75 protein-coding genes, 1 tRNA gene and 3 pseudogenes (1 of these 79 cut by a window edge) are annotated in these 115,343 nt (G+C 41.8%); 38 read left to right on the forward strand and 41 right to left on the reverse strand.

The genetic code is table 11. From position 1 onward, the window contains the following. Positions 1-144: 144 nt before the first annotated feature. The 5 genes from PTE_RS19845 to PTE_RS19865 form a co-directional block, all read right to left on the reverse strand. Positions 145-549, reverse strand: a complete 405-nt coding sequence (locus PTE_RS19845; protein ID WP_051477477.1) for a hypothetical protein — start codon at positions 547-549, stop codon at positions 145-147. Between the two features lie 201 nt (positions 550-750). Continuing rightward, entirely contained in the window at positions 751-1,473 is a 723-nt protein-coding gene (locus tag PTE_RS19850) for a helix-turn-helix transcriptional regulator (RefSeq protein WP_036850239.1), read from the reverse strand. 68 nt (positions 1,474-1,541) lie between these two features. Continuing rightward, a complete protein-coding gene (locus PTE_RS19855) occupies positions 1,542-2,261 on the reverse strand; it encodes a helix-turn-helix transcriptional regulator (protein ID WP_036850242.1) in 720 nt (239 codons plus the stop codon). A gap of 68 nt (positions 2,262-2,329) precedes the next feature. Then, positions 2,330-3,049, reverse strand: a complete 720-nt coding sequence (locus tag PTE_RS19860) for a helix-turn-helix transcriptional regulator (protein WP_036850245.1) — start codon at positions 3,047-3,049, stop codon at positions 2,330-2,332. A gap of 68 nt (positions 3,050-3,117) precedes the next feature. After that, positions 3,118-3,837 (reverse strand): helix-turn-helix transcriptional regulator, encoded by a 720-nt coding sequence (locus PTE_RS19865; RefSeq protein ID WP_036849787.1) that lies wholly within the window; start codon positions 3,835-3,837, stop codon positions 3,118-3,120. A gap of 715 nt (positions 3,838-4,552) precedes the next feature. On the opposite strand from PTE_RS19865, the gene PTE_RS19870 reads away from it, so the two are divergent. After that, positions 4,553-5,938 carry a DASS family sodium-coupled anion symporter gene (locus PTE_RS19870; RefSeq protein WP_036849789.1) on the forward strand — a complete coding sequence of 462 codons (1,386 nt, stop codon included), beginning with the start codon at positions 4,553-4,555 and terminating at the stop codon, positions 5,936-5,938. 95 nt (positions 5,939-6,033) lie between these two features. Here the strand turns inward: PTE_RS19870 and PTE_RS26050 are convergent, their stop codons facing one another. From PTE_RS26050 to gloB, 4 genes are all read right to left on the reverse strand, one after another. Next, positions 6,034-6,414, reverse strand: coding sequence for a hypothetical protein (locus PTE_RS26050; protein WP_036849792.1), 381 nt, complete (start codon positions 6,412-6,414; stop codon positions 6,034-6,036). Positions 6,415-6,985: 571 nt separating this feature from the next. Next, complete coding sequence (locus PTE_RS19880; protein ID WP_036849794.1) at positions 6,986-7,918, reverse strand: 2OG-Fe(II) oxygenase family protein; 933 nt, start codon at positions 7,916-7,918, stop codon at positions 6,986-6,988. A 1,201-nt stretch (positions 7,919-9,119) separates the two neighbouring features. Further along, positions 9,120-10,484, reverse strand: a complete 1,365-nt coding sequence (gene mltD, locus PTE_RS19885; protein ID WP_036849796.1) for a murein transglycosylase D — start codon at positions 10,482-10,484, stop codon at positions 9,120-9,122. A gap of 71 nt (positions 10,485-10,555) precedes the next feature. Continuing rightward, positions 10,556-11,308 (reverse strand): hydroxyacylglutathione hydrolase, encoded by a 753-nt coding sequence (gene gloB, locus PTE_RS19890; RefSeq protein WP_036849798.1) that lies wholly within the window; start codon positions 11,306-11,308, stop codon positions 10,556-10,558. A 42-nt stretch (positions 11,309-11,350) separates the two neighbouring features. Here gloB and PTE_RS19895 point away from each other — a divergent pair, with 42 nt between their 5' ends. Further along, on the forward strand, positions 11,351-12,067 hold the full coding sequence (locus PTE_RS19895) for a class I SAM-dependent methyltransferase (RefSeq protein ID WP_036849800.1): 717 nt from the start codon (positions 11,351-11,353) through the stop codon (positions 12,065-12,067). On the opposite strand, the gene rnhA is transcribed toward PTE_RS19895, so the two are convergent. Further along, positions 12,064-12,534, reverse strand: coding sequence for a ribonuclease HI (rnhA, locus tag PTE_RS19900; RefSeq protein WP_036849802.1), 471 nt, complete (start codon positions 12,532-12,534; stop codon positions 12,064-12,066). The genes PTE_RS19895 and rnhA overlap by 4 nt on opposite strands. Positions 12,535-12,591: 57 nt before the next feature. Here rnhA and dnaQ point away from each other — a divergent pair, with 57 nt between their 5' ends. Beyond that, positions 12,592-13,338: a DNA polymerase III subunit epsilon gene (gene dnaQ, locus PTE_RS19905; RefSeq protein ID WP_036849804.1), complete on the forward strand. Its 747-nt coding sequence runs from the start codon at positions 12,592-12,594 to the stop codon at positions 13,336-13,338. A gap of 129 nt (positions 13,339-13,467) precedes the next feature. Then, positions 13,468-13,544: transfer RNA gene (locus tag PTE_RS19910), tRNA-Asp, on the forward strand. Positions 13,545-13,650: 106 nt separating this feature from the next. Here PTE_RS19910 and PTE_RS19915 read toward each other — a convergent pair. The 4 genes from PTE_RS19915 to PTE_RS19925 form a co-directional block, all read right to left on the reverse strand. Then, entirely contained in the window at positions 13,651-13,917 is a 267-nt protein-coding gene (locus PTE_RS19915) for a helix-turn-helix domain-containing protein (protein WP_036849806.1), read from the reverse strand. Between the two features lie 415 nt (positions 13,918-14,332). Then, a complete protein-coding gene (locus tag PTE_RS19920) occupies positions 14,333-15,016 on the reverse strand; it encodes a helix-turn-helix transcriptional regulator (protein ID WP_036849808.1) in 684 nt (227 codons plus the stop codon). Between the two features lie 66 nt (positions 15,017-15,082). Then, positions 15,083-15,292 (reverse strand): hypothetical protein, encoded by a 210-nt coding sequence (locus PTE_RS27080; RefSeq protein ID WP_331251361.1) that lies wholly within the window; start codon positions 15,290-15,292, stop codon positions 15,083-15,085. A 3-nt stretch (positions 15,293-15,295) separates the two neighbouring features. Beyond that, the gene (locus PTE_RS19925; protein WP_339366731.1) at positions 15,296-15,772 is read right to left on the reverse strand and encodes a PAS domain-containing protein; all 477 of its coding nucleotides are present in this window, start codon (positions 15,770-15,772) and stop codon (positions 15,296-15,298) included. A 640-nt stretch (positions 15,773-16,412) separates the two neighbouring features. Here PTE_RS19925 and tkt point away from each other — a divergent pair. Beyond that, positions 16,413-18,407 carry a transketolase gene (gene tkt, locus PTE_RS19930; RefSeq protein WP_036849810.1) on the forward strand — a complete coding sequence of 665 codons (1,995 nt, stop codon included), beginning with the start codon at positions 16,413-16,415 and terminating at the stop codon, positions 18,405-18,407. Between the two features lie 59 nt (positions 18,408-18,466). Here tkt and PTE_RS19935 read toward each other — a convergent pair whose 3' ends face one another. Further along, positions 18,467-18,838, reverse strand: coding sequence for an antibiotic biosynthesis monooxygenase family protein (locus PTE_RS19935; protein WP_036849812.1), 372 nt, complete (start codon positions 18,836-18,838; stop codon positions 18,467-18,469). Between the two features lie 145 nt (positions 18,839-18,983). Continuing rightward, the gene (locus PTE_RS19940; protein WP_051477478.1) at positions 18,984-19,490 is read right to left on the reverse strand and encodes a MarR family winged helix-turn-helix transcriptional regulator; all 507 of its coding nucleotides are present in this window, start codon (positions 19,488-19,490) and stop codon (positions 18,984-18,986) included. A gap of 344 nt (positions 19,491-19,834) precedes the next feature. On the opposite strand from PTE_RS19940, the gene epd reads away from it, so the two are divergent. The 3 genes from epd to fbaA all read left to right on the forward strand — a co-directional run bounded on the left by epd (position 19,835) and on the right by fbaA (position 23,236). Then, positions 19,835-20,854, forward strand: a complete 1,020-nt coding sequence (gene epd / locus PTE_RS19945) for an erythrose-4-phosphate dehydrogenase (RefSeq protein ID WP_036849814.1) — start codon at positions 19,835-19,837, stop codon at positions 20,852-20,854. Positions 20,855-20,939: 85 nt separating this feature from the next. Continuing rightward, complete coding sequence (pgk, locus tag PTE_RS19950) at positions 20,940-22,103, forward strand: phosphoglycerate kinase (protein WP_036849816.1); 1,164 nt, start codon at positions 20,940-20,942, stop codon at positions 22,101-22,103. Between the two features lie 53 nt (positions 22,104-22,156). Further along, on the forward strand, positions 22,157-23,236 hold the full coding sequence (fbaA, locus tag PTE_RS19955) for a class II fructose-bisphosphate aldolase (protein ID WP_036849818.1): 1,080 nt from the start codon (positions 22,157-22,159) through the stop codon (positions 23,234-23,236). Between the two features lie 131 nt (positions 23,237-23,367). Here the strand turns inward: fbaA and PTE_RS19960 are convergent, their stop codons facing one another. Further along, the gene (locus PTE_RS19960; protein ID WP_036849820.1) at positions 23,368-23,955 is read right to left on the reverse strand and encodes a hypothetical protein; all 588 of its coding nucleotides are present in this window, start codon (positions 23,953-23,955) and stop codon (positions 23,368-23,370) included. Beyond that, positions 23,955-25,703: pseudogene (locus tag PTE_RS19965) on the reverse strand (RHS repeat protein); the annotation flags it as partial. The gene PTE_RS19960 and the pseudogene PTE_RS19965, both read right to left, overlap by 1 nt. Before the next feature lie 839 nt (positions 25,704-26,542). Between PTE_RS19965 and PTE_RS19970 the strand changes: the two are divergent. The 11 genes from PTE_RS19970 to PTE_RS20025 all read left to right on the forward strand — a co-directional run bounded on the left by PTE_RS19970 (position 26,543) and on the right by PTE_RS20025 (position 40,148). Further along, positions 26,543-27,400 carry a hypothetical protein gene (locus tag PTE_RS19970; protein ID WP_131601558.1) on the forward strand — a complete coding sequence of 286 codons (858 nt, stop codon included), beginning with the start codon at positions 26,543-26,545 and terminating at the stop codon, positions 27,398-27,400. Continuing rightward, a complete protein-coding gene (locus PTE_RS19975) occupies positions 27,393-28,220 on the forward strand; it encodes an MbnB/TglH/ChrH family RiPP precursor modification enzyme (RefSeq protein ID WP_036849824.1) in 828 nt (275 codons plus the stop codon). Before PTE_RS19970 ends, PTE_RS19975 begins: the two co-directional genes overlap by 8 nt. Further along, positions 28,217-29,455: a hypothetical protein gene (locus PTE_RS19980; protein WP_036849826.1), complete on the forward strand. Its 1,239-nt coding sequence runs from the start codon at positions 28,217-28,219 to the stop codon at positions 29,453-29,455. Before PTE_RS19975 ends, PTE_RS19980 begins: the two co-directional genes overlap by 4 nt. Beyond that, positions 29,452-30,222: a phytanoyl-CoA dioxygenase family protein gene (locus PTE_RS19985; protein WP_036849828.1), complete on the forward strand. Its 771-nt coding sequence runs from the start codon at positions 29,452-29,454 to the stop codon at positions 30,220-30,222. The genes PTE_RS19980 and PTE_RS19985 overlap by 4 nt, the downstream gene beginning before the upstream one ends. A gap of 81 nt (positions 30,223-30,303) precedes the next feature. Further along, positions 30,304-31,383, forward strand: a complete 1,080-nt coding sequence (locus PTE_RS19990) for a pyridoxal phosphate-dependent aminotransferase (protein ID WP_036849830.1) — start codon at positions 30,304-30,306, stop codon at positions 31,381-31,383. Positions 31,384-31,390: 7 nt separating this feature from the next. Further along, the gene (locus PTE_RS22970; protein WP_051477479.1) at positions 31,391-32,203 is read left to right on the forward strand and encodes a hypothetical protein; all 813 of its coding nucleotides are present in this window, start codon (positions 31,391-31,393) and stop codon (positions 32,201-32,203) included. Then, positions 32,200-32,997 (forward strand): TauD/TfdA family dioxygenase, encoded by a 798-nt coding sequence (locus PTE_RS20000; protein ID WP_036849832.1) that lies wholly within the window; start codon positions 32,200-32,202, stop codon positions 32,995-32,997. The genes PTE_RS22970 and PTE_RS20000 overlap by 4 nt, the downstream gene beginning before the upstream one ends. A gap of 9 nt (positions 32,998-33,006) precedes the next feature. Next, a complete protein-coding gene (locus PTE_RS20005; protein WP_036849834.1) occupies positions 33,007-34,134 on the forward strand; it encodes a hypothetical protein in 1,128 nt (375 codons plus the stop codon). Then, positions 34,127-34,744, forward strand: coding sequence for an ATP-binding cassette domain-containing protein (locus PTE_RS20010; RefSeq protein ID WP_036849835.1), 618 nt, complete (start codon positions 34,127-34,129; stop codon positions 34,742-34,744). The genes PTE_RS20005 and PTE_RS20010 overlap by 8 nt, the downstream gene beginning before the upstream one ends. A 536-nt stretch (positions 34,745-35,280) precedes the next feature. After that, the gene (locus PTE_RS20020; protein ID WP_036849839.1) at positions 35,281-36,930 is read left to right on the forward strand and encodes a condensation domain-containing protein; all 1,650 of its coding nucleotides are present in this window, start codon (positions 35,281-35,283) and stop codon (positions 36,928-36,930) included. An 86-nt stretch (positions 36,931-37,016) separates the two neighbouring features. Next, positions 37,017-40,148 (forward strand): amino acid adenylation domain-containing protein, encoded by a 3,132-nt coding sequence (locus PTE_RS20025; protein ID WP_036849841.1) that lies wholly within the window; start codon positions 37,017-37,019, stop codon positions 40,146-40,148. 62 nt (positions 40,149-40,210) lie between these two features. Here the strand turns inward: PTE_RS20025 and PTE_RS20030 are convergent, their stop codons facing one another. Beyond that, complete coding sequence (locus tag PTE_RS20030) at positions 40,211-41,551, reverse strand: condensation domain-containing protein (protein ID WP_036849843.1); 1,341 nt, start codon at positions 41,549-41,551, stop codon at positions 40,211-40,213. Between the two features lie 370 nt (positions 41,552-41,921). Between PTE_RS20030 and fepB the strand changes: the two genes are divergently transcribed. The 12 genes and pseudogenes from fepB to PTE_RS20095 all read left to right on the forward strand — a co-directional run bounded on the left by fepB (position 41,922) and on the right by PTE_RS20095 (position 61,154). Beyond that, positions 41,922-42,962, forward strand: coding sequence for a Fe2+-enterobactin ABC transporter substrate-binding protein (fepB, locus tag PTE_RS20040; RefSeq protein WP_241826163.1), 1,041 nt, complete (start codon positions 41,922-41,924; stop codon positions 42,960-42,962). A gap of 23 nt (positions 42,963-42,985) precedes the next feature. Next, positions 42,986-44,038, forward strand: coding sequence for a FecCD family ABC transporter permease (locus PTE_RS20045; RefSeq protein ID WP_081738281.1), 1,053 nt, complete (start codon positions 42,986-42,988; stop codon positions 44,036-44,038). Further along, positions 44,035-45,099 carry a FecCD family ABC transporter permease gene (locus PTE_RS20050; protein ID WP_051477480.1) on the forward strand — a complete coding sequence of 355 codons (1,065 nt, stop codon included), beginning with the start codon at positions 44,035-44,037 and terminating at the stop codon, positions 45,097-45,099. Before PTE_RS20045 ends, PTE_RS20050 begins: the two co-directional genes overlap by 4 nt. 610 nt (positions 45,100-45,709) lie before the next feature. Then, positions 45,710-47,824 carry a TonB-dependent receptor gene (locus PTE_RS20055; RefSeq protein ID WP_036849847.1) on the forward strand — a complete coding sequence of 705 codons (2,115 nt, stop codon included), beginning with the start codon at positions 45,710-45,712 and terminating at the stop codon, positions 47,822-47,824. 155 nt (positions 47,825-47,979) lie between these two features. Beyond that, positions 47,980-51,066: a condensation domain-containing protein gene (locus tag PTE_RS20060; protein WP_036849848.1), complete on the forward strand. Its 3,087-nt coding sequence runs from the start codon at positions 47,980-47,982 to the stop codon at positions 51,064-51,066. Between the two features lie 99 nt (positions 51,067-51,165). Beyond that, positions 51,166-52,005 (forward strand): ABC transporter ATP-binding protein, encoded by an 840-nt coding sequence (locus PTE_RS20065; protein ID WP_081738282.1) that lies wholly within the window; start codon positions 51,166-51,168, stop codon positions 52,003-52,005. A gap of 322 nt (positions 52,006-52,327) precedes the next feature. Next, positions 52,328-53,509, forward strand: a complete 1,182-nt coding sequence (locus tag PTE_RS20070) for an isochorismate synthase (protein ID WP_051477481.1) — start codon at positions 52,328-52,330, stop codon at positions 53,507-53,509. Then, entirely contained in the window at positions 53,506-55,149 is a 1,644-nt protein-coding gene (locus PTE_RS20075; RefSeq protein WP_036849855.1) for a (2,3-dihydroxybenzoyl)adenylate synthase, read from the forward strand. Before PTE_RS20070 ends, PTE_RS20075 begins: the two co-directional genes overlap by 4 nt. Then, entirely contained in the window at positions 55,136-56,011 is an 876-nt protein-coding gene (locus PTE_RS20080; RefSeq protein WP_036849858.1) for an isochorismatase, read from the forward strand. The genes PTE_RS20075 and PTE_RS20080 overlap by 14 nt, the downstream gene beginning before the upstream one ends. Before the next feature lies 1 nt (position 56,012). Continuing rightward, positions 56,013-56,771: a 2,3-dihydro-2,3-dihydroxybenzoate dehydrogenase gene (gene dhbA / locus PTE_RS20085; protein WP_036849860.1), complete on the forward strand. Its 759-nt coding sequence runs from the start codon at positions 56,013-56,015 to the stop codon at positions 56,769-56,771. 231 nt (positions 56,772-57,002) lie between these two features. Next, positions 57,003-57,891, forward strand: a pseudogene (locus PTE_RS20090) (Rpn family recombination-promoting nuclease/putative transposase). 2,369 nt (positions 57,892-60,260) lie between these two features. Continuing rightward, on the forward strand, positions 60,261-61,154 hold the full coding sequence (locus tag PTE_RS20095) for a LysR family transcriptional regulator (RefSeq protein WP_036849862.1): 894 nt from the start codon (positions 60,261-60,263) through the stop codon (positions 61,152-61,154). A gap of 339 nt (positions 61,155-61,493) precedes the next feature. Here the strand turns inward: PTE_RS20095 and PTE_RS20100 are convergent, their stop codons facing one another. The 5 genes from PTE_RS20100 to PTE_RS20120 form a co-directional block, all read right to left on the reverse strand. Further along, on the reverse strand, positions 61,494-64,577 hold the full coding sequence (locus PTE_RS20100) for an RHS repeat-associated core domain-containing protein (protein ID WP_051477482.1): 3,084 nt from the start codon (positions 64,575-64,577) through the stop codon (positions 61,494-61,496). Between the two features lie 162 nt (positions 64,578-64,739). After that, positions 64,740-65,036 carry a phage holin family protein gene (locus PTE_RS20105; RefSeq protein WP_023043406.1) on the reverse strand — a complete coding sequence of 99 codons (297 nt, stop codon included), beginning with the start codon at positions 65,034-65,036 and terminating at the stop codon, positions 64,740-64,742. 64 nt (positions 65,037-65,100) lie between these two features. Beyond that, on the reverse strand, positions 65,101-69,504 hold the full coding sequence (locus PTE_RS20110) for a SpvB/TcaC N-terminal domain-containing protein (protein ID WP_036849863.1): 4,404 nt from the start codon (positions 69,502-69,504) through the stop codon (positions 65,101-65,103). Between the two features lie 54 nt (positions 69,505-69,558). Continuing rightward, entirely contained in the window at positions 69,559-77,187 is a 7,629-nt protein-coding gene (locus PTE_RS20115; RefSeq protein ID WP_036849865.1) for a Tc toxin subunit A-related protein, read from the reverse strand. Positions 77,188-77,705: 518 nt separating this feature from the next. Beyond that, positions 77,706-84,326, reverse strand: a complete 6,621-nt coding sequence (locus tag PTE_RS20120; protein WP_036849867.1) for a Tc toxin subunit A-related protein — start codon at positions 84,324-84,326, stop codon at positions 77,706-77,708. Positions 84,327-84,970: 644 nt separating this feature from the next. Here PTE_RS20120 and PTE_RS20125 point away from each other — a divergent pair. Next, positions 84,971-85,375 (forward strand): hypothetical protein, encoded by a 405-nt coding sequence (locus PTE_RS20125; RefSeq protein WP_131601561.1) that lies wholly within the window; start codon positions 84,971-84,973, stop codon positions 85,373-85,375. Between the two features lie 69 nt (positions 85,376-85,444). Then, the gene (locus PTE_RS20130; RefSeq protein WP_036849872.1) at positions 85,445-86,164 is read left to right on the forward strand and encodes a class I SAM-dependent methyltransferase; all 720 of its coding nucleotides are present in this window, start codon (positions 85,445-85,447) and stop codon (positions 86,162-86,164) included. Positions 86,165-86,348: 184 nt separating this feature from the next. Here PTE_RS20130 and PTE_RS20135 read toward each other — a convergent pair whose 3' ends face one another. The 5 genes from PTE_RS20135 to hpaB form a co-directional block, all read right to left on the reverse strand. Then, entirely contained in the window at positions 86,349-86,732 is a 384-nt protein-coding gene (locus PTE_RS20135; protein WP_036849874.1) for a type II toxin-antitoxin system PemK/MazF family toxin, read from the reverse strand. After that, positions 86,732-86,998, reverse strand: coding sequence for an AbrB/MazE/SpoVT family DNA-binding domain-containing protein (locus PTE_RS20140; protein WP_036849877.1), 267 nt, complete (start codon positions 86,996-86,998; stop codon positions 86,732-86,734). Before PTE_RS20140 ends, PTE_RS20135 begins: the two co-directional genes overlap by 1 nt. 142 nt (positions 86,999-87,140) lie before the next feature. Next, positions 87,141-88,610 carry a dipeptide/tripeptide permease DtpB gene (dtpB, locus tag PTE_RS20145; protein ID WP_036849879.1) on the reverse strand — a complete coding sequence of 490 codons (1,470 nt, stop codon included), beginning with the start codon at positions 88,608-88,610 and terminating at the stop codon, positions 87,141-87,143. 354 nt (positions 88,611-88,964) lie between these two features. After that, positions 88,965-89,483: a 4-hydroxyphenylacetate 3-monooxygenase, reductase component gene (gene hpaC / locus PTE_RS20150; RefSeq protein WP_036849881.1), complete on the reverse strand. Its 519-nt coding sequence runs from the start codon at positions 89,481-89,483 to the stop codon at positions 88,965-88,967. Positions 89,484-89,503: 20 nt separating this feature from the next. After that, positions 89,504-91,066: a 4-hydroxyphenylacetate 3-monooxygenase, oxygenase component gene (gene hpaB, locus PTE_RS20155; RefSeq protein WP_036849884.1), complete on the reverse strand. Its 1,563-nt coding sequence runs from the start codon at positions 91,064-91,066 to the stop codon at positions 89,504-89,506. A 263-nt stretch (positions 91,067-91,329) separates the two neighbouring features. On the opposite strand from hpaB, the gene PTE_RS26055 reads away from it, so the two are divergent. The 5 genes from PTE_RS26055 (at position 91,330) to PTE_RS20175 (ending at position 106,546) form a co-directional block, all read left to right on the forward strand. Next, positions 91,330-91,563: a hypothetical protein gene (locus PTE_RS26055; RefSeq protein WP_131601564.1), complete on the forward strand. Its 234-nt coding sequence runs from the start codon at positions 91,330-91,332 to the stop codon at positions 91,561-91,563. A 590-nt stretch (positions 91,564-92,153) separates the two neighbouring features. Beyond that, positions 92,154-92,378: a DUF6347 domain-containing protein gene (locus tag PTE_RS20160; RefSeq protein ID WP_131601567.1), complete on the forward strand. Its 225-nt coding sequence runs from the start codon at positions 92,154-92,156 to the stop codon at positions 92,376-92,378. Between the two features lie 166 nt (positions 92,379-92,544). Continuing rightward, the gene (locus PTE_RS20165; protein WP_036849889.1) at positions 92,545-99,183 is read left to right on the forward strand and encodes a type I polyketide synthase; all 6,639 of its coding nucleotides are present in this window, start codon (positions 92,545-92,547) and stop codon (positions 99,181-99,183) included. Positions 99,184-99,275: 92 nt separating this feature from the next. After that, complete coding sequence (locus tag PTE_RS20170) at positions 99,276-103,529, forward strand: hotdog fold thioesterase (protein ID WP_036849892.1); 4,254 nt, start codon at positions 99,276-99,278, stop codon at positions 103,527-103,529. 2 nt (positions 103,530-103,531) lie between these two features. Beyond that, positions 103,532-106,546, forward strand: a complete 3,015-nt coding sequence (locus PTE_RS20175) for a PfaD family polyunsaturated fatty acid/polyketide biosynthesis protein (RefSeq protein WP_036849894.1) — start codon at positions 103,532-103,534, stop codon at positions 106,544-106,546. A gap of 288 nt (positions 106,547-106,834) precedes the next feature. Here PTE_RS20175 and PTE_RS20180 read toward each other — a convergent pair. From PTE_RS20180 to hpaH, 12 genes and pseudogenes are all read right to left on the reverse strand, one after another. Then, positions 106,835-107,152 (reverse strand): annotated as a pseudogene (locus PTE_RS20180) (SDR family oxidoreductase); the annotation flags it as partial. A gap of 390 nt (positions 107,153-107,542) precedes the next feature. Continuing rightward, positions 107,543-107,857: a hypothetical protein gene (locus PTE_RS20185; RefSeq protein WP_036849896.1), complete on the reverse strand. Its 315-nt coding sequence runs from the start codon at positions 107,855-107,857 to the stop codon at positions 107,543-107,545. Between the two features lie 45 nt (positions 107,858-107,902). After that, on the reverse strand, positions 107,903-108,247 hold the full coding sequence (locus PTE_RS20190; RefSeq protein ID WP_051477483.1) for a contact-dependent growth inhibition system immunity protein: 345 nt from the start codon (positions 108,245-108,247) through the stop codon (positions 107,903-107,905). A 43-nt stretch (positions 108,248-108,290) separates the two neighbouring features. Next, complete coding sequence (locus PTE_RS25875) at positions 108,291-108,896, reverse strand: contact-dependent growth inhibition system immunity protein (RefSeq protein WP_051477484.1); 606 nt, start codon at positions 108,894-108,896, stop codon at positions 108,291-108,293. Between the two features lie 44 nt (positions 108,897-108,940). Beyond that, positions 108,941-109,246 (reverse strand): contact-dependent growth inhibition system immunity protein, encoded by a 306-nt coding sequence (locus PTE_RS20205; RefSeq protein WP_036849899.1) that lies wholly within the window; start codon positions 109,244-109,246, stop codon positions 108,941-108,943. 17 nt (positions 109,247-109,263) lie between these two features. After that, positions 109,264-110,133 (reverse strand): RNase A-like domain-containing protein, encoded by an 870-nt coding sequence (locus PTE_RS20210; RefSeq protein ID WP_051477485.1) that lies wholly within the window; start codon positions 110,131-110,133, stop codon positions 109,264-109,266. A gap of 2 nt (positions 110,134-110,135) precedes the next feature. After that, the gene (locus PTE_RS20215; RefSeq protein WP_036849901.1) at positions 110,136-110,615 is read right to left on the reverse strand and encodes an Hcp family type VI secretion system effector; all 480 of its coding nucleotides are present in this window, start codon (positions 110,613-110,615) and stop codon (positions 110,136-110,138) included. A 376-nt stretch (positions 110,616-110,991) separates the two neighbouring features. Continuing rightward, positions 110,992-111,309, reverse strand: coding sequence for a YjeO family protein (locus PTE_RS20220; protein WP_036849904.1), 318 nt, complete (start codon positions 111,307-111,309; stop codon positions 110,992-110,994). A 365-nt stretch (positions 111,310-111,674) separates the two neighbouring features. Further along, positions 111,675-112,565: a 4-hydroxyphenylacetate catabolism regulatory protein HpaA gene (hpaA, locus tag PTE_RS20225; protein ID WP_036849906.1), complete on the reverse strand. Its 891-nt coding sequence runs from the start codon at positions 112,563-112,565 to the stop codon at positions 111,675-111,677. A gap of 27 nt (positions 112,566-112,592) precedes the next feature. Further along, complete coding sequence (gene hpaX / locus PTE_RS20230; protein ID WP_036849908.1) at positions 112,593-113,969, reverse strand: 4-hydroxyphenylacetate permease; 1,377 nt, start codon at positions 113,967-113,969, stop codon at positions 112,593-112,595. 98 nt (positions 113,970-114,067) lie between these two features. Then, positions 114,068-114,874, reverse strand: a complete 807-nt coding sequence (hpaI, locus tag PTE_RS20235) for a 4-hydroxy-2-oxoheptanedioate aldolase (protein ID WP_036849910.1) — start codon at positions 114,872-114,874, stop codon at positions 114,068-114,070. Between the two features lie 9 nt (positions 114,875-114,883). Beyond that, on the reverse strand, positions 114,884-115,343 hold the 3' portion of the coding sequence (gene hpaH / locus PTE_RS20240; protein ID WP_036849912.1) for a 2-oxo-hept-4-ene-1,7-dioate hydratase. The gene runs 344 nt beyond the window's last position; 460 of the gene's 804 nt are visible here — the last part of the coding sequence; its start codon lies off the right edge, out of view — the gene reads right to left on this strand; its stop codon occupies positions 114,884-114,886.

Consider the following 115,343-nt stretch of genomic DNA (forward strand, 5'->3'; position numbering starts at 1 on the left):
TGTGAGGGGCAGGCAGATAAGCCCGCTCGGAGGCCGTGTCTGCGGTCACCGTCATGGCGATGGGTGATTGGCTGAACAAAGACAGGGTCATATGGCACTCAACCGCCGCCTTCAAGGGACTGAAACAACAGGGAAAAACCCCGGCTAACTCGGGATGAACGTTGAATGAGCTGCCATCCTGCAAGAGGATATCGTCAAACTGGCTGAATTTTTTGGGTAAGGGGGCAAAGCTTTTTCAGTCAACTGAGCCATAGCGAACGTTACCAGTGTCTTCATAAAATCGGCGAAGGCGCTTTTACGCAACTGATTATGGAAGGGCTTATAGGCGACAGTGTGTTTTTCACTCAGACACATGCCGTTAAATTGCCGGTGCAGGTCAGCGATGGAGGTGCAGTTTCCTTTGCTCAGTGCGGCTATCAGACTGAGAACCAGAGACTGTGGCCCAATATTTCTGAGTCGTTCCATAAAGCCACATCGGCGGGCGGTTTTTTCAAGAAAAGTGTTACTGAAGAATGGCATTAACTGAAGTTTTGTGGGGATAATTGTCATCGGCTTTATTCTCTGATCTCGGTATTTTGTTTGGCGACAATGATCAGATCATAAATAAAGCCTTTTTTCTATCTAAAATAACCGGTTGGCGCTAAAGATCCTGTTTATGATAGAGGCGTACAGGAGCTTCTACGTGCCGGGGTATAGGGTTCTCTAGGCAGAACCCTAATGGCATAGTGACGACAGTGATGTTGTACATTGTTATGCTAAAGGTATATAGGGGTTAGGATTAATAAATCGGGTAGGAGCATAGTTATCATACCCTTTGCCCCTGCAATATTCTTTTAACTGGCTTAATGAATTTATCCCTATTTTCTGATAAATTATTTGTAGCCTGCTTTGTACCGTTCTATATGAAATATTTAATTTTCTAGCTATATCTTTAGCGCTTAGTGATTGCAAAGCAAAAAATACTATATCGAACTCTCTGTCGGTAAAAATCTCAGTTGGGTTGCCAAATGATAGTGATTCAGGAGGTTTATTAATTTCCATATGATACATTGAAAAAACTTCTAGCTTTCTAGCTTTGCCTACTACGCCAATCGACTCTCCATTTTTTATCAAAGGCGCGACATGCGCCATAAATGGTTGAATAATTTTATCCCTACCACCATACATAAATGTAATCAAAGTAGGAATGACTTTTTTTTCCTCCATTACTCTACGGTCATTAGATTGAATGATATCAGCAACCTCAGACCAATAAACCGGACACTCACTATCCAGTTTACCTTCAACATTAAACCCTTTGGGTAGTCCGCTATGATGAAGTCCATAATCATTCATATAGATAAATCTCGATTCTTTATCTTTTATATACCAAAACTCATTACAGTTCTCCATGTATGATATGAAGGCATCAAAGCTTTTTGAATGAACATCCAGATCTTTGTTTATAGAGAAACTCATATTTTTGTCATTCATAATTTCACCTATCATGATTAAACTGTAAAACCCTAATGGTATAGTGACGACAGCGATGTTTTGCATTGTTATGCCAGAGGTATATAGGGGTTAGGATTAATGAATCTGGTAGGAGCATAGTTATCATATCCCTTACCCCTGCAATATTCTTTTAACTGGCTTAATGAATTTATCCCTATTTTCTGATAAATTATTTGTAGCCTGCTTTGTACCGTTCTATATGAAATATCTAATTTTCTAGCTATATCTTTAGCGCTTAGTGATTGCAAAGCAAAAAATACTATATCGAATTCTCTGTCTGTAAATAAATCAGGTGTGCCGAAAGTTAATGAGTCCGGATTCCTGTTGTTTTCAAAATGGTACATGGAATAAATTTCAAGTTTTCTACCGTGTCCTACAACCCCAATGCATTCTCCATCCTTCATGAGTGGTGTAATATTAACTAGAAGTGGTTGGATTATTTTTTCTCTTCCTCCATAGGTGAAGGTGTTTAATACCGGGATGGTTTTTTGACGAGTCATTACGTTTTTATCATTGGCTTGTATAATATCTACAAACTCAACCCACGGTCCCGGACATTCAATATCAAGCCTACCTTCCATGTTAAAACCCTTAGGAAGGTTGCAGTAATAATGTGTAACATCATTAGCATAGACGAATCGAGATTCTTTGTCTTTTATAATCCAAAAGTCGTTGCTGTTTTCCATGTATGATATGAAGGCATCAAAGCTTTTTGAACGAACATCCAGATCTTTGTTTATAGAGAAACTCATGTTTTTGTCATTCATAATTTCACCTATCATGATTAAACTGTAAAACCCTAATGGTATAGTGACGACAGCGATGTTTTGCATTGTTATGCCAGAGGTATATAGGGGTTAGGATTAATGAATCGGGTAGGAGCATAGTTATCATATCCCTTACCCCTGCAATATTCTTTTAACTGGCTTAATGAATTTATCCCTATTTTCTGATAAATTATTTGTAGCCTGCTTTGTACCGTTCTATATGAAATATCTAATTTTCTAGCTATATCTTTAGCGCTTAGTGATTGCAAAGCAAAAAATACTATATCGAACTCTCTATCAGTAAATAAATCAGGTGTGCCGAAAGTTAATGAGTCCGGATGCCTGTTGTTTTCAAAATGGTACATGGAATAAATTTCAAGTTTTTTACCGTGTCCTACAATCCCAATGCATTTTCCCTCTTTCATTAGCGGTGTAAAATTGACCAGAAATGGTTGGATTATTTTTTCTCTTCCTCTATAAGTGAAGGTACTTAATACCGGAATGGTTTTTTGACTGGCCATTACGTTTTTATCATTAGCTTGTATAATATCTTCAAACTCAGACCACGGTGCTGGACATTCACCATCAAGCTTCCCTTCTATATTAAAACCCTTAGGAAGGCCACTGTAATAAATCATAATATCATTCGCATAGACGAATCGAGATTCGTTGTCTTTTATAACCCAAACATCGTTGCTGTTTTCCATGTATGATATGAAGGCATCAAAACTTTTTGAATGAACATCCAGATCTTTGTTTACAGAGAAACTCATATTTTTATCTTTCATAATTTCACCTATCATGATTAAACTGTAAAACCCTAATGGCATAGTGACGACAATGATGTTGTACATTGTTATGCCAGAGGTATATAGGGGTTAGGATTAATGAATCGGGTAGGAGCATAGTTATCATACCCTCTACCCCTGCAATATTCTTTTAACTGGCTTAATGAATTTATCCCTATTTTCTGATAAATTATTTGTAGCCTCCTTTGTACCGTTCTATATGAAATATCTAATTTTCTAGCTATATCTTTAGCGCTTAGTGATTGCAAAGCAAAAAATACTATATCGAATTCTCTGTCGGTAAGTAAATCAGGTGTGCCGAAAGTTAATGAGTCAGGATGCCTGTTGTTTTCAAAATGATACATGGAATAAATTTCAAGTTTTTTACCGTGTCCCACAATCCCAATACATTCTCCATCCTTTATTAGCGGTGTAATATCGACTAGAAATGGTTGGATTATTTTTTCTCTTCCTCCATAAATGAAAGTATTTAGTACTGGTATAGTCTTTTTACTAGTCATTACGTTTTTATCGTTAGCTTGTATAATATCTTCAAACTCAGACCACTGCGCTGGACATTCACTATCAAGCCTCCCTTCTATGTTAAAACCCTTGGGAAGGCCACTGTAATAAATCATAGTATCATTCGCATAGACGAATCGAGATTCGTTGTCTTTTATAATCCAGAAATCGTTGCTGTTTTCCATGTATGATATGAAAGCATCAAAGCTTTTTGAATGAACATCCAGATCTTTGTTTACAGAGAAACTCATATTTTTATCTTTCATAATTCTACCTATCATGATTAAACTGTAAAACTAGAATAACTTCCATGTCAGGTTATCACTTTTACAATGAGAGGGGTAATTATGTTTATGATTCTTTGAAGTGGACAATTTTACAGAGGAGTAGTCTTCTGTAAATATCTTCAATACGCTAATATTTTATATTGTGTAAAATATTTCTTATTTATTATGTCATTAATGAAAAATTACAATATAAAATATGCTGGATGGAATGTGATAGAAGTGTGTGGTTTATATAATCAGTTTCATGAAGTGTGAAAATGTGACTTGTGCATCGATTTTCGATCTTGTTTATGACCGAGTAGCAAAATAATTTTATAACTCGTTACTATTTTCCTTTAATATACTTGTTACCCTCTCTGATTTTAAGTCGAAAAATCAAATACAGGAAACGGAAAAACGAAGTATCAGTTTAAGGAAAATGGTGAAGTTAAATATAGAACAGGAATCTGAAAACTTGCATAAAATGCGATGACTGCCTATACCTAAAAAGTAGTAATTGTGTGATATAACGACAAAAAATTGTATAAAATACCGTCTGTTATGATTTAATTGGTCAATTCCAACGTCTTAGATCCCAAAATTCAAAGAACCGCATTTTCTTCCCAAGAAAGACTCCTTATATTCACACGCCTTGTATTTTTTTAACAATTGTAGCAATGGTGGATCAGATATCACCGGCGCTAATGGAGTCACCATGGATGCTTCTGAATCTTTAACCCCAGCCATAAGGCCAAATTTCGCGAATAAGAAAGGCTTAATCATTCTGGCTGCTGATATTGCATTGCTGTTTATTCTGCTCAATACCCTGCCGTTTGATGAAAAAGCCAATGCGGGTTTGGCACTGATGGTATTTGTTGGCGTGCTATGGCTCACTGAGGCTATTCACGTCACTCTTACTGCGTTATGTATTCCACTTCTGGCGGTTGGCATGGGATTGATGAATACGGGTGACGCGTTGAAATCTTTTGCTAATCCTATCATCTTTCTGTTTTTTGGTGGTTTTGCACTGGCAACGGCACTTCACATCCAAGGATTGGACCGACTGATTGCTAATCGTCTGCTGATGATTGCCCGTGGACGTTTGTCTGTCGCTGTGATGCTGCTGTTTGGTGTTACTGCCGGTCTTTCAATGTGGATCAGTAACACGGCGACCGCAGCAATGATGCTGCCATTAGTCTTGGGGATTTTGTCTAATCTGGATGCACGTTCTGAACGTCATACTTTTGTATTTGTGTTGCTGGGTGTGGCTTACAGCGCAAGTATCGGAGGTTTAGGCACGTTGGTCGGTAGTCCACCAAATGCAATTGCGGCGGCTCAACTGGGTATCGATTTCTTCAATTGGATGAAATTTGGTATTCCACTGGTTGTTATTCTGATGCCAATGATGATCGGCTTAATGTATCTGATGCTGCGTCCGAATTTGAATCATCAATTCGACATGAAGCTGGAAGAACTGGATTGGACGGGTAAGCGTCTGGTTGCCATGCTGATTTTTCTGTTAGCTGTGTTCTGTTGGATCTTTAGCTCTGTGATTAGTTCTGCTTTGGGGGGTGTGAAAGATCTGGATACCATTATTGCAGTTGGTGCTGCTATTTTGATTGGTATAACCGGTGTGGCGAGTTGGTCTCAGATTCAGAATAACACCGAGTGGGGCGTGTTGATGCTGTTTGGTGGTGGACTGACTTTAAGTGCTATTTTGAAAAACTCAGGCGCTAGTGAGATCATGGCAAACGGCATGGCTGCGACTTTCGGCGCAAGCCACTGGTTTGTGATTATTGTTGCGGTGGCGGCGTTTATCATTTTCTTGACTGAGTTCACCAGTAATACAGCAAGTGCAGCTCTGTTGGTACCGGTATTTGCAACGGTTGCGGAAGCATTGGGTATGCCGGTGATGACTCTGACACTGATTATCGGCTTCGGTGCATCTTGTGCCTTTATGTTGCCGGTTGCAACACCACCTAACGCCATTGTTTTCGGCTCCGGTTATATCAAACAAGTTGAAATGGTGAGAGTAGGTATGGTTCTGAATATTGCCTGTATCGCTATCATCTCGCTGTTTGCCTGGTTCTTCTGGCTGTAACTGAAAATTTAATTAATGCCCCTCTGTGCGTGACAACGAATAACGATCCTCGCCGAATATATAGGCGGGGCGATTAAAGCCAGAGGGCAAAGGATTCACACAGAACAACCTGCCGAATTTCTGGAACGCGTCAGCCAGAAATCTAATATTGTCAATGTAAGGCCGATGACCAATCCGACGGATAGCATGACCATTGCTGCGCTTGAACCTCCTGCGACTAACCCAATAGTGGCTAATGTCACTTCTTCTCGACAGCAAAGCTTGCGAAGCCAACCAGCAGACAGATTACCTAACCCTAAGCCAACACCAAAGGCTGCAATGGCATTAGTCCCGAAGGCTATTGCAAGAGGGGTAAGCATGGATGACAGCATGAATTCGGTCGCGCCAACGAAGAATACGGTGACTGAAAGGATAAATAAAAGCGTATAGTTTGTACTCTGTTCCAGAATGGATGAATATTGTGTTTTTATGTTCATAAAGCTGATTTAACTCCATATGTAGATAGATATTCGTATATTTTTTGCAATGAAGCGTGATGAATTGATAACGTGAAAAAGCTATTATGAAATATGTAGAAAGGAGACGATGCCAGACCGGATTAGGCAGATGTGAAAGTATTAGGCATTACAAAGAGAAGGAAGATCATTAGTAGTATACCTGATAAAGAAAGCCAGCAAGGAATTAATTTATCGGATTAGGTATTTGATGTTCATATCTAATTGACTTAAATATTAAATAGATTTTGTACACCAGATTCCCATATTAGAGTAGGTAAGTCCTTTAATTGGAATAATGGGATTGTTGAGTATGTTATTCATATGATGAGGGTTATCAGGATATCAGCTTTTGCTGATATTTTATCAAGTCTGCTATCAATGAAAAGCACATAGAAAAACCTGTTTACACTGTTCTATTTTACCGGTTTTAGATAGAGAAAATTTTGTTGCAAACAGGTTATGATTGGCATAATAAACCATCTTTTACTATATAATTAAATCTATTAGTTGTGCTGGAAATCTGCCATTTTATAGCTTGGCGGATTTCTATTTATAAAGTGATATTATCATCATACGCTCGACTAGTTTCCTGAACAACAAATTCTTTAAAGGATTGAACCTTGATTGGGCCTTTGGGATCATATTTATAGATATTGCCAGCCGGGTTATTGTCTAAAAGCATCACATAGGACATTCTGTCGCGCTGTCCATTGCGTTCTGTACGAACAACACCATGTACATTGGCCCGAACATTTATCTCTAAATCTTCTGTCAGTATTTCCATCGAGCTGCCAAAGTTAATTATCAGGTAGCCTGGAACCGGATCGATAGCCAAAAGCTCATCATCTATATAGGCCAAAAGGCCACGCTCAGTCGTTCTTAGGATTGTTACCCATCCTAAATCGCGATGAAACTTGGAGCCTCGGGTTGCTTTCTCTGAACGATAGTGATTAAACCCTAACATCTGGTGCCCTAGCCCTTCTGAAAGGCCCTCCGTGACTAATTCCCAGTCGCTACGAGGAATACCAACATGATTTAACACTGAGCGCAGTATACATATCCCTGCGTGCGCCATGTATTGACCCAGTGTAGCGACCTCCGGTGGAATGAGGTTCCAGTGTTTTCGTTCGATGTAGAAATTTTCCCATTGATCATGTTTTCTGTCGAAATAACCTTCGTAACCGGTGGAAAAAGTACATGATTTAAATCCCGTATAGGGTCGAAGGTCACCTTCTGTAACAGGTTCAAAGAAATGGTATGCAAGTCGATCTCCATATTCAAAATCTATATAGGGTGGAACTTCTAGGAGAAAGAAACCATGTCGGATAGCTCGATTAAAGCCATCGTCATCAATAAAAACAAGGTCGTCTCCCTCCAAGCGGGATCGCGCCATGTTTGCTGATTTATAAGTTTTTGCGGCGGTTATTTCAGATGGCATTGGTGGTAGTTTAACTGGATCTCGCATTGTCGATAAGGTTTTCATGATATGTGGTCCTTGAATAAGGTAGTAAAAGGACTTTTGATATTCTCTACTTTTGGATGAAATTCGTAAATGATTTCATCAGCTTTCCTTAATTTGAAAATTGAGGAATAGCTTTACAGGTGTTAGAGCGTCGTTTTTGCCATATTGATAGAAATATTGATCCACTCTTGGTCCAATATGGATACTAAAATTAAATCAACCTTCTTTCAATATTGACAGTTTCTTAAAAAAGAGATGATATTTTAATTATTTGTTATAGCTATAAGTGACAATTTTTTCACATATGCATTTACGTAATTAATGTCTGTTATCTATGTGATTAATATATGGCACAGAAAGAATTAAAATGCAAATGACTACAATGAAAAATACGATATATTTTTTTTGCGGTAAATGTTTTCATTATAAAAACCTTATAAATCACTTTGTTGTTTTATGATGCTTTATAAATTAAATGTTTCCAGATTTTTTATTTTTCTGCTGTAATTATTGATCTTGAATAAGATAACAAATGACTTGTTTAAGAAGAGTTATTTCATAGGCGTGTGAATTTATAATAAATTCTTGAACTTAAACGTTGTAGGAGATTACGCTGGTTATCTTTCCTAATATAAAGTTTATAGGATTGTTGTGTTTAGAATGTTAGTTAATTGAATATTATTCAGTTTGATATAGTTTTATCATAATTATCTTGTATAGCAAAAATGACAGATCTTTTCATTCTGTTACTAATTGATCTACTCCTGAAATCATTTTAGCCTATATTGTGATGCAATTTCATAATCGACCCGTAATAGGTAACTTAAAGAAGGGAGAGGATAAGGTTATTAACGATATAGTTTTGTTAAAAAACTCTTTAAAGTTTATTTTAATAGCCAGAGTTTTTTCATGTTCATTAAGGATATACGTATTTACTGATATCTTTACCGAATCAACTATCAATGAAAATCGTGTAGGAAAACCTGTTTACCCCATTCTGTTCTCCCGCCTTTAGCTAGAGAAAAATTTATTGTAAACAGGTTGCCAGAAAATAGATTTAACGTGTCTGATACTTTCAATTAAAGAAGCGAGCTATAAAACATCATCATCACCATCGTATGCCCGTCCCAGTTCCTGGGAAGCAAATTCCTTGAAGGAAATGGCCCTGAGGGAGGGCCATCTATTATATTTTATTAACAATAAGCACTTGTCGGAAAAGGTTTTAAGCTTCATCAAAAAACTCATCAACATAAAGCGTTAACTCAATTCCAGGTTTTACATCAGTCGTTTTGATGCCATCGTTCCAGTTCATTACGTCCTTAATATTGATACCGTGATGTTTAGCAATACTCGCAATTGAATCACCTTGGCGGACACGGTAAATAATAGCATTGTTATTATTTACCCTTAATATTTGTCCAATTTTCAACAACCTGGCTGTTTTCAGGTTATTCATATGTTGTAATTCACGGATGGAGACATTAAACCGTTTGGCAATAGCAGATAATGTATCACCTGAACGAACTTTATATTGACTTTGCTTATTCAGTCGGCGGTTGTTTTTTACAACTTCCTGACGCATATTGTTCAGAATAGTTTCATTTGCCAATGAGTTTTTAAACTGATCAACTTTTGCTTTTGGCAGCATGATGTAATGCGGACCGTTAGGCGATGTGACTCCCCGTTTATATCCAGGGTTATAGGCTTTAATGGACGTCAGGGACATGCCAGCCATTTCTGCGGCTTGAGACAGTGTGATTTGCTGACCAACATCTATTTGATCAAGTGCTCGTTGATTATTGGATTTTGGCAGCGTAATGCCATATTTATCACTGTGACGGATGACATCACTGAGCGCCAGAACTTTAGGTACATAGAGCGCAGTTTCTTTTGGCAGTGATAAGGACCAAAAATCGGTTGATCTACCTTTTGCCGTATTTTCTTTCATTGCGCGCATAACACGACCTTCGCCGCTGTTGTAAGCAGCAATAGTCAATAACCAGTCACCATTGAACATTTTATTAAGGCGTTGTAACAGATTCAGGGCGGCAGTTGTTGAGGCAGCAACGTCCCGGCGTGCGTCATACCATTTATCTTGAGTAAGACCGTAGCTGCGACCCGTGTCTGGGACAATCTGCCACAGACCTGCTGCTTTAGCGCGTGAGGTAGCATGCGGGTTAAAAGCACTCTCCACTATGGGTACCAGTACCAGTTCCATCGGCATATCGCGTTGCTTGATTTGCCTGACTATCCAGTACATATACGGTTCAGCCCGTAAAGTTACATCGTGGAGATAGCTCTTGTTTTTCAGGTAATAATTTCGTTGTTCACGAACCCTGTAATTATCAGGGATCTGCATCCTCAACTCATCACGGATGTATCTCCACAGCTCCTGTTGAGCGCTGGGATCACCATCCTTCCAGTAGGCAGCAAACTGATTGGTGTCATCAGTTGCTGCTATCTTGCCTGTTTTTAGACTCGTTGAAGACGAATTCTGTGCCCGTTGCTCGGCTGTCGTCGACCAATCAGGTCCGGATTGACAGCCAACCAGCAAGACAGATGCGAACAGAATCGCTTTTGTCTTCATAATTAATTTTTATAGTTGCTTAAAAGACGAGCAATAATACTTATCTTGGCTTGATATGGCAACTATTTAAATCAGAATTGGTCTTTTTGTCTTCTGAGCTGACGGAAAACGCTAGAAAGCGGTTGAGAGTGAGGTGTGATTCCAATATTTCTTTGTAAATCAACATCATCGCATTTTAAGAAAACATTGATTTTTTTCTCAGTTTGTAACGTGGTTGGTACTGTTGGTTGATGATTTTCCCTCATTTTAGTTACTTTTTGCTGGTATTCGCTAATAGTCTGATTGGGCAAAACAGCATGAGCAAACTTCATATTAGAAACGGTATATTCATGGGCGCAACAGATAAGTGTGTCATCAGGCAATTCAGCTATTTTTCCTATAGATGTGTACATTTGTTCAGCGGTGCCTTCAAAGAGACGTCCGCAACCACCAGAGAACAATGTGTCTCCACAAAAAAGGTAAGGAGCTTGATAAAAAGCAATGTGTCCCAGAGTATGGCCTGGAACATCAATAACTTGGAAAGAAAAACAACCAAAATTGATGTTATTACCTCCACATACTATTATTGTGGCACTTTTGTTCTGGGTTTCCTTTGGGCCGTATACTGGCAGATCAGGGAATTGAGCAATAATCCCAGGGACGCCACCCACATGATCGTGATGATGATGGGTAAGTAAAATTGCATCGGGTATCCAGCCACGGGATTTCAAGGTATCAAGAACAGGTTGTGATTCTGCCGGATCAATGATTACAGAGTGTCTGTTTTCATCACAAAGTAACCAAATGTAATTATCCGAAAGGGCAGGAATGCTGATAAGCTCCATTGTATACCTCTTGTTAACAGCGGTTTATAAGGAAAAGAAGCCATGAAATCTGCACATACAACACAGAATATGAATCCCCCGGCTTCTTGGTCTGATTTACCTTGGGGGGAGTATTACCGTGCCGCTTTGGAGCGTCAATTACAACCCTGGTGGCAGAAAATATTTGGTTTCCATCTGTTGAAAGTTGGTAATTTGAGTGCTGAGATTGATAGCAAAGAATGTCCGATTTTTAATCAGATCAATGTGGGTAGGGAAGGAAAGAATATGCAGGTGATTTCCGATCCTTACCATCTGCCGTTTGAAGAAAAGTCCGTTGATGCTTGTTTGCTGAGTCATGTGCTGGCTTACAGTGCTGATCCTCATCGCCTTTTACGGGAAGTTGACCGGGTGATGATTGATGATGGCTGGCTTATCATCAGTGGTTTTAATTCATTGAGTTTGCTGGGTTTAGGGAAATTAGTACCAGGATTATGGCGGCATCAGCCCTATTGCAGCCGTATGTTTTCCCTGATGCGTCAACTTGATTGGCTGAGTCTGCTGAATTATGAAGTGATGTATCGTGGGAATTTTCAAGTATTACCCTGGCGAAATGAAGCCGGTTTTTTTAACCGGCATTTGCCTGTATTTGGTTGTGTAAGTCTGATTATTGCCCGTAAGCGGACACTGCCGTTAACGCTAAACCAGATAAAAATGACGCTATTAAGGCCTAAACTGGGCAGTGCTGTTGGTGTAACAAAATGTTACCGAAAGCGTGATTAATCTGTATTTTCGACATACCCAGCATCGGTTTTTGTCGGTGAGTTTGCGGCGGCTCGAGCCAATTCGTCACAACGCTCATTTTCGTCATGTCCGGCATGGCCTTTAACCCATTGCCAGTCAATATCATGGCGGGTAATTGCCTGATCGAGACGTTGCCATAAATCGACGTTGATGACAGGCGATTTATCTGCTTTACGCCAGCCGCGCTTTTTCCAATTATGGATCCATTGTGTAATGCCTTGGCGCACGTATTGACTGTCGGTGGTTAATACAATTTTGCAAGGACGGGTTAGGGTTTCCAGGCCAATAATTGCGGCCATCAGCTCCATTCTGTTGTTGGTCGTGTGATAAAAACCTTCACTGAGGGTTCTTTCGTGTTGTTGATAACGTAATAAAACACCATATCCACCTGGCCCCGGGTTTCCAAGACAAGATCCATCGGTGAAAATTTCTACCTGCTTGCTCATATCTGGTAGACTCTTCTTCTTCAATCCAAAACCTTAAGTCTGACATAAAAAAGCGTTATGAGCACTGCGATTACACGACAAGTTGTCCTTGATACCGAAACCACCGGTATGAATAAGTTAGGTGTTCACTATGAAGGACACAAAATTATTGAAATTGGCGCCGTAGAGGTTATTAACCGCCGTCTGACTGGCCGCCATTTTCATCTCTATATTAAGCCGGACAGATTGGTCGATCCTGAGGCATTTGAAGTTCACGGAATCAGTGATGAATTTTTGCAGGATAAACCGGTGTTTGCTGATATTGCAGATGAATTCATTGAATTCATTCGTGGCGCTGAGTTAATTATCCATAATGCTCCCTTCGATATCGGTTTTATGGATTATGAATTTGGCAAACTGGGCCGTGATATCCCACCAACGGCTGATTTCTGCAAGATTACCGATAGCTTGCAATTAGCAAGAGCGTTATTTCCGGGAAAAAGAAACAACCTTGATGCGTTGTGTGATCGTTATGACATAGACAACTCTAAACGAACCCTACACGGGGCGTTGCTTGATGCCGAGATATTGTCTGATGTCTATTTGATCATGACAGGCGGGCAGACTTCTCTTGCATTCTCAATGGAAGGCGACGTTTCTGGCAATGCGGGTGTTTCTGAAGTGCGGCGTATTACCCGGCCGCAAACTGCGCTAAAAGTTATTTATGCAGCGGATGAAGAACTTGTTGCTCATGAATCCAGATTGGATTTAGTTGAGAAGAAAGGCGGGAGCTGTTTATGGCGTATAAGTTCTGGACAGAGTTAAAATAAAATTGCAGATAAATCACCTTTTGGGGTGAAAAGTTGATCAAACACGCCACTTTGTAATAAAAAATATTGACGGGATGATCTTGGGTTCGTAGTATTTACCTCGTTCTTAACCAGAACGCTGCGCGGTGCGGTAGTTCAGTTGGTTAGAATACCGGCCTGTCACGCCGGGGGTCGCGGGTTCGAGTCCCGTCCGCACCGCCAAATATTTCGAAGCCCTGGGTAATCGCCCGGGGCTTTCTCGTTTATATCATGCAGTAGTCTCTTTATTGGCAATGATGAAATTGCATTGAAATAAGACATAGAGAAGCTACCAGCTTTCTATACTTCTTGTTTCTGTAACCTTTATTAGGAACTTATTTTCTTTACCAGGTCTATAGCGTGATGGCCAAATAGCCGATGGATGTAAACCCAATTCGGTGGCGATTAACGCTTCTCCCTTTGGCCATGGACGATGCAATGCATTACTCAGTGTCGATGATGCTAAACCTGCTTTGCGGGAAACTGCTGAAAGATTTGTCCCTTGTTTTCTTAAGGCTGCAATAATATCCGCTGGATGCCAATCTTGAATGTTCATCATAATCTCCTCATTTTAATTATTAGAAAACATCGATAATAGATAAATTATCAATGTTTTTACCGTTTGATAGGGTAGTCATTAAGTACAGATTATCGATGAGGGTTAATTAAAGAGGCTATCGGAACGATTACTTAATAATGCTATCGGTTAGTTTATAACAAAATAAGATCTATATATTGCAAGTGTTTTTGCCGGATGTAAAGGCCATAATTATTATCTTTTAAAAGTATTCTTAGTTTAATAGCTCAATTTGCCAATAGTTTCTTTCTGGTACTTTTAAGGTGTTTTTATATAGTTTAATATGAAATTTTTATTCCATTAGTGGTACATTTCTTGCTGATATCACAGTATAAGTAGGGAAATTATTTCCATTGCTCCTCAAAGACAGCTCTTGTCCAGGGTAATTATCATATTATATAAACATTTTACTTCCTGGCTTTAAAAATCTCTCAGGAACATAGAGATCAAAATCATTAAGGCGGCAATATTCATCCAGTTGCTGACCAGAATTAATACCAATTTTTTTGTATATTCGTAACATATGAGTTTCTACAGTGCGATAAGAGATATTGAGTATTTGCCCGATTTGTTTACTGGTGTATTTTTGTAAAAATAGGAAAATGACATCCCATTCCCGTTGCGTAAATAACTCTGAGGGTGGTTGAAACATGATAGAAGCAGGGAGTTTACCGTAAAAAAAGCGTGTCAGAGAAAAAGCTTTGGCTTTCCAGGCATGGAAAATAACACCAACACATTGATTATTTTCATTATAAAATGGAAACTTCTCGAAGAAATATGAGGAAAGTAATTTTTCTTTACCGTATAGATGTGTTTCTAATGAGCATATTCTTTGTTCTGATTGCATGACTGCTCTGTCATGTATTTGAAATTGTTCTGCAAAAGCTGCGCCATTCCAAGGCAAATCATTGTCGAGACGCCCTTCAACATTATAACCAACAGGAAGATCCCGTAGCATAGCCATTGCTTTATTCTCATAAACAAAGCGGGAGCTTTTATCTTTTATACCCCATGGTTCATGACTGGTTTCCATCAAGTTAATAATTTGAGGAGATACAGTTAATTTTTTGTAATTCACAACAAAATTCCTATTTTATTAGAAAGATATTCGAGTTTTTGGTTTGGTTATTGGATTAATGAAAATTTATAACTCTCTGCTGCCAGTAGAGACAAATCTTTCTGGAATATAAAGATCGAAATTATTTTCTTTGCAGAAATCTTCCAATTCTATATGCAGTGGCAGATTAAATTTTTGGTAAATTGACTGAATATGATTAACGACGTCTTTTGTACTTATCATTAATGCTTTGCTGATGCCCTCTTCATCCAGTGATCGCAGAGCCAGAAAAAGCACTTCTCACTCAGTTTGAGTCAGTATGTCGCTGGGTGGTATAAATTCCATAGCCGCTGGAGATGATTTTTTATGATAATAAGAAATAGAAAAATTTTGAGCTTTGGACATATGAAAAGTGATACCGATACAGTGACCATTTTCATCACAAAGTGGATATTTATCACAACGGTAGGTTTGCTTGACGTTATTTTTTCCAAACAGGTGAGTTTCAAGTGAGGTGACGGTTTGCATAGTCTGAATAACTTTTTGATCCTGACGACAGAATTCTTCTTCATATTCTGCGGTAGATGAGGGTAATTCTCCCGCTGAAAGCCCCGTAATATCGAAATCTTCCGGCAGATTGAGCAGTTGATAAAAAGCCGGATTGGCATAGATAAATCTTGAATGGCAATCTTTAGCTCCCCAAGGTTCATGACTTCTTTCCCACATATAAATTAATTGCGGAGTGATATTGTTTTGCTTGTTTTTTATATTTAACATGGAAATTCCCTGATTACTAATTAAGTAATTATCTGAATGGCTATTTTTTTATTCTATTTAAAATAACCTGATTATATAATGGATTGCAATAATTAATTCGTCAAAAAATAATATTTTTTATTTTACAGGTGCTTGTTAATTGAATTGCTTATTGTTTTGTGTAATGTATTGTTATATAAGAAAATATAACTGTAATTATTATTTGATTTTAAATTATTTATTTGTTTATTGATGTGGCGATGATATTGATATCCGGAGGGGGTTTTCCTGCGTATTAATTATTTATAAATTAAATAACTAATGGAGCATTGGTACGTAATATATGTTCAATATAAATAATCAATTTGGTAGCTGGAAATTACTGCGAATTAAAGATGTGTTGCCGTTTAATTGGGTGTTTTATCTATTGATTTGCGACTAATAGTTATGTTTAATTAAATTACCTCGCTATATTGCGTAATGAGTTTATTTATTATTCTGATGACGATGAAATTCATGTAAATCAGCAATCTAAATCAAAGAATTGTCGTTTAAGTGAAATTAAGATAGTTTTCTTATATCTGGCTTTAAAGATTGCGGTTTGTACGCTGTGCTGAGAAAATTATCCCCCTAAACGTTTTTATCCCACTTGGAGTAGAAAATGACCACTCGTAAAACCCTTGCTAATGCTATTCGCTTCCTTAGCATGGATGCTGTGCAGAAAGCAAAATCAGGGCACCCTGGTGCGCCTATGGGAATGGCTGATATCGCTGAAGTTTTATGGCGTGATTATTTAAATCATAACCCAACTGATCCACATTGGGTTGATCGTGATCGTTTTGTATTGTCTAACGGGCATGGCTCGATGTTGATTTATAGCCTGTTACATCTCACCGGTTATGACGTTTCTATTGATGATCTGAAAAACTTCCGTCAGTTACACTCCAAAACCCCAGGCCATCCTGAGTATGGCTATGCGCCAGGCGTAGAGACAACGACCGGTCCTTTGGGGCAGGGGATTGCCAACGCGGTAGGTTTTGCTATTGCTGAACGTACTCTGGCTACGCAATTTAACCGTCCTGGTCATGATATCGTTGACCATAACACTTATGTGTTTATGGGAGATGGTTGCATGATGGAAGGCATTTCTCATGAAGTTTGCTCTCTGGCGGGAACGTTGAAGCTGGGTAAACTGATTGCTTTCTATGATGACAATGGCATTTCTATTGATGGTCATGTTGAAGGCTGGTTTACCGATGATACAGCAGGTCGTTTTGAGGCTTATGGCTGGCATGTAGTTCGCGGTGTTGATGGTCATAATGCAGATGCCGTCAAAGCAGCGATTGAAGAAGCACGTAAAATTTCTGATAAACCTTCACTGCTGATGTGTAAAACAGTTATCGGTTTTGGCGCGCCAACCAAAGCGGGTACTCATGATTCTCACGGTGCCCCACTGGGTGACGCAGAAATTGCCGCAACTCGTGAAGTACTGGGTTGGAATCATCCAGCATTTGAAATTCCAGCGGAAATCTATTCTGAGTGGGATGCAAAAGAGATGGGTAACGCGAAACAAGCAACCTGGAATGAGAAATTCGCTGCTTATGAAAAAGCGTATCCTGAATTAGCCGCTGAATTCAAACGCCGTACCCGTGGTGAATTACCGGCAAACTGGGAAACCGAATCAAAAGCATTTATCGAACAATTGCAACAAAATCCTGCCAATATTGCCAGTCGTAAAGCATCTCAAAATGCCTTGGAAGCTTTTGGTAAAGTGCTGCCTGAATTTATGGGTGGTTCTGCTGACCTGGCGCCAAGTAATTTGACGATGTGGTCAGGTTCTAAGCCATTGAACGAAGATCAAGCAGGTAATTACATCCATTATGGCGTTCGTGAATTTGGCATGTCCGCCATTATGAACGGTATTGCTCTGCATGGTGGTTTTGTACCTTATGGTGCAACTTTCCTGATGTTCGTTGAATATGCCCGTAACGCAGTGCGTATGGCGGCACTGATGAAAATTCGTAGCATCTTTGTTTATACCCATGACTCAATCGGTTTGGGTGAAGATGGCCCGACTCACCAGCCGGTAGAACAGATTGCCAGTTTGCGTGTGACACCAAATCTAAGCACATGGCGTCCATGTGACCAGGTTGAATCTGCGGTTGCATGGAAATACGCTATTGAACGTAAAACAGGTCCATCAGCACTTATTTTCTCTCGCCAGAATCTGGCACAGCAAGAACGTACTGCTGAGCAGTTGGCTAATATTGAGAAAGGTGCTTACATCCTGAAAGATTGTGAAGATCAGCCAGAGTTGATTCTGATCGCAACAGGTTCAGAAGTGGAATTGGCAGTAGGGGCTTATAATCAATTGACTCAGGAAGGCCGTAAGGTACGTGTAGTTTCTATGCCGTCTACTGATGCTTTTGATAAGCAGGATGCTGCGTACCGTGAAGCGGTATTACCAACTGTGGTTTCTGCGCGTGTTGCAGTTGAAGCGGGTATTGCTGATTACTGGTTTAAATATGTTGGTATACATGGCGCTATCGTGGGTATGGAGACATTTGGTGAATCGGCTCCCGCGGATCAGCTGTTTAAAGAGTTCGGTTTCACTGTGGAGAATGTAGTCGCTAAGGCTAAAGCTCTGCTGAAATAATGAGTTAGTCTATAAGTAAGCGCATCCGGGGTAAAGGTTGATCGGGTGCGCTCTTTTACTTATGCTTCGCAGATTCCGGGAACTGCTAGTTTTTGAAATATGTGCGGCGACCCGGTTATCCCATTGGGATACTTGGCGAGCTTCGCCTGAAATTCTGGATTAGTGAATGCAGCGCGAAAACACGCCAGATTTTCCCAAACGGCATAGTTCATGAACGTACCACTGCCAGCGATCCCGCGATGCAATTGTGCGGAAATCAGGCCGGTTTGTGCCAGCATATACTCCGCATCTTCCTTCCAGGCCGCCTCCAGGATGTCTGCCTGTGCGGGATCAACATGGAATATGTTCATCAGCACTATGGAGCCATCGGTGTTCGAAAATAATTGTTCCCGCATGGTCACGTGGGTGTCCATTTCTTCTAGCTTGAGCATCTTTATCTCCTGAAAGTTACTTGTTTGTATTTATGTTTGTTTTACTATTCTGCCGGGGTGAGCCGCGCGATTCATGCGGTTCACGACGGCAACATGCCAACATAGGTCTGAAGGTTGTGCAGTGATCCGTTGGTGCGTCGTACTTTTAGTCGAATTCTTTGTCGTGCTTGATAAACCAATCCTCAGTACTATCTGGCATCGATGGATTTTCCAGTCTGGCCTCCAGGCTGAGTAGTGTGTCCAACGTCATTTTCAGTTCGTTGAGTTCAACGTCTTTCACGAGCGATTCCATCCATTCGGTTTCAAGCGACGTCGCCGTATCAAAGGTACGCAGGCCAAGCCCAGTGAGTTGATAGAGTGGTGAGCGTTCGTGCCGGGGATTAATGATGGTTTTCACCATTCCTGCCTCCAATCCAAGATTCAGTTGTTTCTGCGCACCTTGGCGTGTGATGCTTATTGCTGTGGCAATCTGCGGCGCTGAGAGTGGATGCGGTGCGAGTGCAATCGCACTGAGCACCTGCCGTATCGCGCTCGTGATTCCCAACGGGGCAACGAGTTTATCCCCTTTAGAGAGCAGTCGGGCATTGAGCCGGAACACCGCCAATGTGATCTCGTTGAATACCTCAGACGCCGGAGTTTTCCTGATCGACACGATTTACTTCCTTTCTTGGACTTCAATAAACGACAACCAGTTTCCATATATTGAAGCTGGTTGTCAATATTTGAGCGAATGGTATTGATAGATCAATGCATTGGATTTGATTTATATCAAATGCTGGCACGTTTTTCTATTTCGTGAGTTGATCACTTTTTACTATTGTTAACAATCTACTTTTCCCTTAATCTCATTGTCAGTAGCTGAATCGTTTCATTTTGTTGTCTGGAGAGTTTTTTGTGCCACAGTTTTAGTAATTTTGTGATAAACAATCAGTACATTAGTGATTGAGTCAGTTATCCTAAACGGTTGCGTGGTAATAACTATATTCAGGGAGTAACATGACAATCAAGGTAGCAATAAACGGTTTTGGCAGGATAGGGCGCAGTATTTTACGTGCTCTTTATGAGTCTGGGCGTCGGGCTGAAATTGCTATTATTGCTGTTAATGAGTTGGCTGATGCCGAAGGAATTGCCCACTTGCTGAAGTATGACTCCAGTCACGGTCGTTTTGCCTGGGATGTGCGTCTGAATAATGATTTGTTGCAGGTTGGTGACGATAATATTCGTCTGTTTCATCAACCCGATATATCGGCATTGCCTTGGCAGGAACTGGGGATTGATATTGTTCTTGATTGCAGTGGGATATATGGCAGCAGAGCTGATGGGGAAGCGCATCTTGCCAGTGGCGCAAAAAAGGTGCTGTTTTCTCATCCGGGCGGCAATGATTTAGACGCGACGGTGGTCTATGGTGTGAATCAGGATTTACTGACAGCAGAAGATCGCATTGTATCCAATGCCTCTTGCACCACCAACTGCATTATTCCCATCATTAAATTATTGGATGATGCATTTGAGATTGAATCTGGAACGGTGACAACCATTCATGCTTCAATGAATGACCAGCCTGTGATTGATGCCTATCATCAAGATTTACGGCGTACCCGGGCTGCCAGCCAGTCTATCATTCCGGTGGATACCAAACTGGCCGCAGGGATAACCCGGATTTTTCCAAAATTCTGTGACCGTTTTGAAGCCATCTCAGTACGCGTACCAACGATTAATGTTACTGCTATTGATTTGAGCGTTACAGTAAAATCTCCAGTGAATGTCAAAAAAATCAATGAATTAATGCAAAAATCAGCAGCAACTTCATTTCGTGGTATAGTTGACTATACTGAATTGCCGTTAGTCTCAACGGATTTTAACCATGATCCCCACAGCGCGATTGTTGATGGCACACAAACGCGGGTCAGTGGGCAACATCTGATTAAGACATTAGTCTGGTGTGATAATGAGTGGGGTTTTGCTAACCGAATGTTGGATACAACGTTAGCAATGGCTGCTACGGGTTTCAAATGATCTGTTGCTGACAGACGGTGCATAATAATAGATCTGCACACGGCACAAGATTAAACAATTTAGAGAATCAACGAGAGGATTCACCATGTCTGTAATTAAGATGACCGATTTAGATCTGGCGGGTAAGCGAGTTTTGATCCGTGCTGACCTGAACGTTCCGGTAAAAGATGGCAAAGTCACCTCTGATGCGCGTATCCGTGCTTCTTTGCCGACCATCGAAGCAGCATTAAAACAGGGCGCTAAGGTGATGATCACTTCTCACCTCGGCCGCCCTACTGAAGGCGAATACAATGAAGAATTCTCGCTGAAACCAGTAGTAGATTACCTAAAAGAGAAATTGTCTTCTCCGATTCGTCTGGAAAAAGAGTATCTGGAAGGTGTGGACATAGCGGAAGGTGAGCTGGTTGTTCTGGAAAATGTTCGCTTTAATAAAGGTGAGAAGAAAGACGACGAAACTCTGGCTAAAAAATACGCTTCTTTGTGTGATATTTATGTTATGGATGCATTTGGTACGGCGCATCGTGCCCAGGCTTCTACCCACGGTGTGGCTAAGTTTGCTCCTGTTGCCTGTGCCGGTCCTCTGCTGTTCGCAGAACTGGATGCATTGGGTAAAGCGCTGGATAAGCCAGCCCGTCCAATGGTTGCTATCGTTGGTGGTTCTAAAGTTTCAACCAAGCTGACAGTATTAGATACACTGTCCAAAATCGCTGATCAACTGATTGTGGGTGGGGGTATCGCGAATACTTTTGTTGCTGCGGAAGGCCACAATGTGGGTCGTTCACTGTATGAAGATGACCTGATCCCAGAGGCGAAAAAACTGCTGATAAGTTGTGATATTCCAGTGCCAACTGATGTTCGTGTAGCAACTGAATTCTCTGAAACTGCGGAAGCTACTTTGAAATCTACCGGCGATATTAAAGACGATGAGCAAATCCTCGATCTGGGAGATGAATCCGCTCAACGCTTGGCAGATATCCTGAAAAGCGCTAAAACTATTCTGTGGAATGGTCCGGTTGGTGTATTCGAATTCCCTAATTTCCGTCAAGGAACTGAAATTGTCGCCCGCGCAATTGCTGATAGTGATGCATTCTCTATCGCAGGTGGTGGCGATACTCTGGCAGCAATTGACCTGTTTGGGATTGCTGACAAAATTTCTTACATCTCTACTGGTGGCGGTGCTTTCCTTGAATTTGTCGAAGGAAAGAAATTGCCTGCGGTTGTGATGCTGGAAGAACGCGCAAAACAGTAATTAAGTCATGACGGGCAGTTTTATCTGCCCGCTCTAAACGGGACCCACGTAACATGTCTAAAATTTTTGATTTCGTAAAACCGGGTGTCATCACTGGTGATGATGTTCAAAAAGTGTTCGCAATAGCCAAAGAAAACCACTTTGCGTTGCCGGCGGTAAACTGTGTAGGTACTGATTCAATCAACGCAGTTTTGGAAACGGCTGCTAAAGTTCGTTCTCCAGTTATCATTCAGTTCTCTAACGGCGGTGCTGCTTTTATTGCCGGTAAGGGCGTGAAAGCTGAAGGTCAGCAAGCGGCGGCTATTCTGGGTTCAATTTCTGGTGCTCACCATGTTCATCAGATGGCTGAACATTATGGTGTTCCTGTGATCCTGCATACTGACCACTGTGCGCGTAAACTGCTGCCGTGGATTGACGGCCTGTTAGATGCGGGTGAAAAGCATTATGCGGCGACGGGTAAGCCGTTGTTCTCTTCCCATATGATCGATCTGTCAGAAGAGTCGTTGGAAGAAAATATTGAAATTTGCAGCAATTATCTGGCTCGTATGGCAAAAATCGATATGACGTTGGAAATTGAGTTAGGTTGTACTGGTGGTGAAGAAGATGGTGTTGATAACAGCCATATGGATAGCTCCGCCCTATACACTCAACCGGAAGACGTTGCTTATGCTTATGAGAAACTGAACGCTATCAGCCCACGTTTTACTATTGCTGCTTCTTTCGGTAACGTTCATGGTGTTTATAAGCCAGGCAACGTTAAGCTGACACCAAAAATTCTGCGTAACTCGCAGGACTATGTTGCTGAGAAATTTAATCTGCCACACAACAGCCTAGACTTTGTTTTTCACGGCGGTTCCGGTTCTACAGCGGAAGAGATCAAGGAAGCTGTCAGCTACGGCGTTGTTAAAATGAATATTGATACCGACACCCAATGGGCGACTTGGGAAGGTATTCTGAATTATTACAAAAAGAACGAAGGCTATCTGCAAGGCCAGCTGGGTAATCCAGAAGGCGCAGATAAACCCAATAAGAAATTCTACGATCCACGCGTATGGCTGCGTGCCGGTCAGGTTTCTATGATTGTCCGTCTGGAACAGGCTTTCAGGGAACTGAATGCGGTTGATGTGCTGTAATTGGTATTGATGTTATCAGTAACCCCCTGAATGGAAATTCAGTGGGTTTTTCGCGGGTGTTTCTATATTCAATTAATGATGTTATAGAAACACCTTTATTTTATTTGAAGTAGCATTCCAAATGAGTATTTTTATTGTGAAGCTCTCCTCATTCCTAATTTATCAGCAATAGCCGCGGAGCGAATGTTAATAGCTTCTGTTGATATTTTATTTATATTTTGTCCTTTTAGTGATTTTTTTATGGCTTTTATTGTCAGGAATTTTCCAACGCCTTTGAAATTATACTCTCTATTGGTTGCAACAGCGGGTTCTGTTTCTTGTAGCATAGCTCTTTCTTCATTACTGAATTGAGTATAGGGATGAGCTAATGCATAGTTGACATGTAATTCTGTTTTTTTATTTTTTATATCATGATATGTCTTAACTTCCATTGCCGCATAAATTTTTCTTTCACCTGTATAATTGTTTTTTTCACTTTTATCCATTAAAGCAAAGAAGTCTGTTTCTGCATAAAAATCAGGGTGATTGTTTCTATATTTATGTCCTTCGCTGTGCTCTGATATTGTATCCCTTATCGTTCTTGCCATATAACCGGATATCTCAGCTCCTAAGGAAAGATTTTCCTTTGACTTTTCTGTAAGGGAGGTATTTTCTTCAAGTCTGCTGTATATTATTTGACTTTGTTCTATGCCTCTTAACAATTCTTCATGACCAAGCATTCTTCTTCACTGATAATCTGCCCCTGATTATCCAGTTCAAGCTGGCTGGAGCCGATAAGGTTATCGTAACTGTAACGTAGCTGATTGTTGTCGATACCTTCTGGTTTACCGCTCTCCCAATGCAATGCCTGCACTTGTGCGCGACCGGTTTCACCTACCGTGATAACTTGCAGGTCTTCCGTTATGGTGGCGCTGTTTTGTGTTATGCGTAGTTCCAATCCAGGCAGATAAGTGACCCGCTGCTGCTGTGTGGTATTTTGTGTTGGCTGTTCATTGACTTTCAGCCGCCGCATCCCATCACTGCCGTAGCGATACCACTCGTTTCCTATGCTGTTATTGACTTGCTTCAATTCGCCTCGTGGTGTCCAGACCAGAGACTGTCCGGGCAACAGACTGGTTTGGTGACCGCCAGCATCGAACAGTGCATCAACTTTATTTGGATCGGTAGTTAACGTGCTGAGAACACCCCGATTGCTGCGATTTGAGATCGTGATACCTGTCGTGTAGTTGTTTTGAGTGGCTGGTGAGCTGTGCCGGATTTGCATCAGATTACCGCTGTGATCGTAACTGTAGCTGCGAGTGTAGTTGGTATAAGTGTTGTTGTCAGAAGGTGAAACGGGAGAAGGAAGTTGGTGACTTTGCTGACTGATATTCGCCATTTCGCGGCCAGTTGCTTTGATTAATTGATACAGAGAATCGTAGGTGTAGATATTCTCTGGTACCACTTTCTGATTATGCCAGAAGCGGGTGGCTTCCGCGTCATTACGGATACCTATCACATTGCCTACTGGGTCATATTCATAGCGTAAATCCTGTAACACTTTGGTGTCTGACGGACGGCGGGTGGTGATACCGATAAGCCGCTGAGTTTCCGGTTCATAGCGGTATTCCGTGATAACACCGTTACCGTGCGCTTCACGTAATTTTTGTCCGGCGGCGGAGTAGGTCAGGGATTTGATAATAACTTGTTCACTCTGGCCTTTTAGCGTTAGCCAGCTCCCTTTGAGCTGCCCGGCCACATCATAGGCCAGACGCTGTGTGTTTCCTTTTGCATCGGTTTGGCTCAACAGAGCGCCAGTCGTATCGGTTTTACTTTGGGTAATATAGACATCGTTGCTCAGTTTTTTCTGCCAGATGCTCTGGTCTTCACTTGTCCAATCAGCTTCCTGACTATCAAACAACAACTGGTGGGATTGTGATAAAACGGTACCTGTCAGGGAAAGGCTGTTCAGTTGAGTTAATCCCGCGGTATCGTAATGGCTAACACACTGACCGGCGAGGTTGAGATCTTTCTCGGTGGCTGTATTGCCTGCCCAGATAAGGCGTTCGGTAATTTTCTCTTCCGTCTGTACTTGCTCGGTGATAGCGAGCAGGCGACCGGGCAGCGTGTTACCTTCATATCGATGGTTTTGACGGACACCGGTTGCATTGATGATCAATATTAGGCGACCTTCAATATCGTTGAGTGTGATAGTCCGACCAGCATCAACACTTTCTTCACGTAGAACAGGACCAGCAAGATTAAAGACGCGAATGAAATTCGGGCCGCTTTGGTTTTTGTTCTTGCGTGGATCGGTGTTTTTTACCTGAAATCCCTGAATATTGAATTCATAGCGAGTGATCAGTTCGTTACTGTTTTCTTCAGCTTGAATACGTAGATATTCCAGCGTGCGTACATTTAACTGCCGGTTATCCAATACACTGATCGATGGTGTTTTTTGGTCGATTGCAGAATGATAACTGCTCATATTTTAACTCCTTAGACGATATTAATCTTCAAAATAATTTAAGTTACAGCAACAGCCAAACGACCTTATATCACTAAATAGACAAGGAAAGAGATTTATCGAGATGCTATTAATGCAAACGCGTTGGTAATTTTTGAGATTGTATTAATAGAAATTAAGGTATCAGATAGAGGTGTGATCGGCCAACCATCAGGAAAACAAGTGGTTAGCCGACTTGATATGCCGATAGTGCTTAAATAACGAATCATTTGTATCTCACTGTTAATGCAGAGAAAACGTTATTTGGTTGAGGCAGTATTTGTTTAGTTAAAACGCATTGCTTAAATGAAACATTCAAAATATCGTAATTTGATAAATTTTCTATTGGAGGTGATAGCCGGATGATTGCTTATACCTTCCGATCAAAAAGCAAGTCTAGTCTACGTACCTTTGAGTTGATTGTTTTTAAAGAGATCTAAGGTTATTTAGTTCCATTATGGAAAGCTATTTCACTTATTAATACTGATAGGATAACATGAGATTTTTTCATGTTGTAATTTTGAAACTCTCACTTTAGCTTATAACTTGTTTATTTTTAAATAGTTATGGTCATTATTTCACCATGATAATTTTTAGATAAAAATTTGACATATGATAATATCAATCTAACATTATATATAAATATTAATTATAAATTAATATTTTTAAAACAATTCTGTAATTAGCAATAAGGAGTTAAAATGGAAATTGAATTTATTGAAGAATCTGAGCCATCAGTTGAAGTCCTTTGTAATAGTGTTGATTGTCCATAACAATTAAACTAAATCCCCTCTGATTGAATTTAGGGGGGAAGGTGTATAATGATGAATCAAAGAGAAATAAACATATATTTATCAAAATTAATATCAAATCCGAAATACTCGATAAAAATGTATGAAAATCCAAATAAATTTATGGATAAATATCATATAGCTACGGAAAGCAGAGGAGTATTAATTGATTTTTTTAAGAAAAATGGCGGAAGATTTGTTAGTTCGTCGATTTTGCAAAAAATAAAGAGAATGGATGGTTTGAAAGCGGCACTTACCAATGTATATAAATATTTAGGTGAAGAGAAATTTGAGTTAGAATTTGAAAAATATTTAAATAGTCTTCCTTTTAGTGATCAAGTTAAAAGGAACCCTGTTATTGAATCTGAAGTTTTTTGTAGTTTCATAATCGACTCAACTGGAGATGATGTACTAAAATTAATTGCATTATATGAGAAAGAAAAGAACAGCCTTATAATTGATCTTCAAAATACGAATGATAATTGGATAGATTATACACCAAAGATTGATATAGCTCCTCTGGAAAAAGTATTTGTTATTTCTCATCCAACAGTGAGAGTGAAAAAATTTACTAAAAATATTAGTGTATTACTAAATCTTCTTCATAAGGGAGAACCTCCTGGTATTTTGAAAGAAAATTTAATGGAAAGAGAAAGTAATATTATGTTTTATAAGAAAAACAAATCCCGAGAAATTATTTCATGTATGATAGGTGATGTTATCTGTCATATTGTCTTGTCGTGTAAGAATATAATATTAGCTAGTAATATATTTAATGAAGTGAATGAATGTTATGATATCGACAAGGATACCTTCATATCTTCTCTTAAGATGCTGAATTCAAATGGTTTAATCTTTCTTAGTGCTAAGGATATTCTCAATGAGTAAATATGAAAAGCTTGGTATTGGTGTTAACTATAAGTCATCTTTTTCGAAAGAAATTTATAAAAATATTCAACATATTGATGTTCTTGAAGTACACTCTGAAAAATTTTTTTGGGATAAGGACGACACTTATTTAGAAAAATGCTGTAACGAGGTGCCAATTATATTTCATGGTCTTGATATGTCATTGGGAAGTGAGGAGAGCTTGGATAGTGAGTATATAAATAAATTAAAGCAAGTTGTTAATGATAAAAAACCTAAATGGTATAGTGATCATTTATCAGCAACACGGCATGGAGATATTGAGGTTGGGCATTTAATGCCAATACACTTCTCAGTTGAAAATGCATGCAAAATAATAGAAAAAATAAATAAAATAAAATCACAAGTTAGTGATAGGTTTATTATTGAAAATATTACTTATTATTATGAAATGCCTTTGTCTGATTTGTCAGAAATTGAATTTATAAATAAAATAATTAAAGGTAGTGATTGTGGCATGTTGTTGGATATTAATAACTTATATATTAATTCAATAAATCATAATTATGATCCTAAAGAATTTTTGCTAAAACTACCATTAGATCATGTTGTAGAAATTCATTTGGCTGGTGGGGCATATAAGTTTGATATGATTATAGACACTCATGCTAATGATATATGGAATGAAGTATGGGAATTATATGAGTTTGCACTTTCAAAAACGGATGTCAGTGGTGTTATAATTGAAAGAGATTCTAATGTTGAAGATTACACTACTATTATTGATGAAATATCTATAGCTCGTGATATATATAAGAGAGTATATGGAAAAGTAATATGAACTTTTTAATTGTTGCACATCCTGATGATGAAATTATATGGTTCAATCCAAAAGATTTTGACTATATAGTTATAGTTTTCTCTGGTAGAGAAAACAAACCGTTATTTCATAAACAAAGGAGTGAAGCATTATCTGAACATCCTTATTTTTCTAAAATTATTAATTTGGGTTTAAAAGAACCTGGGAATTGGGAAAGTTTTGAAACTAATTTTTTGGATAAAAAATATTTTAAGATCTTATGTGATTCTCTAGAAAAACTAAACATTTATGAATATGACTCTATTACTACACATGCTTTACATGGTGAATATGGGCATTATGATCATATTGCTGTCTATTATGCTGTAATTGAAATCTATGGAAAGAAGAATACTATCTATATATCTAATGGGTACAACATAGGTCAAGATGAAATATTATTTTCTAATTACATAAGTGATTATGTGAAGATAAAAAGAATCTACCAAAATCATGGTGTATGGACTTGGAATAAATATAGACTTCCTCAGGGTGTTCCTTCAACTAAACTAATAATTGATAATAGAAATTTGAGAATAGCATCTTTAGCGAGTATACCAGAAAGAGAATATAATTTACAAATTGCTATTAACTCTATCTATCCACAATTAGATGAATTAAATGTATATTTAAATGGATACGAAAAGATACCTCAATTTCTGAATAGAGATAAAATTAAAGTTTATATGAGCCATCGTTTTGGGGATTTTGGTGATGCATCAAAGTTCTTCCCATTAAAAAATAAATCTGGGTATTTATTTACGCTTGATGATGATCTAATTTATCCACCAAACTATGTTGAAAAACTTGTATTGAAAATAGAAAAGTATAAACGGCAGCAATTTATATGTGTGCATGGGAATATTATTGATATAGATTCATTATCATCATATTATAAATATAAAAAGGGAGTTCACTTTAGTCGGCCGCTTGATAATGATATTACTGTAAATATTCCAGGTACTGGTACATTGGCTTATCATTCATCGTTGTATTCATTTTCGATGGAGTCTTTTCAATTAAAAAATATGTCAGATATTTGGGTTGCCGTTATTGCTAAAAAAAGAAATATAGCTATCATTTCTATTGATAGGCCTGATTGTTGGATTAGAACATCAATATCAAAGACTGATCCTAATTCTATTTACAGTAATAGAGAATATTTGGATAAAAAAATATGTGAAGTGATAGAAAGAGAGGAATTATACAAGATATGATCAGTGAATATAAAAAAGAATTAAATGCTCAAGGGTATGTCTTAGTACGGGATTTCTTATGTCATAAGGAGAAAAAACTACTTAGTTCAGCAGTGCAATTTCTTGATGACCGAGAAGATGTTCCCGGGGAAATAATGAAATACTATGAGTCCAGTGTGATTGATAATAATAAAATACTTAATAGAATAGAGAATTTTATTGATGCAAAAAAAGCTTTTTTTATAAATAAAATTGAAAAAAAATCTTCTAAATTATTATCTTTAGTTATGGGTGAAGATTATTTTTTATTTAAAGATAAAATTAATTTTAAATTAAGCGGTGGTGGTGGATTTTCTCCCCATCAAGATTATCCTGCATTCACTAGATTCATTAATAAGGAAATGTTTAATTTAATGATTCCAATTGATGATACAACCATAGATAATGGTTGTTTATGTATTTCAAATAAGCCATTTGAGAAAAAATTAATTCCTCATAGCAAAGGTAAGGCATTGAAAAATACATATGAGAAATATGATTGGACTCCTATTCAGGCTAATGCTGGAGATCTTTTGATCTTTAGTTCATTTTTATTGCATATGTCAAAAGAAAATCTATCTGGTAATAGGAGAAGGTGTATTTTCTTTACATACAATTGTTGTTCTGAAGGTGATCTTAGAAGTAAATATTTTGACTTCAAAAGAAAGTCTTTTCCTCCATTAGTAGAACGTGATGAGAACCATGATTATTCACAATGGATAAATAACTTAGCGAGAAGGATTTTATAATGTATTTTTTAGCATGGGAATGTTGTTTCCTTTCTGGATATAGGGCGAAGTGTTTATTAAATTACTGATATGGTAAATACTATGTGTATAAAAAGACGTTATTTTTATAGGGATGGGTTGTATAATGAAATTCCTGATTTTAGTATTACTCCAATCAATAATAACTTAAGTTTGATGGAGTTTCCTTATCAGATAAAATTGGACTCAAAAGTTTACTCTGATAATCTAAAAGAAATAAATATAAATCGTTATCCTAGCTTCGATGCTAATGTAATTAAAGGAAAATTATGTGAAATTAATGGTGTCAATTATGATGAAAATATTTTGCTTGGTAATGGTCTTTTGGAATTGGTTCAAACCATTTTGTTATCTTTTTCTACAAAAAAAACTAATCTATTAATCCCAGATCCTTCATTCTTTATGTTTACAAGATTGGCGAACATATGCCGAGTTGATGTACATAAAATTCCTCTAAATGATGATTTCAGCCTTAATGTGCAAGCATTTATCCATGCGTCCCAACAATATGAAAACTCACTAATTATTATTGATAATCCAAATAATCCGACCGGTGTGTTATTTGGGGCAGATGAAATAAAATGTATTGTTGAAAATTGTAAGTGTCCTGTTGTTATTGACGAGGCATATGTGGCTTATTCATCGCAAGGTTCAAATATATTAAATCTTATTCCTGAATATGATAACCTCATTGTTCTCCGTAGTTTTTCTAAAATTGGTTTTGCTGGGCTGCGTTTTGGATATCTGTTTTCTAATCCAAACCTTATCTCATATATTAATAAGTTTTCTTTGATGTATTCATTAAGTGATATAAAAATGAAATTAGTTCTGGATATTATAAATGAAGAAAAAATTGACACGAAAAATATATCAAATGTAAAGAAATATAGAGATGTTATGATAAATAAAATGTCAAAATTAAATGATATTGTTGTAAGTAAGAGTCAAGCTAACTTTATTTTCTTTTCAGGAGAGGCTGATAGTATTAAGTTGTTTAATGATAAAATGATTAGAAATGGAATAAAAGTCAGTGTTTTTCCATTGGGTTACTCAAAGATCACAGATGATAGTATAAGATTTTCCATTGGAAATAAATCTATAAATGGCATTGTTTTAAATATTATATTAGATAGCTTTAATTGAGGTTTGTATGTACTATATAATTGGGTACGAAAATATACTTGAGTTTATTAATAAAACTATCGGTTTACGTGGTACATCTTTTAATTATTACAATGAATTTTTCATAAAATACTCTGTTTTTGATAGAATACCTGATTCTGACATTCCTCTTATAACTTCATATGAAGGCGCTTTACCATATTGTTACGACCACCTACTTACATTAAAAGATAAATATACGAATAATTCGGAAAAGATTAATTCAATGATTGTAAATAATGTCTTCTATGAATGGCTCTATACATTGTCAAAATATGATAAAATCTATGAATTAATAAACAGAATTATTAAAATTGTTATTGTAAATAAGTTATCTTCATATACAAATGGCACGACACAAAAAACAATTGGTCTTGCTTCTATGGATTTTAAAGATGAATTTGATTATCAGGATTTTATTGAATTGGTTTTTCATCAATTGACCCATATGGTTTTGTTCATTGATGATATCGCCAATATACATATGAATGAAGATACTAAGGGAATTCATGTAGAGGTTGATGGGGTTAAGTCTGTTTTTGGTAATAACATGTTTCCCATATACTTACTTTTCCATAGTTATATTGTCGGTGTGGAGATTCTTTCATTTAGATCTCAATTGTTTGGATTAAACTCATCTGCAAAATATCATGGTTCTACAGATAGAATTGTGAGATTATGTAAAAAAATGTCATGTATTATTAAAGAAAATATAAATATGTTTTCAGGGCGTTCAAGAGAAATTTTTAAAGAATCTTTACATTTATTGAATGTATTTGAGCATTATAAGGAAACAAAATGATATACAATGACTATCCTTTATTTAGTAATGTTAAGAGAATTATTAATTCTGATGATTATAATTTTAGTGAATTATACGATAATAAAAAAATAAAATATATCTGTAAGGATAATATCGATCCTGGATTAAGTAAGGAAATTTATGGCAAAGTATTTTCAAATGGGGATATATATGTAATTGAATTTCATTATGATCAAAATATTTCTGATATATCATTATGGCTCGAAAGCATATTTGGGCCACTTCTTACTTATAAGAATAGAGGTCTTAAAGAATATGAAACGATAAAACCAGTTGATAACCCTAAATGGTTTTTTGAATCAAATTTATCTCAACCGGTACATACAGATGAAGGGCATGAAGAAAAACAGCCAAATATAGTTGCACTATATTGTCAAAATCCTTCTTATGAAGGTGGTGATAGTATATTAGTTGACTCAGATGCTGTTTATAACTTTATTTTTGAAAAATATGGAAAAAAATCTGATATACTATTCCATGATGAATGTCTTTCCCATTTTTCCAATAATAAATTTTTTCAAAAAAGGATATTTTTAAAAATATCAAACAATATTGGAATATCATTTTCACCATTACTCAATAAATTTAAATGTACCGAAGATGTTTACGCAATGCTTATGGATATTAGTGATTTTATACACCAAAAGGAAAATCAGTACCGATTGCGTTTAAGTAAAAATCAATGTATTGTGTTCAGCAATTATTTGTATTTGCATTCCAGGACAAAATTTCCTAAAGATTCACCAAGGACATTATTTAGATTTTGGTTTTAGAGGGGTAGTATGAATTTAATAATCGCTGATGCCTTGGAATATAAAGGTAGGGTAAAAAAATTTGCGTCTGGGAATAAAAATGTCATTATATTTCTTTTTTTCTTATTACTTCCGGCAAAGTTCAGTGGTCTCATTGAGGTCTTAATTACTTTATCTTATAATATTGTTCTTCCAGAAAGCCACATAAAATCATCTTATTTTTCTTCCATATCTTTAATAGTATATATGGTGTTTTACTTGATTAACATAAGGTTTTTTCCTTCTGCAAAGGAAAATTCAATCATCGTTTCTTTGGTAGGAAAAAAAACATTGTTTTTTTGTCGTGTCGTTTTTTTTATTTATAGTGCTTTTCCGATGATTATTTTCTTTTTTATGGGTTTTCTTTCCGAAAATGTTAATTTTTTACATTATTTTTCATCTGTGTTTTTTTTAATAGTTTCTTTTGCTGTAATTGGATTTTGCTTATTTGAGTTAAGTTTTTTACATTTTTTTATTGTTGCTGTGTTCTTTATTCTGGCGGCATCATTCAGGAACGGAATATTATATGATTTGATTTTTACATTAGTTATTCCATTAGTAGCATTGATATTATATTTGAATTTCACACCATGTTCTATAATTAATAGAAATAAAAAATTATTTTCATTAAGATTTTTTTCGTTGCCTTATATAATTAATCTTCGTTCTTTTTTTAATAAAAATAAAATATCTGTACTTATTATGGTGTTGTTTGTTCTGCTTTTATATCTATTATGTGAAAGTGCTTTTTCTCAAATACCAAACAAAGCTGGTTATATATTATTAATATATTCCAGTGTTGTTTTATATATATGTATGTTGTTGTTCTATAATCTTTCATATATTGAAGTAAATTATCTTTCATATTTGTCAAATTTTTTATCTGTGCATAAAATATTATTTTTTAATTATTGTGTTTCTTTGTTTTTTTATTTTATTTGTTTTTTTATTTTTTGCTTTCTTGTTATTAAATCTTTTTCTGTAATTATATTTTTATCTTATATTTTTCTTTCTATTATTGTTTCTTTTATTTCTCTGTTGAGAACGCAATACACGAAAATTATTATTGTTGGTGTCATTTTCTTTTTTGCATTTTTTTTAGGGGTTATTTATGCTTGAAGTTGTTGGGTTAGAAGTTGTTATTAATGGTAAGACTGTTTTTTCAGGAGCCAATTGTAATTTTTGTATTGGATTAAACCGTATTGCGGGAATTAATGGGGCGGGTAAAACGACTTTTCTTTCAAGTATTGCTGGCGTAAGTAAGGTTAAAAAAGGAATAGTTAACTTTATAAAAAAGGGAGAGAAGCACCGGTTTAGTTTGCAGCGACATGGCTTTTATATATCGGATAATGTTAACTTTTATAACTTTATTACGGGAATGGATGTGATAAATTTAAGTAAACGTTATAGGAAAAGTAATCTAAAACATCAATTAGATTACTATTTAAATGGTTTTGGCATATCTAATTATTCTGGCATTGAATATGGACAAATGTCACTTGGGGTAAAAAAGAAATTTTTATTGACATCAGCTTTTATTACCGATGCGGATGTTTATATTTTTGATGAGCCAACAAATGGCCTTGATTCAGATTCTATAACATTTTTAATTGAGTTGCTGATTTCTCTTGCAGAAGAGAAAGTTGTTATTTTTAGTTCTCATGATGACAGGTTTTTACAGGAATTGAACTTTATTACCTATGAAATAAAAGGTAATAAAATATTCTGAAAAAGAAAATAATTATAATTATTTTCTATATTAGTATTGATAACTATTTTGTATAACTTAATTTGACCTCGTAAATAATTCTGTATAACAGCACATTAAGCCAAAAATTAGCCATCAAGTAAAATTGCTGATGGGTGATCTGCACAGTAATGGCTTCTGGTCAAATGATCCATATTTGAAGGCTGTTTTTCAACCATTGGCTTATTCATGTATAGCATTTAATCAGGCTAGAGGAGCAGCTGTACAGGGTCCATTTATTTATTGCTGTAAATTGGACATTAATTTATTGGATATATTAATTTTTTTATCGATTTTAGGTGATGTGTTCTCGACTTTAATTCTGTTGAATAAGGTTCACCTGCTTATTAAGTGGTTTTATCTAATTAATAAGTATGGACATTTTCAATAAATCTTAATCATTAACATCGGGCTAATTCATATTCATGTTGCTTTATTTATCAAATAATAATAATTTTTATTATCATTTGTAATCGTATTCTTGTTGTAGCTGATGATCTAAACTTTATGGAAACTAAATGAGAGAGCTAACGACCATGCAGGCCGCTTATTGGGTTGGCCGGCAATATGAACAGACGTTGGGTGGTGTTACCGCACATTTGTATGCAGAGTTTGATGGTACTGGGCTTGATCTTGAGCGGTTGAAAACTGCTGTACAGTATCTCTTTGATCTCCATCCGATGTTGCGATTACGCGTTACACCGGATGGCATGCAAACCATAGAAAGTCTGTCTTCCAATGACAGATTGCACGTTGATGATATCAGCATATGTGATGAAAAAGGCATTGCTGATTTTCTGGAAAATAAACGGAAAAGCAAAACCCACCAGAAACTGGATCTTGAACATGGTCAATCTATCGACTTGAGTGTCACCCTTTTAACGAATGGAGATTTTCGTTTGCATATCGACCTGGACATGATTGCCGGTGATGCGCAAAGCTTTCGTATTCTCATGGAAGATTTGGCCCGATTTTATCACCAGCCTGACCATCAACCGAAAAATGGAGGAAGCACTTATTTTCACTATTTGGAGCGGATGCAGGCTGATAAGTCTTTATTAGCTTTACGTGAACGCGATAAAAAATGGTGGAGTGCGCGTATTGCGCAAATTCCACCAGCCCCTAAACTTCCTCATATTCATCGCCCTTTCCCAAAGGGAGAATACTTTAGTGATCGATTCGCGGTTCAACTGACGAAAGAAGAAAAGTTGTCGTTAAAGACAACCGCCAAAAAATATCAGATGACGCTGTCAACACTATTTTTGTCTCTTTTCGCGTGTACCGTGGGGATTTGTACGCAGTCTGATAAATTTAGATTAAATATGCCTACGTTCCAACGAGAAAGTTACCTCAGTGATGTGGACAAAATTGTTGGTGATTTTTCAGATTTATCTATCTTAAGTGTTGAATTACAGCGTCATGAGCCGGTGATTGCGTTATGCCATCGTTTTGCTGATCAAATCGCTTTACTCCTTTCTCACCGTGCCTATCCGGGCGTCAGTGTTATGCGGGATCTCTCCCGATACCACGGTAACATGCAAATCTCGCCTATCGTTTTTACCTCCGGTTTCGGTATCAGTGGCGATAATTTATTGTCCGAAAATGTAACCCGTGCTTTTGGTGAAATGGTCTTTGTTATTTCGCAAGGGCCACAGGTTGCCTTGGATGTTCAGGTTGCGCCGGCTTATGAAGGAATTCTGGTCAATTGGGATGTTCGTCTGGATATTTTCCCTGAACTGTATATCCGCAGAATGTTTGATATCTATCTCTCTTTGATTCGGATGATCATTCGTTCGCCTGAATTGATAAACCAGTCTTTGGACTATTTTTTCTCATCTCATTTTTCTGCTTCGCATCAAGATGTAGGTACTGAAAAGGTGACATCCTCTTGTGTTGAGCAAATGCTCATTATTTTGCTGTCCCGGCTGACGAATGAAGAAAATATCAATGCTCATACTTCTCTTTCTGCATTGGATATTGATGCTGATGTCGCAGAAGAATTAACGGGATTTATTAACAAATATATCCCACAGGCAGGACTGATGATTGAAGATATTAAGGCTCATCAAACATTAAATGCACTGGCGCAGACAATGACATTGAGATCGCGGGGAGCGGCTGAAAAGGCGGCTGAGGCACTAGTGAAAATCCTTAATCGACAGAAGTAATCTTTCTTTTTGAAAGAGGTTAAATGTTTAGCTTGTTAATTAATTAGATTCTGCGCTTTCTCACAATCGAAAATTGAGGAAATATCATGGATACCGCACTAACACCATTACAACGCGCGTACCTGCTAGGACGAAGTGAACTATTACCACTGGGTGGTGTTGCCATGCATGATTTCAGGGAATTCAGAGGTCATATCGAGTTTTCTGTTATTAGGACCCGGCTCACCAAATTAGTACAGCAATATGATGCGTTACGTACCCATATAGATGAAAGTTCATTGGTTCAACATGTCTCCGATGCCATTATCCTGAATCTTGATGAAATTGATTTCACTGCTATCCCGCGTTCAGCGGCTTATCAAAAGATAGATGAGATGAGGCAGGCGTATTCTCATAAAATCCACGATCTTTCTCGCTCTCCCTGGCATATTTGGGTCATTAAATTGGCAAAGCCAGAAGATGAGGATAATGACTTTTTTACGACCGTGGTGTTCGTGAGCTTTGATGCACTGATTTTGGATGGCAGCGCTATCTCTTTCATCTTGTTTAAATTGTTTGAGGAAGATGAGAATGAGTGGAAAAGATCCAGGCCAACGGGAAATATCGCTCATTTGCTTCAACCGCCTTCTGACTCGAAAAAGCAAAGTGATACTGAATATTGGTCAGAAAAGCTGAAAGAATATTCCGGCCCACCGACGTTACCTTGGAAGAGACCGCCAGAATCGATTAAATCCTCTCGCTACAGAAGGGAGAAGGTCACCGTTCCCAGCGCGACGTTGAATCATTTGTCTAAAATCGCTTCATCTTATGGTCTGTTTCAAAATACGATTTTGTCTACTATTATCCTGGAAATAATGTCATTTTGGACACAAGATAGTCGGTTATGTCTCGGTGTTCCCGTTGCTATTCCCACCCAGAAAATGCAGTTCAGTAATGAATCTTCATTTGTCGCTGTTTGTTTTAAAAGAGACCAGGTGCCATTTTTAGAAAGAGCGACAGCTTTTCAAAATGATATTTTTGCCTCTCTGGAACATCTGGATTTTTCCGGCGTTGATATTAACAGGCTGATATTCAATCAACATCAGACAGGTTTAGCGCTACCTGTTGTGTTAACGAATGGTTTGTCATGGAAAACATTGTCTGCATCTGGTGATGTCTCTTTTTATGATGGATTAACGCAGACACCGCAAGTTGCGATGGATATTCGTTTGTCCCTGGACCAGAATAAAAATTTGGTGTTATCCATTGATTATGCAGAAAAAGCGCTGGAAAAAAATATCGTGCAGGATATTTTACAAACCATCACTCAGGCAATAACGTTGATCTGCCGTCAGGAAAAACTCGCTGTGGATTTTTCTGAGGTGATTGATTATCACCATTACAAAGATAATGGTAATGACAGTGATTTTATCTGTTCAAATTTCCTGTCTCGTATTGCGGATAACCTATTGACGGGAAAATTAAAAAAAACCGCTATTATCTGTGGGGAGCAGCAGATTACCTATTCTGAATTGGGGGAACGTGTTCAAAAGATAGTGAATAACCTGAATCGCTGTGGAATGCGTAAAGGCAGTGTGGTCGCGATTTGTTTGCCTCGTAGTCCTGAACATGTGATGGTAACAATGGCGTGTGCGCTTTTGGGGATTATTTGGGTGCCTATTGATGTAAATTCTCCCTCTGAACGTCTGGATTATCTGCTAACGAATTGCCATTCTGATCTCATTGTGAGTACTGGACAGTTTAATAGTGATAAAGCTGTCACATTGGAGACGCTGCTCACATCGGTTTCTGACAACGTTTTACTTCCCTTAGAGACTTTATCATCACTGAGTCATAGCATTGAGCCCGCTTATTATCTGTATACCTCGGGAACAACGGGTAAGCCCAAATGTGTGGTGCTCAATAACAAGGCAACATCTAATGTTATCGGGCAAACGCTGAATAAATGGGAGGTTAAACAGGATGATGTGTTTATTTCCGTTACGCCATTACATCATGATATGTCTGTTTCCGACCTCTTTGCATCACTGACTGTTGGCGCAACGCTGGTTATCCCTGAACCCCATGCAGAGAAAGATGCTATCCATTGGAATCGGCTGGTTTCGAAGCACAAAGTTTCTATTTGGTGTTCAGTGCCTGCGATTTTAGAAATGTTAATTGCGTGCCAAAAAGGGGATTCTCTCTCTTCCCTCAGACTGATAGCGCAAGGCGGTGATTATATTAAACCTGCTCTCATCAAGGAAATTAGAGCGACGTATCCTGATATCCGATTGCTTTCTTTGGGAGGGCCGACTGAAACGACGATTTGGAGTATATGGCATGAAATTACGTCAGAGGATGTCAGCCTTATTCCTTATGGTAAACCCCTGCCTGCGACTCAATATTTTATCTGTAATGATATCAATGAACATTGCCCGGCGTTTGTGACTGGCCGGATTTATACTACGGGAGTCAATCTTGCCTTAGGCTATCTGGAAGATGGTCTTGTTGTGCAAAAAGATTTTGTCACTATCACCTCGCCTACAGGTGAACAATTAAGAGCATTCAGAACAGGGGATCAGGGCTATTACCGAAAAGATGGCACCATCATTTTTGCCAGCAGAGTAAATGGTTATGTCAAAATTCGGGGAATTAGGGTGTCTCTGCCTGATATTGAAAGTGAGTTATGTAAACATCCACAAATTAATCATATTGTCGTCGTTGATTATCCAAATGAGCAGAATGGCGATGCAACATTAGGCGCTATGTATACGACGCTAAATGGTCAGGAAATTCTCGCCTCAGAATGGCGGGATTTTTCTCACGGGCTTTTACCCGTTTCTCATATACCAACGCGTTTTGCTCATATTCAGGCGTTTCCTTTGTCTGCAAACGGTAAAACAGATCGACACCAAATCAGGGCGTTCTTTACGCAACCGAAGCCGGATAATTTGACTGATAAGCAGTCTGTTATATCGGAGAACCAAAGCGTTAATAACAGCGCAGAGGATGAACATTACCAACTGATCCTCGGCATTTATTTGCATGCCATTGGTGCGCAGCCGTTAACTGGTTTGAATGAAGATTCTGAATTTTTAGCGCTGGGATTAAGGCCTTCGCATCTCAAAGAAATCGCTCGGCGTCTCACTGAAAAATTTGGTGTTATTCTGACGCCTCAGCTGTTAGTTAAATGCAGAAATGCCCGGCAGGTTTCTTCTTTGCTTTCACAAAGTATTTAACCTGTTTTTCTAAAGAACCGGAGTCTGACCCCGGTTCTTTATATATTAAGTTATTTTTTATTCTATGAGTAAAGCGCTTTTACAGGCAGGAAAAGCGAGTTTCCTGTGAGCACTTTTTGTAGAAAATCAGTCAGATTTTTCTGATGGTTTTCAACCTCTTCTTTACCAAACATTGCTGAATCAGCATCAAGATCAACAATTAATTCTCCAGCATCTACTTTCCCGCGATAGATAATGTTAAAGCTAAAGCAATCATAGAGCCCGCTGGTGAGTATATGGCGTTTAACCTGGCAATCGAAAAAATTGGGAGAGTCAAAAGGTAACACGTTAATGAGTGGCGAAAATAAATAACGGGTATCTTGAGGTAATTGATGATCTAAAAAGATCTGTTCTATACGATATCTGGCATGAGTCCGTTGAGTATGAAGCGCGTTGATTGTTTTTTTCAAAAAGGTTTCTAATGTCTCATCCGGATTGGTGTTTATCAATAAGGGAAGGATATTCGTCATTAATGCCGGTGTATTGGTTCTGAAACGGGTTCGGCGATTCATATAGGGGAGCCATAACGGCATTGAATATTCACCATTTTGTGTCTGTGTAGCGAAATAGTGAAGCAGGTAGATGCTTGAAAGCACCACTAACAGATCAGGCCAGGCGATACCTGTATCAGCCGATAAATGTGTTAAGCCTGTGACAATATCCCCGGAGAGCGCACAACTGGTGTAATGGTGTTTGGTGCTATAGTCGGCACGGGCGATATCCACAGTTGGAAAGCGCGCGGATGAAAGATAATTTTGCCAGTATAAGCGATCCTTTTTATATTGTTCGCTGTTACCGTACTCTTGTTCTTCAGTCAGGTAGCTGCTGAGTGAGTGAAAAGAAGCATCGGCACTGGCTTTACCAAGATAGTACGAATAGAAATGCGCACAACGATGTTCAATGAGCGCTATACCAAATCCATCAAGGAGAATATGATGAGCCCGGTTGTACCAGAGATAATGAGATTCGCTTAATTTAAATAGCCACTGAGCGGATAGCAGTTGCGTTAATAAATTCAGCGGAGATTCCACATCGGCTCGCATAAGTTGCAACGCTGTGTTGAAGGGATCGGGCTGTGTCTGTAAATCAATGAATTTTAACTGTGGTGTAGCGGCTTGATTCGGTTGTTGTAAAGGAAGCCGTTCTTCTTCAAGGCGTTTAAAACGGACAGAGAGCACATCTGTTTCACTAATCACCATCGTTATTGCTTTGCAAAGTGCCTCTTGATCGACATTACCCTGAATATCAAGATAGTGAGCGACAGTCGAAACAACTTTTTCGGAATGCAGGCTGAACTCGTGCCAGTAATATTGTTGTGCCTGCGTCAATGGCATCCAGCTAGAAGTTTGAGTGATGTTTAACATTGGGTAAACCTTATGGATTCATCATAGAAAAATAGAATAAAAAGTAAAAAGTAGATAAAATTTTCTTCTATGTTTGTGATAGGTGTTCACGCAATGTTGAGTCACAATATTCCCGTCTGAACAAGCCAACACATAATTGCCCATTTATTCCCATGACATTCATTCTCCTGTTTGATCACCATTTTTCGTTGATTGTTTCTGGCTGAAATCTGAATTGGTTTTATATCTGAGAAAATGAAACATTTGTTGTGCGATACAACAAGAATGTGACGTATTTCGTGATCAACGTTATTGTATATGATAATCATTATTAATCTCATTGTCGGATATTAGACAAAATGATACATTACGTCCACTTTGGATTATCTGAATGGGTATGCGAGGTTTCTGCATCGCAGATCCACAATCACTGTCTGAGAATGCCAGAATGAAATCGATGTTAACCCTTGTATATGGCTTGGTAATTACTTTGGTCACTCTATCTGGGGGGACTGTTTATGCTGCAAACACGAAAAATGCAGCTCAGACAGAAAGCCTTTCCTGGCCAAGAGATTTTAAAAATACTGATGGCACTATCACCACTATTCCGACGAAACCCCAGCGTATTTTATCGACCACTGTTTCGATAACCGGAATACTGTTATCAATTGACGCGCCTGTGGTTGCGAGTGCAACGGCCACGAATGGGAAATTTTTCGCTCAATGGGACAACGTTGCTCAAGAGCGGAAAATTGAAAAGCTCTGGCCAGCCGGCAATATCGATCTGGAAATGGCTTATGTTGTCGCGCCCGATCTAATCGTGGTTTCTGTGAGCGGCGCTGATTCCGCATATGCTCAGGTAGAACAACTTAAACAAATCGCGCCCACGATTATCTTAGATTATGGTAAACAGACATGGCAGGATTTGGCGACTGAATTAGGCAAGGCGACAGGGCTTGAAGATAAAGTTGCGGCCAGAATTACTGGTTTTAATAATTATCTTGCTGAATGCCGGGCAAAAATTGCCATCCCTGAAGGTAAGGTTAATATTATCAGCTATGCGGGGCCAGGAACCATTAACCCCATATCAACGAGCATAAGCCCACATGCTTTGCTGCTTTCACAGCTTGGGTTTACTATCGAGTCGGCAGATCCTGCCTGGCATAATAATGCAAATAAAACCGGGGACTTTGTTTGGGCACAATATGAAAATATTACGCAGTTAACTGCGCCCACAACATTTCTTTTAAGTGCAGGAGAGCACAGAGCGGCTGAATTCTTAAAGGATCCTGTACTCGCTAATTTGGCTTCGGTCAAAACAGGACAAGTTTATGGTCTTGGTGTGAATTCGTTTCGAATTGACTATTACAGTGCAAAAGAAATTGCCGATAGCATTGTTAAACGGTTTGGCATTAAGCAGAAAGCGAAATAACTTAGCAATTGTTTGAGTTGGATATGAAAAAATTGATTTTTTCAGTTGCTAATTCTGTTGCGCAATCCGATAACCGGCAATTCAAATTTCAGCGAAAAGGGTTGCTGATTTGCGGGTTATTACTTGTGGCATTTTCAGTTTTTAGTCTTTTTGTCGGGACCCGCCCTGTCACGATTAAAGTCACTTGGGAGGCATTCACCGCTTTTAACCCTGCCAATAGTGAACATTTATTGGTTCGTTATCTGAGAGTGCCTCGTACTTTGCTGGCGATTATCGTTGGTTGTTCATTGGGTGTCGCGGGTGCCATTATGCAGGCGCTTACCCGTAATCCACTGGCTGATCCGGGTATTCTGGGGGTCAATGCTGGGGCAGCGGTTTCCATTGTCTCGGCAATTGCTTTTTTGGGCATTTCCGATGTTATTGGCTATATGTGGTTTGGTCTGGCAGGGGCGACAATTGCAGGTTGTGGCGTGTATCTGCTCGGGGGGATCCGGCATGGGTTGAACCCGGTAAGAATGGTATTGGCGGGCGCTGCACTGTCCGTTGTATTACTTGCTGTCACCCAGATTATCACCATAAACAGCGAAGATGAGGTATTTAATCAATTCCGGCACTGGGTGGTGGGCTCACTTCAAGGGCGAGGTTATGAGGTGCTTTTCCCTATCTCCATACTGACGGCTTCCGGAGTGATAATTGCTTTAATGCTGACAAAGTCTCTTGATACGGTAGCGCTTGGTCATGATCTGGGAAAATCGCTGGGTGTTAACCAAACCAAAGTCTGGATTCTGTCTGCACTGGCCATCATTATGTTATCTGGCGGTGCCACGGCAGCGGCGGGGCCCATTAGTTTCATCGGCCTGACCGCCCCTCATTTTGCCCGTTTAATTGCAGGGCCTGATTATCGTTGGGTACTTCCTTATTCTATGCTGATATCTGGCGTTATGGTGGTAGCTGCTGATAGTCTGGGGCGAGTCGTAGGATATCCTGGGGAAATTAGTGTTGGCATTATGGTGGCGCTAATCGGAGGGCCGTTCTTTGTTTTCCTGGTCAGAAAATGGAAAATTGTCCAACTATGAGCAAACGGAATTATGGCGAGACTGAGGTTAATATTTCCGGTAAGGTCTGGCGACAAGGAAAAGTGTCTCTTGTTTTCGTTCCCAGAAATCTTATGGTGATTTGTGCCATGTTGCTGTTGATTATGGTATTAGCGCTTTTTTCCATGACTATCGGCAAATTCAATATCACAATCGAACAAATTATCACTATTTTTTGGGGGCCGGGTTCCGGTTCTGTCAGCGAAAAAATCATCATGGATATTCGTTTGCCCCGCGTGTTAACCGCAATTTTTGTTGGTGCGGCACTGGGGGTATCTGGTGCGGTTTTTCAGTCTATTTCCCGAAATGCGTTAGGTTCTCCGGATGTGATTGGTTTTACAGTCGGTGCAGCGACGGGGGCGATTATACAGATAGTTTTATTTGATAATAATGCAGTGCAAATAGCGATTGCTGCTGTTGCCGGAGGAACCCTGACTGCGGCGGTAGTGTATCTGTTATCTTTAAAATCCGGCGCAATAGGGGGGTATCGCCTTATCCTGACGGGGATTGGTGTGGGTTCAGTGCTAAGTGCCCTGAATGGCTTATTACTGGTAAAAGGAAATCTGGATAATGCCGTGATGGCAAATTTGTGGCTTGCCGGATCACTTAATGCCCGAACATGGGTACATGTTTTTCCTGTTTTAACCGGGGTTGTATTGCTGGTGCCTTTGGTTCTTTTTATGGCAAGGAAACTGAGCATTATCGAGATGGGGGATGATATTGCCTGTCAGCTCGGTATCAGAGTGGAACGCGTTCGTCTTATTATGATTTTCTGCGCTGTGGTTTTAGCGGCTCTTGCCACTGGCGCCGCAGGGCCGATTGCTTTTGTTGCTTTGGCCGCCCCTCAGCTTGTGGTTCGCCTGACCTGTTCGAGAAATATGCCGGTTATCAGTGCCGCGCTAATGGGTGCTTGTCTTTTGCTGTCAGCTGATCTGCTTACGCAGCTTTTACCTTTACGAGCGGCAGTCCCTATTGGGCTTATGACGGGGCTCGTTGGCGGAATTTATCTGATTTGGTTGTTGACCCGTTCCCGGCAAATTTAGCAAGAATTGTCGTAAGTTTTCTCTTAATGTGGGAGGCGATATCAGGAGGAATAGTCATTCAGGTAATGAATATAATAATATATTTTTTGGGATCTTTATCTGTCTCAATTGATGGAATATTTTCGTTATTTATATTCTTAACTTAGCTTGTGAATGATTTCTTTATTTTTCTGGTTTGTTTTTTAAGTCTCAAATTAATTCTATAAAATATAGGGATATACTCTTAGTCAATTTCTTTCTGGCTAAATAACTTCCTAAAACCACATATTTTACCGAGTTATCTTTTATTTTTTTATTTCTTTAAAATAACAAGTTGTTTTATATGGAAAATTTATTTTTCTGTTGCATTGATCACAGTTAATGATAATGATTTTTATTTACATACAATAATACACCTTGTTATGATAATTATTACTATTTAAGAAATATTACAACAAAGCAACACCGAAGAGTAATAATAACATAAAGAAACTACTCTGCATGAAATTAGCATGGGTTGAATCGCACCATGTTTTTTCCAGACTGGGATCCACCGGTCAGCAATGTCACGATTTAACTCATTTAATTTATTAAAACGATTTCGTGTAAGCTGGCTAAAGGAGAAAAATGAATGAATAGGTTGCACTCAACTCTGCAACATGATGTATCAGAAAAAGAACATACTGAAAAATCGAATTTTGTAGGTATTTTTGGAGCTTTATTTTTTGGTGCCATTGCTCTGACAGGAACTGATGCTATTGCGGCAGAGGAAAAGAACCCGCAAAGCGCCCAAAAAGGAAATACCAAGGCATCATCATCAGAAGAAGATGTGTTAGTGGTGACAGGAGAGAAAGTCAATCGCTCTATTTACGATAGTGGTTCAAGTGTCGAGGTTTATAATCTTCGCAAAATGAAATCTATTCCTAATCCTGATGTTAACATGTTGCTGCAAATGACGCCGAACGTTGTTGATAATGGTATTAGTAATGCTCTTCCCGCTGTTCGCGGTGTTGATGGTTCAGGCCCTTCACAAGGGGGAATGGCTTTCATTAGTGGGACGCGTCCCAGAATCAACGTCTCTATTGATGGGCGCTCGTTTACCTATAATGAATTAGCTTTCGGCACGCAATCTTTATGGGATATCGAGAGTGTCGAGGTATTTCGTGATCCACAAAGTTATATTCAGGGAAGGAACGCGATTGCAGGCGCTGTGATTATTAAATCACTCGATCCTACCTTTTATTGGGAGAGCGCAATCAAAAGTGGGTTCGCTAATCAGGGCTATCAACAAGTCGCTGCGATGGCTTCCGGTCCTTTGATTGACGAGCAATTGGCCTTCCGTCTTAGTGTCGATCGTCAAAATCGTGATAGCTTTGCTAACCTGGTTTCCTATGATCCTGTTGGCGATCCGCACAAAATTGAATCAACAACGGTCCGTGCGAAGCTGCTGTTTGAACCACTGTCCATTCCTGAGTTATCCACCAAATTAACGGTTAACCATCTTGATAGTCGTGCTCCGCAGAACGAAGCATACAATCCAAGGGATACGCTTAATTTAAGGCATGAACTGTTCAGGCCAGTTGTAGAACGAAAAACGACCAGTGGGATCTGGGATATTTCATGGGCTTTGTCAGATACCATTAGTCTGGAAAATAAATTAATTTATACCGATCTTGCTTATCACAGATTAACCTCGTCTAAAATTCCAAAAGCTGATACTGATGGCAAAGAGTTAGAAGTTGAACCTATTATCCGTTTTCAAGGGTTTGATAATAAGCTGAATGGTTTGGTGGGTGTGCGTTATTTCCATGGTAAACAGGATGAGACTATCAATCTTTTCGGGGGCAGCAAGTTTGATGATAAAACGGAAACAGCCTCTGCTTATACTGTCTTGACCTACACGGTTGTTCCTGAAATTGATGTGACTTTATCAAGCCGCTTTGAACGTGAACACAGAACACGTAAAGGGGGAAGCGAAAGTGTAGCCATTGATTTTGATAAAACCTATAACGCTTTTCTGCCTAAAATTGATGTAGCCTGGAAACCGCAGAAAGATCAAACCGTCGGGATAGCGGTTGGTAGAGGTTATAACGCAGGGGGGGCGGGAGTGACCTTTGGCAAGCCTGTCATTAGTTATACCTATGACCCTGAATATGTCTGGAACTACAGCCTTTATACACGTAACAGCTTGCTGGATGGTAAACTGGAACTCACTTCTAATCTTTTCTACAACGATTATAAGGATATGCAGTTGCCTTATTATCTGTCACTCGATTCAACCATGATCCGTAATGCTAATAAGGTTGAAACGTATGGTGCAGAAGTCGGCGCCCGTTGGTTACCGGTCGAAAAACTTGAGTTAAATGCTAATATTGGCTTGCTGAAAACGAAGATTAAAAGCTTCGCGGAGAGTGGTGTTCAGGGTAATGAATTACCTCGGGCGCCGGGATATACCGCAAACCTCTTGGCTAAGTATTTACTGACCGAGGATATTGATGTTAGCGGCAATGTTATGTTCTCAGATACTTATTACTCTCAGTATGACAATTCTGCCCGCGGAAAAATCCCAGCATATTGGATAGCTAACCTTCAACTTGGTTATAACTTCAAGTGGGGACGCGCCACATTATTTGCTCAGAATCTGTTTGACTCTGATAAACGTTTATTAGTTCCGGATAATAACGTTAATTCGATAATTTATCAGCGTCCGAGAATGATTGGTGCGACGTTTGAACTGAAGTTCTAAGGCGATTAATTAAGTAACCGGACAGTGGCGTGAAACTTATTCTACCCGACAAAAAATGGAGGGTTGTTGTATGAGTGGGATCACATCCTCTGTCCGGAAAATGGCAAAAGATTAATATGTAGATGTAGCCCTGCGTTGACTGGAGAAGTGGGAATATGGCAAGAGAGTTTAAGCGGATACTGACAGATGATGAAGCATTGCTTTTGGATGAAGTATTCAATGCCCATGCTGATGGTCATTCATCTTCGGAAGCCCAAGAAACTGAAAAGGACTTAACTGAATTTGAAGAGATGATGTGGCTTCATCATCAACAGGATCCTAACGCTTCCGGTCAGTTTGCCTGTGCCTGGTCACTGACAGGAAATATCAACATAGGCCGGCTCATCAGAGCATTAGAGCTTCTGACTAAAGAGATAGTTGGAATTAATGTTAGGTATCGTTTTGATGATGAAGGCGATTTGCGTAAATATTGCGATCCAACCGCGGATTCTCCTATCGAAATTTATCAGATTCAGTCTGATGAAGAAGCGATAAATAGGTTACTTACGGATCAGTGCAAACCTATCGAGCTTGATGAACATCCACCCGTCAAATTCATGTTGTTTATGAATGGCAAGCGTGGGGTTATTTTGGGTGTGATTGTGCATCATATTCTGAGAGATAGCGTGTCATGGCCGCAAATGTTTACCCTGCTTTCCGATGCCTATAATAATGGCTTGAAGACTATCGGGTTTGGAAGAGAAGATTTATTTAGAAAGGCAATCTCGGCTAAATGGTTATCCAGTGAATCTGGAAAGATTGGCATTCCCTGGCTCTATAAATCCGATACCACCAGGAGCGTGCTAATTAAAGAGATGGGTAAAATCAGTTACCTCGATGATTCTCTTCATCATCGCCTTGCGGGCAGATATCGTACTACGATCAATATTGATGTACTTGCTCCATTTTTACCTGCGGAGAAAACAGCATATTCAGCATTGGCAACAGTAGCAGCATTATTTGGTTGCTATATTGCAATGATAGGTTCTCATTTAGACGTGAATATCAGTGTATCGTGCGACCCAGAATATACACATGATGAACTCAACAGCCCATTTTTCTACTCAGAATTAATGTCGTTGCGTGTGTGCCAAGATGACAGAAGCCTGGATAAAATAATTGCCGATATTGAAAGGCAGATAGAAAGTGGCAATCTACAAATGGGTAATGAGGTAGAGTACGGGCATGACAGCCCACATATCCTTGTGACTTGGCTTAATCAATCCCAATCATCACTCAGGTTGAATGATGCAATGGTTGAGTTATTACCTATTCCACCGTTGAACGCGCATTTTGATATTTCGCTGGCTGCCGGAAATGTCAATGAGGGGCAATGGTTTTTTGAATTAATCACAGGCTCGTCAATATCCCCACATATTGGCGCATTTCTGTTAGAGGGTTTTGGCACATTTATTCATGAACAAAATGTCACTATTGCGCCAAAACTTACGTCTGTTTTTCTGCTTCCACCGAAGAAAAAACATCAAGATATCAGTGATACAGCATTTATTATCGCCAAACAGCAAAAAGAACATGAAGCAACTGACAAAAGCGATAGCCATCGTAAAATAGCCAATATTATCCTGAATGAATTCAGACAAGCGCTTTCTTCACCGGAAATGACAGCCAGTGATGACTTTTTCGATCTTGGCGGGCATTCACTCATTGCCACCCGCGTGATAGGCAGATTACTGAGCTTACATAATATAGAAATCCATATTAACCATCTCTTTAGTTATCCGACGGCGTTGAAACTTGCCGAATATGCGCAATGTCATGATCCTATTGATGAAAATAAAGATGAATTGAGCGAAGAACAATCTAAAGAAGATATTTCGGCTGTCGCACCTTTATCCCTTGCGCAAAAATCTCTATGGAAAGCGTATGCGGCATTTGATTTCAACGATATCTTCAACTTACCTTTTATTTTAAAATTTTCTGCAATTATTAATGAGCAGGTACTTGAGCAAGCTTTTTTTGATGTACTGCAAAGACATTCTGTATTACGTAGCCTATTTTATCAGGAAGAGGGCGAAGTCTATCAACGTGTCGTTCCAATGAAGGATTTATCGGATTATCAGTGGTTTTGGGGTTCATATGAATATGGTTCCCTTTCCTCAGAAGAAATATTAAAAAAAGAGGGGAAATATCAGTTTGATCTATCTGAAGAACTGCCTTTGCGCATTAAATTTGTCACTGATAACGCCTCAGGGCAGCAGTTTTTATCCCTGTTATTTCATCATGTGGCACTTGATGAGTGGTCTGTTACTTTGCTGATGGAAGAGCTGAAACATGCCTATAAATACAGATTGATAAATGAGACGCCAACATGGCAAGAGCAACCCTTACCCTTCCTTCAATATGCAATCAGGCAAAATAATGAGGGAATGAATCAGTCTCATCTTGATTATTGGGTTAATAATTTACGGGGCGCGCCAAGCGGAGAGCCTATTTTTAAAAATGCGGCCAGCGAGTTATCTGGGCAGGCGAATTCCTGTGAAGGCATTGAGTTTGAGATTGAAAAAGTGGTGGCTCAAGGCTTGCAGTCACTTGCCAGAAAAAATGGCGCTTCATTCTTTAATATTCTTTACGCCAGTATTGTTGCGTCGCTCAATTTACTGGGGGCAACCGATGATCTTATTGTGGGAACATCAGCTTCCGGGCGTGATGATGCGAGCTTCTTTGACACTGTCGGTTATTTCACCACGGTTGTGATACACAGGGTTCGCTTTACTGAACAGATGACATTTACTGATCTGATCACTCAGGTTAAGAACAACATCAATGACTCGTTGCCTTATACCGATATCCCCGTTGATCTGATTGAAGAAGCCTTATCAGGCCACACAGATCAAGGAAAAGATCATTTATTCGAGGTATATATTCAGTTACATGCAAAAAATAGTTTGAGCGGTGAGTTCCATATGCTGGATGGAAGCCATATTGCATTTCAGCAGATTGTTTTAGAAAAGCAGGAATCGCTACTGGGGCTTCACTTTGAAATTATGGAAGAGATGATTGCAGGTGAAGAAATGGTACGCGTTTTATTTAATTATCGTTCAGATCGTTATAGTGCGGCTCAAATCTCTCAAATATCAGAGGCTATCAATGGCATTTTGGCGCTGTTTGCAAAAACACAGGATAGCAATATACCGCTTAAGGCGATCTTGCCAAGATTATCCGAGTGCATGGATACCCTTTGAATATCAGGGTTTCTATGCAACATTGAATAATCCTCTTGCAGTCTGCATTGATATGAATATTGATGCAGACTGATTGATAACGTTTTTGTGAGAGAATTGATGGCAACGCTAACGCTAGAACATAATAACCAATGTGTTTTATCACCTTGTCGCTTGAGTGTGGAAGAATTGCGCCTGGGTTACGGTGAACATATCGTCTGTGATGAACTGAATCTGCGTATCCCTGATGGTCGTTTTACCGTGATTATCGGTCCTAATGGTTGTGGTAAATCCACGCTGTTGAGAAGTTTATGTCGTCTGCTGCGCCCGGAATATGGCAGGGTTTGCCTTGATGGTCATGATATTCACACGATACCAACCCGTGCTTTGGCTCGTCAGCTGGGATTATTACCGCAAAGCGTGCAGGCTCCTCAGGGGATCAAAGTTGTGGATTTAGTTGCGCGCGGGCGTTTTCCTCATCAGCGGTTATTACGTCAATGGAGTCATGAGGATTATGAAGCGGTGCGCCAGGCAATGAATGCGACCGGTGTAACCGAGCTTGCTGAATGCGTTGTTGACGAACTTTCAGGTGGGCAGCGTCAACGGGTTTGGGTTGCTATGGTGCTGGCTCAACAAACGCCATTGTTACTGCTTGATGAACCGACAACCTATCTTGATATTGCTCATCAAATTGAGTTGCTTGAGTTGTTTTGTCACCTTAATCAAGGATCCGGATATACGCTCATTGCTGTACTTCATGATTTGAATCAGGCTTGCCGATATGCAGATCATTTGATTGTGATGGCGGGGGGACGGATTGTGGTGGAAGGGGCACCTGGTGAGATCATTACGACAACATTAGTCTCTGAGGTTTTTGGCCTCGATTGTGTCATTATTGATGATCCCGTCAGCCATACTCCCTTAATTATTCCGCAGGGACGGCGTTTTACAAAGGGATAGATATGATTTTTAAATGTATTTTTTAATAACATTGATAATTATTATTATTAAAATAATATGAATATCGTTGAGATATGCCTGATAGATTCAATCAACCACTTTTAAGATCAGGCAGAATAACAGGATGGTACGAAATGAGATCTCTAAATGGAATAAGGGAGAAATGTTTTAAAAATATAAATTTTTATAAAATTAAATCATATCGAAATTTTATTATTGGTAATTTAAGTCATCGTTTTATTTATAGCAAGTGATGCAAAGTTATGTCGAGACAAGAATTCCATTTTCGTGATCACACGATTAACAGATAGAGGTAAAACTTGTGCCAGATCTATATAGAAATACTTTGCTGACTGGTTTTAATGATCTTAATAATAAGGATTTTCTGTTTCTTTCATCCAGTAAAAGTCTGTTGGCGCAGGGGCAATATGCAATTGTGTCAAAGCCACTTGATGATGCAGCAAATCCTGATAGCCTGATTCAGCAAGAAATACGTCAATTATTCCAGCAAGCGAAGAGAGATGGGATTGAAAATCCTGTTCTGGTGGGGGCAATTCCATTCGATAAACAGCAAAATGCGGCACTTTTTGTCCCTGAACAATGCAATTGGTTCCAAAGAAAGCAGTTTCCCACGCTTATTTCCAATTCAACTTATACAGAAAAAAGACGCACCCAGTGGCCTGATAAAGCACACTTTAGCCAGATGGTGAACACTGCCGTTGATGCAATGCGTAATCATAGACTAGATAAAATTGTCCTTTCGCGGTTACTCGACATCGAAACCCATCAGCCATTAGATTCAATTCAATTATTACGACATCTAAATCAGCAAAATAGTTGGAGTTATAATTTCCATGTTCCGTTGCAAAATGGGGCATTGATTGGTGCGAGTCCAGAATTATTAGTACGTAAACAGGGAAATACTATCTTTTCTCAGCCGCTGGCAGGTTCAGCAAAGCGCAGTGAAAACCAGCAAGAAGATTACAAATTGCGTCAGGCGCTTATTCAGTCCGTCAAAGATAATTATGAACATCGGTTAGTGACCGATATGATGAGAAACGTACTCGAAAGCCGTTGTCAAAAACTACATATCTCTGAAATGCCTTCCACCATCAGCACGCCTGTACTTTGGCACCTTGCCACCGATATCGAGGGAGAGCTGAAGGCACCACAGGAAAATGCACTTTCTATTGCTTGCCTGCTTCATCCTACTCCGGCCCTTTGCGGCACACCGTATCAGACCGCGAAAAACCTAATTGAGGAATTAGAGCCGTTTAAACGAAACCTCTTTGGCGGCATTGTGGGGTGGTGTGACGAGAAAGGGAACGGTGAATGGGTGGTGACTATCCGTTGTGGTGAAGTAAATGGCTCGCGGGTAAGACTGTTTGCGGGAGCAGGCATTGTGCCTGATTCGAAACCAGAGTCAGAGTGGCAGGAAACAGAGGTTAAGTTTTCAACGATGATGCGTGCATTCGAGTTTTCACAGGAGGCATGCCCGGCATGATAGTTGAATTTAATCGTTGGCCAAAAGCGCTGGAACAGCGCTATCGTCAACTTGGTTATTGGATAGATCTCCCGCTTAGCGACATTTTTACCCGTCAGTCAAACAACGGGAAAATTGCGCTTATCTGTGGAGATCGTCAGTTCAGCTATGCTGAACTTAATCTGCTGGTGGATAGTTTAGCCGCAGCATTACAACGACAAGGCGTTAAACGAGGACAAACCGCCTTAGTTCAATTGGGGAATGAGGCCGAGTTTTATATTGTTTTCTTTGCCTTATTACGGCTTGGGGTAGTTCCGGTTAACGCTATATATAGCCATCAGCGTAGTGAACTTTGTGCTTATGCTGATCAGATTAACCCCGCATTGTTAATTGCCGATCGCAACCATTCCTTGTTTAGCGACGACAATTTTATTGATGAACTCAGAGCCTGTACGCCGTCTTTGAGTCACGTTGTCTTACGTGGTGATAATGACAGTATTTTGGATTTTGAGACACTATTGGCAGAAGGTGCTGGTGATTTTATCGCTGATCCAACACCGGCTGATGAAGTTGCATTTTTCCAATTGTCGGGGGGGAGTACGGGGACACCTAAACTTATTCCCCGAACGCATAATGATTATTACTACAGTATTCGCGCCAGTGTGGACATTTGCCAGTTTAATGCTGAAACTCGCTATTTATGTGCACTTCCTGCTGCGCATAACTTTCCTATGAGCTCACCGGGGGCATTAGGGGCGTTTTACAGCGGGGGACAGGTCATTTTAGCGAATAACCCCAGTGCTGATTGCTGTTTTCCGCTAATCCAGCAACATCAGGTGAATGTTACTGCATTGATACCGCCAGCAGTCAGTGTATGGTTTGAGGCGATAGCACTTAGTGGTAACCGTGATGCACTAAAAAGCTTGCGATTGCTACAGGTCGGTGGGGCAAGGTTAAGCGAAAGTCTGGCAAGACGTATTCCAAAAGAGATGGGATGCCAGCTACAACAAGTTTTCGGTATGGCTGAAGGATTAGTGAACTATACCCGGCTGGATGATGACGAACAGCATATTTTTACGACACAAGGCTGCCCGACCAGTCAGGATGATGAAGTTTGGGTTGCTGATAATGATGGCAATCCTGTTCCTCCCGGCGTCGCTGGCCGGTTGATGACTCAGGGGCCTTATACCTTCCGCGGATATTACCGCAGTCCACAGCATAATCAGCAATGTTTTGATAGTAATGGATTCTACTGTTCTGGTGATCTCGTCATCATGGCACCTGATGGTTATTTACAAGTCGTGGGGCGTGAAAAAGATCAAATCAATCGCGGTGGGGAAAAAATTGCGGCTGAGGAAATTGAGAATCTGCTGCTTCGGCACCCTGATGTCATTTATGCTGCGCTGGTCGCTATTCCTGATCCGCTAATGGGTGAAAAAAGCTGTGCTTTTGTCGTATTACGAAAACCGATAAAAGCCGTAGTCTTACGGCGTTATCTGCGTGAGCAGGGAATAGCAGATTATAAATTGCCTGACCGGTTTGAACCTGTTCCCTCACTGCCGATAACACCTGTCGGAAAAATAGACAAAAAACAATTACGTCAACTTACTAAACAATTTGTTCAGCCATCACTCGTTGGAGAAAGAAATGAGCATTCCTAAACTTAATAGTTATGACTTACCCGTGGCAGAAGGACTGCCGACAAACAAGGTCAATTGGTCGTTGGATAAAAATCGGGCTGCATTATTAATTCATGATATGCAAAATTACTTTCTTAACTTCTGGGAAGAAAATAGTCCATTAATTAATCAAGTCGTGACTAATATTGCCAGGCTGATAGAAATCTGTCGGGAAAATGGAATACCGGTATTTTATTCCGCTCAACCTAACCAGCAAAGTGATGAGGAGAGGGCGCTGTTAAATGATATGTGGGGACCGGGGCTGAACTGCCACCCTGAACTGCAAAAAATTACCGATGCGCTCGCACCTCAGGCTGGTGATATTGTCATGGATAAATGGCGATACAGCGCATTTCAGCGCACTGATTTTGAGCAACAGCTCAAAATAGCTGGGCGTGATCAACTTATTATTTGTGGCGTTTATGCACATATTGGCTGTCTAATGACAGCGACTGACGCGTTCATGCGTGATATACAGCCTTTTATGGTTGCGGATGCTTTAGCCGATTTCAGTTATGAAGAACATATGATGGCGCTTAAATATACCGCTGGGCGCTGTGGACGTGTGGAGACTACCGAGCAGCTTCTTGTTGCCTTAGACGTAAAACAAGTGCAATGGAATAAAACCCGCCTCAAAGCGTTATTACTGCCTTTATTAGATGAGGATAGCGACGATATTGGTGATGATGAGAACTTGCTCGATTATGGGCTGGATTCTGTGCGCATTATGTCTCTTATTTCCCATTGGCGTCAGCAAGGATATGAAATGGATTTCATTTCGTTAATGAAAAATCCAACAATAAATGGTTGGATGACATTATTCACTGAGCGTCAGGGAGCCTGAAATGAGTATTGCGCTTGATTTTAGCGATAAAATTGTCTGGATAACGGGTGCCGGTAGCGGTATTGGTTATCAGACGGCTTATCGTTTTCAGCAAGCAGGCGCGAAGGTAATTGGGTTTGACATCACGTTCCCTGAGGGGGATTTGCCTTTTACGCCGTATTTGCTTGATATCAGCGATCCTATTGCCGTTTCGCGCTGTTGTGAACAACTCCTTGCACAACAACCGCAACTTGATGTGCTGGTCAATGGAGCTGGGATCTTACGCCTTGGTGTTGCTGAAGAGATAACGTTTGAAGATTGGCAACAGTGCTTGTCTGTCAATGCGGGAGGGGCATTCAACCTATTTCAGGCGACTATTCTCCAGTTCCAACGCCAAAAGGCGGGGGCAATTGTCACTATTGCGTCAAATGCGGCTCATGTTCCTCGTGTTGGCATGTCGGCCTATTGCGCATCTAAAGCAGCATTGCGTAGTCTCTGCCTGAGTGTTGGGCTGGAATTAGCACCTTATGGCGTTCGTTGTAATCTTATTTCACCAGGATCGACAGATACGCCAATGCAGCGTGGTATGTGGCAAACAGAAGCGTCCAAACAGCAAGTCATTCAGGGGTTTTCTGAATTGTTTAAACTTGGTATCCCACTAGGGAAGATAGCGACGCCAACAGAAATTGCTGATGCGGTCTTGTTTATGGCCTCTGATCTCGCAAGTCATATTACTTTACAAGATATTGTCATTGATGGTGGTGCAACGCTTGGTGCTTAATCGCCTGTTATGATGAATAAAGCGCTGTATTAGAGATTGCTGGAAATGAAAATACCTTTTTATTTCCAGCACTTGAAATATCTAGATAACCTGAACTTCGCTTAAGAAGGAAATTAAAGTACCTGAGATACGATCAAAGTTTTTGTCAAAGAAAATTCAAGACATTTCAGTCTGCTCGGTTTTTTGCTTAATATTCCTTCAATATAAAAGAAAATATGCTACCATTCACCGATGAAGAGAAAAAATACACCAACGCCACATGACGCTGTTTTTAAACAGTTTTTAAGTCATATTGATACCGCCAGAGACTTCCTGGAGATTCATTTGCCTGCGACATTACGGGCAGTTTGTGATCTGGATACATTGCGGTTGGAATCAGGGTCGTTTATTGAAGACAATCTGCGTGCGCATTATTCCGACATTTTGTATTCATTGAAAACGGCGCAGGGTGACGGTTACGTGTATTGCGTGATCGAACACCAGAGTTCCCCGGACAAGATGATAGCATTTCGATTGATGCGTTACGGTATTTCCGCAATGCAACGGCATCTGGAGCAGGGACATGAAAAATTGCCGCTGGTCATTCCGGTGTTGTTCTATCACGGGAAAATACAGCCGTATCCGTGGAGTACCAATTGGCTCGATTGCTTCGATGCTCCGGCCCTGGCGAAGGAAATCTATTCCGGCGCATTCCCGCTGGTAGATGTGACGGTAATTTCGGATGATGAAATCGGACGCACAAACGGGTTGCACTATTGGAAATGGTGCAAAAACATATCCGGCAGCGTGATATGGCGGAGTTTGGTTTCGATGCTGACGTATGATTGCCATTCGGGTGAGCAGTCAAAAAGTCTGTTAAACTACTTATTACAGGCGGGAGATACCGCTACTCCATAAGGTTTTATCCGGTGACTGGCAGAACAGTCCCCGAAGTATGAGGATGTACTGATGATTATAGCGCAGAAACTGTAGCAGAAAGGACGTCAGGAGGGACGTCAGGAAGGGCGCCAAGAGGCAACTTTAAAAATTGCTCATGCATTGCTAAACAGCGGAATCGACCGGAAACGTAAGGAAAACCACCGGTCTGAGCGAGAACGAACTTGAGCAAATACGCCACTAACTCGTGCTGAGGGTTCTTAATCAGTATTCAACGATTCATGTTAAAAGAGGATTTTACGGTGACTGTCAGACCAGTCACCGAAGTATGAGTATCGACCGTGAAACGGTGATGAACATTATCGGACTGAGCCAGAATGAGCTTGAACACATGTCCGACAAACTTGCTGTTGATACGTTATTGGCATAAAAATGCGTGAGTCAATGCACGAAACGCATAGAAGCGGCACATTTACATTACAAGCGATAAGACCGAGTCTGAATCTACGTGCTTCTGAAAAATTGCATTTATTGAGTTAAATCCGCCCTGGATTTAAAAGCTTTGATGCCTCTGTGTAAACAAAAGTGGGATCCTGCCCTGAGTTTTATGATGGGCAGGCTTTAAACTGTTATTAAAAGTCATTTTTTAAATTTATGATTTTAATCGGTATAAAGTTTTAACCGTTGTTTTTTTATCACTTTTAACGTTTGCTTTTTGTTAAGTTTAATCATCATGGTATATCGTGTTTTACGTTTAATCATACTCGATTTTTATCTTTACTGATGCTGTTTTACTGGCAATTCTGAACAGTTTTTATAAGTCAACATTATTTTTTTATCTTTATAAATCAACCCGTAGATATTCTGATGGTATAAAGATACTCTTTTATGTTTTTTCGGATAATCTCATATGCTCTGATTGTTTAACGGTATGTTTAAACAAGTTGACTAATTTAAAGTCCATAATATTTTAATGGTTTTTAATAGTTGCACTCCATTATTACTATATAGATACTGTTCATTTGGTTATTCAAAGCACAGTTTTAAATAAAAAATTTTTAACTTCTTAGCAATAGATTTATTTTACACTTGGATATTTTTTCACAGTTTTATGGTTTTTGTCTTGTCTTTAATAAAATGGCTATTTTAGCATAATAAATGGTATGTGCATTTAGTGAATATCATTTTGAAAAGGTTTGGGTTGTCAAAATAAAATCGTTTATTTACTAAAATAGGATTTTTATATGATTTTAACTTAACTTCATCAACCTATATCTGTTTAAATCGAGCGGTAAATTAATTTAATAACGATTTATTACACCAACAATAGTGAAAATTCTCGAGGATTAATCAGCCAGAAAGGTTATAATGATTAAATGGGTATTTAAGCGTTAAATTACATTAACGGTATAAAAATAGGAATGATTTTTATACCGTAGAAAGGTAATGTTATTGGACCGGATAAAATAGTATAAAATAAGTTTAAATGAGCGTGTTTAATGTATCGCGGTGTTGCATGATAAATGCAATATAATAACATTGAAAATAATTTAGTTCGTATTCGGTTAAATCATTTATTTGCGGATTTTGTTATTCATATTTTTCATAAGCGATTATTTATTTAACTGACTGATGGAAAAGTTTATTTCCAGTTGAAAACATTATTAAAGTCGATTCGTTTTTTAAATATATTGTCTTGTTAAACTATTTCATATCTACGGGGTATATAATCATTAATCAAGCCAATTCTTTTTCTCATTTTTCATTGATGGCTTTATGATGGGCAGGCTTTAATCTGTTATTAAAAATAATTTTTTAACCTCTGTTTTTAATCGGTATAATAAGGTTTTAACCGTTGTTTTTACTACTTTTAATACCTGTTTTTTATTAAATTTAATCATCATGGTATATTGTATTTTACGTTTTATTAACGTTAATTATATTCACTTTTTATCTTTATTGGCACTGTTTTACTGGCGATTCTGAGCGGTTTTTATAAATCAACACCCTTTATTTTATCTTCATAAATCAGCAAGTAAATAGCCTGATGATATAAAAATACCTCTTTCTGTTTTTCCGGATAATCAGTCCCTTTTTCAGGGTTTAAATCCTACCACATTAACCGTTTTATCCCTTTTTTATTGTGTTATTTTTATGATTTTATTCATAAAATGACCGGCGAGAAAACGCTTTAATATCTATCTGTTCAGATAATATTCTTTTATGTGTGGGTTTTATAACTCTTTATTAATGGTTAATGATTTTAGATTAAATGCAATTCACTTTTCTTCTTAAAAGTTGAGTTTATTGAATTAAATCAGAGCTGGATATAAAAGCTTTAATATCTCTATATTATTGTTTTTAAATGATTATGGTGGGTTAAGTAAAATATAAAATAAACGAAGTATAGAATCGCTGATAAATAAATTAAATATGATTGGGTAAACAAAGTGGAATCCCGTCCGGTCTTGTCCCCTGAACGGAAGTTCAGGGGGTTTTTCATCGCGATATTAATTGATAGTTAACCTGAGGTTTGCTTAAGAAGGGAACTAAGTGCCTGAGGCACGATCAAAGTTTTTGTCAAAGAAAATAAAATCGTGGAGATCCTCAGGCATGTCTAATTTAGAAGAACTTTACTGCGGCGTCGATGACTTTTGCCAACAATTTATTCCTCTCTGTGCTTTTCTTTCGTCACGCAAGGCCCAAACCCAGGGGATCGCCTTTATTGATTCAACCAAAATATTTGAGCGATTACTGGGAGGAACCAAGCTTACAGAAGAAGGGAAAGCGTTATATCAGGAGTTGTTGCCGTGTTATGAGAGGATCCAGAGAATTGAGAATAACTGGCATTGTCGTAGAAATTGCAAATTATCAAATACAGAAAAACTGATTATTGGGACAAATGGCGAATATGTTAATAAAATATCTACAGTCATAAGAAGGGCCGTTCAACGTTACCATTACCGAGATGTTTGTATAATCAATAATTTTTTAATTGATGACCTGATAAGAGAAGAAGTTATATTTTCTTCTTTAATAAAAGGCGATATCACTGTTTATGTGACGACTGAATACTATCCTGATAATGACGATATAATAAGAGTAGATGGAGTTTATCAAACTCTGCGTCTTGCCGTATCTAATGATATTTTAGAACCAGAAAGTAACGCTGATGAAATAATCTATACATTTCCTCTGGCTCAACATAATAGTGCTTTCTTAAAACAATGCGATAATTTTATTCCATTGAATTACCTGCCTGAATGCCGAAATTTAACGTTACTGACTGTTCCTGATTTTACTAATAGGTTGGATCTGGTAAAATCGGGTGTCGCTATAAGTTTAATGACACCGAATGAAATACGCTATTCTGCTCATCTTCATAAAGGCATAACATTTTTGAATTTTGAATCGTTTCCATCACCCTCGGTAAGGTATTGTGCATATACTCTCAGGTATAAGTATAAAGAACCATTAAGTTTGTTAATTTCTGATTTGATATTTTAGAATTAGAGATAAATTAGTGAGTTTTATTAATTTAATTAAAGTATTAATCTGAATTGATGAGTTGTTATTATGATTGTGTAATACTGAAATTAAAATATATTGTAACAGACTGAATAGAATAGATAAGCTTTGTAAGGTTGTATTAATTATTTATACGCATAAATTGTTTTATGTTATTAATGAAATAGTGAAAGTAAGTAAGCCATGAGATGAATCTCTTCTCATGGCTTATTCTTAAAGACGTTTGCTGATTAGGACCTTTGAATGGAAGTTTAGCGGGATAAGGGCTGTCTGATATTATCGAGACATATTTCCTATTATAGATTTACACTAATGTAATTATCTCCTTTGCCTAAATAATGTAGGTATATTTCTAATGAATGCACTTAATCTAGATCTTATTCCGCCATTTCTATTTCCACTCCTATTATTAGGAATATAATTCTGCCATAACGTTGGATTTTTATCCCATGGTGCACTTGTTTCCTTATCATTCTCGTAAAAATGAATTTTTCCTTTCAGTCTCTCTCTATTTCGGTAAGCATAACGTAGTTCAGAAGCGGTAACTGATTCGCCAGGTCCTGCCTTTAAGTGATCAGAACCTTTTGTTTTATTAACGACTTGCTCAATATCCAGTCCATCAAGGACAAAATGTATCTTTGTTTTTTCACTATTAGCTGCTATTTCTAGACCCAGTTTACTGCCTCTTTTCCAGAGTAACTTAGGTGCGGCTCCTGTAGGAGTATGCCATGTGTGATAATAGTCAGAACCATATTTACTGATCGTGTCTTTATATATATTAGCAATGTTGAATTTGGGGTTTTCTCCTCCTGCATTAAAATAGTCATCCCATAGGGGATAATGTCCCCTTTTACTTAAAAAAATATCTTTCCTTAAATTATCTGCAACCTTAATATCCTTAGAATATTTCTTAGGGTCATTAAACAATTTACCTAGTTTTTTTACTGAGTATTTGCTCAGAATAGTATTGGAAATATTATTATTATAAACATCTATAATCATGGGCGTACTGTCCGGGCTTTCTGAATTAAAATCAGGGTTGACGCTTTTTATATATCGCCCTCTGTTAGGTGCGAGGCCGTAAAACAAATCTCCACTTTCTTGATTGTAATTCCTTTTCAGTGCTTCAATATCATCAGAAGCCATCGGTGCTCTACCATCAGGATCAAGCAGTGTAACCGGATTATTCCTCACCATCCGATACACATTCAGCCCATCTACTGTCCCGGCTGGGTCGGCACTCAGCCATCGTCCTACCCACGGCTGATAATACCGGTAACCGTAATAATATAGACCTGTGGCATCCCGCTCTTTGCCTGAGTAACGGATGGTTTTATAACTGGCTTCTGTCTGATTCCTTGCTGCCCATAATGCCGTCCCACCAAATGGATAGTATTCTTCCTGACTGATAATTTGTCCCTCGTTATCCAGTTCAAGTTGACTGGAGCCGATAAGATTATCGTAGCTGTAACGCATCTGATTGTTGCTGATATCTTTTGGTTTACCGCTCTCCCAGTGTAACACCCGCACCTGTGCACGGCCTGCTTCACCCACTATGATGACTTGTAGGTCCTCTGTTGTTTTGCTGGTTGAGCCAGTAGTACGTAGCTCCAGGCCCGGCAGATAAGTTACTCGTTGCTGTTGGGTGCTGTTTCCGGTCTTCTGTTCACTGATTTTTAGCCGCCTCATTCCATCGCTGCCATAGCGATACCATTCCTGGTCATTATTGGTGCTATTGTTCCATGTCTCCTGTTGTGATTTTCCTTGCGGTTTTTCTGGTGGTTTTTTGCTTCGTGTTACCAGTGTTACTTGTTGTAACTCACCCCGTGTATTCCAATTCAGGTTTTGCTCCCGCATCCATATCAATGTATCCACTTGTGCCGGGTCATCAACCAGTGAATTCAGTACTGACGGGTTCAGCGTCTTTTGATGACTGTCCGTATCGAACCATGAATCCATTTCTGCTGGCTCATCAGTCAGTTTATTCCTTACTGCCCGGTGTAACGTCTTCTGATGGCCGCCCGCATCGAACCATGAATCCACTTCTTTCGGATTATCAGTCAGCGTACTCAACACTGCTCGGTTGCTGCAGTTCGAGACGGTGATACCTCTGGTGTGGTTGTTTTGGGTGGCAGATGTACGATGCTGGATTTTGGTCAGATTACCACCATCGTCGTAAGTGTAATTGCGAGTAAATTTGGTATAGGTGTTGTTATCAGAAGTCAGGGGGATTACCGGAGAGGAGATGCTTTGCTGACGGATATTAGCCATTTCACGCCCTGTCGCGCTGATAAGCTGATACAGGGAATCGTAGATATAGGTATTCTCTGGCTTTACTTCCTCATTCTTCCAGAAGCGGGTAGCTTCTGCATCATTACGAATGCTGATGATATTCCCCACAGGATCATATTTATAGCGTAAATCCTGCAACTTTTTAGCTCCTGGTTTACCGTTGTTTGTATGTTGGGTGGTGATACCTATCAGACGCTGAGTTTGCGGTTCATAAATGTATTCGGTGATAACGTTGTTGCCGTGTTCTTCGCGTAATTTCTGTCCAGCTGCGGAATAGGTCAAAGATTTAACAATAATCTGCTCATTCTGGCCTTTTACGGTCAGCCAGCTTGTTTTTAATTGCCCGGCCACATCATAGGCCAGGCGTTGCATGTTGCCTTTCGCATCGGTCTGAGTCAGTAAAGTGCCGGTGGAGTCACAGGTATTCTGGGTAGTATAGATTTCATTGGTCAATATGTTCTGCCAAGTGGTTTCGTTATTACCTGCCCAGTTAGCTTCTCCCTTGCCATTCTTATCATCCAGTAATTGTTGGGACTGTGATAAAACGGTACCAGTCAGCGACAGGCTTTCTGGTCGGGTGACTCCTGCCGTATCGTAGTGGCGTACACACTGCCCGGCAAGGTTATGAGCTTTCACCGTTGGCGTATTCTCGGCCCAGATAAGGTATTCGGTGATGCGGGGTGTTTTTTCCTCCGGTGCTTGTTCGGTCACGGATAGCAGACGACCAGGCAGAGGAGAGGTTTCATATTGCCGGGTTTGTCTGGCACCTGTTGCGGTTACGGTCAGTATTGGACGGCTTTCAATATCATTTAGTGTGACAGTGCGACCGGCATCGACGCTTTCTGTACACAAAATATTACCGGTCAAATCATACTGCCAGAGAAAGTTAGGTTTTATCGTGTCGTCTTTCTGTTTGGCTTCATACAGGCGCGGGTCAATGCTCTGGATCAGGTGCCCACGGGCATCATACTGATGGCGGGTGATGAGGGTATCGGTAGTACCGTTTGCGGTGGAATGGCGAAAACCGATGTCACGAATAGTCAGGCCACGGTTATCCAAGACGTTGACTGTAGGGGTATGTTGATAAAATTTTGGGTCAAAGTTTTCCATGATTTACCTCTTTTGCTGTGTTTAATAATTTCTGCAATCACAGTTTTATCTGCATGACAATGTATTAATGCTGAATTCTGTTCCCTGGATATAATTTCCCTGTTGTGATATTCCCGTTATAGCGGGAGACAGACGGCTTCTTGTTGCAACGAAAATCCTCCATTACTTTCCTCCCTGATGCATAAGAAGGCGACGCCAGAGCCAGTTCAGCCCGGTACTTCCCGTTGTGCCGAATAGCCCGGCAATTGCAAAAGTCATATAGATGCTGCCGCCACTTTCAAAACTCAGTAATCCTCCCAAGATACCGGTAAAACAGGAGATGATGAGTTGGCAGAGGACGTTAATCCAACTCCATTTGTATTGTTTGTTCTGTATATCAATGAGGTATCTTACTAATCCGCCCCAGGCCGCAATAAAACCAATGATCAACCAGATAACAAGTTGAGTATCTGACGGCATTTTTAACGACACTTTTCACCTCTATCTATGCTTCCCGCCCGTCAGCCGGGCGGGGTTTATCAAGTTATATTTTCACCTCAGCTGCTGTATCATTTTCATCCTCACTGACAGTAAACCAGGGAGTAAACAAGGTTCGACGAAACCAACCTTTCGCGGTAATAACCTTGATTTCCCGACCAACGGGATCATAAACGTGGGTATCTGCATAAGCTTCTTTTGCCTGCCGCGCGCTGTCATCACTGACATAACGCCAATCGTTGAGGAAATAGGGCTGATAGGTTCGTATCGGTTGTCCTTTATTGTCATATTCTGTCCGTCCAGTCACTGCCCAGCGGGTCTCCGTATGTTTGACATTTATGTTCAGAGAGCCGTCTTCGTTACGTTTCCAGGCCATACCGGCCTCATGTCGGGTGGCTGCTTGCAGCAAGCGGCCAAAGCCATCACTGAATATCACTTGTTGACGGATTTGTTGCTTGGAATCGCTGTTATAACGATCTGTGGTCAGAGTAAGGTTATGAGGGGGTAAACTGATGCTGTGGGTTAACAGATTGACCAATGGCGTGTCTTTTGTTTGACCTTTTACCCAACGGTGGCGGGCCAGTGCGCAGATACGCCAGTCTTCCGTGATAATCCGTGAATTGCGCAGTGTTTTCTGCTCTTCCTGCGTTAGCGTATTAAAGGTGTCTTCACTTAATACCGGCATCCAGCTTTCTGGTGCATAGACTTGACATTGTGCGACAGGGAGAGATCCTTGCAGAGCAATAGCTGCATCCATACTGGTGGGTGGGAAGAATTGTTTTTGTTTGGGTGAGGAGTAACCTGTCATTACGCCATTTTCAGTTCCCCAAAAGCGCTGTGTTACTGGACGGCCCAGTGCATCCAGTGTGATAAGGTGCTGATTGTCATTGATGTCAGTGAGTTGCACAGGGGTCAGAAAGCGCCAGTCATATTCGGCTGAGGTTGTCAGGCCAGTAGCGTCTTGTGTTTTTATCACGACACAATAGTTTGCATCCCAGGTTAGTGAGATTTTTCCTGTGAGCTGTGTGTTGCTCTGCGTTTGCGGGCGCCAGAACTGTGTTGATGTACCATAATCGGTGTAGCCGTGACGGGCTATCCAGATTTTACCTTCCCCGGTACGAGGGAATAGATAATCTGATTGTTGATACCCGGCTTGCTCCAGTGTTGTGGGTAATTTCTCAGATGCGATACTCCCATTAAACGCTGACAATGTAGACTCATCGAATACAGTTGTCTCTGTAAAGGCGATTAATGCCTGTCGTGTCGGTGTATTACTTTGCCCGCCGGTATAAAACGTTCGCTGCTGGCCGAAGTATTTGCGCAGTTTATCATACGTAGTCAGGATATCTTTATCACGCAGGGTTTCCAGGTTTAAACCACGGTTAACTTCATCGTGTTTGATCTCATAAGTATCAGTGCGGGTGCCATCCGGTAATCCCAGAACCCGAACGGTATTGCTGGTCAGATGGTGCCAACTGAACTGTTGATAGGTTAATCGTAATTTGTGTTGCTGGTCATCATAGCTGTTGCCAAACAACGTATCAGGTAATATATCCGGATACGGGGTGGTGGCGGGTTTATTGCGGCGTGGATACTGTACCGAAACCTGTTTTAGTGGCTGGCCGAATAGGTCACTGGACAGCGTGATATTCTGGCTGCACTGTGGGTCACTGGGGACTCGTTCATAGTGATAGTTACGACTTTCTGCTACCGATGGCCAAAGTACAGGATATTGGTTCTTTGTATTCTGTAATCGGCGTACCTGTGGACGAAATTCAGTGACAGTATAGGGAACCTCTTTTTGTGCGCTGCTATCCAGTCCGTACAGCTCACTACGCAGTGGCTGACTTTTCAGCGCCCGGTTGAGCCAATATCGATCGTTGTCATCTTTCGGCGTCAGTGGAACATCCTCGTTATTTGTCCAGACGGTAAAGCGCGGTGTAAAACCGGTAAAAGCCTGATTATCGCCACGCCAATACTCTGCCGATAATGCATCATCTATTACGGGCAATCCGGTGGCATACCAGTTTTTGGTCAAAGCGGGTGGTGTGCGTTCTGGTGCGCTGCCCTCAGCTAATTGATGGCTGTCTGTTTGTTCTACATAACCAAATCCACGAAATTCTCGTTCGCGTCCGTCCCAAGCACCGCGGGCATAACGTAGGGTTGTCACTAATTTGTTACCGCTGATTTCATCCGTTGTTTGCGTTTGCCACAGGGTGTGTACTGGGAAGGGCAGATAACAAACCGGTGCTTGTCCGGTGACCGGTACCGCGGATTTTTCATCCAGCCAGAACTGGGCAGAGCTGCGGTAACGCAGGGTGTGATGGGTGCCCATATTGTTATTCATTTCACTGAGCAGCCACGGTTTCTCGTTCGTCAGATCGCAGCGCCAGTGATGGGGAGACATATGTGGGACGCTCAGTATCAAACTGGCTACCCCGGCCCCCTGCACATCGGCTACTTGCAACTGACAGGTGCTATCAAAACGCAGACCGTCTGGGAAGGGCAATGTCACCGGTTCAGCAAAACCGTTACCACTGTTATTCAGGAAGATATCCAGGCGGTTTTTGTGAACATAAATCAGGTCAGTTGGACCGCTGCCATCCAGGTCAGCCAGATAAACCTGCGCTGGATTAAACTCAGTCGTTGGCTGGCTGAATCCCGGTAGAGTGATTGGCTGACCAAATCGTCCGTGCCCCAGATTCGGCCAGCAGGTGACTTTAGTCGCACTGATTTCAACCAGATGTGCTTGACCGGAACCCAGTACATCACTAAAAGCGACCAACTTACGGGCATCAGCGCCCGGTACTGGCAGTGTTACATCACCGGATTGCACCACATCCTGCCCTTTGGTGAAGCCGTCGCGGGTATTGGCATACAAACGAACACTTTTAGGGCCGATCAGTACCAAATCAGATAGTCCAGCGCCCATTAAATCTGCCAATTGCGCACGGGGATGGGTATATTCCACCGGCAAGGCGTTGAGTGGAGTAAAACGTGTCCAGCTGCCATCCGGACGTTGGCTGTGGTATCCCCGCAACCCAGGTCCTGTGATAACCCAGTCAAGTTGTCCATCGCCGTTGATGTCTACTAGTGACGCGTTATTTTGCAAGGAAGGGATAACAGATAAAGGTTGTATTTTCTCCCAAGTGATAGCATTTGGGCCACTTTCTTTCTGACGCTGCGGAGAGCGGTACCACCAGGCTCTTTTATCTTGATATAACAGACCGGGTAACCCTTCGCCTTTTAGGTCAACTAACTGCCAGCGCTGAATAGCATTGAAGTTTGCCAGTACATCCATCGGTTGCCATTGATTGTTATGCGTTGGTGAAAAATCCTGATATGCCAGCTCCAATGGTGGCAAGGTGACGGCAGTACCGTCTTGCTCGTGCCCCACTCGACGAACGAATACCAGCGTGCTGGCGATTGCGCTTTCGTCATAATTGAGTATCAGGCGTGAAACGAGTGAGGGTTCATCGTGTTCTTTTGCCTGGTTAGCCAGTGCTTTCAGGCGATGATACATCAGTACCTGACGGCATAAACGGCGGGTACGTATCTCAAAACCATATTCATAACGGGAAAAACGGTCCTGACGACAAAGCCAGTTACCCGTTGCTGTAAATGCTGGTGGCGTTTTCAAGTCGTTACGGCGTTCGCCATAATCAAATACCAGATAGAACAACCAGTTTTTTTGTGAGAGAGCGCTGCTATCCAGACCGGGTAACGTTTCGCTAGCTGTCTGGTTGCCGTAATACACCATGTGTAGATAACGTTGCGCTGTGGCTTGTGGATGGGCGGTTATTTCATCTGCTTCGCAACTTGTGTCATCTTCGGCGCGATATTGATAATAAATTTGTTCACCATGCGGTGACACAGAAGCTTCCAGTAACCATTGTGCTGTTTGTGAGGTTTCTGACGGGTTGCTGATCCGCGCTTGAGTCGATTTACCCAGTAGATGTACTTGTCCATCTGGGCTATATATCAACCAAAAATCTGTTTCGTTTTTTGTCTTAGGTTGCCAATACTCCAATCGGCTGAAATGGCTTTCCAGACGGGAACGGTAGCCGGTAACAGTAAAGGTAGTACCTAAGTTGATGCCCTGTAATGTGGATTCATCGCGAGGTTGATCCGCGATGACCAGTACTTCACCTTCTGGTCCCAGAAAGGTATCGGTTTTGTCATAGTGGGGAACACCAAAATGGGTACGGCGGCGGATAGTCATAACTCCACAATCCCAGCCCAGACCAAATGGGCTGTTACCAGCGCCGCTGTTGTAATTCAGCGTGAGTGTGGGGGCATAGCCGCGTCCGGCTGAAGTAGGTAATGGCAGAGACAGTGCCGCCATACCATCCGGTCCGGTGGGTGTTAACGCTTCACCCATACCTGTGATAGCGCCTCCCCCTTTGGGTAATGATAGTTCTGTAATACTGAATTCTTGTGAATTTTGCATGAAGACTCCTTGCAGGCCCACTTAAGGGCCTGTTTTAGCACTTAGTTGAAATCGTTATTGGCGAATGGTGTAGCGAATATGCAGAATTATGTCGCTTAGACTCTCCAGCATGGTTTTTTGTTTACTGGTTGCATTCGGGAAACTCAGCGTTAATGTGCCTTGATCAACGTCAATCCCTTCAAACGGCAGGAATTTGCCATCGTTGAAATCAAGCTGGAACTGACCACTGTCATTCATGCCGTGAGAAACCGCCAATGCTTCACAGCCTTTGGCTAATCCTGCTTTATCGCCGTAAGACAATATCGCCTGCACATCCTGATATGGTCCCAGTAGAGCGGGCAGGGTGACGCTGATCTGTTTGATGCGACGAGTTTTACCAATAGAGTCCGGATAATCGCTGCTAATGTTCAGGTTAGACAACGAAATGGACGCTTCCAGGGAGGTTTTGGTATCAATATTGTCACCAAATGCCAGCTTATTACTGTCCTTGCCGGCACTGACTGAACCTTTACTCACCAGCTTCTCTATTTCCTGAGTCAGGGAAAATGGACCTTTATCTTGCGGTAATCTGGCATAGACTTCGGCCAGCGAAACGGTTCGTTCCACTTCCAGCACGCGTTGATCCTGTCTCAAATGGGCATCTTCCATCTGTGCCAGATTCAGCATCAAGGCTTCACCCGCGAGCAGACCGGCATGGGTTCCTTGCCAGGCACCAGGCTTAATAAAGTGGACAGATTTATCATTAGTTTCCCAACGATAGGCCATTTCGGCCATCAGACAACGCGATACGGCCAGGTCGTAGAACTGGAAGTAAATGGCGGCTAGTCGGCCACGTAACCAGTTGAACAGCGCCTGATTACTGAACTTACGTTGCAGGAAGGTCAGTTGTGCATGGGTTTGTTCCTGCTGGGTTTTCAGGCTGGTTTTCTGTAATACTGCGGCTTCTCGGCGCACTGCCAGCGAACCAAGTTGAGCATCGATTTGTTTCAGCTCGGTTTCCGCATTATTACGCTGGATTTCCCATTCCTGACGGCGGCGGCGGTAGGCTTCCGACTGGCTGATTTTATCCGCTTCGGTGTTCATGACACTGGCGGAGAATTCCATGACATTACCTGTGGCTTGGGCGATCGCCCCCCAATGGCTACCACCATCAGCGAAGCCGAAGATGTTGGGTGCCAGATCAAGTGCTGCGCCCGCCAGATGTGATGCTTGAAGGGCAGTAGAGATGCCAGCGACGGAAGCACGCAACGCCATTGCCTGTTTTTCACCGGCGTTGATGTTTTCGTCGTAGAGTTTGTTGTAACTGTTAAAACGTGACTGGGTTCCGGCGCGTGTTTTTTCCAGTGTCGTTTTTTCAGCGTCCAATTCTTCGATGGTCTTGTCCTGTATGCTGAGATTGGTCAATATCAGTTCTGCCGCCTGATTCTGCAACAGCATGTTTAATGCCTCCGCATCCTGACGTTCGATAATATTTTGCAACGTGGAGCCGAATTGGGTTAGCTGACTGACCATACTACGGGCGTTTTCCAGCATATGTGGGAAACGCCACAGTGACATAAATGGCTCTGGTAGGTTGCCTCTTCCTCCCTGTGCGCTGGCGACAGCGGCGCTGAGCAATGCTTTTGGCTCTGCTGGTGTGGCGTAAATAGGCAGATGCAAGGGTTGACCGTCGATAGAGAGATTATGACGCAGGTTATATAGCCGTTGTTCCAGTGTCTGCCAGTAGTTCAGCATCACTTCGTTGACTTGCGGCAGGAAAAGATCTGTCGGGTTGTCATGCAGCTCAAAATCATTTTTTTGCAGAGCGGCTATTGCGCGGGAGTGCTCCTTTTGTCTCTCCGGATTAGCGGCATCATTTAAACTTGTATCATCCCATGTTGAATTGAGTGACAGATGGGGTTTGTCGCCTAACAGATGCAGTGCCTGCATGTACCACATTTTGGCTTCGTTGAGGGTGTCCCGCTCCAGCTGACGATAAGCGTAGTCTCCACGCGCCATCAGTAGGTCAAGGGTGCGCATAAACGTAGCGACTTTATAGTGCATTGGGTCATGTTGAGCTACAGCGTCAGGATCGACCGAATCCAGAGGGTCATCGTTCCAGCTGGTATCTTCCTGCAATGGGCGAACATTCCAGTGGTAATCCTGAATCTGATCATGCTTAATATAACCAGATGGGTTCCAGACATATTTCAGCCAACGATTAGCTTCATCGAAATTTTGCTCGTGTAGCAAACGTTGAGCAATCAACATCGGGGTATAGTAGAACAGTTCCCAGAAATAAAGGCTATTTGCACCGCTGAAATCCATGTGCTCCGTGAAAGTGGATACTACTCGGGTTGATGCAAGACCCGGGAAAGTTCCTTGATTCCTGGTAGTATCAAGTGTAGCGAGTTCATTATTCTCCTGTTTAATAAAGCGAATATTATTTGTTTTCTGTTTTTGATAAACAGCATAGACATAGAGGTTGTTTTTGTTTCCATAAGCATCATCAAAGCGAGGTAAGAATAATCCTACAGTCGTTTGGACACTGTCGCTTAATGTTCCTTGATAAATAGGGAATTTATCATTAGATTTAAAAACATCAGAATTGATGAGTGTAAAGGATTTACTAGTGCCGTGGATTTCTGGATCATATTTATCCATAACTAATTCCACGTAGGCCCCAGTTCCCATCATAGGTTCTTGGATATCTTGGGTCTCCATGCTCAAAATAGTGTCGATCCCAGCGTTGGCGCGGCTAATTAATTTACGGGCAAATAGCGTATTAAGGCGAGTACGATAACCCCCCCATTGCATATATTGTGCCCCGTTTGCATCATGGTGAAGGGTCAGGACATCATCAGCATTCGCTTTTTTGATAACACGAATGTTGAAATGTTCTTCGCCTAGATTACGCCTTGGACCACTTTCAAATGCATCAGCAGATGCTGTAAAGGTGACATCAATACTTGCCTCGTTATTTTTAAATACTAGTGTGGAGACATCTATTTCTTCTAGACCATTAAACTGGTAACACATTTCTTCGAAGTTGAGTGCTGGTTTAACGGAAACTTTGTCGTTCGCTGTATATGGTGTACTGTTTAATTCTTCATTTTCCTTCACTGTTTTCACTGTGATTTGAACATTTGAAGGTTGAATGTTTGTATTAATAAACATTGGTCCAGAAACATCAGTATCAATTCCGCCGTGGTCATCCATATAGAAATATTTTGTGAATAGCTCTTCGTTTTCAAGTGAATTGGCGATGTAGCCATCGTTACCACTGAGATTATCTATAGATATTTCTTGTGCTTGTTGTGATCCAGTGACAGGGAACCAGGCTCTTACAAAGTTAGTGGCACTATCCCGATAAAACAGCAGTTTCCCTTTTTCCTTCTTGGTGGTGTCTTCGTATTGATAAACAGGGTAGATGAATTTTTTATTTGATAAATTATTCGGGTTAATACCTAGAGTGGTATAAATAATAAATTTATCACCGAGCTTACCGTATTTCTTCATTAAATTGCACTGATTACGCTGACGGCCCTTATATCCATTATGAATGATTCTTAACTTTGGTGAGATGTGGATTTTTGATTTATCGTCTTGGTTGCGGGTAATCAGAATACTCCCACCATACACCATACTCAGGTAGCCCTCTCCCCAATCATAACCATTATTACTGTTTACTGATGAAGGGATTTCGTAGCTTTCTGCATAGCGGTTATTTACTCTTATAACATTGTTGGTATCAAACTGTTTATGAGCATTAAGTCTGTAACTTTCAGGTGTCATTTCTTCAGGAGACATATTGGAGGTGATATATAGTCCTTTTATTGGTACTTTGTCTGTGTAGTCATCTAATTGATTCTGTTTTTGATAAAACATAACCAGCAATTTATCTTTGCCTTGAAAGCTTGAGCAGTAAAGTCCAGGTGCTTTATTTTGCAATCCTAAAGTAGATATTTTGTCATTCACATCAAAGGTGATTGGCGTGTTCCAGGTGCCGTCATAGCGAATATGCGCCAGTTTCAGTTCATAACGGAAACTCTCGGTCGTTTTACCACCTTCATGTGTAGCAATCCTTTTTTCTTCCAGCCAGATTATATACAAACGGGATTGGTAGATTACCGGGCGGATAGTGTCTTGGTATGGGTTAATCGGGCAGTCAATTTTGTGCCACTCACTCCAGGCATTAGCGGGGAATTTACCGTTGCTGAATTTACTGTGATCCACACTGCGCCAATAATATTGATTAACGTCTGTTTTACTGTGTCCGATAAAATAGGTTAATCCTTGGTCATTATTAATGTTGTCATGATAGGCGCTGATAACTTCCAGATTAGCCACCTGTTCGAATGATGTTAGATAAGATTTAAAGGCATCTTCTACGGTATCGATATTTAATTGACTTTGGCTGATGGATTGCAGCAGCGTATCCATCATTTTTGTCTGTCCGATCCGTAGTGTTGGATCGATGTAATTCTCTGGGTAGTAAAGGAGTTTAGCAATGCCGGCCCAGGTGCTGTAGCGTTTGTTATATTTATCCCAGTTAGTAAAGAATGAACGGCTGGTGACACTTGTGACAGTATCTCCCTCCATATTTTTCAGTGCACGGTTAATATACAGTTGGATACTAGCGATAGCCTCAGCAATCTCAGAGGTTTTAATGGCGGCGGAAACCTGATTATCGATCAATAGGTATTGATATAGATCATCACGGTTTTTAATTACCGTATGTTTTCTTTCTTCTCGATCTTTTTGGTTATGAGAATAAATATAGTACGTGCTTAATGCAGCGCTGCGAGATTCATCCAGAAATGCATGTAGAGCGTTGGCCTTTTGGGTGTCCAGCCCGGCAGTTAATATCGCAGCGACGTTTTCCCATTGGGTATAGTCAGAGGGAGATTCTGCAGTCAGTACTTGAACCAGTGCAGAAACGCCTTGTGGGGAGATGTTCAATTGACGTGAGATGCTAATCCACTGCAATAAGCTGTCGATAGATGGCCAATTGGATAAATCAGTTTTTTCCTGGGTCTCGGCTTGTGACAGCAGCTTTTTATCGAGATTCATGGCGTTAGCCAATAGTTCTGTTGTTAATGTTCCTTTTTCAAATTCGGTTAGTACAGAAGAGGCGTTTTCACCTAGTGAGTTAACCCAGTCAGTAAAACGCGTTAGTGTTGCCAGTGTTAATACATCATGTTTTGGTGTCGTCTCGGTTTTAATGACAAAGTGTTGAGGGTTTTTCACAAACAGATTTAAGGTATTTTCGTTAAGGCCGGTGGAACGGTAAATCAACGCTAGTTGTGCCAGACATTGGCAGTACTGGACAGCCTTTTGAATTAGTGTATTTTTTTCAGCTTTTTCAGCTTTTTCAGCTTTTTCAGCTTTTTCAGCTTTTTCAGCTTTTTCAGCTGTTTTCGATTGAGTTTCAATCGGGTTTTTCCGCAACCAGTTCCAAAATGAATCTGCCGTCATTTTGTTTTCTTCGCCAGAGTTTAGTTTATCTGCCCAAGTCAGCACGGAGAAAGCAACATTCTCAGATGGCAATTGCAGAGCGGCGGCGATATAAGGAGATATGGCTTTTGGCAGGTTTTCCTTGATATTTAGCCAATTCTTTTTGATTTTCGGCAGATTTTCTCCGGCCTTCAGCAGATATTTCTCGTGTTCATTCAGATTTTTTTCGTATTCCCCCTGATTTTTCTCGTATTCTTTCAGATTCTTCTCAATTTCCAGCGGATTTTTCTTGGATTCCAACAGATATTTCTCGGCTTCCAACAGATATTTCTCGGCTGCCAACAGATATTTCTCGGCTTCCGGCAAATTATCTTTGTCTTCCGGTAAACTTTCTTTGGCTTTCAGTAGATTATCTTTGATTTTTAACAGATTATCCTTGTGAAAATTCTGCAAGCCATTGTAGACGGTATCCAGAAGGTTGTGTATTTCCGGGGTTAGGGTTTCGTTATATTTATCGGTCGTCATCACAAACAGCTGATATACACTCCACTTTCGTATACGTAGCCAGCCAGTGACAGCATAGAGTTTGTCAATTAGAGCGGCCAGATTGTCATGAGTAATCTCAGATAAATTGGTTGTTCCTTTACCTATGGTTTCCAACAGTAAATTCAATTCATCAATAGTTAACTGATGGATGTCTGCCAGTAATTTGGTTAGATTGGGATGAGAAGAGTTTTCTGAAATAGGTGCTTTGCACAGTATTAGTGCAGTTTCAGCATCAATACCGTAACGTTGCATATAGTATTTAACACGAAAGGCTTTCTTTAATACCTCTGTGTTGATATTTAGGTCGCTGAGGGTAATTTTCTTCAATACCATCGGTGACAGGTTTATATCCTTGGATAAGCGAATAAACTTATTAAGTTTCAATAAAGAAGAGTAATCATAGTCTTTAATAATAAATGTTACTGTATCTTGTGATTGATTTTCATTATTTACTAATTCCAGCTTAATCTCATAAGGTTGACTAGAGTCTAACGTAATATCATGTGAGTATACTCGGTTTGCCTCAATTAACTTATTTTTTAGTTCAAGATCTTGGCCGTTTGATTTAATGGATAGATTAGTATTAGGCTTTATATTTCCTTTAGTCTTAAAACTTAATTTACATTTCTTCTCACCGAGAACGAATAAGCTGGCATCTTCTATCTGACTGTCGTTGGAGGAATATTTCCAAGTAATTTGATAAACATCAATTTCTTTGTTGTCGTTGACTGCCTTAGCGATTCGCCGATTTTTACTGTATTTCTGTTGGCCTAAATTGCTTTCTTTATCAATAAACTGGTTAAGTTCTTTATCAGTCAGATTATAATAATTTTTCAGGTATTCTGGACTTCTTATCAGAGAAGGTTCAATTTCAAGAGAAGATTTAATTTTACCAAAATTCTTCTCATAAAGGTTTTTAGCGGTGTTTTCTGTAATCTCTTCCGTCAAGATAGTAAACAATTCAGGTGAGACAGAGGCATTAATCCCCAGCAAGGAGGTTTGATTCATCAGTTTGGTGATTGGCGTATTTGTTAATGTACTGGATTGTTCAAACACCGGAGTCTGTAATTGAATAATCTTACGTATGCTTTCATAAGATTCGTGATATGGCAGAGAGCCAGAAGTGCGGAAAGTAGATAATTTTTCCATCACTTTAGCGTGGTTGTCTAAATCAGACTGAGTTTTAATACCTTCCAGCAACATGCCATTAGACAGAGAAAGTGTGGAAATCTCTGAATCCATATTTTGCTGTCTGAGTTTCAGTAACTTAAGATCCGGGCGGCGTGTATCCAGATGATAAACGGAATCTTCTGCATGTAAATCCCGTGCCTGACGATAAAGTTCAGTCAGATAAGCCGCGGGAGAAAACATAGAAGAAATTGCGCCAGGGGCTGTGTACTGACTGGCGCGGTTGCCAAATTTACTGTTATAGCCTTGCTGGTCAGCATGGGGTGTTGTCAGGGCAAGATGTACCGCATTTTGTAACTGAGGATTGGCTCGTTTCAGAATGCGGGCTTCATGTAGGCGATTATCTTTTTGCGTCTGTTGTGCTCCAAGATATAAGTTGTAGGTCTGTGACCACGAGAGATCGCCTCCCATTTTTTTGCGAAATTCTTCAAAAGAGAGGTGGCAAATATCGGTCTTTGACTCAAAACCTTTACTTTTCAAAATATCATCGATGTTGGTTGTGGATGTGTCCATGTTTATTCCTTTTAAATGTTAAGTAAATAAAACACTTATGTTTCCCTTCGTGTGGTGGATACAATAAAAAGACTATTTATATCCGTCAAAAGAAGGCGGCGAATATAACGTCTGATAGCAGGCTGAAATATGCTAAAAGTAACGGAAAAATAAAAAGCACCATTCAGCCATAACTATTTCATGAGGTTATTATCTATTATCTCTTTAAATGGTCGTTGTGATGCAATAACAAAATTTATAATTGCATACTGAGTAATATAATCAGTTAACAGTAACGAAATGAAATAATTACTTTTGTTGCATATGTCATACTATGAAAAATAAGGTGATTAATATTTTGTGGTAAGCAAAGGAGCTCATTAGACAAAGAAATATCGTTGTTATAACGAGCTATGAGCAATATGAGATAGTAAGAAGGGGAGTCTGTGGTTGTGATATTGAACTTTTATGGATTTGTATAAAAAATTCAGGCCCCGTTTAGGAGCCTGTTTTAGCATTTGACCAAGCTGGTTAAGTTATTAACGAATGGTATAGCGAATATGCAGAATGATGTCACTCAGGGTTTGTAACATGGTTTTCTGTTTGTCAGCATTTGGGAAACTCAATGTCAATGTACCCGTATCATTAATCGCAATCCCTTCAAACGGTAGGAACTTACCATTGTTGAAATCCAGTTGGAATTGGCCGCTGTCATTCATTCCATGGGAAACTGCCAGTGATTTGCAGCTTTCGGCTAGCCCGGTTTCACTTCCTCCGTAGGACAGAATGGCTTGTACATCCTGGTATGGCCCTAATAGGGCTGGCAAGGTGACACTGATCTGCTTGATGCGTCGGGTTTCGCCAACAGATGCCGGGTAGTCTTCATGAATTTTCAGACTGGCAAGATTGACTGTGGCTATCAATTTATTGTCATTGAAACGGATGCTATTATCGTCATTGCCCAAGTTATCTTTCCTTTTTTCGAGTAAGTTGGTGATTTCGGCTGTCAAATCAATTCTATCTTTATTAGGTTCCGTATAAACGTCTGCTAATGAAACAGTACGTTCCACTTCCAGAGCGCGTTTATCCCACCTCAGATAAGCATCTTCCATCTGTGCCAGATTCAACATTAAGGTTTCACCCGCGAGCAGACCGGCATGAGTTCCTTGCCAGGCACCAGGCTTAATAAAGTGGGTAGATTTATTGTTAGTTTCCCAACGATAGGCCATTTCAGCCATCAGACAACGCGATATCGCCAAATCGTAGAACTGGAAGTAAATAGCAGCCAGCCGACCACGTAGCCAGTTGTACAACGTCTGATTACTGAACTTACGTTGTAGGAAGACTAATTGTGCGTGGGTTTGTTCCTGTTGGGTTTTCAGGCTGGTTTTCTGTAATACGGCTGCTTCACGGCGTATTGCCAGAGAACTGAGTTGAGCATCAATTTGTTTCAGCTCTGTTTTGGCATTATTACGCTGGATTTCCCATTCCTGACGGCGACGACGGTAAGCTTCGGACTGGCTAATTTTATCCGCTTCTGTGTTCATCACACTGGCGGAGAATTCCATCACATCCCCCGTCGCTTTGGCAATTGCTCCCCAATGACAGCCACCGTCAGCGAGGCCGAAAAGGTTGGGTGCCAGATCAAGAGCCGCACCTGCCAGACGTGATGCTTTAAGGGAGGTGCTAATGCCAGCCACAGAAGCATGTAACGTCATCACTTGGTTTTCACCGGCGTTGATATTTTCATCATAGAGCTTGCTGTAGCTGTCAAAGCGTGATTGCGCCCCGGTTTTGGATTTCTCCAGTACGGTTTTTTCAGCATCCAGCTCTTCAATGGTTTTGTTCTGTATGCTCATATTGGTCAATATCAGTTCTGCGGCTTGATTCTGCAACAGCGCATTTAATGCCTCAGCATCCTGACGTTCGATAATATTTTGTAACGTGGAACCGAATTGAGTGAGCTGATTCACCATACTGCGTGCGTTTTCCAGCATCTGTGGGAAACGCCACAGTGACATAAATGGCTGAGATAGAGCTGCTCCACCCTGGGAGCTAGCGACAGTGGCGCTAAGTAATGCTTTTGGATCCGCCGGTGTAGCGTAAATAGGCAGATGTAGCGGTTGACCGTCAATAGAGAGGTTGTGGCGCAGGTTATACAGCCGTTGTTCCAGTTTCTGCCAGTAGTTTTGCATCACTTCATTGACCTGTGGCAAGAAAAGATCTGTCGGGTTTTTGTGCCGACTAACATCACCTTGTCGTAGGGAGGTTATTGCTTGGGCGTGTTCCTCTTGTTTTTCCGTTCTGGCCGCGTCACCTAAACTCTGTTTGCTCCACTCTGAACTGAACGATAAATCAGGTTTATCACCCAACAGATGCAGTGCCTGCATATACCACATCTTAGCTTCGTTAAGCGTGTCTCGTTCTAACTGACGATAAGCATAATCTCCACGGTCCAGTAACAGATCAAGAGTGCGCATAAAAGTAACGACTTTGTAATGCATTGGATCATATTGTGCTACAGCATCAGGATCGACTGAATTTAATGGATCATCGTTCCAACGGGTATCTTCCAGCAACGGGCGAACGTTCCAGTTGTAATGCTGAATTTGACCGTGCTTAATATAACCAGACGGATTCCAGATATATTTCAGCCAACGGTTAGCTTCATCGAAGTTTTGTTCGTGCAGTAAACGCTGAGCAATCAACATTGGGACATAATAGAACAGTTCCCAGAAATAGAGACTATTTGCGCCGCTAAAATCCATGGGTTCTCTGTTAGAATCCTTCAATACATTGACGTTCTGGAAATGTTCTAGATTAGAGTTCAATTTTATTGATATCTTATTCTGATGATCTTTAATAAATAAAGGACCTAGCCGGTAATTATCTGAGTCTTGTTGAACTTTTTTGAAGATAATATTAACTCTGGCGTGATAATCAGGGTTCGGAGGAGCATAAGGAAAGGTAATCATAGGGATAAATAGTGTGATGCTTACACTTGTATCTTCTAACTGGCCTGAATAGATAGTATATGGGTTACCAGCAGGATATCGGACCTGAAGCTTAAACCAACGCTCACCATGAGTTGATGGATTATAGGGGGGCATAATAAACGTAGCATAGAATCCCTGACCTAATTGCGGTTCTTGAATATTTTGGGTTTCTATACTCAAAATGGTATCGAGCCCTGTGTTGGCGCGGCTAATTAATTTACGGGCAAACAGTGTGTTAAGGCGAATACGATAGGTTCCCCACTGCATATATTGTGCCCCGTTTGTATCATGGTGAAGAGCCAGGATATTATCATCATCCGTTTCTGCTGATGAAGAGACTTCATACCGGTTATTCATCCTTATGGCACTGTTGGCCTTAGTATAAGTATCAAATTGTTTATGAATGTGAGTTAAGTAATCTTCAAGATTCATATCTTCAGATAACATGTTTGAGGAGATATGCAGCCCGATTATTGGTGCGTCTGTTGTGTATTTATCCCGATCATCCTGTTTTTGATAAAACATTACTAGCAATTTATTGTGTTGATGATTTGTACAATAAAACCCTAGTTGCTGTTCCAGTAAATTTTGTTGCTTCTGTATCTCCTGTTGATTTAGTTCCATTTGTTTTTCCAGTATGTTTATCTCCGTCGTTTGTTTTTCCTGTTGAAGTAATTGTTTTTCCCATTGAGCCAATTGTTCTTTGCGTTGTTTTAGTAGCGCTTCTAATGATTCGGATGACTCTTGGGGGCGGAGCAATACTGGCGGACTTATTGGATTGAGTGGCTTGAGTGATTTTAGTTGTTCCTCGAATTTTTTCTGTTCCTCCAGTTTCTCCTCTAATTGTTTTTGGTATTTTTTCAATTGCTCCAACAACGCCAATGCGTTCGATTGTTCTAATGGTGTCAATATCTTAAAAACAGTCAATATCTTGTCACTTACATCAAAGGTTATTGGTGTATTCCAGGTACCGTCATAACGGATATGAGCCAATTTCAGTTCAAGATGATAATCTTCTTCGACGGTTTGATTATTATTTTCTATTTGCTTAACAGCCTTTCTCTGCTCCAGCCAAATTAAATACAGGCGGGATTGGAAGATTACTGGGCGAATAGTGTTCTTATAGGGATTTATTGGACAGTCAATTTTGTACCACTCACTCCAGGCATTGGCAGGGAACTTACCGTCGCTGAATTTATTGTGATCCACGTTACGCCAGTAATATTGATTAACCTCTGTTTTACTGTGTCCGATAAAATAGGTCAATCCTTGATCACTGTTGGCATTGTCATGATAGGCGCTAACGACTTCCAGATTAGCCACCTGTTCGAACGATGTCAGATAAGACATAAAAGCGTCTTCTACCGTATCGGTATTCAATTGACTCTGGCTGATGGATTGCAGCAGCGTATCCATCATTTTTGTCTGTCCGATACGCATAGTCGGATCGATGTAATTTTCGGGGTAGTAAACGAGTTTAGAGACGCTAGCCCAGGTGCTGTAGCGTTTGTTGTATTTATCCCAGTTGATGAAGAACGGGTGGCAGATGACACTTGTGACTGCATCACCCTCCATCTTTTTCAATGCCCGGTTGACATATAGCTGGATGCTGGCGATAGCTTCAGCTATCGGCGTGGTTTTGATGGCAGAAGAAACTTGATTATCAATCAATAAGTATTGGTACAGGTCATCACGGTTTTTAATCGCTGAGTTTTGACTAGCGACTTTACCGATATAGTATTCACTCAATGCGGCACTGCGAGACTCATCCAGAAAAGCGTGCAGGGTGTTGGTCTGCTGGGTGTCCAGTCCGGCGGTTAATATTGCAGCGACGTTTTCCCATTGGGTATAGTCAGGGGGAGATTCTGCGGTCATTACTTGCGCCAGTGTGAAAACGCCTTGTGGAGAAATGTTCAATTGATGCGCGGTATGCACCCATTGCAGGATGGTGTCGAGAGATATCCAGTTGGAGAAATTCACTTGTGCTTGAGCACTGGCTTGCCCCAGTAGATTTTTATCAAGATTCATGGCATCAGCCAACTGTTTTGCCTCTAATGTTTCCTTTTCAAATTCGGTCAGTACAGAAGAGGCTCTTTCACCCAGAGAGTTAACCCAGTCAGTAAAACGTGTCAGCCTTATCAGTGATAATGCATTGTGTGTTGATGCTGTTATTTCAGTAAAGCCAAAGCGTTGTGGTTTTGTGACAAACAGACGTAAAGTGTTTTCGCTAAGGCCGGTGGAACGATAAATCAGCGCTAGTTGTGCCAGGCATTGGCAGTATTGAACAGCCTGCTCTTGTGTTACAGTGGATTTTGGTTGTTTTGGATCGCGTAGAGCCTGCAACCATCCCAAGAATTTTCCTGCTGTTACTTTTCCTGCGCTAGGTTTTAGCTGATCTGCCCAGGTGAGCACATAGTGAGCAACATTTTCCGACGGCAATTGCAGAGCGGCGGCGATATAAGGAGACATTTTCAACAGCAGATTCGCCTCATTTTCACTGTTAAAGCCCTGTAAGCCATTGTAGACAGTATCTAGCAGGTTCTGGATTTCTGGCGTCAGGGTTTTGTTATAGTCAGTGGTGGTCATCACAAGCAACTGGTACATACCCCACTTCCGTGCGCGTAACCAGCGGGTAACAGCATAAAGTTTGTCAATCAGAGCAGCCAGATTTTCATCATTGATCCCAGATAAATGGGTTGTTCCTTCGTCTATGGCAACTAGCAGTAAATCCAGTTCATCAATTGTCAATTGATGGATGTCTGCCAACAATTTGGCCAGATAGAGATAAGAAAGATTCTCTACGCTATGGATTATTTTCCCATTAGTGTTGCTACGATTGGTAATCTTGAACAGGCGTTTTAATGAGTCATCATCAACATTAAAAGCACGTTTAAGCACCGCTTTACGCCAATCATTGGTGCTACCCAGATTTAAATCAATCTCTTCCCTATCCGACGTGGAAAAATTCTGACCATCCAATGGTGGGGTATTAAACAAGCGATTAAACAATTGGCTGGGGGAACCACTATAGATGTTTCCTGAAATGGGTACATTGCACAGTATCAGTGCGGTTTCAGCATCAATACCGTAACGCTGCATATAGCATTTAACACGAGAGATTTTCTTTAATATCTTTGCGTCAATATCCGGTCCATCATTAAGTTCATTGTATACGGTGATTACAGCTTCCAGGATTACCTCTGGATATATAGATACCTCCTGATAGGTGCTACTAGAGATAATACTTTTAAGGATTGTTGGTGTCAGCCCTGTTGCCTGGGACAGGCGAATAATCTTATTGAGCATCAGCAGATAATATTGAGCTGGTTGTTGATTGGGGTATTCGGAATTCATTTCCTCATGTATTAGTCTAATCTTTTGCTGGTCAATAAACTGATTAAGTTCTTCATCCGTCAGATTATAATAACTTTTCAGCTTTTCCGGTGTTGCCATCAGAGCAGGTTCAATATCACCAAAATTCTTCCCATAGAGCCTCTTAATTTCCTCTTCGTCATCGGTAATCTTCTCCACCAAAATATTAAACAACTCAGGCGAGATAAAAGCATTAATTCCTAATAGGGAGGTTTGATACATCAGATCAGCGATTTTCGGTGACTCATTGAATTGTTCAAATACTGGAGCTTGCAACTGAATAATTTTACGCACATTTTCATAAGCATCGTGATACGGCATTGAACCAGAAGTGCGGAAGGTTGATAGCGTTTTCATTACATTAGTATGACCTTCCAACCCGGTCAGCGTCTTAATCCCTTCCAGCAACACTTTATTAGATAGAGAAAGTGTAGAAACTTCATCATCCATATTTTGCTGGCTGAGTGTCAGTAATTTTAAATCAGGTCGGCGTTTATCCAGATGATAATCGGAATTATCTGCATGTAAACCGCGAGCCTGACGATAAAGCTCAGTCAGATAAGCGGCGGGAGAGAACATGGAAGAAACTGCACCTGGAGCGACATACTGATTGGCGCGGCCACCAAATTTACTGTTATAACCTTGCTGATCAGCATGAGGCTCTGTAATGGCAAGATGTACCGCATTTTGTAATTGAGGATTGGCACGTTTAAGAATACTCGCTTCATGCAGTCGGTTAGCTTTTTGTTCCTGCTGTGTTATTTCAGGGCGTTCTGGCGTGAGTGTGCTCATGTTTATTCCTTTTAGATGTTAAAAATAAAACATTTATGCTGCCCTGCGTATCATGGATACAATAGAAAAGTTATTGATATTCATGAGAATAAGGCAGCAAATATGACGTCTGATAACGGGCTGAAATAGGCTGAAAATAACGGGTAGGTAAAACGGTATCATTAGGCCATTAACTATTTCATAGCGTTATTATCTATTGTTTCTCTAAATGGCGGTGGTAATGCAATAACAAAATTTATAATCATATTAATAATAATTGCTTTTATTAATGATAAGTAAAAGAAATAGTTACTATTGTTTTGAATGGTGTTTTATAAAAAGTGGAATGCTTAATATTTTGTGATGAGCGAAGAGAACCATTAGAAAAGAGATTATTTCGATTGTTTGCTGTCCCCGTTTTTGGGGCCAGTTTTAGGCAATTGTCAGATGGCATTCAGTGAACATTTTTTCTTTTGGTGTATCATTATAGTAATTATCGCGACTATATATCATTCTGTATGAAGTAATGATTTTCAATGAATGTAGTTATTATTTTTTTAAAACTATTCTTATAATGGTAATATATCCAAGAAACCTTCTGTAAAAGAATGAATATTGTGACTGAACTCAATATATAGATAATGCCCATATACACATGGTTGTATTTGTGTCATTTTGATATTGAATTTTTTTCACAATGGGGGCTGAAGGAGCGTGATCAATTTAAAGAAAAAATAATATTGCTAAATATGATGTACCCAGAAAATACACGCTCAATTCAAGAGAAAGTCCAATTCATACTGGATCGTCCATTTGAAACATTTGAGCCAATATGTTTACTGCCTGTAATGCCTAAATCGGATTTTTCAGTGGTATCCAGGGTTCTGGAGTACGAAAAGATAATTCGTCGCTCTGAATTATCTTTGAGCGATATAAATCAGCTTCCACTAGATGAGTACTGGATAGAAATTCTCCGTCTCTTCAAAGTGAACATTTATTTCCTAAGCGGGGAGAGCGTGCCTGATATGCTGATTGAAAGCGTCCATCCATTTTACAGATCTTTTTATTGAACGGGCTGAAATAGGCAAATCTAGTCCTTTTTTGGTTATTACTACACATAAGTGAATATGAGATGACAAATGAATACTGACTGGATGAATGAAGAGGCTGCAAACTTATTCGATCAATATGATGATTATTTGGAGGAGAGACTTGGGTACATGCCGTTGATTGAGAACCTTAAGGAGAGCTTGGGCCAAAACGTATCGGTTCTTGATTACGGTTGTGGTGGTGGGAAAGTGTCACGTCGGCTAATTGCTGGAGGTATAAAGACGGTAACGGGAGTAGATATTTCACAAACCATGGTGGATAAAGCTTCCAGCAACATCAATCGTGGCAATAGCTCTTATCATCAAATCACAACTGATGTCCTTAATTTCAATGATAATACTTTCGACGCAGCTATATGCTGTTACGTGTTCATTACTAACAGTGAAAAGTCTGATCTTTTGAAAATCGCCAAGGAAATTCACAGGACATTAAAGCCTGGCGGCATTTTTTACGTATTGGATACCAATCCGGATTCCTCTGGGATTAAGTTCAGTTCTTTTATGAGCGGTGATCCAAATAAAAAATACAGTGATGGAGAAGTCAAACCAGTGTATTTAGATCTGCCAAATGGAGGTATTTTTAAGATTTCAGATACGCATTGGCATAAAGATACATATTACAAAATCTTGAACGAGGCCGGGTTCCAAACTATTGAGCTTTTTGAACACAGTGACGCTGATGCGTCAAAGGATACTGAAGGTCTACAATATTACCCACCTTTCGTCATGTTCAAAGCGACTAAATTCTAGATGCTTCATATCTGACTGATGGAATTCCTTGCTTGTTACAAAAATGTCGGTGAGGGATTCCACATGATTAGTTTCGAATGCAATTTAATATTGTTTTGAATGGTATTTTATAAAAAGTAAAATGATTAATATTTTGTGATCAGCGAAGAGAACAATTAGATTAAGTGACACCAAACAAAAGCCATCACTTGGATGGCTTGTCATCATTCATTAATTTTTCGATTAAAGCATCTGCACCAATTAAAGGAAGTAAACGCAGCAGTACTTCATTTAGTATCCCAGCCTCTGCTTTGGTAATAAATTGTGCTTTTCTGTCTTTCCAGGACAACGTCTGGATCAAGCTTGAAGCAACAACGGACGGCTCATCCAGATTTTTCACAGGGACTTCCGTTTTGGCACCACGAATGCTGGTGCTGATCGGGCTGCAAATCAGCAATCCGGTTTGCTGGTTATAAGCTTGACTACTCAGAACTAATGCAGGCCGGTACTTGCCAATTTCTTTGCTTTTGGTTGGTTCAAAATCAAGCCAGATAATATCGTTACGCTCTGGGATAAATATTTTTGGCATTAATTATCAACCTCGGATGTAGACAATGTAGCCAGCAGCCCAACCTGTACAGTGTCTGAGGTCAGTCCTTCCAGCAATTCGCTCTCTGAGTAAGGCAGTTTACGTCGTGCCAGCTTTGCTTTCTTAACGGTAAAACCGTCCTCAAACACCTCCACTTCAATCTCAGTGTCTGGTGTGAAATGAGGAATATCCCTGATTAAACCAGCAACGCGCAGCCCCAACCCATTTCCCCAACGTTGGATTTTCGTGTGAACTATCTGAGCCATAACTCACCTCTTGATAAACATTGTTTACACAAACAATAAGTATATACTCTGTATAAACACTGTCAATGCTCGCAGTTCAAACGAATGTATTCCTGAACCAACACAGGCTGGACAAGAAACACGACAATTCAATTAAAACAAATCATGCTTTTTGTTTCTCATTCATCATACGATTCAGCCACGGCACGGTGATCGCCATGATGATCGCGACAATAAAGGTAGCAATACCAATTTTGCCGAATACACTGGTGTAGACAGGTAATGTTTGCAGTGGATCAGTAATGCCTTTCGGTGCCGCAGTAAAGGCTGCCACATAGCCACCGAGTAAGAATGAGGTTGCTTGAGTTAAGTACCACATTCCCAGAATGAAGCCCATCAGATACTGAGGAACCAAAGCGGCAACCATTGCCAGACCTAATGCACTGATCATCAATTCACCGAGGCTTTGGAACAGATAAACCAGAACGATAAACCAGGGTGAAGTTAAACCTTGCTCATCAGCAAACCACAAACCCGCAGCAGCGGCAGTCAGGAAACCTAAAGAGCACAGGAACATACCCACGGTAAACTTAGCCGGCATTGTCAGGTCTTTACCTTTAGAACCCCAATGCGTATACAGCATAGCCAGTATTGGACTGGCAACAACAATCCAGAATGGGTTAAGTGCCTGGAAACTGACCGGATTGATATTAAAACCAAGCAACTCATGATGAACGTTATGGATAGCGAAGAAGTTCAGGGAAGTTGGCATCTGAGCATACAGGATGAAGAACACAATAGCCTGAAGCATCAAGATGAAAGCGACAAACATTTTGTTACGGCTAACTTTATCCTGCTTAAGTGCTTCACGGAAGAAGATAAACACCACGACCACAGACAATCCAATCAGAACAACATTAGTAATTTTTACATTGTGCATCAGCCATGCACAGGCGAAAACCGTTGCAACAGTTCCTGCTATAACCAATATCAATCTTTTATAGTTGATTCGTTGATGGTCTGGTTCAGAGCCAATATTACGCACCATATTGCGACAGAAGATATAGACCAATAAAGCAATAATCAGACCAATACCACAAATATTGTAGGTAACGGCATAGCCGAATTTTTCAGCAATAACCGGCGCGATAGCGAGTGAGAACAGCGAGCCGATGTTGATTGACATGTAGAACAAAGTAAAAGCCCCGTCTAGACGAGGATCTTTTGGTGGATAGCATTTAGCCAGCAAGCTGGCTGGATTTGCTTTGAACAGGCCGTTACCAACAGCAATCGTTCCTAATGCGTAGAAAATTAAATCAGGTTTCAGGATGGAGAGGCCAGTCATAAAATAACCCACTGCCAGGACGATAGCGCCTAACACAATGGCTCGTTTAGTTCCAAGTAAGTGGTCACCGACATAGCCACCAATAGAGATAAGGCCATAAACCAACGCGGCGAATGCCCCGAAGGTAGTAAATGCCTGTTCCTGAGAAAATCCTAATTTTTGGACAAAATAAACTGCAAGAATGCCTTGTACGCCGTAGTAGCCGAATCGTTCCCAAAGCTCGACGAAAAAGATCATGAAAAACGGCTTGGGTTGTTGTAATAAACCGAGCGAAGCGGGTTTATTCATAGTTGATTACCTCTGATTAGTTATCATTTATCTTGGAATACACCTGGAAATGCAGGGTAATTAACATCCCTGTGAAATGATGTATCGCTAAGATTATGTTTTTATGAACTTTATTTGGGTGAATATTGAGAGAGGTAGGTTATTATAGGGTTAAAATAGGTTCTCAATGGTCGATCACACGAACATAAAGATTGCGTATAAAATTTAACAGCATATTCATTAAGTGAATATCAAAAAGGGTTAGGAAGAGGATTTAGTTGAATTGTTAACTGAATAGAGCAAGCAAAGAGGGCTATTCAGGCCGTTTCTGGCCTGAATATTGGAGGAGCAGCTTAGAGCCTAATCAGCAGATGGTTAAACCGCGGCAGCGACAGTTTCCAGCATAACCGGACGGAAATTACGCTTGAAATAGATCAGGCCGTGGCCTTGTGCGCTCACTGTAATATGCTTGATTTGAACCAGATACACATTATGAGAGCCGACTTCCTGAACCTGCTCAATTTCACCTTCAAGGCTGGCAAGGGTGCCGGTCAACACAGGTTGACCTAGTGGACCTTTTTGCCAGATATTCCAGCGAAAGCGTTCTTCCATACTGACTCCGGTCATACCCGCAAAATGGCGTGCCATCAATTCTTGCTCATGGTTTAAGACATTTACACACAGGCGGCCATTTTCCTGAAAAACTGAGTTCATAGCACTGCTTCGGTTAATGCATACCATCAGAGTGGGCGGTGTATCGGTGATCGAACATACCGCGGTGGCAGTAATACCACAGCATCCGGCAGGACCATCGGTGGTGATGATATTCACTGCTGCTGACAGGCTCGCCATCGCATCTCTGAAACGCAGGCGATGTTCATTTTCTACAGACATAATTGGCCTCCTGCTACCGATTATTTCAGCAGCGTATCTAACTGGTTAATATCGTTATTGTTGTATAAGTGTGGTCTGAGCCAGCCGTTCTGATCATAGTCAGAAAGACAGCGATCAACCATATCCATCATTTTCTTCATATTGCCGGAACCGTTGGCATGGCGCAGACATTGCAGACGAATTTCATCCTGGCTGCCGGCGTAGTTGATTTCGTACAACTCATGGCGACCACCGAATTCACTGCCAATGGCATCCCACATCAGTTTTAACACTTTGATTCGTTCAACGTGATCTATACCGTTGGAACCACGAACATATCGCTCCAGATATTTATTAATTTCTGGGTTATGCATATCACGGACACTGGATGGCAGATAAATCAGACCACTGGTGACGTTTTTTTCAATAATATTTTTAATTTTCGTATAAGCGGTTGGGGCCATCACGCGGTAAGTTTGTATTGCCTGAGTATCCGGCATATAAGCACCACCTTGCCACGGCTTGGCTTCTGCCCACATAGCATCACTCAGCGACCAGAACAGGTTACGCCAGGCAACCACTTCACCCAGATCTGCCTGAACACCGCGGAATTCTATCACGCCGGTACACTCCAGGCTCTTTTGCAGCAGGGCGGTAATAAAATCCAGTTTCACCGCCAGACGCACGCAAGCCTGTAGTGGGAACAGGCTGGCGAAACCGCCCTTAACCGCCCAGTTACGTGCGCGGTCAAAATCACGGTAAATCAGCACATTTTCCCAAGGGATAAGGACCTTATCCATCACCAGAATCGCATCGTTTTCATCAAAGCGGCTGGATAAAGGATAATCGAACGGGGAACCCGTCGCACCGGCTACCAGTTCATAAGACGCGCGGGAAATCAGTTTTACCCCATCGGCATCCATTGGGGCGACAAACATCAGGGCGAAATCAGGGTTATCTCCCATGACTTGCGCGGAACCAAAACCGATAAAGTTATAGTGAGTCAGAGCCGAGTTGGTCGCGACCACTTTTGCGCCGCTGACGATAATACCTGCATCCGTCTCTTTTTCCAGTTGGATAAAAACATCACGGGTTTGATCAGCGGGTTTATGGCGATCTATGGGGGGGTTAACGATGGCATGGTTAAAATAAACCCCCGTTTCCTGAATCTTTTTATACCAATGACGGGCGTTATCAGCGAATTGACCATAATATTCAGGGAATGCGCCTAACACACTGCCGAATGCTGCTTTATAGTCAGGTGAACGGCCCATCCAGCCATAGGTCTGACGTGACCACTCGGCGATAGCGTCACGCTGTTGGCGCAGATCGTCAGGGCAAGTGGCAAAGCGGAAGAATTTGTGAGTATATCCACCATTGCCGGTATCGGTATTCCAGCATAAAGCACCATGGGTTTCAGGCGCGTGCAAGGCATCGTACAACTGACCGACTGAGGCAGCAGAATTGCGGAACGCAGGGTGTGTGGTGACATCTTTTACGCGCTCACCATAAATATAAATTTCGCGGCCATCCTGAAGGCTCTTCAGGTACTCTTCACCGGTAAACGGGCGTTTTTTATCGGCGCGGAAATCTTCTGGTTTCATGTCTACCTCACAGTCTGAATAAAAAGCGCCGGTCTTGATATAAATATAATCAATATTGGCACGGAAATGTTAATTTAATGTTTATTTTGTGTTTCTTAATTGAAGCCTCAGAATGGCTTTTCTTGAATAGATTTTTGGAAGGTTAGCTGGTACTTTTCGTTGGGAAATGGCGATTTGTGACTAAAGTGTGATCTAGGTAATGTTTTTGTAGCGATTATTTAATCTGTTTTTCGCCGGTTGAGTAAATAAGATTTCTTACGAGATTGACTACTACACGGTGGACAGCGAATTCGGGATTATCACCGAATACGTATGTTGCTCCAGGCAATGTTCGTGATACTCAATTTTGTATTGAACGACTTGGTCACCAGATGGTTTGCTTCGCGTTTTCAATGGTCACGGTAGGTCTGGATGCCAGCTATTTTACGGTTACTTCCTGTCATCTCGTTGAAACTCGCCATATCATATCGGTTCTGGGGGGATCGCCGCCCAAATAAAAGGAATAGGATTAACTAAGCAACCTCAATACCGCATTATATATTTCTAACTATCGCACCTCGTATCATTTTATGTAAAGATTTTTTGATAAATTTTTTATTAAAATCCAATCTACCTCACGTAATTGTTGAGGCTTTATTATCTATTTTGTTGTGTTTTTTAAATTTTAATTTAATTTGATATAAAATTTTATTTTTTGTTTTTTTTATGGTTTTTATGGTCTTATCTTCCATTTTTTTACCATTGTTAATACATATAATGATTTGTTAATGTTTTATTGTTTTTGTATTTGATTGATTTAAAAGGACTATGTTGTCTTTTTCTTTTAATATAAGCCAATTTTTACTGAGATTTGAAAGTTAAGCTAAACCGATGTATACCAGTTATCTATAAAGATTAAAGTTAGTTTTATTGCCTTGAAAAATACGAAATAAATCAATATAACTTACACACGCCATTACGAATGGCGCGGTATATCTATTAGTAAGTTAAGAGAATGTCATGACCGTAATTTTTAGGGGTAATAGGCTATCTGGATTGGTTTTCTTTAATACTGTGATTTGTAGCGTTATTGGTACTGTACCTATTGGTGGTATTTATTTTTCCTCAGCACATGGCAGGAGGTCCACCTTCCATTGGCATTTTTCTGGCATTCTATTTACTGGTGGTGATTGTTTCTGTTTCAGCGGAAGTTATTTTTGACGGTGTAATGCAGACTGTAAGAAAATATGAACGCGAGGATAAGAATAATCTTGGTAATAATATCCGTATAAAAAAATCAAGGTTATCAGGCATGGGGAAAATTCAACTGTGATTGCAGAAAATATAACAATATTGCAGTAAATAATTTTTAATGAGTCATTAAACGATCATGGAAAGATCATTTTGGTGTAAACAACAGCGGTGAATTCACTATGCATAGCACAATTTATTGGTGTGTGTTGCGTATGGGATTATTTCACCTAAAGCGTGAGGAGTATATGTCTGAGACATATTTAGTGCACGATAAAAAAGGCCAGGGCGATATTGCTATTATCGGCATGGCCAGCCATTTCCCTGATGCCTCAAATCTGCATGAGTTCTGGGAAAACATAATGGCTAAAAAAGATTCTTTGACTGATATTACCACCGTGTCAGAGATAGAATATTGGAGCAAAGAGGATTTTTATGATCCAGATGCGTCGGCTGCGGATAAAACGTATGGTCATAAAGCCGGTTTTGTTCCTGCTATTGATTTTGATCCGGTGGAATTTAAAATTCCGCCGGCCATTGTTGATTCAATTAGTACCGTACAATTATTTTCATTGTATGTGGCCAAACAGGCAATGCAGGATGCGGGATTAATTGGTCAAAAAAACCAGCGAGTGAACCGCGATCGCATCGGCGTTATTCTGGGCGGCGGCGGTAACGGCAATACCTTATTCTCGCTGGCAGGCCGTCAGCAAACCCCATACCTGCGTAAAATCATGATCAAGTCCGGTTTGCCGGAGGCGGTTGTGGACGAAGTGATCGACCGGGTGCATGATTCATGCCTTGAATGGAATGAGGACTGTTTACCCGGTTTCCTTGGTAATGTGGCTTGTGGTCGCATCGCCAGCTATTTTGACCTTGGTGGGACGTCCTACATGGTGGATGCCGCCTGTGCGAGCAGCCTGGCGGCGATCAAAGCTGCTATCGGTGAGCTCAATTCAGGCAGCTGTGATGCTGTGCTGACGGGGGGTGTTAACCTGGAGAATTCAGCGTTCTCTTTCGTATGTTTCAGCAAAACCCCGGCACTGTCGAAAAGCAACTTGTCGCGCCCTTTCGATCGTGACTCCGATGGCATCATGCTCGGTGATGGTGTTGGCATGCTGGTGCTGAAACGTCTGGAAGACGCCGAGTTGGATGGTGATAATATCTATGCGGTGATCAAATCGCTCGAGGCATCCAGTGATGGTAAAGCGAAAAGCATTTTTGCCCCCCGTTATGAAGGCCAGGTAAAAGCACTCAAGCGTGCTTATGCCCGTGCCGGCCTTACTCCAGCGGACATTCAACTGGTCGAGGCGCATGGCACCGGGACGGCCACCGGTGACAATACAGAGCTGAAAAGTCTGCGTATGGTTTTCGATGAGCACAAGGTGGCGGCGAAATCGGTGGCCATAGGCAGCATTAAGTCACAGATTGGTCATACCCGCAGTGCGGCGGGGGCAGCATCAATGATCAAAGCGACGCTTGCCCTGCATCACAAAGTGTTACCTCCCACGATCAATGTCACTCAGCCTGGCGAAATGCTGTCCGGGGATAACGGGCCATTCTATGTCAACAGTGAGCCTCGTCCCTGGTTACGACCTCTCAACGCTGCGCCACGCCGCGCTGCTCTCAGTGCTTTTGGTTTTGGCGGAACAAATTTCCATGCGATCTTGGAAGAGTATGAGCGAGAGCCGCGTGGTGCCTATCGTTTGCATGGACCGGTAGTCACGTTGTTGTTCAGCGGTGAAAATCCTGAGCAACTGTTGGCTAAGTGTGAGGTGGCGCTGGCGCGTTTTGGCCGCGCGTCGTCTGCCGGGCAGGCATTACGCGAGCATCTTGCACATCAGGATCTTAACGGGTTGCAACCTCATCAAGCACGTCTGTTGTTTGTTGCTACATCTGGCACACAGGCGGCGGAGATAATGGCGTCGGCAGTAAAACAGTTGAAGCAAAAGAGTGAAAGTGGCTGGGAACACCCACTGGGAATTTACTACCAGCCCTCGGCCAAAAACTTGGATGGAAAAGTGGTGGCGCTGTTTCCTGGACAGGGATCGCAGTATGTCAATATGGGCCGTGACATTGCCAATGACTACCCTGAAATGCGCCAGGCGTTGGAGGCCTTGGATGTGCTGGCGGCCAACGAGCGTGGTCAGGGGCTGTCGCATGTGATTTATCCCACTCCGGTATTTTCCGATGCTGAACGGCAGCAACAAAACGAGCTCCTGACTGATACGGCCAATGCCCAACCGGCATTGGGGGCTATCAGCGCCGGCTATTTTACGATTTTGAAAGAGAATGGTTTTAACCCAGATTTTGTTGCTGGTCACAGCTATGGTGAAGTTACCGCTTTATGGGCGGCTGGCGTGCTGTCTGATGCTGATTTTTACCGTGTGTCACTGGCGCGGGGAACGGCTGTAGCGTTTGCCGCCGCTGACCAGGGAGCAGACTCAGATGCCGGGGCAATGTTGGCGGTGTCTCTAACATCAGAGCAACGTGAAGATGTGCTCAAACTCTATCCGGGGATTACCGTCGCCAACGATAACTCTGCTTCGCAGGTGGTGCTGGCCGGAGCCACAAGATTGATTCATCAGCTGCATGATGAACTGAAGGCCAGCCAGATTCACTGCCGCATTTTACCCGTGTCGGCCGCGTTCCATACCGAATTTATCCAGCCAGCTTATGCGCCATTTCGCGAACATTTGGCACAAATCAACTTCCAGCCACCTCAGTGCTCACTGTTCTCAAGCGCGACGGCGGCACCTTACGGCAAGTCGCCTGCGGACATTGCCAGCCTGCTGGCGGAACAGTTGGTCATGCCAGTGCGTTTTCGTGAAACGATCGAAACCCTCTATCAGCATGGTGGCCGCCTGTTTGTCGAAATTGGGCCAAAAGGGGTGTTGAGTAAGCTGGTCGCGGACATCCTCAATGGCAGAGAGCACAGCATCATCTCGGTCAGTTCCAGTAATAAAGGCGAGGAGAGGTTACAACTGGCGAGGGCCCAGGCCAGGTTACTGGCAGAAGGAGTCAGGTTAAATGCCCTGGACCGGCATGCCCGTGTACAACCGCCATCGGAGGAAAAAAACAATCGTCTGACGTTCAAGCTCAGTGGCGGTTTTTTCATGTCAGATAAGAATCAGGAACGGCGTGAACGTGCGATGCGTGACGGCGACACCGCTGTGGTGGAACGGTTCATCACCAACCGTGTACCTGAGGCAGCATCAGTGATCTCCAGGCCGGCGTCGGTGGTAAAGACGGGATCGCTAAAGGGTCCTGCTCCATTTATTCAACAAAGCACGCCGGTTGCAATTCAGAAGCGAGGCAACACTATGGGACAGAATAATCAATTGAATGAGAACGTGGGTAAGAGCAATTTGGATGAGCTGCTGCAGGCGCAACGGGTCATGAGCCAGCTGCATGAACAGTTCCAAACCAATCAGAAAGAGTATATCCAACTGCTGGGGCTGTTGTTGAACAAGCAATACACCCTGTTGGAGAAGTTCCAGGATCACCAGAACCTGCCGGCCATGTTGTCTAGCCTGGGGCAAAGTGTGCAGTTGTTGGATAAAAACCTGGAGCTGTATCACGCCAACCATGAGCGATATTTTGCCACCCAGCAGAGCTTATTCCAGTCGGGGCAGGCTATGCAGCCGGCAGTTGCCGTTGTAGCGCCTAAGGCTGCTCCTGTCACCGCGCAGGTCCCAACTATGGGAGAAATTGCCGCGCCGCGCCTGACCATGCCAGCCACTACTTCTGAGCCGATAGTGAGTCAGCCGGTTGCGCCGACTAAATCCAGCGTGAGCGATCCGGAACTGGAAAAACAAATCAAACATTTTGAGCAAATTACCGAGGCGAAAATCATTGGCAAATTGGTTGCCATCGTCAGCGACAGAACCGGTTACCCGCAGGATATGATTGATGCGGAAATGGATCTTGAGGCCGATCTCGGCATTGATTCTATCAAACGTCTGGAAATTTTCGGCGTGATGTTTGATGCCTTTTCCGCAGACACCGGCATTTATCACGATGCGTTGAAGAACAAGTATTTGGAAACTTTCGATATCGAAGTACTGAGCAATATCAGTAAGATCTCCGTGTTTTTTAAACAAATGAACGATGAGATTATCGCCGATATCCGTCGTAAAAATTCGGGCTATGCGCCAAAGGATTCCTTTATTGAAGACAATCCCAGTGAACAGGATAGCGGCCAAGTCCTGCACAACCTAAGAGCGTCAGAAGATGTGAGGGCAGAAACACCGCAGCGTACGCTGGGCTTTGTTACCTCAACCGCCTCTGTGTCAAAGGCCGCCAGCGCAAAAAAGTCTTTGGCTGAATCGCAACTGAGTGTTACACCTGCGGTTCAGCCTATTCCTGCCGAAGAGGTTGTGCCAGTTGAACCTCGGGTTGCTCGTTATACGGTAATGTTACGATCGTTACCGACTCCAGACTGTTACCCGCTGACGTTTGCGTTGTCGCGCCTTTGGTTGGTGGTGGATGAGGGTAAAACAGTCGTCGATGAGGTGGTTAAACAGCTGAAACAGCGGGGCCAGCGGGTGGCGGTACTGACTCTGAATGCGGGAATGGCAAAAAATGAAAAGTATGTCAAAACCGCCGGTCACTACGTACTGAACTGCGCTGATGAAGCCACATTGGATGCAGCAATCAGTGAAATTGAACAGGAGCAGGGGCCGATCGATGGCGTGATCTACCTTCAAACGCCACGGCAGAGTGTGAAAACGCTGGCTAAGGTGTTCAGCGCGCAGGGTTATCTCTCGATTGAAACCACGTTCCTGCTGGCCAAGCGTTTGCAGGGCAGTCTGAACCGAGATGAAAACCTTGCGGGCTACTTCTTTATCGTAGGCCGTGGGGACGGCGCGCTGTCCACATCGAACGACAACGGGCTGGCTGAGGTCGTCGCAAGTGGGGTCAGCGGGTTGACCAAATCATTGAAGATTGAGTGGAAAAACGTATTCTGCCGTACTCTCGACATCGACGCCCAAGTGAAACCGCGTGATGTTGCCCTGATCCTGATCGAAGAGTTGCAGGATAGCTGTACCGATCTGACCGAAGTTGGCCGTGGTGTGAATGGCGAGCGCATGACGCTGGCGCTTGCAGTGAAGGAACCTGTTGATGCACCGCTCCAGGTCAGTCGTGAGGACGTTTTTGTGGTGACCGGCGGGGGACGTGGCATCACGGCCCAATGTATCATCGAGATGGCGAAACTCAGCCAGGCACGCTTTGTCCTGCTGGGAAGAACCGAGTTGGACGCGCCTTTGCCGACATGGGCACAGGGTACCACCACGCTCAATGAGCGCAAGGCTGCGGCGATCGCCTATCTGCAATCCCAACAGGTCCAGCCAACGCCGGTGAAAATTGATGCCATGTTGAGTGGGATGTTATATGCCGATGAGATTAACCAAACCTTGCAAGAGATCAGGCAGGTTGGGGGAGATGCCTGTTACCTGCACTGCGATATTACCGATGTACAGCAGGTTGCGGCGGCGGTTGCCGCAGCACAGCAGGCATTTGGACCAGTGACGGGTATCATTCACGGTGCTGGCAACCTGGCGGACAAGCGTATTGAGAAGAAAACGCTGGATGATTTACGCTCAGTGTTTGACGTTAAGGTCAAAGGGTTGGAAAACCTGTGCCAGGTCGTGGATATTGCTAGTTTGCGCCATGTAATGCTGTTCTCATCCGTTGTCGGTTATTTCGGCAATGCCGGGCAAGCCGATTATGCGATGGCCAATGAAACCCTGAGTAAATTTGCTTACCTACCACTGAAAGGTGACAGTCGTCTGGTCGTCCGTGCCATCAACTGGGGGCCGTGGGACGGAGGCATGGTCAACGACACATTAAAACGTACCTATAGTGCCCGCAACATGGTGATCATTCCTGGCAATGTGGGAACACGCTATTTCGTACAGGAATTTACTGATACTGAATCTAAGCAGGTAATTGTTGGTGGTGAAAACTACAAGGCCACGCGTCAGGTGAAATCGCTGCCGGATGAGGAGCAAGTTAAGCGTTTGTTGACGCTGGAAGCCAATCCGTTCCTGCACCACTATGTCATCTGCGACAACCCGGTATTGCCGGCCACTGCCGCTATTGGCTGGATGACGCGCATTTGTGAAGAGCGTTTTCCGGGCTACCAGCTTCAGGACGTGGTGGATTTCAGCGTATTGCAGGGGATTGTGTTTGATGGTACCCAGCCTGGCGACTACACCGCGGTGTTGACGCCCAACTGCGGCTATGTGCGAGGGGATGAGCGGCTGGCGGTAGATATTTCTATCACCAGTCAGCAGGGAAAAAGCACGGTTGAACACTATCAGTCCACGCTATTCCTCACCACTCAACGCCGGGCAGCGGCCTGCGAAGAACTGCATACCGATTTGCACACTCAGATTGCCCTGGCTCATCCTTTGTATGGCGATATGCGTCAGGGCAGAATGTTGTTCCACGGCAACATATTTCAGGGAATACGCAAGGTTATCCATATTGATGATCAATACCTGATATTGAAATGCCGACTGGATGACGTAGCGCCTGAATTACAGGGACAGTTCCCGGTCAATTCTTTCAACCTGTTTATTTATGATGTCGCTTTGCAACTGCCCTTATTCTGGCTGATGCAGCGCTTGGATAAAGCAGGCCTGCCATGCGCAATTGGGAAAATTGAACAATATGCTACCTTGGCATTTGGTGAAGAATTCTATGCTGCTATGCGAATTAATACCAAAACCGCCTTGGCGCTGGTTGTTGATATTACCTTGCATGACTTAATGGGGAATATTTACGGTCGTTTGCATAATGTCAAATTTACCGTCTCGGCTGCGTTGAGGGAATTATTCACCCAAGCCGACTCGAAACAGGTGGAAAAAAACACAAGGTAATCTTTCCGGATAAAACAAAATCAGTTTGATATGTACCTGGGGGCAGTCGTAGCGCTCAGGAGAATCTTGTCATGCTTAGGAGTTACTCTGTCATGGAAAATATTGCGATTGTGGGGCTGGGCTGTCTGTTTCCTGAGGCAGATACCATTGAAAAGTACTGGGCAAACCTTTGCCTGAAAAATGATAGTACAACCCCGTTATCTGCTAAGGAAGTCGGTGTTGATCCTGCATTTTATTATCATCCGGTTTCAGGCACAGTTGATAAAATAAGCTATAACCGAAATGGACATGTTCGCGATTTTCACTTTGACGCGAAAGGTTATGCACTGCCTGAGAATGAAATACTGACTTTGGATAATTTGTTTAAATGGACGATTTATACGGCGGCAGAGGCGCTGAATGATAGTGGATACCGTGATAAACAGGCCGTGTTAAAAAAGACGGGGTTGTTAATTGGTAATATAGGTATGCCGACGCATAGTGGCAAGCGTTTGATGAGCCCGTTTTACCATCGTTTATTAACGCCATATATCCAGCAATTAATTGGACGACCAGATTTCAGCTTCGATCGATTCTGGCCGGAAGAGGTGCATTCAGATCTTAACCTGATAACGGGTGGGCATAATGCCACCATCGCTGCCCAGGCATTGGGCTTGCAGGGGCCGAGTTATGCCCTGGATGCCGCTTGTTCATCGGCGCTTTACGCAATAAAAATGGCTGCAGATTACCTTGCTTGCGGCAAGGCAGAGATGATGCTGGTCGGCGCTGTTTGCCATGCCGATCATATCTACATTAACCAAGGGTTTAATATCTTGCGGGCCTTCCCGGATGGTGGTGCCTCGGTGCCCTTTGAACGCACCTCCGAAGGGTTGAAAGCGGGTGAGGGAGTTGGCATTGTGGCGATCAAACGTTATGCCGATGCCATTCGTGATAATGACAAAATTTATGGCGTAATTGAATCGATCGGTTTATCCAACGACGCTGGGGTTAAGCACATTCTGGTGCCAGACGTCAACGGACAGCGCTTGGCGCTGGAGCGCGCCTACCGCAACAGCAGCCCCGAGATAGACTATCTCGAATGCCATGCCACCGGTACCCCGGTGGGTGATCAAATCGAATTGGCGACGGTTGAAGCTTTCTTTGATTGTGCGAAAAAGAGGCCACTACTGGGGGCTAACAAGGCCAACAATGGTCACATGCTGACGGCGTCTGGTATGGGCAGCTTGTTGAAGGTGATCCTGTCCATGCAGCACGATCTGATTCCTGCGACCCTTGGTGTGCAGCAACTGGTGACCACGCCGGCTGGTCAGCTTGGTCTGGAACACGTGGTTCGTAGTACCCAGCCGTGGCCTGCCAATGGCCGGCCAAAGCGTGCCGGAATTAATGCATTCGGTTTCGGCGGTGTCAATGCCCATATGGTAATCAGTGAGGATCATCCACGGTTGCGTGCCACGCAAAGCGAATCCTGGAGCCCACTGGTGATCGCGCCTCTGGCGCTGGTGGGTATTGGCGTACACTTGGCGCAGACGGAGGATACCGATACCCTGGACCAGGCGGTGCAACAAGGGATACAGCATTTATATACGCTGCCGCCAACGCGCTGGATGGGCATTGAACAACGTGCTGATGTGTTGGCGATGCGTGGGGTAGAGCAACCGCCGCCAGGTTCCTACATTGAGAAATTTGAGTTCGACTGCAAACGTTTCAAACTGCCACCGAACGTAGTCGGCCCGTATCTGCTTTCCCATCTATTTTTATTGCCGGTGGCCGAGCGTGCCTTCATCGACGCAGGTTATGCGTTGGACGGCAGTAAACGCAACATTGCCGTGATTGTAGCCGGAGGGGTGGACTATGGCTGCTTACGTAACCAGGCACGCAATGAAATCAGCTGGCAATTGGCGCAGAGTCTGTGCAGTCACGGCATCGAACTGCCTGACACCGATGTGCAGGCGTTACAAACCATCCTGAAGGATAGCTTGTGCCCGACCCCGTACCCGGAGGGCATTACCGGTGGGATTGGTAACGTGGTGGCGAGTCGGCTTGCCGCTCACTTGCACCTGAATGGCCCGGTATTCTCGTTGTACAGTGAAGAGAGTGCACCGTTCAAAGCCTTTGAACTGGCACAGTTCATGCTCGCCCGCCAACAGGTTGATGCCGTGATTGTTGCCAGTTGTAGTTTTGCCGGCGGGGTAGAAAACGTCTTGTGGGACCATCAGTCGTGTCAGGCGAATCAGGCGGTGGGTGATGGTGGTGGTGTCGTGGTGCTGCGGCGCGAACAGGATGCTCTGCGCGAGACCATTCCCATTTATGCGGTGGTTGAAGGCTTGGCGATCGGCCATGCGGCGGATCGCCAACTGGCGTTCAGCGCCGATGAAGAGGAGATGGTTACGGCGATGACGCAGGGGCTGGCGGCAGCGGGTTGCACTGAGGAACAGATAGACTACCTTGAGATTTACGCTGGTGGGCGGCCTGATGAGATTGCCACCGAGCTGGCCGCATTGGGCCGGGTGTATGCTTCGCCACAGCGCCAGGCACCGCTGACCCTTGGTACATTGAAGGCGCACTATGGTCATCTGTCGGCAGCCAATGGCTTGCTGGGAATTATCAAAGCGGCGTTGCAACTTACCCAGCGCTATCTGCCGGCGTTGCCCGATTATGCACAATCCACTCAGTTGACCTACAGCGCCGGAAATAATTTTTCTCTGCCGAGACAAACGCAGTTCTGGCCGCAACCGGCACAGGGGCTGCGGCGTGCGGCAATCAACCATATCGGTATCGACCGCGCCTACAGTCATATGATCCTGCGCGAATCGCAGGATGGGCCGCGTGCCCGGCCTGCAAAAGCCACGGTACCGGCTGCGGGGGAGTTTAAGGTCACGGTCTATACCGCCAGGGAGAAAATGCTGGCCGATTTCATCATCAACGAGGCTAATCTGGCATATTTCTCGGGGGCGGTGAACATCGCGACCAACCTTGATACCCAGGTGACTCCTGCGGCTACTGCGCTCAAGTACCTGGTGCGCAATGCACAAACTCAACTACAGTATCTGCGCCTTGAGCAGTCCTATTATCAGTTGCTCAATCACATCCTCAGTGAGCATTCCTCAGCAGCTGCTAGTGCGCCGCTGTTCGATGAAAGCCAGATTATTGAGCTGACTGACGGTTTGGTTGCGAATGTGCTGGGGGCAGAGTATACCAAGGTGGACTGTTATCCGGTACGCACTCGCATGCCGTCCCCGCCGTACCTGTTTGTCTCGCGTATTACCGCGCTGTCAGCGGTTAAGGATCGACTTGAGCCTTGCTACATTGAGTGGGAGTACGACATTCCTGTTGATGCCTGGTATGTGGTGGATGGCAAGGCTCCGGTTTTTATCGTCCTGGAATCCTCCCACGCGCTGATAGTAGCCTTCACTGTCATCGGCTGCGACCACCTGTTCAAAGGGCTATTGGGCTACCGCGCGGTAGACAGTCAGACCACGGTGTACAGCGAGATGCCAAAGGCGGGTGAGGTGCTGCGTGGCCGGGTCGATATCAACTCCTGCGTGCGCGCTGGAGGGATGGTCTTGATTGCCTATGAATACTACTGCTACGTCGGTGAGCGACTGGTGTTAAAACAGACAGGTAATTCCGGCTTCTTCACCATGCGCGAGATCGCCAAAGTCAGGCAGATAGATACCGCGCCGTATTTTGCCGCCGCAAAACTGGCCCAACCCTTCACTCCGCCACTGCGCTGCCTGCGTCAACGCTTTGACGAACAGCATATCAGTGCCCTGATGCAAGGGGACATCGCCGCCTGTTTTGGTCCGCAGTATGCCCATGAAGGTGCCGTCAAATTTTCTGCTCCACATTCACGCATGCTTAGTCGGGTGCTGAATGTTGATTTGTCCGGCGGTGCTTTTGGCTTGGGGGAGGTGATCGGTGAGGTGGATATTGATCCCGAACACTGGGTATTCAAAGTGCATTTCAAAAACGATCCGGTCATGCCGGGAACGTTATTGGTTGAGGGCTGCGAACAGTTGGTAAAGTTCTACCTGTATTATCTTGGGCTGAACTCGCAAAGCGATTTGGTCTCCCACACGCTGTACAACCTTCAGTGCAGCGCCAAATTCCGCAGTGAAGTGAAGTGCGAACGTGACGTGTTGCGTTATCGCCTGACCTGTAAATCGATCGATGCTCAGTACCAGGATGATAGCACTACTTTGACGGCTATCTCGCTGATCTTCATCGCTGAAATCATCTATCGCGGCAACGTCATTGGTCTGTGTGATAACCTGGGTACAGGCTTTACCCGGCGCCTGCCTCTGCCTTCTACTGCCTCTGCGGCGCTGTTGACACAGGGAGCATGAAAATGAGTCATCGTTTATCTGTTAATCAATCCGGTAGCCGACACCCAGCATCTGCGCTGCCGCTGACGGCGGGTTCTGCCAGTTTGTATGATCTTGATCACGCCCTGCAAGTGGTGCAATGGGGTGACAGGGTGGCGCTGTTACCGGCCAATGAACCACTTCCTTCCGGGCAGGCGGTCGTGCTCGGCATGTTACCGGCGGTAACGGCAGCCGATCTGGGGGATAACAGTTTCCTCCGGGATTATGGCGTACGCCTGGCTTATTACGCCGGGGCGATGGCAAATGGTATTCATTCAGAAGAGATGGTGATCGCCCTGGGTCAGCAAGGTATCCTCGGCATTTTAGGTGCTGGCGGGTTGAGCATTCCGCGTATTGCCGAGGCGATTACCACGCTGCGCGAGCACCTGCCCAACGGGCCATTTGGTGTCAACCTACTGCACAACCCCGGCAACCCGGAGTGGGAAATGGCCTGTGTGCGGTTGTGCATGGAGCACCAGGTCAGGGTGGTTGAGGCCTCGGCCTACATCAGACTGAGCATGGCATTGGTGTACTACCGTACCTGTGGGCTGAAGCGGCAACAAGATGGCGGCATCCTGTGCCAAAACCGCATCATTGCTAAGGTATCACGCCGTGAGGTTGCCGAGTGTTTTTTGCGTCCGGCACCGGAAAATATCCTGGAAAAATTGCTGGCTGAGGGGATGATTACCGCAGAGCAGGCAGCGTTAGCGCGTCAGGTGCCGATGGCGGATGACATTACCGTGGAAGGAGACTCCGGTGGTCATACTGATCAAGGGGTGTTGTCCTGCATCTTCCGCTCCGTGGTGCAGCTACGCGACGATATTGAGCATGAGTCCAGCCACCGTTTCCGAGTGCGGATTGGCGCGGCAGGCGGCTTGGGAACCCCTCACGCCATTCTGTCTGCTTTTGCCCTCGGCGCGGCGTATGTGGTGACTGGTTCAATAAACCAGGCTTGCGTGGAGTCCGGCACTTCTGAGGCGGTAAAACAGATGTTGGGCAAGGCGCAGATAGGTGACGTGGCGATGGCACCATCGGCAGATATGTTTGAGTTGGGCGCTAAAGTACAAGTGCTGAAACTGGGCAGTATGTATGCGGTACGCGCCCAGAAACTCTACGCGCTGTATAAGCAGTACGACAGCTTGGACGTGCTTCCGGCTCAGGACGTGGCTCAGTTGGAAAAGCAGATCTTCCATAAGCCGCTGGCTGAAATCTGGCAGGAGACGGTGGCTTATTTCCAGCGTTGCAACCTGTCTGCGGTGATTGAAAAGGCGGAACAGCAGCCAAAGAAAAAAATGGCGCTGCTGTTCCAGTGGTATCTCGGCCAGTCATCACGTTGGGCGATAAGCGGTGAAGCGACGCGCCATATGGATTATCAAATCTGGTGCGGTTCGGCGATGTGGGCGATGAACGAGTGGCTACAGGGCACGCTACTGGAAGATGTGGCGCAGCGCAAGGTGGCGGAACTTGCCCATCTGCTGATGAGTGGTGCCGCCTACCTGACTCGCATTGCACTGCTTGAGCTTATGCATGTCACGCTTCCTGAACCGGTTAAGCGGTATGCGCCATTTAACTTATTCAAAGGTGTGAATCATGCTAACGGCAATTCGACACCACAAACACAGTCGGAAAGTAAGCAATCTATAGACGCAGTAACAAAACTGTCATTGAAAAGTTCAACGGAGTTTTATAAAAAGTGTTGGGATCTGCTGCCTGGTGGCACTCATTACAACTTCGGCGATCTTGAACGGTCTCTGGTGATCCCGTTCAACCGTGGGCGCAACTCGCGCGTCTGGGACCTGGATGGTAATGAACACCTCGATCTATTCTGTAAGTTCGGCGCACTGTTTGTTGGTCATCACAATGAAGCCTACAACGAGTCGCTAATTCAGTACATGGGCAAGATCACGTCGGTGGATACCTGCGATCTGGAAGTGGAAGTGTGTGAAACCATGGTGAAGTACATCCCCTGTGCCGAGATGGTCCGCTTCTGCCTGAGTGGTACCGAGGCAGTACAGAACGCGTTACGTTTGGCACGCGGCTTTACCGGTAAAAATTGCTTTATTCGTTTCCACGGCCATTACCATGGCAATGCCGATAACATGATGGGGTGGTGTAATGCGCAGGATCTTCGCTATCCGGCGCTGGAGCAGTTTCAGGGCGATTTGCCCGATACCTGGGGACAAGAGAGCGGTTCGATTGCAGGTCAGTCTTTTATGCTGCCGTGGAATGACATTGACGTGCTCGCGACGACTATTGAGCGCTATCACGACGAAATTGCAGCTGTGCTGATGGAGCCCATCTGTATCAATGGTGGCGGTATTTTCCCGCGTGAAGGCTATCTGGAGAAGGCCAAGGCGCTGTGTGAAAAATACAATATTGTGCTGATTTTCGATGAAGTTATCACTGGTGTGCGCCTGGGCCTCGGCGGTGCGCAGCAACTGTTGGGCGTCACCCCGCACTTGGCGACCTTTGGCAAGGCGTTGGGTGGTGGTGCAATGCCGATTTCCGCCATTGCTGGCCGCCGCGACATCATGAACTTGTATACCTGTGGCAAAGTAATTCATACCGGTACTTTCAACGGTTACCCGCTGGGGCTGGCGGCTATCAAGGCAACCTTTTCACTGATTGAGCGTGATCTGGGTTGTTACGACCGCATGGCCGGCATTACTCGTCAACTTGCCAATGTCTTCGTCAAGGCGGCTGAAGCGGTTGATCTACCTCTGGTGATTCAGGGCATGCCAACCGCGCTGGTGTACCACTCCCAGCAGGAGCCGGTCGAGCAATCCCTGGGTTACAGAGAGAAGGTAAAGTTCTGCGGCGGTATTATCCGCGAGACGGCTAAACACTACGGCATCCAGTTCTCTCCGTTGTCGCGTATCTATTCCAACTTGCTGATGTCACAGGATGATGTGCGCTTCTTCGAAGAACGCATCTTCGATGCCATGGTTAACGCCCGCAAGATTATCGACACTACTTTCAAAGAAGGGATTGATACATGAGTCGGCAATTGCCGTCATCACTGGTGCGGCAGGCGGTTTTGGTTCGGTGGTTGTCGAGGTGCTGCTGGATATCGGCTATCTGGTGACCGCGGAGGATATGCACTAAGCTGGACGATCGTTCTGGCATATTATTTATCCAGGCAGCAGCAATTTGCCTTGCTATTAATATGCCAATCCTGCTTTATCCCAGAGGAAATCTGAGTCAATGTCGATTGTTTACTGTATGAGTTTCCCCGTTTCAGGTTTGATGAAACGGGGAGTGTACTTGCTCTGATAATTTTGATTTTTTTATTTCCCTCCGGCCAGGTCAATAAAATTCCCGGTGACGTATGAAGCTTCATCTGACAACAACCAGGCTATAGCTTGTGCGACTTCCTCCGGTTGTCCGCCACGTTTCATCGGCAGGGAATTTTTTACCCGTTCAACCCGGTTTGGCTCGCCGCCATTGGTGTGCATATCAATATAAATAAATCCGGGGCGAACGGCATTTACCCGAATTTCCTGATCTGCGACTTCCAGAGACAGACCGATAGTTAAAGTATCAATTGCGCCTTTCGATGCCGCGTAATCAATATATTCATGCGGTGCTCCCAGCCGGGATGCTGCTATAATAGTTTTCCATATATTAGAATTAAAGTCACTATAATGTAATTATTTTAATTTTTTCTCTAACTGTTTGTAATTAAATATAAAATAATTGATATGTTCTATTATTCCTATTGTGAATAGGGTTGAGGATATTTTTATAGTTAATTGCTGTTTCGCAAGATACATAATTGTCTTGGATAAAAATAACATTTTCTAATATTATTGTAATGCTGTGTTTATGTTTCTGATTATATTAAGTTAAACTTTTTTATATGTGATTTTTATTCTGAAAATTCAGCTAATATATAGTGTTTTATTATTATTGAATGGCGCTTTTGAAATGTAATATATAATTAATGACCTTCAAAAGCGTTTTTTATTTGAAAATTTTATGAATTCAAGGTTGATTTATTTATCCTTTTCAAGGTGTTTATTCATATAACTTTGCATTATTTTTGATGACTGATTCAGATGTTCTAATATGGCGCTAATAGTTTCCCATAACTTTGGATCAGTTGCATCATAATGACGGCTGCTAAAACATCCTTTTATATTTTTAGCGTCACGGATAAGATGATTAATATTGTCTAATAATATTAGCGGTGCAATATTAAGAAAGTTTCCTTGCAACTCATTGAATATTTTGTGAAATGATTCAAAATCATTATTATCAATAGCATTTTTCAGCTTATCTATGTACTGCAATTTTTCTCTCATTTCCATTATATTTCACCTCTTTATTTACTGTCATATTAAAAATTACTATGATTAGTCATCTTTATCCAAATATTCTTGTGCTAATTTGGATACATGATTTAGAAAATCTAATGCAGTGGTCTCCCATAATTCAGGAACAAATTCATTATAATTTAAACTATCAAAATCTTTTTCTACGTCATCAGAATTACTGATAAAAATTCTAATCTCTCTTATTAAGCTTATTAAGCTTATTAAGCTTATTAAGCTTATTAAGCTTATTATGGTTATTGGATATTGACAATTTAGATAGTCATCAATTATTTCATCTATTGTTTCGCCAAATAATTGATAATCTTGATGAAAATAAGTGAGCATTAAATCATCTATATATTTCCTTTCTATTTCTTTTTCCATTTCATTGAACCTCTTTGTTATTGTTGCATTAAGAATACTATGATTAGTTATCGTTATCTAAATAATCTCGTACTCTTTTTGATACATGATTTAGAAAGTCTAAAGCAGTAGTTTCCCATAAATCAGGGTTAAAATCATAACGATATAGTTCTTTGAATTCTTTTTCTAAATCTTTAGAATTATGGATAAAAGACTTGATCTCCTCTAATAATTCTCTTTTCATCCCTTTAGTTGTTGTTTCAAGATAGTCATTTATCGTATCGTCAATCTCTGGACCAGATATTATTTCGCAATCTTGATTAAAATAAGCGCCTATTAAACGATTGAGTTCCATTTTGTCTCCATTGAATTCTAAATAATCTTGTACTCTTTCCGATACATGATTTAGAAAGTTTGAAGCAGCAGTTTTCCATAAGTCAGAATTAAAACTATGGCGATACAGTTCTTTGAATTCTTTTTCTACATCCTCGGAATTACGGATAAAGTAATCAATATCTTTTATTAGTTTTTTCATAAGAAGGGGAGGTTCGCTATTTATATACTCAGTTATTACCTCATCTATTGTTGCTTCACCAAATCTATTACAATTTTGGTTAAAATAAGCACCTATAAAGTTATCTAAGTATTGTGTTTTAGTTTCTCTTTTCATTGAATTAAACCTCTTTATTTTCTGTTGTGTTAAGAATGTTTTAATTATTCATCTTTTTCAGGGTGTTCATTTAAAAATTCCTGCGCTCTTTTAGAGACGTAATTTAGAAAATTAAGCGCAGTAGTGTCCCATAAATCAGGATAAAAATCAGAATCAGAATAAACAAGTTTAAACTCTTTTTCTACGTCTTTTGAATTGTAGATAAAAGAGTCAATTTCCTCTATTAGTTTTCTTTTCATCTCTTTATTTGTAGTATCAAGGTAGTCATTTATTACGTCATCAAGCTCAGGGCCAGATGTTATATCAAAATCTTGATTGAAATAAGCGTACATTAAACGATTGAGTTCCATTTTTCTCTCCATATATTTCAATTAGGTTTTGGAAATGCGGTTAATATATAGTAAGGCTGTCCATTATATTCAGAGTGAATTAAAACGACTCTGACTTTATATAACTTTTCTACATTTTTTGATCCTCTAGTCACACTAATTCCAATCGGGGTGCTTGAAATATAATCTATCTCTAATCTTAATCCTTTTGGGGCATATTTTAACATGGAAGTTATTCTGATTTGATTATTTCTTAAGATTTTTGAAATCACTGTCTCTGCGGTTTTTATATCATAAAAAGAACTTGATACTTCTATATTTTTATTTGTTAAAAACCTCGCCCTCAACTCCTGCTCCGATAACCCAACATGTTTAGCCAAAGTATGACCACCCGGTTTTAACCCTGTCTCTGACTCATGTTCAATTAATTTAATTCTGCCTACTCGTACCGAGGCAACCCTAACAGCTCCCACTATTGAAGCAAATGATAACGGTACAGCAATATCAACGGTAAGACCTATTTCAGACGCGGTATAGTCATCAGCACCAAATTCTTTCGCTAAATCTACCGCCGCACGATAAGTTTCCGTCATTGTTTCTCTGCCGGTTATCATTTGACTGGCAGAAGCATTCATGACGTCAAGACTATGTGCCCCGACAATAACACAGGCCGCTTTAGTTAGCGTTGTCGGGTCGGGTGCAAGGCAGAGACCACCTGCACCAATAAGTTCAACCACCCCGGCGGCTAAACCAGCCCCACCTAATATTCGGTTACTCCAGGTTTCCTCTTCAGTAACGGTATTATCCGACAGAATCGCTGCCAACTGAACCGGCGATAAAACAATGCGTAACCCATTTTCAGATTCTGAATCAACAGCATCATCAGTCAAATAATTGGCGTTATTCATGGTTAATAGATCCTGTCATCCCAGAAGCTGTAAGAACCCGTTGAACAAGCAAGATTGTTCCAGGTGATATTCTTGTAAGTAAAACAGATAACTTCTTGTGGTGTGCCTGAATTATTGTCTTTGGAGTGCGGGTAATTGGTTTTTATGCTGGATATAAAAGCATAGCCTAGCCTGATAGAATAGTATTTTTCTAACCCTCCGGTTGGTGATGTTCGGTACAATTCAAATAAACATTCCAGTTCTTCATTTTCAGAAAAACATTGCGCCAGTAAAGGAGAAGATTTATCGATAGGCTTTATTATCATGACCGGGTGATGAGAAGCATGTTGCTCTCGGGTCATTAAATGTTGAAGAGTATAAATGAAAATTTCATTTTCATGACCATGCTGGTAATGATTGCCGATAGAATTTAAGGAGCCGCAGCCAGCGGAGATTAAACCCTGTTTTTTACCTTTCAGTGTTAAGTAAATTATATTCGCCATATTGGTTGCTCCTTATACTGTTTATTCGATTCTCCTGTAGGGTGTGTGGAAAAATCAACCAAAAATTTGTAAATTTGAAATAATTTACATTAATAAGGCGGATACAAAAGGAATATGGCGAAGAAATAGGGTCAATATTATCAATGCCATCAGGTTATTTATCTTTTTATATCATATGGTTAGTGATAATGAGATGGTTATTTTTTCATGAAGAGAGGTTTATAAAGATATTTTTAATTCTGTGATTTGCATATCAGGAAATACGTGGTTTTTAAATGCCACGATTGTCATAAAATCAAAGTATAAAATGGAGTTTAAGACCGACAGGATATTCAGGTAGCATCTGATAGTTGCTACCTAACTGTTCGAAATTATTTTAAATACATACCATGAGTCTGATAAAAAACCGCCATATCCAATATCCCAGTAACGTAAATGTAATGACATTAAGGGAACGTGATTTGAATCTTTTCTTTGCAGTTGCATAAATTAATGGCGATATAATCAGTAAGCATGTTGGTGCAAATAGATCACGGTTATCATCTATAAGCGCGCTATAAATAGCACAGATGTTATTTAAATCCTTACCAACTACGTAGTGTTCTTCTTCTAAATAAGACATCAAAAATATAAATAACGCGCAAAAAATGGCATAACTGATATTTAAAACCAAAGCGATAGCTAATCTGCTCATTCTGAAATTCTCATTATTAAATGCATTGTCTTTTCTCTATTTCCACAAATAGTAAAATAGCGGTTTTTCCTTAGCATCGGCACTCCGGTCGCCATTAACTTATCCTTAATAGTTCCAGTAAGTCGTATAACTCCAGTATATTCATAATTTTAATTCTGGGAAGAGATTTTGTAACAAAAATGATTAAATTTGGGGTGAGTTGATAGCAGAAAATATAAAGATTTGAAAAAAAGATAGCGAAGTAATCATCACCTCATTTGTAGTTTAAAGTAAAGATTTTCGTTCGATATTAAAACTTTCAAGTTTCATATTTTCCTTACGGTTAGAATAAAAAGTGCCTATCTTGCTATAAATAGTATTGGTGTTTATATTTCGCGAGTATTTTTTTCTCGCCAAAGGCTGGGAGAACAGCCAACTAATCGATTAAAAAAACGGGCAAAATAGGCGGGATCCTTGAATCCAAGTTGATAAGCAACTTCAAATACAGCGCAATCACTGAAGAGTAATAACCGTTTGGCTTCACGTAGTTGACGGTCGAAAATTAATCGTTTAGGTGGGCGATTGGCAAACCGACGGCACATATCCTTTAACCGTGATTCGGTAATGCCTAGTTTATGGGCATATTCCGGTACGGAAAGATGATGACGATAATAGTTGTCTATTAATTGGTTAAATCGCTGAAATAATCTAATTTCTCCCCGCACCCCATTGACGGGGTGGTCATCAAGGGGAATATTGCGCAATAGCAAGGTGAATAGCGCTTGCGCTAAAAATGTCAGTGATTGCGTCCGCCCGATAAAGTTATTGGATGATTCGCGGGCTATTAATGCCCAGTAATGGTTAAAAGCTTCCAGCTCTTCCGGTTTATCTGTGACAGATAAGCAAATCGCCGGAATATCCAGAATATCTTTGTTGGTAGGATAGAGTGATTCTAATAGCGGTAATATCAGATCTTGCCGCACGGTAAGTACATATCCGTCACTGTCATCCTGAGTAAAAAAAGCATGAGGAACGGAGGGCGGCGTCAGGATAAACAGCGGTGCCTGTACAGAATAGTGTTGATCATCCAACTGCAATTCAATATGGCCGGTGATCAAAAAATGAAGCTGGAAGAAACCATCATGGCGATGAGCTTGCATATCACGACCGAAAAATGCCGCCATTCGGCCAAAAGTTTGGTAATGCACATCATCTGTGCCTTGGGTCTCATCATAATCTTTGCTGATATCAATATTGGCAATGATAGGCCCGGTCATGCTGGTTTTTCCTTATATTATTGAAAATTACGTTGTTGCTCTCGGTCTGGCATGTTTCATTGGGATCGTCTGGATAATGGCTGCGCCAATGATCAGTAATCCGGCTACAAAATAGAGACCCGTATTAAAGCTCCCGGTCTGATCTTTCAGCCAGCCGATTAATAACGGGCTGAGTGCTGAACCTATGTTACCCGTGGCGGCAATAACCGCAATGCCGATCGCTCTTGCGCGTAAGCTGATGGATTGATCCGGTGTTGTCCAAAAGACGGCCATTGCGGTAAATGAACCGGTCGAAGCCATAATAATCCCAATCAACTGAATGACACTGTGGTTGGTCAGTGACGTCAATATCCAGCCCACGGCAGCGAACAGATAGGGCAGAGCGGTATGCATTTTACGTTCCTGTAACCGGTCTGAACGGCGACTCCAGTAAACCATCCCGATAATGGTACAAAACTGAGGAATGGCGGTCAGAATACCGATCATGATGTTACTGCTGCCCTGATTGAAACTTTGTACAATCTGTGGCGTCCAGATATTAATCGCGCTCAGTGTGTTGGTCAGGCAGAAATAGGCTAGGGTGTACATCAGCACTATTGGGGTGAAAATCTCACGCCATATACTGCGTTTTTGCATGGTTTGATGAGTTGATGAGCCTGTCGGTTGAACCGGAGCAGGTTGGTCGTTATCCATCATCTCTTGTAAGCATTTTTTATCTTCATCTGTCAACCACTTGGCTCGTTTTGGTGAATCATCAAGATAGAACCAAACGATTATTCCCAGTAATACCGAAGGAAAACCTTCCAGCAGGAATAGCCATTGCCAACCGTGAAGGTTCAAGAGGCCATCCATTGCCAGAATGTAACCGGAAGCCAGAGAACCAAATGCCATGGTCACCGGCATTGCCACCATAAACAGCGCATTGGCGCGGGCGCGGTAATAAGCCGGGAACCAGTAAGTCAGATAGACTAGGATACCCGGTACGAAACCTGCTTCGGCGATACCGACCAACATACGTAAGATGTACAGACTGGTTGGTCCGGTGGCGAACATGGTGGCAGTGGAGGAGATCCCCCAAAGCACCATGATCGTGGCTATCCAGCGTCGCGCCCCGACAATACTGAGCATGATATTGCTGGGAATACCGAAGATGACATAAGTGACATAGAACAGGGTTGCTGCCAGACCGAACATTGTCGCGTTCAGCCCAAGATCTTTACCCATGGTCAGGCCGGCAAACCCGATATTGATTCGGTCCAGAAACGAGAATACAAATAAGACGAACAGGAAAATAATCAGGCGACGGAATAGCTTGTTAATGATGGATTGCTGTTGTGCCGTTAGCTGCTTATGTTTAGCCGCCGGGAGATCCGACTGTTGCGCGGCAGTGGATGAATCGCTCATTGTCATTTTCCTTATTATTTTTTTATCTGTATTACGTTGTTATGGCAAATCAAAAGGTTGTCGGGTAAATCGGTTGTTAATGTTGGTCATTGTCAGGATTAATAAACACTGGATGCAGGCGTTGCGGGAAGGTCTTTGCCCGCGCCAAACCGTGCCGCCAGCGCTTCTGCCGCGCGAGCCAGTAACGTTGTGTCGATACCGACAGCAACAAATAACGCACCGAGTTTCAGGTAATGCTCGGCAACAGCGGGGGCTGACATCAGAATACCCGGCGCTTTACCCGCTGCTTTGATTTGAGCGATAGCCTGCTCAATCGCCGCTTTCACTTCAGGGTGATGTGGATTATTGGTAAAACCCATATCGGAACTTAGATCCGCCGGGCCGATAAAAACACCATCCACACCGTCTACTTTAAGAATCTCCGGCAAGTTACGCAGTGCTTCACGGGTTTCTACCTGAACCAGAACGCATATCTCATCGTTGGCACGATGCAGGTAATCAGGAATTCGATTCCAGTGAGAAGCTCTTGCCAGAGCGCTGCCTACGCCACGAATACCCTCCGGTGGGTAACGGGTGGCACGAACCGCTTCGTAAGCCTGTTCGGCGTTTTGTATCATGGGGATGAGTAAGGTTTGGGCACCCACATCCAGCAACTGCTTGATGATCACCAGATCATTCCAGGGCGGGCGTACAACGGGATGGCTTGGATAAGGTGCAACTGCTTGCAATTGGCTCAGAATCGTCTGAACGTTGTTCGGCGCATGTTCGCCATCGATCAATAGCCAGTCGAAACCGGATCCGGCCACTAATTCTGCACTGTAGGGGCTGCAAAGCCCCAGCCATAAGCCGATTTGTGGACGGCCTGCTTTTAATGCCTGTTTAAATTTGTTGGTTAATCGATCCATATTTTCTCCTTAAACGAAATGGCAACTGATGGAACCCAGTGCGCCGTAATCCACATGGAAAGTATCCCCTTTACGTGCCGGAACCGGGCGGGTAAAAGAGCCACCAAGGATGATTTGCCCTGCTTCAAGTTGAACACCGTGTGGTGCCAGTTTGTTTGCTAACCACGCAACACCGTTAGCTGGATGATTAAGCACTGCTGCCGCAACGCCGGATTCTTCAATCACGCCATTGCGATAGAGCAGGGCGCTGATCCAGCGCAGATCAAGCTCGTCTGGCTTAATCGGGCGGCCGCCCATAATCACTCCGCCGTTGGCGGCATTATCAGAAATCGTATCGAACACTTTGCGTGGGAGATGGGTTTCCGGATCGGTGTTGTGGCAACGGGCGTCGATCAACTCCAGCGCCGGAATGACATAATCTGTCGCATTGTAAACATCAAACAAAGTGCAGTTTGGGCCACGCAGTGGT

It is taken from the genome of Photorhabdus khanii NC19 (genome assembly GCF_000517265.1).
In the GTDB taxonomy this organism is placed as follows: Bacteria; Pseudomonadota; Gammaproteobacteria; order Enterobacterales; family Enterobacteriaceae; genus Photorhabdus; species Photorhabdus khanii.

Coding starts and splice junctions, on each gene's coding strand:
- PTE_RS19845 (WP_051477477.1), bottom strand. CDS start 549: ATGACAATTATCCCCACAAAACTTCAGTTAATGCCATTCTTCAGTAAC.
- PTE_RS19850 (WP_036850239.1), bottom strand. CDS start 1,473: ATGAATGACAAAAATATGAGTTTCTCTATAAACAAAGATCTGGATGTT.
- PTE_RS19855 (WP_036850242.1), bottom strand. CDS start 2,261: ATGAATGACAAAAACATGAGTTTCTCTATAAACAAAGATCTGGATGTT.
- PTE_RS19860 (WP_036850245.1), bottom strand. CDS start 3,049: ATGAAAGATAAAAATATGAGTTTCTCTGTAAACAAAGATCTGGATGTT.
- PTE_RS19865 (WP_036849787.1), bottom strand. CDS start 3,837: ATGAAAGATAAAAATATGAGTTTCTCTGTAAACAAAGATCTGGATGTT.
- PTE_RS19870 (WP_036849789.1), top strand. CDS start 4,553: ATGGATGCTTCTGAATCTTTAACCCCAGCCATAAGGCCAAATTTCGCG.
- PTE_RS26050 (WP_036849792.1), bottom strand. CDS start 6,414: ATGAACATAAAAACACAATATTCATCCATTCTGGAACAGAGTACAAAC.
- PTE_RS19880 (WP_036849794.1), bottom strand. CDS start 7,918: ATGAAAACCTTATCGACAATGCGAGATCCAGTTAAACTACCACCAATG.
- mltD (WP_036849796.1), bottom strand. CDS start 10,484: ATGAAGACAAAAGCGATTCTGTTCGCATCTGTCTTGCTGGTTGGCTGT.
- gloB (WP_036849798.1), bottom strand. CDS start 11,308: ATGGAGCTTATCAGCATTCCTGCCCTTTCGGATAATTACATTTGGTTA.
- PTE_RS19895 (WP_036849800.1), top strand. CDS start 11,351: ATGAAATCTGCACATACAACACAGAATATGAATCCCCCGGCTTCTTGG.
- rnhA (WP_036849802.1), bottom strand. CDS start 12,534: ATGAGCAAGCAGGTAGAAATTTTCACCGATGGATCTTGTCTTGGAAAC.
- dnaQ (WP_036849804.1), top strand. CDS start 12,592: ATGAGCACTGCGATTACACGACAAGTTGTCCTTGATACCGAAACCACC.
- PTE_RS19915 (WP_036849806.1), bottom strand. CDS start 13,917: ATGAACATTCAAGATTGGCATCCAGCGGATATTATTGCAGCCTTAAGA.
- PTE_RS19925 (WP_339366731.1), bottom strand. CDS start 15,772: ATGTTAAATATAAAAAACAAGCAAAACAATATCACTCCGCAATTAATT.
- tkt (WP_036849810.1), top strand. CDS start 16,413: ATGACCACTCGTAAAACCCTTGCTAATGCTATTCGCTTCCTTAGCATG.
- PTE_RS19935 (WP_036849812.1), bottom strand. CDS start 18,838: ATGCTCAAGCTAGAAGAAATGGACACCCACGTGACCATGCGGGAACAA.
- epd (WP_036849814.1), top strand. CDS start 19,835: ATGACAATCAAGGTAGCAATAAACGGTTTTGGCAGGATAGGGCGCAGT.
- pgk (WP_036849816.1), top strand. CDS start 20,940: ATGTCTGTAATTAAGATGACCGATTTAGATCTGGCGGGTAAGCGAGTT.
- fbaA (WP_036849818.1), top strand. CDS start 22,157: ATGTCTAAAATTTTTGATTTCGTAAAACCGGGTGTCATCACTGGTGAT.
- PTE_RS19960 (WP_036849820.1), bottom strand. CDS start 23,955: ATGCTTGGTCATGAAGAATTGTTAAGAGGCATAGAACAAAGTCAAATA.
- PTE_RS19970 (WP_131601558.1), top strand. CDS start 26,543: ATGATGAATCAAAGAGAAATAAACATATATTTATCAAAATTAATATCA.
- PTE_RS19975 (WP_036849824.1), top strand. CDS start 27,393: ATGAGTAAATATGAAAAGCTTGGTATTGGTGTTAACTATAAGTCATCT.
- PTE_RS19980 (WP_036849826.1), top strand. CDS start 28,217: ATGAACTTTTTAATTGTTGCACATCCTGATGATGAAATTATATGGTTC.
- PTE_RS19985 (WP_036849828.1), top strand. CDS start 29,452: ATGATCAGTGAATATAAAAAAGAATTAAATGCTCAAGGGTATGTCTTA.
- PTE_RS19990 (WP_036849830.1), top strand. CDS start 30,304: ATGTGTATAAAAAGACGTTATTTTTATAGGGATGGGTTGTATAATGAA.
- PTE_RS22970 (WP_051477479.1), top strand. CDS start 31,391: ATGTACTATATAATTGGGTACGAAAATATACTTGAGTTTATTAATAAA.
- PTE_RS20000 (WP_036849832.1), top strand. CDS start 32,200: ATGATATACAATGACTATCCTTTATTTAGTAATGTTAAGAGAATTATT.
- PTE_RS20005 (WP_036849834.1), top strand. CDS start 33,007: ATGAATTTAATAATCGCTGATGCCTTGGAATATAAAGGTAGGGTAAAA.
- PTE_RS20010 (WP_036849835.1), top strand. CDS start 34,127: ATGCTTGAAGTTGTTGGGTTAGAAGTTGTTATTAATGGTAAGACTGTT.
- PTE_RS20020 (WP_036849839.1), top strand. CDS start 35,281: ATGAGAGAGCTAACGACCATGCAGGCCGCTTATTGGGTTGGCCGGCAA.
- PTE_RS20025 (WP_036849841.1), top strand. CDS start 37,017: ATGGATACCGCACTAACACCATTACAACGCGCGTACCTGCTAGGACGA.
- PTE_RS20030 (WP_036849843.1), bottom strand. CDS start 41,551: ATGTTAAACATCACTCAAACTTCTAGCTGGATGCCATTGACGCAGGCA.
- fepB (WP_241826163.1), top strand. CDS start 41,922: ATGGGTATGCGAGGTTTCTGCATCGCAGATCCACAATCACTGTCTGAG.
- PTE_RS20045 (WP_081738281.1), top strand. CDS start 42,986: ATGAAAAAATTGATTTTTTCAGTTGCTAATTCTGTTGCGCAATCCGAT.
- PTE_RS20050 (WP_051477480.1), top strand. CDS start 44,035: ATGAGCAAACGGAATTATGGCGAGACTGAGGTTAATATTTCCGGTAAG.
- PTE_RS20055 (WP_036849847.1), top strand. CDS start 45,710: ATGAATAGGTTGCACTCAACTCTGCAACATGATGTATCAGAAAAAGAA.
- PTE_RS20060 (WP_036849848.1), top strand. CDS start 47,980: ATGGCAAGAGAGTTTAAGCGGATACTGACAGATGATGAAGCATTGCTT.
- PTE_RS20065 (WP_081738282.1), top strand. CDS start 51,166: ATGGCAACGCTAACGCTAGAACATAATAACCAATGTGTTTTATCACCT.
- PTE_RS20075 (WP_036849855.1), top strand. CDS start 53,506: ATGATAGTTGAATTTAATCGTTGGCCAAAAGCGCTGGAACAGCGCTAT.
- PTE_RS20080 (WP_036849858.1), top strand. CDS start 55,136: ATGAGCATTCCTAAACTTAATAGTTATGACTTACCCGTGGCAGAAGGA.
- dhbA (WP_036849860.1), top strand. CDS start 56,013: ATGAGTATTGCGCTTGATTTTAGCGATAAAATTGTCTGGATAACGGGT.
- PTE_RS20095 (WP_036849862.1), top strand. CDS start 60,261: ATGTCTAATTTAGAAGAACTTTACTGCGGCGTCGATGACTTTTGCCAA.
- PTE_RS20100 (WP_051477482.1), bottom strand. CDS start 64,577: ATGGAAAACTTTGACCCAAAATTTTATCAACATACCCCTACAGTCAAC.
- PTE_RS20105 (WP_023043406.1), bottom strand. CDS start 65,036: ATGCCGTCAGATACTCAACTTGTTATCTGGTTGATCATTGGTTTTATT.
- PTE_RS20110 (WP_036849863.1), bottom strand. CDS start 69,504: ATGCAAAATTCACAAGAATTCAGTATTACAGAACTATCATTACCCAAA.
- PTE_RS20115 (WP_036849865.1), bottom strand. CDS start 77,187: ATGGACACATCCACAACCAACATCGATGATATTTTGAAAAGTAAAGGT.
- PTE_RS20120 (WP_036849867.1), bottom strand. CDS start 84,326: ATGAGCACACTCACGCCAGAACGCCCTGAAATAACACAGCAGGAACAA.
- PTE_RS20130 (WP_036849872.1), top strand. CDS start 85,445: ATGAATACTGACTGGATGAATGAAGAGGCTGCAAACTTATTCGATCAA.
- PTE_RS20135 (WP_036849874.1), bottom strand. CDS start 86,732: ATGCCAAAAATATTTATCCCAGAGCGTAACGATATTATCTGGCTTGAT.
- PTE_RS20140 (WP_036849877.1), bottom strand. CDS start 86,998: ATGGCTCAGATAGTTCACACGAAAATCCAACGTTGGGGAAATGGGTTG.
- dtpB (WP_036849879.1), bottom strand. CDS start 88,610: ATGAATAAACCCGCTTCGCTCGGTTTATTACAACAACCCAAGCCGTTT.
- hpaC (WP_036849881.1), bottom strand. CDS start 89,483: ATGTCTGTAGAAAATGAACATCGCCTGCGTTTCAGAGATGCGATGGCG.
- hpaB (WP_036849884.1), bottom strand. CDS start 91,066: ATGAAACCAGAAGATTTCCGCGCCGATAAAAAACGCCCGTTTACCGGT.
- PTE_RS20165 (WP_036849889.1), top strand. CDS start 92,545: ATGTCTGAGACATATTTAGTGCACGATAAAAAAGGCCAGGGCGATATT.
- PTE_RS20170 (WP_036849892.1), top strand. CDS start 99,276: ATGGAAAATATTGCGATTGTGGGGCTGGGCTGTCTGTTTCCTGAGGCA.
- PTE_RS20175 (WP_036849894.1), top strand. CDS start 103,532: ATGAGTCATCGTTTATCTGTTAATCAATCCGGTAGCCGACACCCAGCA.
- PTE_RS20185 (WP_036849896.1), bottom strand. CDS start 107,857: ATGGAAATGAGAGAAAAATTGCAGTACATAGATAAGCTGAAAAATGCT.
- PTE_RS20190 (WP_051477483.1), bottom strand. CDS start 108,247: ATGGAAAAAGAAATAGAAAGGAAATATATAGATGATTTAATGCTCACT.
- PTE_RS25875 (WP_051477484.1), bottom strand. CDS start 108,896: ATGAAAAGAGAAACTAAAACACAATACTTAGATAACTTTATAGGTGCT.
- PTE_RS20205 (WP_036849899.1), bottom strand. CDS start 109,246: ATGGAACTCAATCGTTTAATGTACGCTTATTTCAATCAAGATTTTGAT.
- PTE_RS20210 (WP_051477485.1), bottom strand. CDS start 110,133: ATGAATAACGCCAATTATTTGACTGATGATGCTGTTGATTCAGAATCT.
- PTE_RS20215 (WP_036849901.1), bottom strand. CDS start 110,615: ATGGCGAATATAATTTACTTAACACTGAAAGGTAAAAAACAGGGTTTA.
- PTE_RS20220 (WP_036849904.1), bottom strand. CDS start 111,309: ATGAGCAGATTAGCTATCGCTTTGGTTTTAAATATCAGTTATGCCATT.
- hpaA (WP_036849906.1), bottom strand. CDS start 112,565: ATGACCGGGCCTATCATTGCCAATATTGATATCAGCAAAGATTATGAT.
- hpaX (WP_036849908.1), bottom strand. CDS start 113,969: ATGAGCGATTCATCCACTGCCGCGCAACAGTCGGATCTCCCGGCGGCT.
- hpaI (WP_036849910.1), bottom strand. CDS start 114,874: ATGGATCGATTAACCAACAAATTTAAACAGGCATTAAAAGCAGGCCGT.